This window comes from Halalkalibacter wakoensis JCM 9140, from assembly GCF_000513095.1.
GTDB lineage: Bacteria > Bacillota > Bacilli > Bacillales > Bacillaceae_D > Halalkalibacter > Halalkalibacter wakoensis.
Genome location: NZ_BAUT01000008.1, coordinates 1 through 100882, shown reverse-complemented (window position 1 = coordinate 100882; position 100882 = coordinate 1). Strand labels below are relative to the sequence as shown.

The 100882-nt window shown below is 37.7% G+C and carries 100 protein-coding genes, 1 tRNA gene and 8 pseudogenes; 47 read left to right on the top strand and 62 right to left on the bottom strand.

Annotated elements, in window-relative coordinates; translation table 11 throughout:
* Positions 1–240 precede the first annotated feature (240 nt).
* Together comGB and comGA are read right to left on the bottom strand one after the other, a co-directional pair.
* A complete protein-coding gene (comGB, locus tag JCM9140_RS05780; RefSeq protein WP_034743552.1) occupies positions 241–1293 on the bottom strand; it encodes a competence type IV pilus assembly protein ComGB in 1053 nt (350 codons plus the stop codon).
* Positions 1274–2326 (bottom strand): competence type IV pilus ATPase ComGA, encoded by a 1053-nt coding sequence (comGA, locus tag JCM9140_RS05775; RefSeq protein ID WP_034743550.1) that lies wholly within the window; start codon positions 2324–2326, stop codon positions 1274–1276. Before comGA ends, comGB begins: the two co-directional genes overlap by 20 nt.
* A 182-nt stretch (positions 2327–2508) precedes the next feature.
* Between comGA and JCM9140_RS05770 the strand changes: the two genes are divergently transcribed.
* Positions 2509–2580, top strand: a tRNA-Gln gene (locus JCM9140_RS05770).
* A 134-nt stretch (positions 2581–2714) separates the two neighbouring features.
* Positions 2715–3215 (top strand): large conductance mechanosensitive channel protein MscL, encoded by a 501-nt coding sequence (mscL, locus tag JCM9140_RS05765; protein ID WP_156314802.1) that lies wholly within the window; start codon positions 2715–2717, stop codon positions 3213–3215.
* On the opposite strand, the gene hlpB is transcribed toward mscL, so the two are convergent.
* Genes hlpB through JCM9140_RS05750 form a run of 3 tightly spaced genes read right to left on the bottom strand, consistent with a single transcriptional unit; the run spans position 3204 to position 4593 of the window.
* Positions 3204–3494: an HNH nuclease-like protein HlpB gene (gene hlpB, locus JCM9140_RS05760; RefSeq protein ID WP_034743547.1), complete on the bottom strand. Its 291-nt coding sequence runs from the start codon at positions 3492–3494 to the stop codon at positions 3204–3206. The genes mscL and hlpB overlap by 12 nt on opposite strands.
* A complete protein-coding gene (locus JCM9140_RS05755) occupies positions 3491–4402 on the bottom strand; it encodes an MBL fold metallo-hydrolase (RefSeq protein WP_034743544.1) in 912 nt (303 codons plus the stop codon). Before JCM9140_RS05755 ends, hlpB begins: the two co-directional genes overlap by 4 nt.
* Positions 4399–4593 carry a hypothetical protein gene (locus tag JCM9140_RS05750; RefSeq protein WP_034743541.1) on the bottom strand — a complete coding sequence of 65 codons (195 nt, stop codon included), beginning with the start codon at positions 4591–4593 and terminating at the stop codon, positions 4399–4401. Before JCM9140_RS05750 ends, JCM9140_RS05755 begins: the two co-directional genes overlap by 4 nt.
* A gap of 128 nt (positions 4594–4721) precedes the next feature.
* Between JCM9140_RS05750 and JCM9140_RS05745 the strand changes: the two genes are divergently transcribed.
* A complete protein-coding gene (locus JCM9140_RS05745; protein ID WP_034743538.1) occupies positions 4722–7061 on the top strand; it encodes an ATP-dependent helicase in 2340 nt (779 codons plus the stop codon).
* A gap of 66 nt (positions 7062–7127) precedes the next feature.
* Positions 7128–7775 (top strand): HD domain-containing protein, encoded by a 648-nt coding sequence (locus tag JCM9140_RS05740; protein WP_034743535.1) that lies wholly within the window; start codon positions 7128–7130, stop codon positions 7773–7775.
* A gap of 65 nt (positions 7776–7840) precedes the next feature.
* Here JCM9140_RS05740 and JCM9140_RS05735 read toward each other — a convergent pair whose 3' ends face one another.
* Positions 7841–8272: a hypothetical protein gene (locus JCM9140_RS05735; protein ID WP_034743532.1), complete on the bottom strand. Its 432-nt coding sequence runs from the start codon at positions 8270–8272 to the stop codon at positions 7841–7843.
* Positions 8273–8431: 159 nt separating this feature from the next.
* On the opposite strand from JCM9140_RS05735, the gene JCM9140_RS05730 reads away from it, so the two are divergent.
* Both JCM9140_RS05730 and JCM9140_RS05725 read left to right on the top strand, forming a co-directional pair.
* Positions 8432–8779 carry a hypothetical protein gene (locus JCM9140_RS05730; protein ID WP_156314797.1) on the top strand — a complete coding sequence of 116 codons (348 nt, stop codon included), beginning with the start codon at positions 8432–8434 and terminating at the stop codon, positions 8777–8779.
* 126 nt (positions 8780–8905) lie between these two features.
* On the top strand, positions 8906–9355 hold the full coding sequence (locus JCM9140_RS05725) for a hypothetical protein (protein WP_034743526.1): 450 nt from the start codon (positions 8906–8908) through the stop codon (positions 9353–9355).
* Positions 9356–9396: 41 nt separating this feature from the next.
* Here the strand turns inward: JCM9140_RS05725 and fabI are convergent, their stop codons facing one another.
* The 3 genes from fabI to JCM9140_RS05715 all read right to left on the bottom strand — a co-directional run bounded on the left by fabI (position 9397) and on the right by JCM9140_RS05715 (position 12767).
* Positions 9397–10179, bottom strand: coding sequence for an enoyl-ACP reductase FabI (gene fabI / locus JCM9140_RS05720; RefSeq protein ID WP_034743522.1), 783 nt, complete (start codon positions 10177–10179; stop codon positions 9397–9399).
* A 95-nt stretch (positions 10180–10274) separates the two neighbouring features.
* Positions 10275–10424 (bottom strand): hypothetical protein, encoded by a 150-nt coding sequence (locus tag JCM9140_RS23635; RefSeq protein ID WP_156314795.1) that lies wholly within the window; start codon positions 10422–10424, stop codon positions 10275–10277.
* A gap of 279 nt (positions 10425–10703) precedes the next feature.
* Entirely contained in the window at positions 10704–12767 is a 2064-nt protein-coding gene (locus JCM9140_RS05715; RefSeq protein ID WP_034743519.1) for a cation:proton antiporter, read from the bottom strand.
* Positions 12768–13176: 409 nt separating this feature from the next.
* On the opposite strand from JCM9140_RS05715, the gene prpE reads away from it, so the two are divergent.
* Positions 13177–13917 (top strand): bis(5'-nucleosyl)-tetraphosphatase PrpE, encoded by a 741-nt coding sequence (gene prpE / locus JCM9140_RS05710; RefSeq protein WP_034743516.1) that lies wholly within the window; start codon positions 13177–13179, stop codon positions 13915–13917.
* 17 nt (positions 13918–13934) lie between these two features.
* Positions 13935–14366: a hypothetical protein gene (locus JCM9140_RS05705; RefSeq protein WP_034743513.1), complete on the top strand. Its 432-nt coding sequence runs from the start codon at positions 13935–13937 to the stop codon at positions 14364–14366.
* A 13-nt stretch (positions 14367–14379) separates the two neighbouring features.
* On the opposite strand, the gene JCM9140_RS05700 is transcribed toward JCM9140_RS05705, so the two are convergent.
* The 4 genes from JCM9140_RS05700 to JCM9140_RS05685 all read right to left on the bottom strand — a co-directional run bounded on the left by JCM9140_RS05700 (position 14380) and on the right by JCM9140_RS05685 (position 17193).
* On the bottom strand, positions 14380–15291 hold the full coding sequence (locus tag JCM9140_RS05700) for an RluA family pseudouridine synthase (RefSeq protein WP_081727577.1): 912 nt from the start codon (positions 15289–15291) through the stop codon (positions 14380–14382).
* Entirely contained in the window at positions 15284–16078 is a 795-nt protein-coding gene (locus tag JCM9140_RS05695; protein WP_034743510.1) for an NAD kinase, read from the bottom strand. Before JCM9140_RS05695 ends, JCM9140_RS05700 begins: the two co-directional genes overlap by 8 nt.
* Before the next feature lie 68 nt (positions 16079–16146).
* Positions 16147–16779, bottom strand: coding sequence for a GTP diphosphokinase (gene yjbM / locus JCM9140_RS05690; RefSeq protein WP_034743507.1), 633 nt, complete (start codon positions 16777–16779; stop codon positions 16147–16149).
* 33 nt (positions 16780–16812) lie between these two features.
* On the bottom strand, positions 16813–17193 hold the full coding sequence (locus JCM9140_RS05685; protein ID WP_052002087.1) for a UPF0738 family protein: 381 nt from the start codon (positions 17191–17193) through the stop codon (positions 16813–16815).
* Between the two features lie 190 nt (positions 17194–17383).
* Between JCM9140_RS05685 and JCM9140_RS05680 the strand changes: the two genes are divergently transcribed.
* On the top strand, positions 17384–17980 hold the full coding sequence (locus tag JCM9140_RS05680; protein ID WP_034743504.1) for a CYTH domain-containing protein: 597 nt from the start codon (positions 17384–17386) through the stop codon (positions 17978–17980).
* A gap of 84 nt (positions 17981–18064) precedes the next feature.
* The gene (locus JCM9140_RS05675; protein WP_034743501.1) at positions 18065–18700 is read left to right on the top strand and encodes a lytic transglycosylase domain-containing protein; all 636 of its coding nucleotides are present in this window, start codon (positions 18065–18067) and stop codon (positions 18698–18700) included.
* 172 nt (positions 18701–18872) lie between these two features.
* Here the strand turns inward: JCM9140_RS05675 and arfA are convergent.
* From arfA to JCM9140_RS05660, 3 genes and pseudogenes are all read right to left on the bottom strand, one after another.
* Positions 18873–20400: pseudogene (gene arfA / locus JCM9140_RS05670) on the bottom strand (arabinosylfuranosidase ArfA).
* A 208-nt stretch (positions 20401–20608) separates the two neighbouring features.
* On the bottom strand, positions 20609–21919 hold the full coding sequence (locus JCM9140_RS05665; protein WP_034743499.1) for an extracellular solute-binding protein: 1311 nt from the start codon (positions 21917–21919) through the stop codon (positions 20609–20611).
* A 467-nt stretch (positions 21920–22386) separates the two neighbouring features.
* A complete protein-coding gene (locus JCM9140_RS05660) occupies positions 22387–23376 on the bottom strand; it encodes a LacI family DNA-binding transcriptional regulator (RefSeq protein WP_034743494.1) in 990 nt (329 codons plus the stop codon).
* A gap of 64 nt (positions 23377–23440) precedes the next feature.
* Here JCM9140_RS05660 and JCM9140_RS24390 point away from each other — a divergent pair.
* From JCM9140_RS24390 to JCM9140_RS23630, 4 genes and pseudogenes are all read left to right on the top strand, one after another.
* Positions 23441–23577, top strand: a pseudogene (locus tag JCM9140_RS24390) (lytic transglycosylase domain-containing protein); the annotation flags it as partial.
* A gap of 200 nt (positions 23578–23777) precedes the next feature.
* On the top strand, positions 23778–24161 hold the full coding sequence (locus JCM9140_RS05655) for a globin domain-containing protein (protein WP_034743491.1): 384 nt from the start codon (positions 23778–23780) through the stop codon (positions 24159–24161).
* A 15-nt stretch (positions 24162–24176) separates the two neighbouring features.
* Positions 24177–25097 carry a ClpXP adapter SpxH family protein gene (locus tag JCM9140_RS05650; protein ID WP_052002086.1) on the top strand — a complete coding sequence of 307 codons (921 nt, stop codon included), beginning with the start codon at positions 24177–24179 and terminating at the stop codon, positions 25095–25097.
* A gap of 93 nt (positions 25098–25190) precedes the next feature.
* Positions 25191–25367 carry a hypothetical protein gene (locus JCM9140_RS23630; RefSeq protein ID WP_166485451.1) on the top strand — a complete coding sequence of 59 codons (177 nt, stop codon included), beginning with the start codon at positions 25191–25193 and terminating at the stop codon, positions 25365–25367.
* 43 nt (positions 25368–25410) lie between these two features.
* On the opposite strand, the gene pepF is transcribed toward JCM9140_RS23630, so the two are convergent.
* The 4 genes from pepF to mecA all read right to left on the bottom strand — a co-directional run bounded on the left by pepF (position 25411) and on the right by mecA (position 31087).
* Positions 25411–27213, bottom strand: a complete 1803-nt coding sequence (gene pepF, locus JCM9140_RS05645) for an oligoendopeptidase F (protein ID WP_052002085.1) — start codon at positions 27211–27213, stop codon at positions 25411–25413.
* A gap of 27 nt (positions 27214–27240) precedes the next feature.
* Positions 27241–28473, bottom strand: a complete 1233-nt coding sequence (locus JCM9140_RS05640) for a competence protein CoiA (protein WP_052002084.1) — start codon at positions 28471–28473, stop codon at positions 27241–27243.
* 346 nt (positions 28474–28819) lie between these two features.
* On the bottom strand, positions 28820–30331 hold the full coding sequence (cls, locus tag JCM9140_RS05630; protein WP_034743483.1) for a cardiolipin synthase: 1512 nt from the start codon (positions 30329–30331) through the stop codon (positions 28820–28822).
* Between the two features lie 111 nt (positions 30332–30442).
* Entirely contained in the window at positions 30443–31087 is a 645-nt protein-coding gene (mecA, locus tag JCM9140_RS05625) for an adaptor protein MecA (RefSeq protein ID WP_034743479.1), read from the bottom strand.
* 471 nt (positions 31088–31558) lie between these two features.
* Here mecA and JCM9140_RS05620 point away from each other — a divergent pair, with 471 nt between their 5' ends.
* Positions 31559–32215, top strand: coding sequence for a TerC family protein (locus tag JCM9140_RS05620; RefSeq protein WP_034743477.1), 657 nt, complete (start codon positions 31559–31561; stop codon positions 32213–32215).
* Positions 32216–32266: 51 nt separating this feature from the next.
* On the opposite strand, the gene spxA is transcribed toward JCM9140_RS05620, so the two are convergent.
* Complete coding sequence (spxA, locus tag JCM9140_RS05615) at positions 32267–32662, bottom strand: transcriptional regulator SpxA (RefSeq protein WP_034743475.1); 396 nt, start codon at positions 32660–32662, stop codon at positions 32267–32269.
* A gap of 370 nt (positions 32663–33032) precedes the next feature.
* Here spxA and JCM9140_RS05610 point away from each other — a divergent pair, with 370 nt between their 5' ends.
* Together JCM9140_RS05610 and JCM9140_RS05605 are read left to right on the top strand one after the other, a co-directional pair.
* On the top strand, positions 33033–34244 hold the full coding sequence (locus JCM9140_RS05610; protein ID WP_034743472.1) for an efflux RND transporter periplasmic adaptor subunit: 1212 nt from the start codon (positions 33033–33035) through the stop codon (positions 34242–34244).
* A gap of 5 nt (positions 34245–34249) precedes the next feature.
* Positions 34250–37312, top strand: coding sequence for an efflux RND transporter permease subunit (locus JCM9140_RS05605; protein ID WP_034743469.1), 3063 nt, complete (start codon positions 34250–34252; stop codon positions 37310–37312).
* 104 nt (positions 37313–37416) lie between these two features.
* Here the strand turns inward: JCM9140_RS05605 and JCM9140_RS23625 are convergent, their stop codons facing one another.
* The 5 genes from JCM9140_RS23625 to trhA form a co-directional block, all read right to left on the bottom strand.
* Complete coding sequence (locus JCM9140_RS23625; RefSeq protein WP_166485450.1) at positions 37417–37560, bottom strand: hypothetical protein; 144 nt, start codon at positions 37558–37560, stop codon at positions 37417–37419.
* A gap of 35 nt (positions 37561–37595) precedes the next feature.
* Complete coding sequence (locus JCM9140_RS05600; protein ID WP_034743466.1) at positions 37596–38159, bottom strand: GNAT family N-acetyltransferase; 564 nt, start codon at positions 38157–38159, stop codon at positions 37596–37598.
* A gap of 235 nt (positions 38160–38394) precedes the next feature.
* Positions 38395–39588, bottom strand: a complete 1194-nt coding sequence (locus JCM9140_RS05595) for a putative glycoside hydrolase (RefSeq protein WP_439644271.1) — start codon at positions 39586–39588, stop codon at positions 38395–38397.
* Positions 39555–39887, bottom strand: coding sequence for a MerR family transcriptional regulator (locus JCM9140_RS05590; RefSeq protein ID WP_235715286.1), 333 nt, complete (start codon positions 39885–39887; stop codon positions 39555–39557). Before JCM9140_RS05590 ends, JCM9140_RS05595 begins: the two co-directional genes overlap by 34 nt.
* Before the next feature lie 90 nt (positions 39888–39977).
* Positions 39978–40625: a PAQR family membrane homeostasis protein TrhA gene (gene trhA / locus JCM9140_RS05585; RefSeq protein WP_034743461.1), complete on the bottom strand. Its 648-nt coding sequence runs from the start codon at positions 40623–40625 to the stop codon at positions 39978–39980.
* A gap of 166 nt (positions 40626–40791) precedes the next feature.
* Between trhA and JCM9140_RS05580 the strand changes: the two genes are divergently transcribed.
* Together JCM9140_RS05580 and JCM9140_RS05575 are read left to right on the top strand one after the other, a co-directional pair.
* Positions 40792–41328, top strand: a complete 537-nt coding sequence (locus JCM9140_RS05580; protein ID WP_034743459.1) for an HD domain-containing protein — start codon at positions 40792–40794, stop codon at positions 41326–41328.
* 290 nt (positions 41329–41618) lie between these two features.
* Entirely contained in the window at positions 41619–42602 is a 984-nt protein-coding gene (locus JCM9140_RS05575; protein WP_034743457.1) for a sodium:calcium antiporter, read from the top strand.
* Positions 42603–42717: 115 nt separating this feature from the next.
* On the opposite strand, the gene JCM9140_RS05570 is transcribed toward JCM9140_RS05575, so the two are convergent.
* Positions 42718–43272, bottom strand: coding sequence for a TlpA disulfide reductase family protein (locus tag JCM9140_RS05570; RefSeq protein ID WP_034743454.1), 555 nt, complete (start codon positions 43270–43272; stop codon positions 42718–42720).
* An 88-nt stretch (positions 43273–43360) separates the two neighbouring features.
* On the opposite strand from JCM9140_RS05570, the gene JCM9140_RS23620 reads away from it, so the two are divergent.
* A complete protein-coding gene (locus JCM9140_RS23620) occupies positions 43361–43537 on the top strand; it encodes a hypothetical protein (protein WP_166485449.1) in 177 nt (58 codons plus the stop codon).
* A gap of 212 nt (positions 43538–43749) precedes the next feature.
* Positions 43750–43899: a hypothetical protein gene (locus tag JCM9140_RS23615; protein WP_156314793.1), complete on the top strand. Its 150-nt coding sequence runs from the start codon at positions 43750–43752 to the stop codon at positions 43897–43899.
* 66 nt (positions 43900–43965) lie between these two features.
* On the opposite strand, the gene JCM9140_RS05565 is transcribed toward JCM9140_RS23615, so the two are convergent.
* The gene (locus JCM9140_RS05565) at positions 43966–44880 is read right to left on the bottom strand and encodes a diacylglycerol/lipid kinase family protein (RefSeq protein ID WP_052002083.1); all 915 of its coding nucleotides are present in this window, start codon (positions 44878–44880) and stop codon (positions 43966–43968) included.
* A 127-nt stretch (positions 44881–45007) separates the two neighbouring features.
* On the opposite strand from JCM9140_RS05565, the gene JCM9140_RS05560 reads away from it, so the two are divergent.
* Both JCM9140_RS05560 and JCM9140_RS05555 read left to right on the top strand, forming a co-directional pair.
* Complete coding sequence (locus JCM9140_RS05560) at positions 45008–46246, top strand: zinc-dependent alcohol dehydrogenase (protein WP_034743452.1); 1239 nt, start codon at positions 45008–45010, stop codon at positions 46244–46246.
* 2 nt (positions 46247–46248) lie between these two features.
* On the top strand, positions 46249–47340 hold the full coding sequence (locus tag JCM9140_RS05555) for a class II aldolase/adducin family protein (protein WP_034743450.1): 1092 nt from the start codon (positions 46249–46251) through the stop codon (positions 47338–47340).
* A 48-nt stretch (positions 47341–47388) separates the two neighbouring features.
* Here JCM9140_RS05555 and JCM9140_RS05550 read toward each other — a convergent pair whose 3' ends face one another.
* Positions 47389–48504, bottom strand: a complete 1116-nt coding sequence (locus tag JCM9140_RS05550; RefSeq protein WP_034743448.1) for an MGDG synthase family glycosyltransferase — start codon at positions 48502–48504, stop codon at positions 47389–47391.
* A gap of 186 nt (positions 48505–48690) precedes the next feature.
* On the opposite strand from JCM9140_RS05550, the pseudogene trpS reads away from it, so the two are divergent.
* Positions 48691–49682: pseudogene (gene trpS, locus JCM9140_RS05545) on the top strand (tryptophan--tRNA ligase).
* 307 nt (positions 49683–49989) lie between these two features.
* Here trpS and JCM9140_RS05540 read toward each other — a convergent pair.
* The 3 genes and pseudogenes from JCM9140_RS05540 to JCM9140_RS05530 all read right to left on the bottom strand — a co-directional run bounded on the left by JCM9140_RS05540 (position 49990) and on the right by JCM9140_RS05530 (position 51921).
* A pseudogene (locus tag JCM9140_RS05540) lies at positions 49990–50732 on the bottom strand (DUF3603 family protein).
* A gap of 93 nt (positions 50733–50825) precedes the next feature.
* Positions 50826–51050: a YuzI family membrane protein gene (locus tag JCM9140_RS05535; protein WP_034743446.1), complete on the bottom strand. Its 225-nt coding sequence runs from the start codon at positions 51048–51050 to the stop codon at positions 50826–50828.
* Positions 51051–51084: 34 nt separating this feature from the next.
* Positions 51085–51921: a DUF2268 domain-containing putative Zn-dependent protease gene (locus tag JCM9140_RS05530; protein WP_034743584.1), complete on the bottom strand. Its 837-nt coding sequence runs from the start codon at positions 51919–51921 to the stop codon at positions 51085–51087.
* A 227-nt stretch (positions 51922–52148) separates the two neighbouring features.
* On the opposite strand from JCM9140_RS05530, the gene JCM9140_RS23610 reads away from it, so the two are divergent.
* Both JCM9140_RS23610 and JCM9140_RS22355 read left to right on the top strand, forming a co-directional pair.
* Positions 52149–52286 carry a hypothetical protein gene (locus tag JCM9140_RS23610; RefSeq protein WP_156314791.1) on the top strand — a complete coding sequence of 46 codons (138 nt, stop codon included), beginning with the start codon at positions 52149–52151 and terminating at the stop codon, positions 52284–52286.
* Positions 52287–52305: 19 nt separating this feature from the next.
* The gene (locus JCM9140_RS22355) at positions 52306–52644 is read left to right on the top strand and encodes a hypothetical protein (protein ID WP_052002082.1); all 339 of its coding nucleotides are present in this window, start codon (positions 52306–52308) and stop codon (positions 52642–52644) included.
* Positions 52645–52670: 26 nt separating this feature from the next.
* Here the strand turns inward: JCM9140_RS22355 and JCM9140_RS05520 are convergent, their stop codons facing one another.
* Positions 52671–54821, bottom strand: a complete 2151-nt coding sequence (locus JCM9140_RS05520; protein ID WP_034743444.1) for a DNA topoisomerase III — start codon at positions 54819–54821, stop codon at positions 52671–52673.
* A 183-nt stretch (positions 54822–55004) separates the two neighbouring features.
* Here JCM9140_RS05520 and coaA point away from each other — a divergent pair, with 183 nt between their 5' ends.
* Complete coding sequence (gene coaA / locus JCM9140_RS05515; RefSeq protein WP_052002081.1) at positions 55005–55988, top strand: type I pantothenate kinase; 984 nt, start codon at positions 55005–55007, stop codon at positions 55986–55988.
* Here coaA and JCM9140_RS05510 read toward each other — a convergent pair.
* A complete protein-coding gene (locus JCM9140_RS05510) occupies positions 55981–57111 on the bottom strand; it encodes a D-alanyl-D-alanine carboxypeptidase family protein (RefSeq protein ID WP_052002080.1) in 1131 nt (376 codons plus the stop codon). The genes coaA and JCM9140_RS05510 overlap by 8 nt on opposite strands.
* A gap of 369 nt (positions 57112–57480) precedes the next feature.
* On the opposite strand from JCM9140_RS05510, the gene JCM9140_RS05505 reads away from it, so the two are divergent.
* Positions 57481–58068: a cell wall hydrolase gene (locus JCM9140_RS05505; RefSeq protein WP_034743573.1), complete on the top strand. Its 588-nt coding sequence runs from the start codon at positions 57481–57483 to the stop codon at positions 58066–58068.
* A gap of 23 nt (positions 58069–58091) precedes the next feature.
* On the opposite strand, the gene JCM9140_RS05500 is transcribed toward JCM9140_RS05505, so the two are convergent.
* A complete protein-coding gene (locus JCM9140_RS05500) occupies positions 58092–58610 on the bottom strand; it encodes a GNAT family N-acetyltransferase (RefSeq protein WP_034743441.1) in 519 nt (172 codons plus the stop codon).
* Between the two features lie 411 nt (positions 58611–59021).
* On the opposite strand from JCM9140_RS05500, the gene JCM9140_RS23605 reads away from it, so the two are divergent.
* From JCM9140_RS23605 to JCM9140_RS05485, 4 genes are all read left to right on the top strand, one after another.
* The gene (locus JCM9140_RS23605) at positions 59022–59177 is read left to right on the top strand and encodes a hypothetical protein (protein ID WP_156314789.1); all 156 of its coding nucleotides are present in this window, start codon (positions 59022–59024) and stop codon (positions 59175–59177) included.
* Between the two features lie 284 nt (positions 59178–59461).
* Positions 59462–60109, top strand: a complete 648-nt coding sequence (locus JCM9140_RS05495; protein ID WP_034743438.1) for a hypothetical protein — start codon at positions 59462–59464, stop codon at positions 60107–60109.
* A gap of 71 nt (positions 60110–60180) precedes the next feature.
* Positions 60181–62694: a CBS domain-containing protein gene (locus tag JCM9140_RS05490; RefSeq protein WP_052002079.1), complete on the top strand. Its 2514-nt coding sequence runs from the start codon at positions 60181–60183 to the stop codon at positions 62692–62694.
* Between the two features lie 364 nt (positions 62695–63058).
* Positions 63059–64078 carry an LCP family protein gene (locus JCM9140_RS05485; protein WP_052002078.1) on the top strand — a complete coding sequence of 340 codons (1020 nt, stop codon included), beginning with the start codon at positions 63059–63061 and terminating at the stop codon, positions 64076–64078.
* Positions 64079–64210: 132 nt separating this feature from the next.
* Here the strand turns inward: JCM9140_RS05485 and fabF are convergent, their stop codons facing one another.
* Positions 64211–65452 carry a beta-ketoacyl-ACP synthase II gene (gene fabF, locus JCM9140_RS05480; RefSeq protein WP_034743436.1) on the bottom strand — a complete coding sequence of 414 codons (1242 nt, stop codon included), beginning with the start codon at positions 65450–65452 and terminating at the stop codon, positions 64211–64213.
* A 26-nt stretch (positions 65453–65478) separates the two neighbouring features.
* Positions 65479–66417 carry a beta-ketoacyl-ACP synthase III gene (locus tag JCM9140_RS05475; RefSeq protein WP_034743434.1) on the bottom strand — a complete coding sequence of 313 codons (939 nt, stop codon included), beginning with the start codon at positions 66415–66417 and terminating at the stop codon, positions 65479–65481.
* 270 nt (positions 66418–66687) lie between these two features.
* On the opposite strand from JCM9140_RS05475, the gene JCM9140_RS05470 reads away from it, so the two are divergent.
* The gene (locus JCM9140_RS05470) at positions 66688–67050 is read left to right on the top strand and encodes a hypothetical protein (protein WP_034743431.1); all 363 of its coding nucleotides are present in this window, start codon (positions 66688–66690) and stop codon (positions 67048–67050) included.
* A 20-nt stretch (positions 67051–67070) separates the two neighbouring features.
* Here the strand turns inward: JCM9140_RS05470 and JCM9140_RS05465 are convergent, their stop codons facing one another.
* The 3 genes from JCM9140_RS05465 to JCM9140_RS05455 form a co-directional block, all read right to left on the bottom strand.
* Positions 67071–67403, bottom strand: a complete 333-nt coding sequence (locus JCM9140_RS05465) for a hypothetical protein (protein ID WP_034743428.1) — start codon at positions 67401–67403, stop codon at positions 67071–67073.
* 84 nt (positions 67404–67487) lie between these two features.
* Positions 67488–67670 carry a ComZ family protein gene (locus JCM9140_RS05460; protein WP_034743426.1) on the bottom strand — a complete coding sequence of 61 codons (183 nt, stop codon included), beginning with the start codon at positions 67668–67670 and terminating at the stop codon, positions 67488–67490.
* Between the two features lie 69 nt (positions 67671–67739).
* Positions 67740–68702, bottom strand: coding sequence for a BMP family ABC transporter substrate-binding protein (locus tag JCM9140_RS05455; RefSeq protein ID WP_052002077.1), 963 nt, complete (start codon positions 68700–68702; stop codon positions 67740–67742).
* A 286-nt stretch (positions 68703–68988) separates the two neighbouring features.
* Here JCM9140_RS05455 and JCM9140_RS05450 point away from each other — a divergent pair, with 286 nt between their 5' ends.
* The gene (locus JCM9140_RS05450; RefSeq protein ID WP_034743423.1) at positions 68989–70581 is read left to right on the top strand and encodes a peptide chain release factor 3; all 1593 of its coding nucleotides are present in this window, start codon (positions 68989–68991) and stop codon (positions 70579–70581) included.
* A gap of 249 nt (positions 70582–70830) precedes the next feature.
* On the opposite strand, the gene JCM9140_RS05445 is transcribed toward JCM9140_RS05450, so the two are convergent.
* From JCM9140_RS05445 to ctaG, 16 genes and pseudogenes are all read right to left on the bottom strand, one after another.
* On the bottom strand, positions 70831–71808 hold the full coding sequence (locus JCM9140_RS05445; protein WP_034743420.1) for an HD domain-containing protein: 978 nt from the start codon (positions 71806–71808) through the stop codon (positions 70831–70833).
* Positions 71809–72013: 205 nt separating this feature from the next.
* Positions 72014–72178 (bottom strand): hypothetical protein, encoded by a 165-nt coding sequence (locus JCM9140_RS23600; RefSeq protein WP_156314785.1) that lies wholly within the window; start codon positions 72176–72178, stop codon positions 72014–72016.
* An 11-nt stretch (positions 72179–72189) separates the two neighbouring features.
* A complete protein-coding gene (locus JCM9140_RS05440; protein ID WP_034743417.1) occupies positions 72190–73086 on the bottom strand; it encodes an NAD-dependent epimerase/dehydratase family protein in 897 nt (298 codons plus the stop codon).
* 64 nt (positions 73087–73150) lie between these two features.
* A complete protein-coding gene (locus JCM9140_RS05435; protein ID WP_034743415.1) occupies positions 73151–73894 on the bottom strand; it encodes a hypothetical protein in 744 nt (247 codons plus the stop codon).
* 362 nt (positions 73895–74256) lie between these two features.
* Entirely contained in the window at positions 74257–74448 is a 192-nt protein-coding gene (locus JCM9140_RS05430; protein ID WP_034743413.1) for a YjzC family protein, read from the bottom strand.
* 59 nt (positions 74449–74507) lie between these two features.
* Positions 74508–75458: an ornithine carbamoyltransferase gene (argF, locus tag JCM9140_RS05425; RefSeq protein WP_034743411.1), complete on the bottom strand. Its 951-nt coding sequence runs from the start codon at positions 75456–75458 to the stop codon at positions 74508–74510.
* Positions 75459–75474: 16 nt separating this feature from the next.
* Entirely contained in the window at positions 75475–78624 is a 3150-nt protein-coding gene (carB, locus tag JCM9140_RS05420) for a carbamoyl-phosphate synthase (glutamine-hydrolyzing) large subunit (RefSeq protein ID WP_034743409.1), read from the bottom strand.
* Positions 78617–79696: a carbamoyl phosphate synthase small subunit gene (locus tag JCM9140_RS05415; protein WP_034743407.1), complete on the bottom strand. Its 1080-nt coding sequence runs from the start codon at positions 79694–79696 to the stop codon at positions 78617–78619. The genes carB and JCM9140_RS05415 overlap by 8 nt, the downstream gene beginning before the upstream one ends.
* A gap of 108 nt (positions 79697–79804) precedes the next feature.
* Positions 79805–80970: pseudogene (gene argD / locus JCM9140_RS05410) on the bottom strand (acetylornithine transaminase).
* Positions 80971–80981: 11 nt separating this feature from the next.
* Positions 80982–81767 (bottom strand): acetylglutamate kinase, encoded by a 786-nt coding sequence (gene argB, locus JCM9140_RS05405; RefSeq protein ID WP_034743404.1) that lies wholly within the window; start codon positions 81765–81767, stop codon positions 80982–80984.
* Positions 81768–81797: 30 nt separating this feature from the next.
* On the bottom strand, positions 81798–83033 hold the full coding sequence (gene argJ, locus JCM9140_RS05400) for a bifunctional glutamate N-acetyltransferase/amino-acid acetyltransferase ArgJ (protein ID WP_034743401.1): 1236 nt from the start codon (positions 83031–83033) through the stop codon (positions 81798–81800).
* 17 nt (positions 83034–83050) lie between these two features.
* Complete coding sequence (argC, locus tag JCM9140_RS05395; protein ID WP_034743399.1) at positions 83051–84088, bottom strand: N-acetyl-gamma-glutamyl-phosphate reductase; 1038 nt, start codon at positions 84086–84088, stop codon at positions 83051–83053.
* Positions 84089–84386: 298 nt separating this feature from the next.
* A pseudogene (locus JCM9140_RS05390) lies at positions 84387–84698 on the bottom strand (redoxin domain-containing protein); the annotation flags it as partial.
* Between the two features lie 18 nt (positions 84699–84716).
* Positions 84717–84911: a hypothetical protein gene (locus tag JCM9140_RS05385; RefSeq protein WP_034743394.1), complete on the bottom strand. Its 195-nt coding sequence runs from the start codon at positions 84909–84911 to the stop codon at positions 84717–84719.
* A 61-nt stretch (positions 84912–84972) separates the two neighbouring features.
* Positions 84973–85563 (bottom strand): SCO family protein, encoded by a 591-nt coding sequence (locus tag JCM9140_RS05380; protein WP_034743393.1) that lies wholly within the window; start codon positions 85561–85563, stop codon positions 84973–84975.
* A gap of 46 nt (positions 85564–85609) precedes the next feature.
* Entirely contained in the window at positions 85610–86527 is a 918-nt protein-coding gene (gene ctaG / locus JCM9140_RS05375; protein WP_034743390.1) for a cytochrome c oxidase assembly factor CtaG, read from the bottom strand.
* A gap of 209 nt (positions 86528–86736) precedes the next feature.
* Between ctaG and JCM9140_RS05370 the strand changes: the two genes are divergently transcribed.
* The 11 genes and pseudogenes from JCM9140_RS05370 to JCM9140_RS23590 all read left to right on the top strand — a co-directional run bounded on the left by JCM9140_RS05370 (position 86737) and on the right by JCM9140_RS23590 (position 95424).
* Entirely contained in the window at positions 86737–87546 is an 810-nt protein-coding gene (locus tag JCM9140_RS05370; protein WP_034743387.1) for a Cof-type HAD-IIB family hydrolase, read from the top strand.
* 69 nt (positions 87547–87615) lie between these two features.
* Positions 87616–87774, top strand: coding sequence for a hypothetical protein (locus JCM9140_RS23595; protein ID WP_156314783.1), 159 nt, complete (start codon positions 87616–87618; stop codon positions 87772–87774).
* Positions 87774–87989, top strand: a complete 216-nt coding sequence (locus JCM9140_RS05365) for a DUF3813 family protein (protein ID WP_034743385.1) — start codon at positions 87774–87776, stop codon at positions 87987–87989. Before JCM9140_RS23595 ends, JCM9140_RS05365 begins: the two co-directional genes overlap by 1 nt.
* Positions 87990–88122: 133 nt before the next feature.
* Positions 88123–88578, top strand: coding sequence for a GNAT family N-acetyltransferase (locus tag JCM9140_RS05360; protein WP_034743382.1), 456 nt, complete (start codon positions 88123–88125; stop codon positions 88576–88578).
* A 468-nt stretch (positions 88579–89046) separates the two neighbouring features.
* Positions 89047–89649 carry a YkzI domain-containing protein gene (locus JCM9140_RS05355; RefSeq protein WP_235715285.1) on the top strand — a complete coding sequence of 201 codons (603 nt, stop codon included), beginning with the start codon at positions 89047–89049 and terminating at the stop codon, positions 89647–89649.
* Between the two features lie 203 nt (positions 89650–89852).
* Positions 89853–90558, top strand: a pseudogene (locus JCM9140_RS05350) (AzlC family ABC transporter permease).
* Positions 90555–90860: an AzlD domain-containing protein gene (locus tag JCM9140_RS05345; protein WP_034743379.1), complete on the top strand. Its 306-nt coding sequence runs from the start codon at positions 90555–90557 to the stop codon at positions 90858–90860. Before JCM9140_RS05350 ends, JCM9140_RS05345 begins: the two are co-directional and overlap by 4 nt.
* A 151-nt stretch (positions 90861–91011) precedes the next feature.
* Complete coding sequence (locus JCM9140_RS05340; RefSeq protein WP_034743377.1) at positions 91012–92274, top strand: hypothetical protein; 1263 nt, start codon at positions 91012–91014, stop codon at positions 92272–92274.
* 268 nt (positions 92275–92542) lie between these two features.
* Positions 92543–94626: pseudogene (locus JCM9140_RS25125) on the top strand (DEAD/DEAH box helicase); the annotation flags it as partial.
* Between the two features lie 117 nt (positions 94627–94743).
* Positions 94744–95259: a DEAD/DEAH box helicase gene (locus JCM9140_RS25380; protein ID WP_439644272.1), complete on the top strand. Its 516-nt coding sequence runs from the start codon at positions 94744–94746 to the stop codon at positions 95257–95259.
* A gap of 6 nt (positions 95260–95265) precedes the next feature.
* The gene (locus JCM9140_RS23590) at positions 95266–95424 is read left to right on the top strand and encodes a hypothetical protein (RefSeq protein WP_156314781.1); all 159 of its coding nucleotides are present in this window, start codon (positions 95266–95268) and stop codon (positions 95422–95424) included.
* A gap of 67 nt (positions 95425–95491) precedes the next feature.
* Here the strand turns inward: JCM9140_RS23590 and JCM9140_RS22345 are convergent, their stop codons facing one another.
* The 4 genes from JCM9140_RS22345 to JCM9140_RS05315 form a co-directional block, all read right to left on the bottom strand.
* The gene (locus JCM9140_RS22345) at positions 95492–95974 is read right to left on the bottom strand and encodes a BsuPI-related putative proteinase inhibitor (protein WP_052002076.1); all 483 of its coding nucleotides are present in this window, start codon (positions 95972–95974) and stop codon (positions 95492–95494) included.
* Between the two features lie 13 nt (positions 95975–95987).
* Complete coding sequence (locus tag JCM9140_RS05325; RefSeq protein WP_034743375.1) at positions 95988–96821, bottom strand: YitT family protein; 834 nt, start codon at positions 96819–96821, stop codon at positions 95988–95990.
* 3 nt (positions 96822–96824) lie between these two features.
* The gene (yjfP, locus tag JCM9140_RS05320) at positions 96825–97607 is read right to left on the bottom strand and encodes an esterase (protein WP_034743373.1); all 783 of its coding nucleotides are present in this window, start codon (positions 97605–97607) and stop codon (positions 96825–96827) included.
* A 122-nt stretch (positions 97608–97729) separates the two neighbouring features.
* Entirely contained in the window at positions 97730–98002 is a 273-nt protein-coding gene (locus JCM9140_RS05315; protein WP_034743371.1) for a YbyB family protein, read from the bottom strand.
* 241 nt (positions 98003–98243) lie between these two features.
* Between JCM9140_RS05315 and JCM9140_RS23010 the strand changes: the two genes are divergently transcribed.
* On the top strand, positions 98244–98375 hold the full coding sequence (locus JCM9140_RS23010) for a DUF3941 domain-containing protein (RefSeq protein WP_081727572.1): 132 nt from the start codon (positions 98244–98246) through the stop codon (positions 98373–98375).
* A gap of 46 nt (positions 98376–98421) precedes the next feature.
* On the opposite strand, the gene JCM9140_RS05310 is transcribed toward JCM9140_RS23010, so the two are convergent.
* The gene (locus tag JCM9140_RS05310) at positions 98422–98790 is read right to left on the bottom strand and encodes a rhodanese-like domain-containing protein (RefSeq protein WP_034743369.1); all 369 of its coding nucleotides are present in this window, start codon (positions 98788–98790) and stop codon (positions 98422–98424) included.
* A 45-nt stretch (positions 98791–98835) separates the two neighbouring features.
* On the bottom strand, positions 98836–99921 hold the full coding sequence (locus JCM9140_RS05305) for an AI-2E family transporter (RefSeq protein ID WP_034743368.1): 1086 nt from the start codon (positions 99919–99921) through the stop codon (positions 98836–98838).
* A gap of 207 nt (positions 99922–100128) precedes the next feature.
* Between JCM9140_RS05305 and JCM9140_RS05300 the strand changes: the two genes are divergently transcribed.
* The gene (locus tag JCM9140_RS05300) at positions 100129–100797 is read left to right on the top strand and encodes a GerMN domain-containing protein (RefSeq protein ID WP_034743366.1); all 669 of its coding nucleotides are present in this window, start codon (positions 100129–100131) and stop codon (positions 100795–100797) included.
* Positions 100798–100882 lie beyond the last annotated feature (85 nt).

Here is a 100882-nt window from a genome sequence, read left to right as displayed (position 1 = left end):
CTCGTTAACAGCAACTTTTATATAATATCATAATCGAAAGTTAAATGTCAACTTCTTTTTTCATTTTTTCATCGCGTCATCAGCGACGTTTAATAATATAACACGAACTAAAAACATAATGCAAGTTTTTTTCTAAAAATAAATGCATATTTTTTTATTTGTTAATCTACTAACTTCGAGAGAGGAAAAAACCCCCTCCCGACTAAAACATAGCCATTACATAACCCAAGCAAAAACTCCCTACACTCCTCCTAACATTTGAAACAATGGTAACATCGTAATAAGAAAAAGAAGAAATACAAAACCCCCTATGACAAAAAAGAGAATAGGTTGAATTAAATGAAGCAATCTTTGGATAGTTTCTTCAAGTTCAGAAAAAAGAATGTCACTGTATTGTTCTAAATCACTTCCTAAGTATCCTGTTTTTTGACCATTATCAATAACAAACGCTAACTCCTCTTTTAAATATTGTTTTGAACGAACAATTTCCTTGAAGCTATTTCCTTGATGAAGTTCGTGAGATATTTGAACACTCTCTTGTTGTAAAAAAGGGAGATAGTTTTGTAACTCAAATTGTTTTAATGCCTGTTGAAGTGACATACCCGCCGTCATCAACTTTCCTAGCTGTAAAGAAAAGAAGTAAGTAATGATTAATTTTACATAACGCTTTAGTATCGGGAGCGATAATAATCGAATGATTTTTTCGTAATGGGTAAGCTGATTGGATTGATAAATAATATAGAAGCAAGTAAGAGTAAGAACAAGAATCCCCCCTCCAAAAAGATAAGGTAGATGATTTAAGAAGGAAAGAAAGATGCTTGTTATAACAGATGGAGATTCGCTCATCGTCGAAAAGTAGGATTGAAAATGCGGAAGAACAAATTGATACATTAGCACAAATACAACTAAGCAAAAGAATAAGAGGGCTACTGGATACCGTATTAATTTGTTTAACTCACCAAAAATTTTTTCTCTATAACGTAACAAAGTTCCTGCATGAAGAAATCCTTCTGCTATATCTCCCTGATAATGATAAAAATAAAGCAGCGCTTTTATACTGGTAGGTATATCGATGGATTGAAAAGCCTCATAAACTGGGTGCCCTTCTTTTAAGAGGTTCAAAACATAGCTAAATTGGCTACTCGTTTGAACCGTTACATGTGGTTCCATAAAAATAATAGCCGCTTCAAGTGGATATCCTTGTTGAAGCAACCGACCTATTCGAAGAAAGGAGTTAGCAACATCACGATGGTGTTGCTTCGTTTTCCGATTCCTAAAAATAATAGGAAACATACCGTTCCACCTCATTTTCTTCTATATATCCTAAAGCCCAAGCTTTCTTAATTTCCTTCAAAAAAGGTTTTGAACCAGTATTTCTACCTGTTTTCAAAGACTGTTTCAATTCCAACCCCTTCAACACTTCAAATATAGCCGCCCTAGCCATTAGTCGATCTTTTACACAAGACGGATGACATTCTCCCATACATAGACGACATTTGGTTTGAACAATTCTTTGAGATAAAATTACTTTGCAGCATTGCATTAAGTCAAGTTCCGAGACACCAAGGTTCTTCATCCTTAATAAGACAGAGTGACAATCATCTGCGTGGACAGTCGCGATGACAAGATGACCTGTTAATGCAGCTCGAATCGCAAGTTTTGCTGTTGCCTCATCACGTATTTCACCGATTAACAAGACATCCGGATCATGACGCAAGGAAGCCGAAAGCGCCGAGTCAAACGTCACCCCTGTTTTAAGATTAACCTCAATTTGAATCGTATTTGAAATAAACCGTTCTACTGGATCTTCTATTGTAATAATTGTTTTACCACCTTGTTTCATCATATATTCAACAAGAGAATAAAGGGTAGTCGTTTTTCCTGAACCAGTTGGACCTGAAACAAGACAAAGACCATAGGACAATGAGCTCAATTCTTGTAAATCCCTTACTTGATTTCTCAACACACATAAAGAAGAAAAAGAGTGAAAGGTAACATTAGGAAGAATTCGGATGGCTAAACTTTCTTTATTTCGAGTAGGAAGAGTGGAAAATCTTAAGGAGTAAGTCACTTTTTTATTTTTGTATAACATAGAAGCACTTTGGGGCTTTCTACTTTCCCCAATATCCATTCCAGATCGATACTTAAAATGACTAATGATTCTTTCTGCTAATTTAATCGGGATCGACTTCCAGTTTTGAATTCGACCATTAAACCGAACCATAATAACACAATGTTTATCTTCAGGAACAATATGAATGTCAGTTACTTTTCGGTGGATTGCTTCATCTAACATGTACTTACTATACTGTTCAACTTCATACATATTTCTTCACCATCCTTTCTTTTCGTCTTTATTCAACAAACTTTTTCAAAATCCTCTTTTAGTGAATAATTTATCTTAGTCCTCACATAATAGAAGTAAGAGTTAATATTAAGCTCACAAAGCTTTAACAAAAAAACTTTTTGTATAATAATCTTTAAACCGATCCATACTATTATTATCGATGGGCTATAGCCAAGCGGTAAGGCAACGGACTTTGACTCCGTCATGCGTAGGTTCGAATCCTGCTAGCCCAGTCCAAAGAAGAATCAAGTCAAAGACTTGGTTCTTTTTTTGCTATCATAAATTTGCCCCTTCTTCGCATAAGGTGATTACATAGACAACCACTATAAATCATATTGCTTTACAAAAAGAAGGTGAGATATTGAGAATCTTAAATGAATTTAAGGAGTTTGCCGTTAGAGGAAATGTGATAGACATGAGCATCGGTGTCATCATCGGTACAACCTTTGCCAAGATTGTTGAGTCGTTAGTCGACGATGTCATTATGCCTCCTTTCAGTCTTATTTTTGGCCAAGTTGATTTTTCAAACATGTATATTAATTTATCAGGTCAACATTTTGATACATTTTCAGAAGCACAAGAGGCCGGAGTCCCTATGATCAATTATGGTGCTTTTTTAAATCATGCTGTGCATTTTTTACTGATCGCCTTCGTCCTATTTTTATTTGTTAGGCAAATTAATCAAATAAGACGGCCTCAAGAGGACCCTCTTTTGAATATGAAAACAAAGGTATGTCCACATTGTTGCCAGTCCATGGCGTTTAAAGCGACTAGGTGCCCAAGTTGTACGTCAGAGTTGGAGGATTTTCGTGGCCCTGTCAAACAGCATCCTACCTATGTACGCATTAAACGAAAATCATCTTCTTGATTTTGATTTTCGTGTTTTTATGAGTGCTTGAGGAGGCTGTTTTTGGATATACGTAAGAAACTTCTTCACTTGTTCGTCATCCTTCAGTCTCTCAAGCGTAAAAAGCCTAGTTGCAATTTCCTTATTCGTATAAACAGCATGAATCTGTTTATGGCATGGGATACACAATTCAGCTGTCGGAAGGAAGGTCCCCCCTTCCTCTTTAGGGGTTAAGTGATGGACAGTAAGCTCCACTCCTTCACGATCACAAAGTTGACAACGTCCGCTCCGTTTTTTCATCTTCTATCCTTTCTAGTCCTAATCAACATTTTATTGTCTTCCACACACAAATCCAGAACTTCCTTTTTTATTAATTCTGTCACATAAGCCATTAATGCTGTACGATTTAATACAAACATAGAAAGTTGATTCATCTTCATGCCTCTGTTTTCGAACACCTTTTGAATGAGATCATCTAAATATGCAGCTCCTCCCACCTCTTCCATACAAGTAATAATGTCAGTTAGAATTTTGTTATGATGATCTATATTAGCTTTTACGGTTTGTTGAAACATGCTCTCGAAATCGCCGTGACCGGGAACAGCACCATTTACTTGTAAAGCTAGAAGCTCTTTTAACGAATGTTTAGTCGATTCTGCATCAACTTGAAACGGTATATTATGCTTTTGCAATGTTTCTACACTAAAATAACTATCCGCTGCAAAAAGAACCTTCTCATATTCAAGGCCAAGCTGATTGTAACTATGTCCTGGAAAAGCATGCAAATAAACAAGAAACCCATCGATGTATGTTTCTCCAGCATCACAAAAAACATCAACGTTTATTGCTGGACCTTCTAAAAACTTATTACGCAAACTTGGAAGTGGTTCGTTTCCTTGAAACAAATAAATCGGTTCTAATCTCGGATTCCTTAAAATCGCCTCTTCAAATGTTGGTGCATATGTTTGTAAATGCGGAAGTTCGTTTTGAAAATAAATGGCTCCCCCAAAATGATCTGCATGAGCATGTGTGATGAAGAGAGAGGTAATCGGCTTTTCTTGTTCTCTTAACTGCCTCATAACTTTTTTTGCGGTACTATTATCAATTCCCGCATCAATGAGTAACCCCTTATCCTTTGATTCAATATAACCAATATTAACCGCACCTGAGAAATAACTACAAGTCTCAGTAATTTTTATCCATTTCAAGATGGTTTTCTCCCTTCCCTAACTTCTCGCTCACGTTTAACTTGAACAAAACTAATAAATAAAAAATTTAACCCTATTAAACCTGCTATAAAAGGTCCAAATAAAAAAAGTCCTTCTGTAAGCAGCCCTTGTAAAAATAAAGCTACAGCGGTAGCCGTTACAATACATCCTAAAATAAAAAATGAAAGCATATAGATCCTCCTTACTCTTTTTCGGTTTTTCAAACTTAATTTCCTTTTAAAAATATAAAAATGGCACACAGCTTTAAGAAAATTTGCTACGATAGGACAAGACTAAAATGCGAGAGGAGACCAACTTTATGCAAGTGGCTTATCATCAAGAAAAGCTTATTCACCTTCAAAACTGCGAACGTGAAAAATGGCAACAATTGTATATGGATAGTATTCGACAACAGGTCACTTGTATACATTGTCATACGCCATTAAAAATGAAACTAGGCATTGATGCTCCTCCATCGTTTACACACGTAAATGCAACGGATGAATGCATAAACATAGCAAACCAAATGGAAAAAAAGCTAATAACAGTAGAAATAGAACAAACTGAACAACCAACCTCCAATGGTTCGTCAACGGGGTTTCTGTTACCAACAAAAAGAACAATCTCTTCTAACCCACCTGACCAAGAATTAGACCTTTGGAAAAAACCGGAAGAAGTGAAAGCCATACCTAAGTTTGAATTAAAGCAACCAGCTGCTTTTAAAGACGAAAATCGATATCGATTAAGATTAGCGCAAAACAACATTTTCTTAGATGATAATCAGTGGAAGGCCGTGGAAACGACAGAAGGACCTCTTTTAATTCTAGCCGGAGCTGGGAGTGGGAAAACCCGAGTTCTAACGACCAGAACAGCTTATATGTTGACGGAATTAAAGTATTCAGCTAAACAAATGATTATGGTCACCTTTACAGCAAAAGCTGCAAAGGAAATGAAAGAACGAATGAGGCTTTATCCAGACCTTGATCATGCCACCGTTAATCAATTGGTGATTGGAACATTTCATAGTATTTTTTATAAAATGCTTATGCACCATAATCCGGAACAGTGGTCACCTAATCATTTATTAAATCAAGAATGGCAACGACAAGCGATGATAAAAGAAGCGGCAAGAGAAATTGATATTGATGAAAAAGACTTTGCTTTTGATCAAGCTTTGACGCAAATTAGTTGGTGGAAAAACCATCTCATCTCTCCTGAACAAGTAAAAGCAAAGGATATATGGGAAGAGCGTGTTGCTTATTTGTTTAAGCGTTACGAACAAATGCGACATGCGAAGAATTGGTTTGATTTCGATGATATGTTACTTGGACTTTATCAACTGTTAACTGAAAATGAGAGCTTGTTAAAACGGTACCAACAGCGCTTTGCTTACGTTTCCGTTGATGAGTTTCAAGATATTAATAAAGTTCAAGTTGAGTTAATTTCCATGCTCTCTGATCGAACGAAAAATTTATGCGTTGTAGGAGATGACGATCAATCGATTTACGCTTTTAGGGGAAGTGATCCTTCCTATATTCTGACTTTTAAGGATCAATATCCAAATACAAAAGTGGTTCTATTAGATGAAAATTACCGATCAAACCACGAAATTGTATCAGCTGCAAACAATATTATAGCAACGAACCGAACACGTTATTCAAAGCAATTGCTCGCTCAAGCCTCTTCAGAGCATGCTCCTTTGTTGTTTTATCCGTATGATGAAGAAGAAGAAGCAACCATGATTTTAACAGATATTAAGGAAAAGATAGAAATAGGAGCAAAACCAGCCGATTTTGCTGTTTTGTTTCGTACAAATAGTTCCGCACGAGCATTAATTGAACGTTTTATCTCATCTAGTATCCCTTTTCAATTAGAGGCGGACGGAGAATCCTTTTATAAGCGAAAAGCGGTTCGGAAGATCATTAGCTATCTTCGGCTCGCTCAAAATCAAGATGATTCATCGGCTTTATCAGACTTGGTTAGCGCCCTCTTCCTTAAGCAACAAGCGATTCGTGATATTAAAGCTGCAAGCATCGCTCACGACTGCACCTATATTGAAGCATTGCCGCATATAGAAGGGCTACAAGCTTTTCAACTAAAAAAACTAAAAGAACTGCCAAAGAAATTTGCGCTACTTAAAAAGAAAACACCTCTTCAAGCGCTCGAATTTATCGAGCAAGAAATGGGCTTTAATGAGTATGTTAAGAAGCAAGGCAATGAAGGGAATAAGATGGAACGAGGCTCAGATGATGTCCGCGATTTGAAAGTGATGGCTAAACATCATTCAACGATTGAACATTTCTTAGAATACATCGATCATATGACAGTTAAATACGAGGAGATTCGTGGACAAAGAAACCTAACTAACGCCACTCAATTAATGACCATCCATCGCTCGAAAGGGTTGGAATTTAAACATGTTTATATTCTGGGATGTGTTGAAGGTGGTCTGCCTCATGACTATTCACTTGATGCATGGCGTGAAGGAGATGATAAGCCTCTTGAGGAAGAGCGACGTCTCATGTATGTGGCAGTAACAAGAGCAGAAGAAAGCGTCAAAATATCCGTACCCATTATGAGAAGAGGTAAAAAAGCATTCCGCTCTCGCTTTGTGAGAGAAATTCAACGTATTGCTCCAAAACAACCATTAACATTATAAGAGGCATTGAAAAAGGATGATTTTCACCTTTTTCAATGCCCTCGATTATAAACGAGGAGACTTTTCATGAACCAACAAAAAATGATTGAAGAAACAAAAGAATGGGTAAAAAAACAACTTCTAAATGAAAAAACAGGTCACGATTGGTATCATATTAAACGAGTAACTGAACAAGCAGTTGAGATTGCTACTATCGAAGGAGCTAATCCTCTTATCGTTACGTTGGCAGCTTTAACTCATGATTTAATCGATGACAAAGTCGTTAGAAGCGAAGAAGAAGGCTTACGAAATGTACAAAGTTGGCTTCGCTCCATCGGAACAACTGAATCGGATCTTCGCCACATTATCCAAATTATTACGACGATGTCGTTTAAAGGCGGAACGAACAAGCCTGTCACTACATTAGAAGCACAAGTGGTACAAGACGCCGATCGCTTAGATGCGATTGGGGCTATCGGTGTTGCTCGAACGTTTATTTACGCAGGAAAAAAAGGAGACCCTATGTACGACCCTGCCCTTTCAATTCGTGAGACGTTATCACTCGATGAATACAGAAATGGTCAATCAAGTGCCGTCGGCCATTTCTACGAAAAATTATTAAAACTAAAAGATTTAATGAATACGAATGAAGGAAAAAAACGCGCCCATAAGCGTCATGAATTTTTGGAGAATTTCCTTGAGCAATTTCTTCACGAATGGGGATCCAATGAATGATGTTTAAAAAGAAAAAAGGTCGCTGTCCCTAGTTAAAAATCCAGGGACAGAACCTAATTGAAAACTCATTCATTAATCGTAACTGATGTAATCTCATTTACCAAAACTTCAATTGGCTGTAATTCATCTTGACGTTTGAATGTTATTTTGTCAGAATCTAGTTCAATCAAACTTCCTTCGTAATGCTCATCTTTCACATGTAAGATCAGTTTATTCACTTTGATTGTTTTGCTATATGTTAACTTATCAAAAATAGACATGCGTTCAAATTTATCTTCATTTAGAGTTGCGTTCTTTTCTTCTTTGCTTTCTAATACAATTTCTTCAAAATTCGGATCCAATTTATACTCTACGATCGGTTCCATCTCTGAAAGCACTTCTTCTAACTCCTCTTCCTTTTTTTCTGATTTTTGATAAGCAAAATCTTGTTCCTCTACTTCTATCTCCATCTCCTTGTTCTGGTAAATATACAACAAAGGCATTTTCCGCTTTCTCAAGATGCTCACCTCTTTTGTTTATACTTACTTTACTATACAGCTAATAAAGGAAAAGTATGATAGTTCTTATCGAAAAAATCATGATTAAAATGGGAAAAGCCACATATGTATAAAGAGGACAACGTAAAGTTAATGAAGAACTTAAAAAGAGGTGAAAAAATGGAACAAACCGAACTTATGTTAAAAGAGGCACTACAAAAATTAGAATCAGCCATTAATCACTACGAAGAAATTGTAAAATCCCTACAACAAGAAACGGACAAGGATGACAGCATTAAAAAACTAAACTCCTTAAAAATTCGAATAAGTGAAAAACAGGGAACTCTTAATCCTGATACTAAATTTGAAGATATTACAGAATCTGCTCTAGATCATTCTCCTACGATTCCTTCCGGCCATAACGTTTCACTTTACTATGATAAAAAACCGTACAAATCAGCTATCATTTATCAATCTTCACCTGTTTTATCAAGACCCTGGCTCTCTTTTCAATTATTAAATTCATAAGAAAAAACTGGTTTAACGATGTTAAACCAGTTTTTTTCTTATAGAACTTCCTGTAGACAATCACCTAAATCCATTCATTACATACTATAAAGAGAATTTAAACATACCTTTAAGGAGGAACCTTATATGTACGGACCACAACAACCGACTGTCCAATTTTTGCCCCCTACTGTTGTTACTCAATATGTGAATCAATGGGTGACCACATCCATTCCAAACTATGGTGAAGTGACTGCCTATATTACCGACTATAATCGAAGAACCGGAATGGTTTCTTTGTTCATTTATAGAGCTCCATCATTCCAACCGCAATTTCTCCAAGTACATCATAGTGACTTAGTTGGGATTGCTCCTTATTATGGACTATCCCCCCTCGACCTGGAAGACCACCAAGACCTAGACCACCATATTACCCAGGCTTCCCTGGTGGTGGCTACTATCCGGGATATCCTGGTGGCGGATTTTGGCCATGGCTTTTTGAACAAACAGGTTTTTTCGGTCCCCGTTAAAATGAAAAAGGCTTGTTTCCTATCGAAACAAAACCTATTCCAAGATCAGAGGTGCTACCAATCATGAGAGAAGTTCGTTTCTCTCATGATTGGTCAGTCACTTTAGCTTTATGACAATGATAAGATATTATAACCACTATCAACATGTAATAATTCGCCTGTCATTCCTCTTGATAAATCACTCATCAGGAACAAGGCTGTATCCCCAACTTCTTCTTGGGTTGTTGTGCGGCGAAGCGGGGCTCGTTCTTCAATTTCTTTTAAGACATCATTAAAACCGCCAATCCCTTTTGCTGCTAATGTCCGGATTGGACCAGCTGAAATGGCATTAACACGAATATTTTCTTTTCCTAAATCATTGGCTAAGTATTTGACACTAGCATCAAGGGACGCTTTTGCAACACCCATAACATTGTAATTTTTTACGACTCTCTCGCCACCTAGATAAGTTAACGTTACAATGCTTCCTCCTTCAGTCATCAAAGGACGAGCTTCTTTTACAACAGCTGTTAAAGAATACGCACTAATGTTTTGAGCTAAAAGAAATCCATCACGAGTGGTATTCAAATATTCGCCTTCTAGTTCATCTTTATTCGCAAAAGCGATACAGTGGGCAATCCCATGAATCGTTCCTACTTCCGTTTTAATTTGTTGAAAAGTCTTTTCAATTTCTTCATCACTTGTAATATCACAAGGTAAAATTAAATGGTCATTTCTTTCTAACGTTTCCATAAGTGAACGAACATTTTTTTCTAGTCGCTCCCCAGCATATGTAAAAATCAATCTTGCCCCTGCATTAGCTAAGGACTGTGCAATTCCCCATGCGATACTTCTTTTATTTGCAACACCCATTACAACATATGTACGATCCTCTAAATTTAATTGAATCATCTTTTCCCCTCCATTATGAGTAGTTATTAATACCAAGTACTAATTTATTATAGCATACGTGTTCATTAAATAGATAGGTTCAACAAATGATCTGTCTATCCCTTCTTTGTTTCAATATTCTTCTGTTCATAATGGCATGAATCACATGTATAGATTACGTTCTGATTAGACTGAGCTGTTAACACATTCGTGATAGGTTTCATTTCTTCACAATTTGGACATACGACCATTACATCTGATAACAATACAAACACCTCATTTTTAAAGGCTCCTTTGTAGAGTTGTTTTGGGAGGTAGGTGGAGCAAACTAAATCAACTCACTTACAACTACAAGGAGGAAGCGAGCAACTTCCGCTCCGCTTTACTTTCAGGAAAGGAAAAATTCCTAAGCAACAATTTTTAACAAAAACAGCCTTTTTTATAGAGTCTTGCCAAGTTTTAAAATACCCATTCCCATTACAAAAAAGAGTTGAACCCAAAAGGTATTTATACCTCGGTTCAACTCAGTTGCATTTTCTAAGACTTTATTGTTCGTACGAACTCTCTGATAAGAATGTTTTAGGTAAAGCCGTCCCTCTTGTACCCCTTAGATCGACAGTTTCAGGTTCTTGAGGATACACGATGATAAAGCTTTCCGGACCTGAATGTGCTAACACACGAGGTAACCGTTCAAGTTGTGGATGCCAAGCAACTGTTCCTCTTCTTGCACTAAAAACAACAACGATGTCATCTGCGCGCAAAAGAGGTTGATACGTATTATGCCACTCGTTCCATGACTCTAGACTTGTAATAGAAACCTTAACATCTGGCTTCACTTGATGAAAACTTTCTTCGTAACTTTTCATATTGTCCTTCACAATAAAACAAGCAATTGTCGCTCCTAATTGATTAGCCATTTTCTTCGTTACAGAAACAGCTTGATAAAAGCCGGCTTTATGATCAAACCCAGAAGGAATGATAATCACAATTCGCTTCGTTGTATTTAAAGGATGACCTAGCTTTGATACAAGAACCATTTGAGTGGTGCGTTCTAAAAGCTGATCCAGTACGCCTCCAAATATCTTTTGCGGAGTAGATAGCTTTCCATTCCATCCAATAACAGCTGTCGTAATTCTTGATTCCTCCATTGCCCGAATCATCCCGGAAGTAATATTTGTATCAACTCTCGTTAACATTTGAATTGGAACTTCCGCACCAGCTGCATATGTGACTGCATGCCCCAATACCTTCTCCGCTTCCACAATTCTAGACGCAGAGTCCTCTTTCCCTCCTTGTGCAACAGAGAGCGTATAAAGTGGCTCATGTGATTGCCCCCTAATAATAAAGGACAAGTCCATCAGGGATTCCATCGTATGGGGATTGGCAATTGGCACGATGACCCTTTCAGGAGCAGAAGAAGGTTCATACGGCTGTTGCTCTTCTTTCATTGCGATAATTCTGGAAAACTTTTCAACTGTATACGGACCGATCATACAGCTAATCAGAATCATCACAATAACAGCATTGACTGTTGCTTGGTCAAACAACCCTAAGTCAAAACCTACTAAAGTGGCCGCTAATGTAGCAGCTGCTTGAGGAATCGTTAGACCAAAAATGAGTTTAATCTCTTCGGTTGAGTAGCTGTAAATTTTTCCAGCAAACCAAGCTGCCATAAATTTACCAATGATAACTAGACTGACAACAAGAAGCGCCTTTGTCCAGGCAGTTGGATCTGAAAGCAATATTCGTAAATCCATTAACATTCCAACTGACAATAAAAAGAATGGAATAAAAATGGCATTACCAGTAAATTTAATTCGATTCATTAAAGGACTTTGTTCAAAAATAAATCGATTCAATGCAAGTCCTGCTAAAAATGCACCGATAATTGGTTCTAAACCCGCAACTGTCGCAAAGTATGCTGTTACAAATAAAACAGCCATTACAAAAATAAACTCTAATGTCCCCTCACTACTAAGTGTACGAAAGAAGAACCTTGCTACAATTGGCACAACGATAAAAACAGCAGCTACATAAATAACTAAGGAAACAATTAAAATAAACCAAAAGTCTAACGTTAATTCTCCTTGAGTTGACCCAGCAACTACAGCTAGTATTAGCAAGGCAAGAGTGTCTGTCATAATCGTACCACCAACAGCTGTTGTAACAGCTTTATTTTTGGCAATACCTAAACGACTCGCAATCGGATACGCTAAAAGTGTATGCGATCCTAACAATGACCCTAATAAAATGGAGCCTGCTAAACTATATCCGAGCATATACGCACCGATGGTTCCGAGTATAAACGGAATGGAAAATGACATCGTACCAAACGTCAAACTACGATTTCGATACTTTTTAAATCCTTCTAAGTCAATCTCCAAACCAGCTATAAAAATGATATATAAAAGTCCAACTGTCCCAAGTAAAACGATGGTTGGGTCTCGATCAAGAAGACCTAACCCATTTGGACCTATAATAACACCTGCAAAAATAAAACCGATGATTCCAGGAACTCTTAATCTAGCCATAATCAATGGGGCCACTAGAAAAACGACCATTGCAATAGCAAAAATAAGAACAGGGTTGGTTACAGGTTGTGGCAACATTGATTTTTCACACTCCTTTTTAATAAAGCTGTTTTCGTAAAGATTGTGCTATGAAAAAAAGATTTTCATAGTAAATGGCGAGATCTCATAACGCTTACGAGAAGGCCCAACATCTCCCGCAAAAACAAGTAACTAAGTCAAGAACAACCATGTGACGAAGACATTTCATATAAAAACAACAAAATTTGCGAAAACAGCCTTTTAATGAAAACTTACCGTAAGTTCTATCCATATTAAAGAACGCACACTCACCGTGTCAACGTATAATCACTCTGTAACCCCTTCCATTTAAAATTTTATGTTTTTCGACTCATTCATATGAATTTTATTACTTGTTCATTGCATTCGAACGATTGGTTAAGCTATGATTTGAACGAACCTTTTCAATAACTGAAACAGGAGGAAAAAGATGGAAATTGATATTATTGGAGACATACACGGTTGTCATGACGAGTTACTTTCCCTTATGACTAAACTAGGTTACAAACAAACATCGGGCTCCTATAAACATTCAGAAGGTCGAAAGTTAGCATTTGTAGGTGATTTAACAGACCGTGGTCCACATTCGGTAGAGGTAATAAGGACTGTAGCGAATCTTGTACAAGAAAAAGATGCTTATTATTGTCCCGGAAACCATTGTGACAAATTGTATCGATATTTTTTAGGAAGAAAGGTCCAAACCACTCATGGATTAGAAACAACAGTAGAAGAATTACAGCAACTACCAACACGAGATTATAAAAAAGTCCGACATCAGTTTATGACGCTCGTCGAGCAATCGCCTCTTTACCAAGTGTTAGATGAAGGAAAACTCGTTATTGCGCACGCAGGCATTCGAAGCGATTTGATTGGTCAAACGAATAAACGTGTGAAGACGTTTGTTCTTTATGGCGATATTACCGGCGAAAAGAACGCAGACGGGACACCCGTGCGTCGCGATTGGGCACAAGCGCATCATGGCGAGGAATGGATCGTGTATGGACATACACCAGTTCGTTCACCTCGTTTTGTGAACCGTTCTGTCAATATCGATACAGGTTGTGTATTTGGTGGAGCCCTTTCGGCACTTAGATATCCAGAAATGAAAATCGAACAAGTCCCATCCAAACAACCTTTAAATGAAGAAAAATTTCGTAGCTTTTCCGAATAGAAGAGAGGGAATCTTAAATGAAGTATTACATGATGTTGTTTTGTCTACTTACCATTGTAACAGCTTGCGGTGGTCCTAGCGTTGCGATTGAAGTCGATCCCGAACAAACCCGCATTATTCACGAAGAACAAATAGACATGATTTCTGTTTTTGTAAGGCTAGAGAACAACGGACAAATTCCAGCTAATGACCTTACGGCGCGCTTTCTTATTCACGAACCAACAATTGAATCTGCTGTAGGCGGTAGTGAAATTGTCTTCACTGACCATGAACATACTCCTGAAATATTTCAAGTGAATGCTAATTCAAGCTTCTTTTTTGCTGAAGTATTCTCTCTTGAAACAGACGTAACAAACGAACTATTAAGTGGATCTTTTACAGTTCAAATTATGGATCGACAAGGGGAAATCATTGCTGATTATCTCATTGAACAGGTGACAAATGAATAGAACGAGGGCAACCCTACTTTAGGTCGCCCTCGTTTTTTATTGCAGCCATGTCATTAGGTAAATTACTCGTCAAGCAAATGAGCTTTTCTTTAAAAGGGTGTTGAAATTCTAATTTATAACAGTGTAATGCTTGTCGTTTTATATGTTGTTGGTCACCACCGTAAAGGTCATCACCTAGTAAAGGATGGCCCAGGTAGGAAAAATGCACTCGAATTTGATGCGTTCGCCCAGTTTCAAGCTTTATATCGACAACACTAGAATGTTCTAGTTCGTTCGTAACGATATAATGTGTAATAGCTCTCTTCCCTGTCTGACATACTTTCCTTGAAATAATACTCTCAGGATCTCGAGCTATTGGAGCATCAATCGTCCCTTTATCTGTATGTAACTTACCAGACACAATCGCACGATAATAACGTTGCACGTGCTTTGCTTGTTGCAATTTGGAAAGACGATCATGAGCTAAACGGTGTTTGGCGATAATTAACAAGCCTGATGTATCTTTATCCAACCGATTAACTGCATGAAACGTCGTTTTTATTTGCTGTGATTCATAATAATCTAAGACGAAATTCGCTAGTGTGTTAGTTGGATGTTCCCTTGAAGGAATGGTTGCTATTCCAGCTTCTTTGTTAATGACAAGTACATGATCATCCTCATACACAATTTCAAACGGCCCCTTTTCTGGTCGTAGTGAGGGGCTCGTTTCCTCAGGAGGAAGATACACATGAACAAGATCATTCGTTTCGATGACTTTCCGTACTGTTACTTCTTCCCCATTTAACGTAATGCATCCACCATTAAATTTAATATCAGCAAGTCCTCTTTTCGATATATGACAAAAATCACGCAAGAACGTTCTTAGAAGAGCTTCGTTCCAATTTTCAGGGACCTTCCATGACAAAACAGCTACATAATTATTCACGGATGAAAGACTCCCTCACCCTTTTCCAAAATGGGAATGGACGAAACCTAGCAAAGCGCACCTTTTCATCTGCTACCCGACACTGCAAGGATTTAATACGACGATGCTCAAGTGTATAGTGATCAACTGTCACTTGAATATCAACATCATTTAATGGCTTTAATAAGCATGTATGATGTTGAGGTAAGACAAGTGGAGAGCCAACCGTACGATAAACACGATTGTTGATTGATGCCATCTCCGCAATCTGAATCGAGGCTAGCGATGGATGGAGGATGGCTCCTCCCAACGCTTTATTATAAGCCGTGCTTCCAGAAGGTGTCGAAATACATAATCCGTCGCCTCGAAAGACTTCAAAAGGCTCACCTTTTATATCAACCGTACTAACAAGTGACCCCCCGATGCTTTTAATCGTACATTCATTCAAAGCCAGATGCCTCTCTGAATGAGTTGCTCCTTCCTGACGAATGACAACTTCTAAAAGGGGGTACTCAACAATTTGATAAGGGGTTTTAGCAATATGCAATACTAACTTTTCAACTTCATCCGGAACCCAATCCGCATAAAAACCAAGATGACCCGTATGAATACCTACAAATGCTGTATCTTCAAGCCTCTCACAATAGTCATGAAAAGCTTGCAATAATGTCCCATCTCCACCAACGGTAATAATCATTTCTGGTTCATCCTCATTGTATTTCAAACCAAAATCAATCAAATACCGTTTAATCCTTTGTTGTAGTGTATTCGATACGTCATCACCACGAGATGTAACCATAAACTTCATCATGTCTCCACCCTTCTAAAGCTGCGGCCATTAAAAAAGGTCGAAATCGATCTTTTTCAATGCCCTCTTTAAAGCTTTCTCCCCTGTTCTTGTTTCGTTGAAATGATTTCTTGCGCCTCTCTCACTTCATCCCGAATAATGGACATTTCTTCATCAAGTTTAAAAGCTGCTTCCGCCGCTCGTTGCAATCGCATTTTTATATGTTGTGGGATTTCTCCACTATATTTATAGTTTAAAGAGTGTTCAATTGTCCCCCAGAAATTCATGGCAAGCGTCCTTACTTGTAGCTCAACCAAAATCTTTTTTTCCCCTTCAATCGTTTGAACAGGATAGTTCAAAACCAAATGATAAGATCGGTACCCACTTGGTTTTTTCTCAATAATATAATCTCTCTCTTCTATTATTTCAAAGTCTTTACGAGATCTTATTAAGTTCACAACCGTCTCAATATCCTCTACAAACTGGGTAACGATCCGAAGACCCGCTAAATCTTGCATTCCTTCTTCCAATTGATCGAGCGGCACATTTTTGCGTTTTGCCTTATCCAATATACTTGAAACAGGCTTCACTCTACCTGTTACAAATTCAATAGGCGTATGTTTAGATGATTGTTCGTATTGATGACGTATCCCTCTTAATTTAATTTTCAACTCCTCAACAGCCTGTTTATAAGGCGTTAAGAACATATCCCAGTTGCTCATTTCTCATCACCGTCCGTAAAAGCAAAAAGTGGTTTATGAGTGAAAAACCTCTTCAACTGCTCTTTCCATTTCTTCTCCGTAATTGCTATTTCCTTCAATATTTTCTGTTAAAAATGCAAGTTCCGTTACAATCGACTCTAATTGAATATGTATGTTTTCGTGTAATTGTAACGATAACGTTTCTTCCTTTGATACAATCTCATTTAATGTAACCCACGTAGGTTGTGAAAAACAAACATAATACAACGTAGAGTCATCCTCTATTATGTAGACAAATGCTAAGTCATCTGAATCGACTAGCATACGTCCCCCGTCTTTTAATGTTTTTGCAAATGATTCTTCCACGGTTTCTTCTAGAATCGCGACAAATCGTCCTTCTTCTGACATAATGTTTTTTACATTTAGCTTTTTCATTCTGTACCTCCACCTATTCAAAACACGTTCTTACCATGTTTTATTCTACCATAATTCAAAAAAAATTACGTCTTTGCACAGTCGCAACCCTGCGTTATTGTGTATGAAAAAAGGAATTGTATTTAACTACATACAATTAAAGAACATGACCTGTTATAATAATCGTACACTATTACAAAGGCGGATGATTATGTCACAGGAAATTGAAATTGAAGTAAAATCAAAACTGACAGAAGACGGATTCTATTTGTTACTCAAAACCTTTTCGTTAGACCATTCAGATTCACTTACACAACATAACCATTATTTTGAAACACCTGCTTTTGATTTAAAACATGCACATTCTGGTTTGCGAATTCGAGAAATCGACGATGATTTCACATTGACACTGAAACAACCTCATGAAATTGGAAAGCTTGAAACCCATCAATCTTTAACAAAGGATGAGTGGGATTCAGCCAAACAAACAGGTACTTTGCCAGATGGAAATGTAAAAAAACAATTAAGGTCGCTACATATACCCATTAATGAATTATCCTATGTGGGGACATTGACAACGGAAAGAATTGAGATCGCACATAATAGCGGAGTATTATGTTTTGATAAAAGTATGTATTTTGATCAAGTTGATTATGAAATTGAATTTGAAGGCACATCGGAAGAACATGCTCATTCAACCTTAGCGAGCATCCTTTCAAAAGCTAGCATTCCCTATACAGAAACCGAAAATAAAGTACGCCGGTTTTTCACGCGTAAAATCGCATTAGAGCAGCCAAAACGCCCATAAACATCCAATTGTTCTTATTCGTCCTTTTTGCTATTATTAGCTTATAATCGAGAATGCTTTCGTATCAATAAATGAGGTGTCATGATGGACTTAACTTTTCTACAACCTATTAATCAGCTCCAACCAACACAAAAGTGGCAAAAACCACAAAACCAATCCAATATGTTTCAATCCATGTTCTCTCAATTTCTTGAAGAACAAATGACTAGACTTCAAGTCGAATCCGTTCAACCTAGATCGAATTCTTCTTTATTTCTGCATCAACTTAATCATTTATCCCCTTTACAAACGAGTGAGCTTACTAACGTAGTGGATACGGCTACAAAAAAAACATCGAAAATGAATGATTCTAAATTTCAATCAATTATTCATAATGTCGCTCAAAAATACAATCTAGACCCTAATTTGATTTACTCTGTGATTAAACATGAATCCAATTTTAACCCCAATGCTATAAGTCATGCAGGGGCGAGAGGCCTTATGCAATTGATGCCTGCAACAGCTAAAATGTTAGGTGTGTCAAACAGCTTTGACCCCGCACAAAACATTGAGGGGGGAGCTAAATATTTACGACAAATGCTCGATCGCTATAATGGCGATACAAGGCTTGCGTTAGCTGCCTATAATGCTGGACCTGGGAATGTAGATCGCTTCGGAGGAATTCCTCCTTTTAAGGAGACACAAGCTTATGTACAAAAAGTATTAAGCAATTATATTTAAAAAATAAAGTGGGTATAGAGATACTGAAGTCTATACCCACTTTATTGTTATTTTACCTTTATTCCCCCTCCTAGAATTTTTTAAAAAAACTAAAAACCCAAGTCCCAAAACATAGATAATGTCTAAGGACGAGGGTTAACTCGTGTTACCACCTTAATTTACTGTTGAAAAATTACTCATTTCCCTTTGTTAATCGAATCATATTCCACGATAGCTTTGGCAATATTCCTACAACCTTACCGTTTTCCATATAGGATTCACCTTTATTATGTGGCTTCACTTGTTCGTTACCTAATGTATTTGTTGCTTTTGGATTATCATGTTGTAATACGACATGCTCTGCAACTTCATAGCCTTGAAATGAACGAGCGTCGATATCGACTTGTAACGTACTTTCCATATGACGGTTTGTCGCGAAAATCACAACTTCTTCTTTTTCTTCATTATATACGACCGACGAATCTAAATAAGGAACATCCGTAAAGTCAGTGCTGTCATATTTAGGTGAATTGATTACTGGATTTAGTGCCACACCTCTACCATAAACGGAAGTATAATAATACGGATAGAAGATAGTTTGTTTCCATACACGCCCACCATTCTCTGTCATAATTGGAGCAATAACATTTACTAATTGTGCCATTGCAGCAATTTTAATACGGTCTGAGTGACGAATAATCGTGTTCAACATGCTTCCCACTAGAAGAGCATCCTCAAATGTATATACGTCTTCTAATTGAGGTGGAGCTATTGACCAAGGTTCTATCTTCTTATCTTGATCATTGGAATGAAACCAAACATTCCATTCATCAAAGCTTAAATTAATTGTTTTCTTGCTACGTTTTTTGGCTTTAATATAATCACAAGTTGAAATAACGGTATGAATAAAGTTCTCCATATCCATTGAATTTGCTAAGAAGTTCGCTGTGTCGTTTTTAGGATTGCCATAGTATTGATGTAAAGATACATAATCTACATAATCATATGTATGATCTAAAGTTGTTGCCTCCCACTCTGAAGGTAGGCATATGAGCACTAGAACTTCCACAACTAACCAATTCAATTGTTGGGTCAACTTGACGCATTGCCTTTGCAGTTTCTGCAGCTAGACGACCATATTCATAGGCAGTCTTTTGACCCATCTGCCAAGAACCATCCATTTCATTTCCTAGACACCATGTTTTAATGTTGTGCGGTTCCTTATACCCATGTTGTTTTCTTAAGTCACTCCAAGCAGTACCACCGGGATGATTTGTATATTCTATTAAATTCCTAGCAGCATCAACGCCTCTTGTTCCTAAGTTAACAGCCATCATTACTTCGGCATTTGCTTTCTTTGCCCAATCGACAAATTCATTTGTGCCTACTTGGTTGGTTTCAATCACTCGCCATGCCAGCTCAAGTCTTCGGGGACGTTCCTCTTTTGGACCAATACCATCTTCCCAATTATAAGCAGACACCATGTTTCCACCAGGATATCGAACAATCGGTACTTGTAACTCTTTTACTAAATCTAGAACGTCTTGCCTAAATCCCTGTTCATCTGCACTTGGGTGATCTGGTTCGTAAATTCCACCATAAACAGCACGTCCTAATTGTTCAATAAATGAACCATATATTCTTTTGTCTATGTGTGAAATAACAAAATCTTTATCAACCACCATTTTAGCTTTCAAGAATTCTTCTCCCAATCTACTCATCCTTCCTCAACTTCAATCACTTACTATAATTCTTTGTTACTGGTAACCTTCTATTACAATCATACTCGTTATAGCGTAAGGAAAGCAGTTACAACCACAATTGGTTTGAGACATTTCTGAACCTTTTCTACTGATAAATAGAAAAGGACAGTCTTATCTTTCCATAAGGTATGCCCTTTTCCTATTAACTTGTGAAATGTGTCAGATGTTATTCTACCACGTCTTCAGCTAGTGCTTCTTCATGCGCTTTAACAAATTCCTCAGCTGTCGACTCTTTTCCAAATAACGATTGTATCATGTCAAGGTGTACTTGGGCTGGCCCTGGATTCATTAAATTATCAGCAAAAAGGGTAATGCTACTTGCATCATTTAAATCATTTAATACTTTTAAGTACATGTCAGGAAGATCATAGTCATCAGCATTCAATTTATAAGAAGGAATAATACCCGCCTCATCAAGAGAACGCTCCCCAAATTTCTCTGTAAAATACTTTACGAATTGTTTCGCTTCTTCTTTCACATCAGAATTTTCAGCGACGAATAAACCACCATTACCACCAACAAAGCCATTGATATCTCCTTTTCCACCTTCTACAGCAGGGAATTTAAAGTAGTCCACAGAATCCTTGAATTCTTGTGAAAGGTCATCACTATTTGTAAAGGTAGGTAACATCCAAGTTGCTGATAGAAACATTGCCGCTTGACCATTTGTAAATAAACTTTCTGCTTCACTGCTTGTTAGTCCATTAAACCCTTGAAGAAATGCTCCCAAATCAACTAAATTTTGAATCTCTTCAGCAGCTTCCACTAAATTGGGGTCTTCAAATGTATTTGTTCCATTTACTGCATTTACAATTGTTTCTGCACCAGCAATACGGTCAGCAAGGTACATATACCACATCGAACCTGTCCAAGCGTCTCTATTTCCTAATGCTATTGGAGTAATATCATTATTATTTAATGTTGTAATAACATTTAGAAATTCATCATAAGTAGTTGGTACTTCTAATCCATTTTCCTCAAATATTTTTTTATTATAGAAAATCATCGCAATATTAAGGTCTGTAGGTAAACCATAAGTTTTTCCATCGACTTCAAACCCCTCTATCGTTCCATCTACAAACTTATCTCTGAAATCACTGTCAAGTACATCGTCTAAAGGTGCGAACATATTACTATTGACGTATGGCTGGAGCCATCCACCTGGCCATGACATTCCTACATCAGGTAATTCCTCGGAAGCTGCTAATACCTTCAGCTTATCTTTATACTGCTCATTACTTAAAATTTCTTGCTCAACCTTAATTCCTGGATTTTCACTTTCAAAGTCTTCAATGATCTCATTGAGAATTTGATTTTGTGCAGCAGATGTACCCGTCGGCCATAAATGCATAAATTCGATTGTTTTGGTATCACTAGAACTTCCGTTTGTCCCATTACTCTCAGTACCTGTTTGCCCACATCCTGTTACAATAAGGATTAGTGCAAGCAATAGTGCAACCGCATTCAATTTTCTCATCTTTCTTCCTCCTCGTATATGTATTGACTTTGCTTACAATACTGATTCCGTGTACGTTAACGGAAATATGTTTAAAAATTCCCCTCTATAAACTTAGGGGTGTTTAAAATTAACAATAACTTCGTGTACGTTAACGTAAATTTCAAAAAATCAGACTCGAGTTTTATTCTAACTTGCCCATAGCTACTATTCATTTTTCAACTTAAATTATATTGCAAATCACTCTCCTTTTTCAGCGCTAATATGAAGCGGTTTCATAACTTTAAAGATTTATATTGTAACTCGCTCCCTTGTGCGTCTACTATAACACTATTATAAATATTAAGTCAATATTATTAATAAGGAAATTGTTACGTTTTACGGTTATAAAGGCACTTATAAAATTAAAAAAGGTCTCAAAATAGAATAACGATTGAAACCTTTTCCTGAATTTATACGTAGATAAGTCCGCCATAATTAATTCAATCCTAAATCGATTCTCCTGGGATAATTCGGTAATTCAATAGTGGAACCGAGGGGAAAATACCGTTTTCCAACTTATTAACAAGTGACTGAACAGCACTTATACCAATTTCCTCAATTGGGTACTCTACAGTAGTCAATTGGGGTTCGACATATTTTAGCACGTCTATATTATCAAACCCCATTATCCCCACTTCAGCTGGTATGTTGACTTGATGCTCCTTTAAAAATTTCATTACTTCAAGAGCATGAAAATCACAGGTACATAAGATAGCTGTTTTTTCATTTCGCAAAAATTTAAATTCAGCTACTTTTTCTAGATAATCCTTTTCTTCTATAATAAGATGGTTATCTAACAAATTATATTCTGACAAACCATCAATGAATCCTTTTAAACGTTCGTGTTGAGTATATATATTAACTTTTCCTAATAGGGATAGTGGTGGACAAATAAATACAAACCTCTTATACCCTTTTTTTATAGTATGCTTCACTGCATCTAGCATTGCTTCTCGTTCCTTAACACCGATATGATGCCACTGATCCGAAACATGATTGAAAATAGTTACAATCGGAACATCAAATGACTGTAAGAACTTATTAAATCCATTTCCTTGATTGACTGAGAACAAGATGATACCATCTACTTTTCTGTCTATGAGATAATTAATACTTTCTATTTCTTTTTCTTTATCTTTATCTGTTAGCGCCAGATGGAGAGAGTATCCAGATTTTCTTAATTCAGACTCAATCGCATTCATTAGTAAAGCGAAAGATCGGTTTTGTAAATCAAACAACACGACACCAATCGTCTTTGTTTTTCCTTTCACCAAGCTTTGTGCTCGATAGTCAGGGCGATAGTTTTTCTCTTTTGCTACTTGTAAAATTTTTTCTTTTGTTTTAGGGTTGATACCTGGACGGTTGTTAAGCGCCCTATCCACCGTTCCAATAGATACTCCACAGATTCTCGCTATTTCCTTTATCGAAACTGTCATAGCTCCTCCTAAGATTCAATAGATATATATTCTATTATAATACATTAAGGTGCTATTTGCTTAACTTGATTACTATAATGGCAATACAAGGCTTGCCTTAGCCGCTTATAATGCCGGACCTGGGAATGTAGATCGCTTCCTCCTTTTAAGGAGACACAAGCTTATGTACCTCGAGTGTTCAATACATACATGTCGATGTAAGATAGGTTTGTTTCTCTTCCATTCCACATATAATAAAACTGATTGTACATACCAATGTAAATCAGTTTTTTTTATTTCCTCGTCTCCTTTTCACCTAAGCCAATCAGGAAATTTGCCGAAGAATACTCATATTGCTACAATATGAGATAGAGAAAATGAATATAAAAAATGTAACAGTGATTTACAGAGGAGTTAAATCGATGACAGATACCAACCAAACGCCTTTTGATGCATTAGGTGGCGAAGAAATATTATCACAATTAGTTGATCGTTTTTATGAGAAAGTTTCCAGGCATCCTGACCTTTCTCCTTTGTTTCCAGATGACTTAACGGAAACAGCCCGAAAGCAAAAACAATTTTTAACACAGTTTTTAGGAGGGCCTTCTTTATATACTGAAGAACATGGACACCCAATGTTACGGGCAAGGCATATGCCATTTGTGATTACTCCGGTCCAAGCAGAAGCATGGCTTGAATGCATGGAGCGCGCCATGGATGATATTGGGATAACAGGATTAATTCGTGAGTTTATGTTAGAACGTTTAACGATGACCGCTCATCATATGGTGAATCAACCATTGTAGAAAGGAGAATGACCATTGAACGAAAAAGAAACTTCTTCAACGTGTGACGATCAACTTGGCGTTTGTGGTCTGGATCCTAAGCATTCATTTTCTGACAAACGCCATAAACCGATTGAATTATATACCTTTATTGACCCCCTTTGTGCGGATTGTTGGGCATTTGAGCCGATGTTAAAAAGACTCCAAGTTGAATATGGAGGGTATTTTCGGATTCGGACAATTGTTGCTGGTCGACTTCAAGCATGGAATGTATGTAAAAACACAACCAAAGGACTTGTATCAAAAAAACAAGAATTAGCTTCCATCTGGGAAAAGATTGCTTCTCAAACCGGTATGTCCTGTGATGGAGATGTATGGCTAGAAAATGATTGGAGCTCACCTTACCTTGCTTCACTCGCAATTAAAGCTGCCGAACTTCAAGGGCCTCAGATTGGCGTGCGTTTTTTGCGAAAAGTTCGAGAAGCTCTTTTTCTTAACAAGCAAAACATCACTGAGGAAGATGTTTTGTTACAGTGTGCTGAAAAAGCAGGTCTAGACTTAGCTGAATTTAAAAAAGACTTATCTTCCAAAACAGCGATTAAAGCCCTTCAACATGACATTAAAACGACGAATGAAATGGAAGTAGACATCGTCCCAACTTTTGTATTTTTCAATGCAAATATTGAAGATGACGGCATTAAGGTAAGTGGAAATTATCCTTATGACGTATACGTTCAAATCTTAGAAGAAATGCTTGGATTTAAGCCTGAACCTTCAACTAGTATAACGATTGAAGATTTTCTAAGAAGGTATGAGTTTGTTGCCACTATTGAAGTTTCAGTTGTTTTTAATGTAAGTGAAGCGGAAGCAGAAAAACAGTTAAAAACGCTTGTCCTCCAACAAAAGGTGGAATCGGTTCCTGTAAAATACGGAATGTTTTGGAGATATGTTGGTTAGTCGGTAGAAAATGAAATCCTCAGTTTGTCCTTCTAATGAAGTAGCTGTCATCATAGACTAATGATAGTAAGATTCGAACAAGGAGGGTCTTCATTGAATCGCTTTAGACTAGTGTCAGGGATTATTTTAATACTCATTAGCTATTATTTTTTTATTTTATCGTTAATGAATGTTTTTCCTAAATGGATCGCAGCACCGCTTTTGTTTGTATCCTTAGTTTTTACACTAGCCCCTATTTCAAAGAAAAAACGATTCAAAGGATTTCATTAACAAAGACCAGGGAGATTGATCTCACCCCTGGTCTTTGTTTGTATTATTGTTCTAATAATTGTTCCATTTCAATCAATGTTTTCTCGAATACAGTAAGTGCCTGTTTGATTGGCTCTGAAGATGTCATATCGACCCCTGCGTGCTTAAGAACTTCAATTGGATAATCGGAACTTCCTGCTTTTAAAAATTGTAAATAACGCGTTACCGCCGATTCACCTTCATCAAGAATTTGTTTGGACAACGCTGCTGCAGCACTATATCCTGTTGCGTATTGATACACATAGAAATTGTAGTAAAAATGTGGAATACGAGCCCACTCTAATCCAATTTCTTCATCAATCACAATATCTTCTCCAAAGTATTTTACATTGAGGTCATAATAGGTCTTCGTTAACACATCTGGAGTTAACGCCTCTCCATTTGCTGACTTTTCGTGAATCAACTGCTCAAATTCAGCAAACATGGTTTGGCGGAAAACCGTCCCTCTAAATCCTTCTAGAAAATGATTTAGTAAATAAAGCTTTTCTTTAGGATCATCTGTATATTTCACCATATAATCATTTAACAAGGCTTCATTTAAAGTAGAAGCAACTTCAGCAACAAAGATTGTATAATCCCCGTACACATACGGCTGGTTTTCACGAGTATAATAGCTGTGTAAGCTATGACCAAACTCGTGAGCAAGCGTAAATAAATTATTCACATTGTCTTGCCAATTCATTAAAATATATGGCATTGTACCATACGCTCCTGAAGAGTATGCACCACTTCTTTTCCCGACATTTTCTTCCACATCAACCCATCGCTTCTCAAATCCTTGCTTTAATGTTGAAACATACTCTTCCCCAAGTGGCGCTACCCCTTTGATCACAAAGTCTTTTGCCTTTTCATAAGGAATTTCCATCTTTACATCTTGAACAAGAGGCGTATACAAGTCGTACATGTGCAATTCGTCTACACCCAATACTTTTTTTCGTAAGCGAACATAACGATGCAGCAAATCTAAGCGTTCATTGACTGTCTCTACAAGTTGATCATAGACAATTTCAGGGATATGATTCGCGCTTAATGCTGCTTCACGTGCTGACTTGTAGTTTCTTACTTTTGCGTAGAACAAATCTCTTTTCACTTGCCCACTAAGCGTAGATGCCAATGTATTTTTATATTTGTCATACGTATTGTACACAGCTTTGAACGCTTCTTCTCTTACTCGACGATCACTGCTCTCTAAAAAGCGAAGAAAGCGACCATGTGTGACCTCAACTTCTTCTCCATTCTCATCTTTAATGGAAGGGAACTTCAAATCAGCATTATTTAACATGGCAAATGTATTGCTAGGGCTACTTGTCACTTCAGCTGCTTGAGCTAAGATGGCTTCCTCTTTTTCCGATAATACATGTGACCTTTGCTCATTTAGTTCCGCAAACATTTGTGTATATTTCTTTAATCCATCATGTTCACTAACAAATCTCTCAATTTTTGACTCGTCAATGGATAACAATTCCGGAACAATAAAAGAAGCCACTTGACCTACTTGTGCAGCTAGGCTAGCAGCTCGATCATGTAAGCCTTGGTAATAAGAATTCGACGTATCTTGGTCATTTCGCATATGTGCGTAAGCATAGACACGGCCTAACTTCTCAGAAATTTGATTTTGCTTTTCAAGTGTTACAAATAAGGTGACAGCTGAATCAGCCAGTGTCCCTTTACAAGCTTCTAAATAAGGAAGCATGATTTGAATTTCCTTAAATTCTTTTTCCCACTCTTCATCAGTACGAAAAATAGCTTCTAAGTCCCATGTTTTGTTTACAGGAATCTCTTCACGTTTTTTTAATTGTTTTGACAAGTAACGCACCTCCAACTTTCCTACCTATTATATATTCGACTCCTCTACACTTATTCCTTTAATGTTCCCTCTATTCCTCTTATTCATCATTGTCATAAGTTCTTGATAATAAAGGGTTTGATCATACATAATTGCATCGTCCATAGAAGTAGGAATAACCATATTTCGCATTCTTTTATACTGACCCTTCTCTTCAGTTAAATAGCCGATTTGAACGAGAAACTGAAAATAACCGATAATTGCCTCTGACCAACTACGTCCATCTTTCATAAAACGAATGCCAAAAACAAGACTACTCACAGAGGATTGTACACAAGAGATGGCTATTTGAATGGAGAAGAATTGATGTGGGGATTGATGCTCGATGCATTCTAATAATAAAAATGTCTGCCAATAACATGGAGATGTTGTGAATAACTCATAATGCGGGGAAGGCCAACCAGCTTCAATTGGAAAATAACTTGGGGGAATACAGTGTTTGTATAGGATTGTTTGGAGGAATTTTTCCGCTTTTCCTTTGAATGGGAATGACTGATAACGCCAATGTTTTTTTACGATTAACCATTGAGATAAAAGCTGGATCGTTTTGTTTTTCGGAAATAGAATGTCTTCGATACACAGTTGAGAGAGTGATGTTTCTTGAAGAGAAGCTAAAAGTCTTGTAGGGCTGTACGGAGTTAATTGTTGGAGTGTTACAAAGCTAGCTTGCTCTGGGCAATAAAACTGCAGAAAACGTTGACCATCGATCAGACGGCTGGCTGACCATTCAAATGATTTGATTGAAAAGGAGTTCGTTCCACATCGTTTTAAACGATTTCCTCCTAATAACCAGATTGGAGTTATTCCTAACTGCTCGTATCCAGCAGATCTGTTTTCAAGAAGCTCTTGATCAATTGGAGAACATTGATATTCAATAGCATAGAGGGTATGGTTCACGCGGAGAAGTAAATCAGGACGTTGCTTAATCAGAGGAAGATAGACTTCCATTGCAACTTTTATGTTTTGCTTTTTAGCCCATTCATAAATCTGTCGCTTTCCATTCAAGTGATAAACGGTCTCTCTTTCTAGTGAGAACGAACAAATTTGATTGGCATAATGGGCAAAGTGCCAAATTTTTGTTGTACCTAGTTTTAATTGAACTTGTGATTGACACGCGGGGCAATAAAAGTCACGTTTCTTCCGTAGATCTTTCAGTTCCTGTATGTGCCATTCATCAGCCATTGAAATAACTGTACCATCTGCTAATTTTGCATTAAACATTTAGCCACCTCCTTATTTTCACTAACCATTCGTCTTTATCATTTAAAAATCCTTCTAAATCTTTATATAAGTTCAAAAAAACTAGAACTTTGAGCCTTGCAGAATACAGAAATCCCTTACATAAGTCAATAGGTAACCAGCGGCAGTCGCATGACACTACGCTTTCCGCGGTGCCCGGTGAGTCCTCCATCCCGTAAGCAAGGCTGAAGCTCCTTTTCAATTCCAATAAAACGAGCACTTTTTCAGTTGCCTCGTAGCCGAGGGAGGCTCGGAACCTCCTTGCAGGCGCGAGTGGCTGTAGCGCAATGAACGAACACGCTACAGTCAATGGCTTTACTTTTTAGATCTATAATAATGGTGATAGTAATCTTGAAGTGGATTCGATAATTCGATGAATAACTGACCTGTTCTTAAACGTATGATAGTTTAATTGTTTGGAATGTTCCAAGTCGTACACAAAATCACTTACAAGTGTTGTAACACTATTTGTTTTATACAGATAGGCATTCACTTCAAAATTCAAATGAAAGCTACGCATATCCATATTGGATGTACCAATGGAAGCTAATTCATGATCAACAATAATCAACTTGCTGTGCATAAAACCACGATTGTATTCATAAACCTTCACACCAGCTTCTAGCATCTCTGGAAAATAGGAACGAGATGCATGGAAAACGATCCGCTTGTCCGGACGACTTGGAACAAGGAGACGTACATCAATTCCACTTAATGCTGCAATTTTTAATGCACTTACAATATCGTCATCCGGGATAAAGTAAGGACTAGCAATCCAAATTGATTTTTTTGCTGAAGTGATCATAGAAAAGAACAGTTTTTTATTAACTTCCCAGCGTTGGTCTGGCCCACTCGCAATCATTTGAACGCCACCGTCTCCTTCGATTGTCGACAGAGCTGGAGATAAGTAAGTTGGGCTCAAAATCGTCTCTCCGGTTTGATAATGCCAATCTTGTAAGAAAATAAGTTGAAGGGTTCGAACAGCCTCTCCTCTTACAAATAAATGAGTATCTCTCCAGTTTCCAAAATAGGAGTGCTTCCCTAAATATTCATCCCCAATATTTAAGCCGCCTACAAACCCGATCACCCCATCAATGACAATAATTTTCCTATGATTTCGGTAGTTAATTTTATGATTTAAGAATGGCAATTTCACTGGTGAAAAAGCGGCTACTTCCACACCTGCCTCTTTCAAATCCCGAATGTAACGCTTGGACAAACGCCAACTTCCTACAGCATCATACAGAAAACGGACCTTTACACCAGCGGCTGCTTTATCAAGTAAAATTCCTTTAATTTCCTGTCCCAGTTCATCATCTCGTACGATATAGTATTCAAGATGAATATGATGTTCCGCTTGTTTCAGTGCCTCTAAAATATGGGCAAATGTTTCCTTTCCGTCTGTTAATACCTTCGTTTCACTTGAAAACGAAACGGGCGTTTTTCCTAAACGATGGGCTAAACGGAAGAGAAGCTGTTGATGATCTCCCATTTTCTGTAGCTGATCTTCATTTTGCTGCCTCTGACCAGCTATCTTTTCAAACATCTGTTCATCTTGTAAAGCTTTAATTGAAAAAGATCGACTTTTTCTTTGATTTTGTCCAAACAACAAATAGAAAAAGAACCCGAATAAAGGAAATGCCGCAAGCACTAACAACCATGTTAACGTTTTGGTTGGATGTCGATTTTCAAAAAAAATCACGACAGCAATAAATACTACAGATAGGGAAAAGGCAATACTTAACGCACCTACTACCCAACCTTCCCAATACATTCTTGTCATATAAAGGACAGCCACTAGTGACATACCAAAAATAAAAAGATTAATTTGATTTCTCATTTAACACTCCAGGAAAAAAGTTTACAATCAAATAAAATAGAGGGACCCTCAGGATCCCTCTTTTAGAACATCTATCCATGAGGATATCTGTTTCATCCAAATTAAACCGTACTACTTAGAGAACGATGTTCGAATAACAGGAAGGGCATTTTCTTGAACAATTTCTTTGCCATATTCCTTCATTCGATAAGTAGAAATATCTGACTCATAGCCATATTCAAGCATTTGGCTTAACATATCGTCTTGTTCATCTTCGTTGTAGCGATCATCATTAAACAACACATGAAGATAATACGTACCTTCAAAGTGATATAGCTCATTAAAAAGATCATCAATAAAGAAGTTGTGACTTAATGAAATGACATCTTCAAAGTCTTTAAATCCAATAACAATTTCTAAATGATCGTTTACCGGATCTAATTCTTCATCACTTCCGGACATTAAATCAATTAGATTTGATTCTTCACCATCTTTATCCGTAACCGGAATTTCAAGCTTCACACTTCCGTCAGAGACTTGCCCTCTTGTTACGACAATTTCCAATCCTTTATCTAACGCATGTACCTGAATCCATAATGGTCCATCTAATTCAAATGCATCGTCTCTATCGTTGGCTTCATTCATCATTTCGAAGAAGAGCTCTTCTCCACGCTCACGATTGTACCAAATTTCATCTCGGTCAAAGCCTCTATCCTCAATATCTGTATACGTAATAAAGAATTTTACGGTCGTATCATTAACGCGTTCAATATCCATTTTCGCTCTCCCTCCTAATCGAGTAATAATAAACTTCATTTCTTGATGAGGAAAACGTCTTTAAACCCCCTTCAACGTTCTTAGTCATGTAGCAAAGACTGGCGTAAACTTACTCACTTATTCGTGATAGGTCTAATTGATTCCTTCCTACTTACTATGAATATGTTACGGGTAACCTATCGCTCATCTCTAAATAGGCTTACTACTATTTTATGATAAATCAATTAAAAATGGAAATTAAATAAACTGCCAATCCCCATATTTTAAAAAGATCTCCTCTTACTTTCATTATAACAGTTTCTCATAGAGATATGACTTTGAAATTTTCATCATATTTTCTTTGGATAAACCATATATGTTTTTAGTAGACGATTAGACAAGCTCCATACATAGATGAACTTGTTTCAATGTATGAACTATTTCTAATCAATATGAAAATAATGTGCTTAACGCCAAAGGATGATGCAGACTATGGATACAGATTTTCTTATATCTCTTTTAACAATTATCGGCATTGACATTATCTTAGGTGGAGATAACGCGATTGTCGTTGCTCTTGCATGCCGTAACCTCCCAAAAGAAATTCGAAACCGGGCCATTGTTCTTGGTATCTGTTTAGCGTTAGTGACGCGGATGTCTCTAACTGTTGTAGCCGTACAACTATTGGAAGTTCCCTTTTTACTAGCCGTAAGTGGCGCACTTTTGATTTACATTGCTTATAGTCTTCTAACAGACCAAGGCGATGACCGTGAAATTGAAGGTGGAACCAATCTTTGGAGTGCGATAAAAGCCATTATTATTGCCGATTTAGTTATGGGTTTTGATAATGTTATTGCTGTAGCTGGTGCTGCTCATGGAGATCATACCTTAGTTCTAATTGGTTTAATTGTTTCCGTTCCAATCATTATTTGGGGTAGTAAATTAATCTTGAAGGCATTTGATCGTTTTCCAATCATTATTTATTTAGGAGCCGGTATTCTTGCTTTCACCGCAAGTCGAATGATCACTCATGAAGATATGTTTGCCCCACTTTTCCATCATAATCCTATTTTAACGTTATCCTTTCAGATTTTTGTTATCGTTGCGGTACTGTTAGTTGGATGGTTTCAAAATAAAACCAAAAAATAAGAATGGATAGTAAAAAACCCTTCTACTAAAAAAAGAGTAGAAGGGTTTTAATTAATTAACCAGGCGTTGTGCCTCTTGTAAATGAAACGTACGCACTTTTCTTGGTAAAAAGCGGCGAATTTCAGCATCGTTATAACCTACTTGTAGACGTTTTTCGTCAAAAATAATAGGACGACGAAGCAATCCTGGGTTCTCACTAATAATTTCGAACAACGTTTGTAATGGCAATGATTCTAACTCTACATTTAATTCTTGAAAAACTTTAGAACGTGTAGAGATAATTTCATCTGTTCCATCCTCGGTCATTCGTACAACTTCTTTAACCTCTTCAACCGATAATGGTGAAGCAAAAATATTTCGTTCCTCAAATGGGATATTATGTTCTTCTAGCCACGCTTTCGCTTTTCGGCATGATGTACAACTAGGTGATGTTAATAATGTAACCATAAATGGACCTCCCCTTTCAAGTTTGAGATCTATGACGAACTTAGATGTAGTAAATGTCAATTTAATTTTCACAATAATTATTATACAAAGGCGTTAAACGTTTGTATATATAAATTATAGGTTTTTTATAACAACATAGTATAGTTTGATATGAACTTAGTGTTATATACCCTTTCCATGACATTCTAAACCCTATTATACTAAAAAATCGTTTCTAAACAAATATGTTTATTTAGTTGTTTTTGTACATTTGATTTTTGTACTCATACTTGTCACATGATTGTCACACCTTAACAGTAACAAACATTAACATACCTGCTTCTCATTATCTTTTTTAGTTAAATTATACAGTTTGTAGGGGCTGATCATTTTGAAACCACTTATTTTTGCTTTTGTTCTCATGCTCTTATTACAAGGGTGTGCAACAGATGATATTACTAGCGAGGATGTTGAAAGTCAGCGCCTTCTAGTAGAAACAGAACAGATATCTACCGGTTCCATTCAGCAGACCCTTGAGCTATCAGGACAGCTACTCCCGAGAGATCAAGTACCTCTTTTTACAGGCGGACCTCTTGAGGTTATGGACATACATGTAGAAATAGGTCAAGCCGTTGAACGAGGTGATCTTCTTCTTACTCTGAATGATGAAGAGGCACGAAGACAAGTCTCTCAAGCAAGGCAAGCCTTGGAACAGTTAGAACAAAGTTTAGTCCAAGTTAATAACCTTAATCGTTCTATTGAGCAGAATGTTTCAAATATGTCTGAACTAGAAAAAGAGTTACAACAATCCATTAATCGTTCACGTACTTTACTTGAACAAATCCAAACCGACAATTTTGAAAATTCACTTGCTGAAATCATCCAAGCAAGCTTAGATGTATCCATTCGACAAACCGAATTGATTCAATTTGCAAGTGTACAAGGAACAACAGGTCCTGTTAATACCCTTGAACTAGAAATGCAAATCGCACAAGCTGAAGAGGCGGTTCGACAATCTGAGCGAGCTCTACAGGCAACAAGACTTACTTCCCCTATTTCAGGTGTTGTTTCTCAGTTAGACGTTTCAGTCGGCCAAGTTGCTGCTCCGAGTATCCCTCTTGTCACGGTTGCTAATTTAGTTACTATGAACGCTACATTCTCAGCTAGTAGCTTTGAAGTAAACCAGCTTGAGCCAGGTCTTAAAACAGAGCTATCGATAATGGGTGTCGAGGAAACCATTACTAGTGAGGTATCAACTATTTCACCTGTAGTAAATCCTCAAACGAACTCTTTCACCGTACAGATTCCGATAGACAATGATTCCATGAACCTTAAAGGTGGAATGAGAGCAACAGCCTTGATTGACTTACAAACAATTGAGGACGCTCTTTTAATTCCAGCGAATGCCGTTTTATATCAAGATGGTGTACCTTACACGTTTGTCGTACAAAATGAAGAAGTCAAACGCCAAGAGATAGACTTAGGTTCAAGAAGTGGAGACTTTTTTGAAGTCCTTTCAGGAGTATCGAAAAATGACATCGTGGTAACTACTGGTAAAGAGCGTTTAACAGATGGTGCCGAAATAACAATTCGAAGTGAGTGAGTACAATGAATGTAGCAAAATTATCCGTATTGCGTCCGGTAGCCATGTCGATGTTAATTGTATTGCTTATTATGCTAGGAATGGTATCGCTCAGAAACCTTCCTGTTGATCTCTTTCCCGAATTGGATTATCCAGTTGTAGCGGTTACAGCATCATACGAAGGAGCTGGTCCAGAAGAAGTAGAACAGTTAATTACGCGACCACTTGAAGAAATGATGGCAAGTGTTCAAAACGTAGAATCTGTTTCTTCAACGTCTCGGACAGGCGGAGCACTTGTTCTCGTGGCGTTCGACTGGGGAACAGATCTAGATTTTGCTACATTAACAATGCGTGAACGAATTGACCAAATTCGAGACCGTCTCCCTCCTGGTGTCACGACTCCTCAAGTAATGAGATTTGATCCTAGTATGTTACCAATTGTTCAACTAGCTATTACTGATCAACATGGCGACCTAGCAGAAACAAAGAATTTAATTGAAAATGAAATACAACCAAGGTTGGATTCGATCGATGGTGTTGCAGCCGTTCAAATTGAAGGTGGGACCACTCAAGAGATTCGGCTCGAAGTTGATCCAGATCAACTAGCGAGTTATGGGCTAAGCTTGAATGATTTACAACAAATTATAAGTAGTGAAAATCTTAACATTCCGGGAGGAGAAGTTACAGATGCAAATCAAAGCCTCCCTGTACGAATTACAGGAGAATTTCAATCTATTTATGATCTACAAGTGCTTCCGATTCCTACTGTTGAAGGTGTCATTCCGTTAAGCAATCTAGCTTCCATCCAAGAAACAACGGCACCAACGCTACAAGAAAGTTATTTAAACGGAGAACCAGCAATTGGGGTCTCAATCCTCAAAGGATCTGGGACGAATACAGTGTCAGTAGCTAGAAACATAAATCTTGAGATTAAGGAAATGCTTGAGTTATTACCTGAAGGAACAAACATACGAATAATTTTTGATCAAAGTCAATTCATCGAACAATCCATCCAAGCAGTTGGGTGGAACATTGTGATCGGGGGGTTGTTAGCAGCATTTGTGCTTTATGTATTTTTACGAAATATTCGTAGTACTTTCATAATTGCTTTTTCTATTCCTATTTCTATTATGACCACTTTTCTTTTTTTATTTTTTTACGGCGAAACCTTAAATATATTGACACTAGGTGGTCTAGCGCTAGGTGTAGGAATGATGGTTGATAATTCGATTGTCATTTTAGAAAACATTTACCGGAAACGTTCAGAAGGGGAAGGAAAAAAAGAAGCAGCCATAAATGGCACAAATGAAATAGGGGGAGCCATTATAGCATCAACATTGACCACGGTTGTTGTATTTTTGCCTATCGTTTTTGTTGAAGGCCTTGCTGCCCAACTATTTAAGCCTCTTGCTGTAACTGTTGCTTTCTCTTTACTAGCATCTTTAATTACAGCCTTAATCATTGTTCCTTTGCTTTCTTCTACTTTTATGGCAGTCAATCACCATACTTCTGCTTTTGAGCGAGGGTTCGAACGGACAAAAGCAGCGTATAGGCGATTTTTGGAGCGTTCTTTGCACAAACCAAAGACAGTTTTATTTTCAACAATGGGATTGCTTGGGTTATCATTAGCTTGTATTCCTTTATTAGGAACGGAATTTTTACCTGCCCAAGATCAAAGTTTTGTTAGCATTGATGCTCGATTACCAGCTGGTAATGACCTTCAAGCAACACTTAGTCTTACGGAAGAAATTGATGAGCATCTAACAAACATTCCTGAAATCGAATTAGCCTATGTCACAGTTGGAGGTACTGATAACTTTACAATTGGGGCAGGCTCTCAAGTAAATCGTGCGTCATATAGCCTATTACTTAAACAAATATCTGAGCGTAGTCGCTCTGACTTAGTTGTGGCAGAAGATGTCCGAGAACGGCTAAAGCAAATTCCAAATGTTGATATACGTGTCACAGCTAGCGATACAGGCTTTTCAGACAATCCGATAGCTCTTACCGTAAAGGGTCCCGACTTGCAAACACTAAAACGAATTTCTGATGAAATGATCAAAACGATTTCAAATGTGGAAGGAGTACGAGAACCGACAGCTAACTACAATGAAGGAAGTCCCGAAGTAACAATTTCAATTGATCGGAATGCTGCTGCATCTTACGGTGTAGGAAGTGCTCAAATCGCAAACACAATTGGAAATGCAACAAAAGGAGTTGTCGCAACAAAGATAGCACGTGATGGTGAAGAGTTAGACGTTCGCCTTCAAGTTGAAGAGAAATATACAGCATCTGTAGACCACTTGGCACAACTCCTTATTGATACACCAACAGGAGAACGAATTCCTTTGTCAGCTGTCGCAACTGTTGAACGCGGTCAAGGACCAAGTTCCATTCGAAGAGTTGACCGCCTTCGTGAAATAACCGTTCGCGCAGATATACTCGGCCGAGATTTAGGAAGCGTTGTTACAGATATTGAATTCGCCTTAAAAGAAGAAATCAGACCTCTTTTACCTAGCGGATATAGAATTACATTCGGAGGGCAAAATGAACAAATGAACGATGCTTTTTTTAAGCTTAGCGGGGCGATTGCGCTAGCCGTTTTACTTGTTTACATGGTAATGGCTGGACGTTTTGAATCGTTCTTCTACCCTCTTATCATTATGTTTTCTGTTCCTGTAACAGCGATTGGGGTCATAGGGGGACTCCTTATCACTAGCCAACCTTTAGGCGTTGGTTCATTAATTGGTATTTTAATCTTAACAGGAATTGTCGTTAATAATGCGATAGTCCTTGTTGATTACATGAACACATTGCAATCAGAAGGATATTCCACCTATCAATCGATCCTTCAAGCTGCTCCTACAAGATTAAGACCGATTTTAATGACAGCTCTTACAACGATCTTAGGTTTAGTACCTCTCACGTTAGGTTTTGGTGAAGGAACAGAGGTGCAGCAGCCGATGGCAATCGTCATTGTGTTTGGACTTGCTGTTTCAACGTTTATTACGCTCATTTTAATACCTGTCATCTATTTATTAGCAGACAAACTTAAAAAACGACATTCCGATCAAGAGTTAGAACTTTAACAGGAATACGATATTTTCAAGCAACAAAGCGGATGAATATGAGATCTAAAAAAAGATGGGCTCCTTTTTAGCATCATGCTAAAAAAGGAGCCCTGTTTTTCGTTTTAAGCAGTTGTGCGCTTCGATGGCATTGGAATTGGACTACGTTTAGACCTAGCTTGCCATCCCTTCACATTTTTCTTAAGAAAATCTTTAAGCATTTCCCTTTTCTTTTTGCTATTCTGTCGCTTTACATCTCTTCTTTTCATCGGTATTCCCCCTCATCAATGGATGAAGGAATTGGCTACACAGTCGCCTGGTCTTTCTCTTTTTCGTACGTTAAAACTTGATCAACATCTTCATAAGAAGCTCCGTAAAGTTCATGGTCTTTATACGTGTGGATGTTTTCATACGTATGCTTCATTTTGTCAAAAATGCTTTTTTCCGTTTCATCTGTTGGAGACCAATACAAAATCTCAAGTTCATTAATTTCGTTTGTCGCCAAAGAACGTCTTTTGTAACCAATTGACTGTGCGTGCTTAAATCCTTCTCGACTATAAAAACGTTGACGCTTCTCGGTATCCGTATCATCATAATCAACCGGCTCTACTTCAAGAATAATGGGCTTATCTTTTTGCTTTAACTCGTTTAATAATTTTTTCCCTAGTCCCTGACCTCTTGCATCTGTTGATACAAACAAATAATCAACAAAAACAAAGTCATCAGTTTCTACATACATCATAACATGATTTGGTCCTTCATTTTTATGGTAAATATCAGCTTTCTCTTTTAACAACAACTCGATGTGTTCTTTCGACTTCATTTCTTCGATCGGAAAGTATTGATTAAGCTTTTCATACCAATTCATTGTCGTACCTCCATCACCTTTATAGTATTAGTATATTCCTCTTTCAATAAAGGTTAAACTGCGTCATTTCATCATATAATAGGAAGTTTTTCCATGTACGACATTATTTACAGTTTATGCACCGATCTCATACAATTCCACTCATTTCCAAGAGAGTTTGGCCATACTTCACTGTTTTAAAGTGATTGATTGCTAAAAAAAGCTACTGCAAAACAGTAGCTTTTTTAATCCATTTTTATTCGAGTGGTTTATAGTTAACGCCTTTTGTATAGCGGTTTGTTGCATTCCAAAGCAAGAATTCATCAATTCCTTGTTCATTCAATGCACGAATTTGCTCTTCTACTTCTTTTTTTCCGTATCTTTTATAATTTCCTGCTCCTAACCAAGATGCTGTAAAATCTTGAATCCAAGGTCTTGATACTGGAGGGTTATCTAATGCACCAAGTACTTTATTTTCAACTTTCGCATATTCGGTCGTTAGTTCATACGGATACAAATCAGGTTTATCGATTCCAAAATACGGTGTCCAATGACTCGGATAAATCATGGAAGATATAACATCAACATTCTCTGAAATTTTCGAGAAGTTTTGACCAATTCCTGGTGCTTCCGAGATGGTCGCAGAGTATCCAAAAATATCAACGGACACATCAACATGATATGCCTCTAACTGTTCTCTTGCATAAGCTACAAAATCTGTTACAGCTTGGACTCTTTTTTGAACATTGTCATCTCCATCTAAATATTCGCCAACCTCATATTTAAGGATTTCATCACGACGTTCAAATCCTTCCGGAAACCGAACATAGTCAAATTGAATTTCTTTAAAGCCCATTTGTGCTGCCTTTTTAGCAATGTCTACATTGTAATCCCATACTTCTTTTAAAAATGGGTTAACAAACGCTTCTCCTCTCCCATTTTTCCAAACTTCTCCATCATCTAAAAAAGATAGGTCAGGACGTTTCTCAGCCAAGACTGTATCTTTAAAAACAACGATACGTGCAATTGGATAGATTTCGTATTCTTCTAGTGTTTCCATTAATTTCTCTGTATCACCAATAAAATTTTGGGAGATGTTATAAAATGGTGATTGCTCATCTGGACGATACGTTAAATAACCGTGATCATCTTTTATATCGATGACCATAGAGTTCAAATCGGTAGAATCTAGAAGTTCAAGGAGGGAGTTAAATCGTTGTCCACCTGCAGAGTTACCTGTAACATATACACCTCGTACGCCATCTTCCGGGTACGGAAAAGAATAACCTGAGTTAAATTCGAAACGGACCATGTTTTCAGGCAACTCTAAAAAGTTCTTCGTTATTCCTTTTTGCTGATGGTCTCTTGCTTTGTTTGACTCTACACTCTCTGCTTGTACAGAAAATGTTCCAATGATTAAGCCAAATAGACAAAGCATGAGCACAAACACCAAATGTTTCCCCATTGTGGCATCACAACCTTCTCTTTTGGTTTTGTGTTCACAATTATAGTGTATGTATTAATCTTCGTCTTTAGCATCCCAATCTTCAGGAAGTGTTCCTCTATTTCCTCTTTTATCTGTCGTCTTTTTAGATCGAGTTGTTCCTTATGCCATAGAAATTGCTCTCGATTAACTAAATACTCTTGTCCATCAAACACTGTCCTTACATGTCCTTTTCTCACTTGTTGAACAATGTACTCTTCTGGCAATTCCAAATAGGCTGCAAGCTCTGCAATCTTTATATACATACCATCGCCTCCATTTTCATTATAACGAGAGCCCTGAAAAAGGTCGATTTTTCCTTTTTCAGCGCTTTTATTATACCCGTATTCTCGTACCTACGTCATTGGCAATACATAAAAAAGAATTAAAAAGAAATGAAGAATGGTACCAACTAGGACGAATAAATGCCAGATTGCATGGTGGTATTTAAACCCACGCCACATATAAAAAACCGTTCCAACTGTATAACTGATCCCCCCTGAAAAAAGAAGAGCCACCCCTAATTGTGGGAGTGTTTCCATTATGGGCTTAATGGCGAACAACGCTAGCCAACCCATCCCAATATAAAATATCGTTGATAAAAACAGGAATCTCTTTACAAAGAAGAATTTTAAGATCACGCCTATTGTTGCAATGCCCCATACAATGCCAAACAGTGTCCATCCTAGAGTTCCTTGTACGACAATAAATAACAACGGGGTATAACTCCCAGCAATAAACAAATAAATAGAAGCATGATCAAAAATTTCAAACAAATCTTTTGCTTTTCCGGGTGGAAGTGCATGAACCATTGTCGAGGAGAAATAAAGTAACAGCATTGTAACTCCATATATCGTAAAGCTTATTACATGTAATGCAGATCCATGTAGGCTTGAAAGTAAAGGTAATATCACAAGAGCTACAATACTAAAAAGAGCACCAAAACCGTGAGTAATAGCATTAGCTATTTCTTCGCCTTTTGTAAATGAATGAGTGGTTGCCATTTTTCATACTCCTCTCATCAACCTATCGTGTATCATATACATAAATTAACCAATCGTTCCAAATAAAATGTGTTGCACCATTTAATATAAATCTATATAATAGATAAAATACACTTTTTCAAGGGAAGATTTATTTACAACAACTTAGAAGAGGGAGGAATGTTACGTGAGACATGTTACGTTAGTTCAATTGTTTGATCATCCAATTACACAAAAATATGTAAAAAGGTCCGGAATGGCCCATGCCGTTGCTTGTGCTTTTCATGCTTATCGCTTAGCTATAAAGCATAACGTTGATCCTGATCGAGCAACTAAGGCAGCATTCCTTCACGATATCGGGCATTATACGTGGTACAAAAATGGTCAATGGGATTATAATTTATACAAAGAAAATGATATACATGCTATTAAAGGGTCTGAAAGAGCACACAAGCTTCTTATTCGACTCGGGGAACATCCGCGAACAGCAAAAGAAATCGCCCTTGCCATTTTATTACACACAGATTCTTATTTACCAAACGGACATCTCGAATTAAATCCATTGCAACATGTCGTAGCTTTAGCCGATGAAGCAGATGAAAAGCCAGGTGGAGAACATCATTATCACAAAATCTCAGATCAAAAAGCGCGAAGGATGTTAAGCTTACTGGATAAGAAGATTGAATCGCATCTGAAAGAAAAATTCATTGAAAGAACCATGTAATTCATATCCTCTCTCTAAGAGCAGATTAAGAGAGAGGATTTTTTTGTGATTTTAGATTGACGTCAAATCCACATCATGCTACATTTAGTCCATCACAATTGCATACCCAAAAAGGGGAGTAGCGACCTATTGGTCAATGAGTCGTCATGACAGTGACTATGTTCACTCGGTTCATTGAGCTTTGTTATTGAACAAAGTACGCAAGACCTTTTTATGAGAGACTGTTTTTTCGGGCAGACTTTCATAAAAGGGTCTTTTTTGTGTGGATTTTGTATAGGGGGAATTATACTATGGTTTTTTTAGGATTTATTTTTGCAGCTATTTTAACGGTGTTAGCTGCCATTAAACTTTCCACGTATGCTGATACGATTGGAGAGAAAACTTCTCTTGGTGGGATGGTCGTGGGTACTATTTTTTTAGCAGGTGCAACTTCCTTACCTGAAGTTACAACTAGTGTCACAGCAATTGTATTAGATTCACCTGACATTGCTGTAGGGAATGTGTTCGGAAGCAACATGTTTAATTTATTAATCATCGCTAGCTTTGACCTTTATTTTAGAAGACAGCAAATCTTCAAAAATGCTAGTAAATCCCACATTTATACCGCTAGTGTTGGTATGCTACTTGCAATTGTATCTTTACTAGCATTAAGTATTAAGATTGAATACACATTTCTTGGAATTGGTTTAGACATCTGGATTTTGATGATCATTTACGCATTAGGAATTGCTCTTATTTCTCATTTATCTAAAAAATATCCAGAAGAGCCCGTTGAAGAACCGGAAGATTATAATTTATCTGCTATACCTCTAAAAAAAGCTATTATTGGTTTTGTGATTGCTGCTATTGTCATTTTGGGTGCAGGAACTCTTTTAACAGTGACAGGTGACCAAATTGCAGTCATAACAGGTCTTGGAGCAAGTTTTGTTGGAAGCTTTTTAATCGCTGCGACAACCTCTCTCCCCGAAGCGATCGCAGTTCTTGTTGCAATACAGTTACGAAATTACAACTTAGCAATAGGGTCAATATTAGGAAGTAATTTATTTAATATTTTAATTTTAGGAGCTTCAGATGTGTTTTATCGAAATGGGTCAATCATTGCCGACGTTTCGAACGTACACCAAATTACTGCTGCTGCCGTAGGAATTCTTTCTGTTGTTATTTTATATACACTTGTCAGGAAGCCGAGAGAATCCAGTTTCCGTTACGCTCTTCCTTCTGTTGTTTTGGTGATTCTTTATTTTCTATCTTCTTACTTAATATTCATTCAATAAAAAAGGGTGAGGAGGAGGTTCTAGTTCACCTCCATCTTTATAAACAAGAAAGTAACTTTTAAAAGCCTTGAGAGAATCATCTCAAGGCTTTTTATTAAAGGATGAAGCTAGGATTTTAACGAAACAACACCAAATCCTCCATAATTTCATTTGTTAATCCGCCGTTGATTCTTTGGACTATAATTCCTTGTTCATCGATTACAAGTGTTGTTGGAATACCAATGATTTGGTATTTCTTCATGATCTCTCCATCTTGATCAAGAAGAGGATCAAACGTGGCACGGAAATGTTGAAGAAAAGGTCTAATCTCTTCTTTGCTTTTTTCCTGACTAGTCATATTAATTGCGACAAATTTTCCGCCCCGCTCCTTTACCTTCTTCTCTAACTCCAAAATAATAGGCATTTCCTCTTGACAGGGATGGCACCATGTTGCAAAGAAATTCAAAACAACTGGCTGTCCAAGATACTCATCTAAGGACACCTCATCCCCGTTCAGTGTTGTCAATTCAATCGGTAAAGCTTCTTGTCCGACTTGAACTCCTTTTTGAACCGTTGCGGCGACTGATTCTTCGACTTGCTGATAGATACTATCTGATTGACTATACATAAAACCTACACCACATAAAAGAATAATCAAAACACTTCGGTAAAATGCTTGCTTCGATTTCATACATCACGCCTCTTTTCGTACGATTTCAAGATTGTTATAATGTATCGTATGTCCTAACAGAAGAAATCATGCGAAATGAGGGAAGGCTTTGTCCAAAATTCAATTAATGCAAGTATTTGCTGTAGTTGTTCTCGTTGTTTTTGTATACATCTCGTATCAAAATGAAACAACGACATCTTGGCTTTTTTACTTGATCGTAATTATCAATGTTGTTTTGTGGATTTTGCGTTTAATGGAAAGAAGAAAAAAGGATCAGGAAGGTTAATCTATTCTGCAGCACTGCATATTAATCTGAAGGCACTAAAAAAGGTATACCAACCTTTTTTAGTGCCCTCTTATTCCTAAAGAAGTGATTAACCACCGCTCCATTTCACCACGGTCTAAATAACCTTCAACTGATTGAATCTATGCGCATTTTTTTATACATTTATGCGCATAGTAAATGTACAGCTTCTTCTAATCAAGGAGGTACATGGCATGAATCATATGTTAGCGAAGATCAAAGAATTTAGCTTTCACTTTTTAGATCTCCTCTTTATTTTAGAATACGAACATATCGAAACGGACCATGCTAAAAAGAGTTCTCTTAAACGCGAACCCTTATCTGACTCTAATTCCATTCAATAGTCGTGAGTGGAGTTCAGTAGAAAGCCATTGAAACAAGTAGTTTCAATGGCTTTTTTAGTCTGTTAATTAATTCATAACATGAAACGCCTCTTTTTTGATTGATACAGTGGTTGGGGTTTGTCCCATCATTTCTCCATCGGCCGTTACAAAAAGCGGTTCATCACTCTCTACTTCAATTTTTTCAACTTGATGATATTCGACTCCTTTCATAGACACATGTTTCCCACTAAATACTCTTGCTAAAATAAAAAGAAGTCGCCACTTTGGAAGGCTATGAATAACGCAAATATCTAACTTTCCATCGTTGCTCTTGGCAATCGGACAAATCTTTATCCCCCCACCATAATAAGCATGATTGGCAATGGCAATTAACCATACCTTTTTAAAAAGTCGTTCTTCATCATTTAATTTAAGTTTAATTTCTGACGGTTTATACGTTAATAGTACTTTTAAAATCGTAAAGAAATAAGCGGTACCACCGAGCCACCTTTTCCACTTCATTTTATTTGCTTCATCTGCAACCTTACCATCAAACCCAATTCCTACAACCGTCATACAATGGCGATTGCCAACTTCTAATAAATCGATCTTTTTTTGTTCATTTAAGAGTAATTTTTCTATTTCTTTTCGGTAATCCTTTGATATTCCCCGCGCTCTTGCATAGTCGTTTCCAGAGCCGGTTGGGATAACGCTAAAAGGAACCGAAGATCCAATTAATTCATTCATTATCGAATGAATCGTTCCATCCCCACCAAGCGCAACAATCGCTTGAATGGCTTGTTTCGTACATAATAATTCCTTTAAAATTTCTAACGCTTCCTCTTTTGTATCCGTTGTAACAGCTTGATATTGTACGTTTTTCTCTTTTAATATCTTCTCTATTTCATTCCAAACTTCGACGGAGCGCCCTTTGCCTGACGTCCGATTTACGAAAAAATAGTACACACTCCCACGCTCCCCTTTTGGACGAACTGTTTCCAAAAATCTAATCCCTATACAAAGATAGTTATTCCAATTATATAGGAAAAATATGAATAAAATACGTTAATTTGCCCAAATTACTAGTAATTAAGTACGTACTTCCATATGTATTAGGGAGGTGATTAAAATGAATGCATTGCAATTTAATTTTACCATTCCAAAATATATCTTTACGAAAACGCTTGGCCGTTGGTTTCCTTCCTTACATTGGAACTCCAAATTGTCATGTTTAACATGGGGTGAAACCGAAGAACCTTCTTTACCCAACGAGGACTGGGCAAAAATAAAAGTAAAATATGGTGGGATATGCGGAAGTGACATGAATTTGCTTTTTCTTCACGATAGTCCGTCTACATCACCGTACGTCTCTTTTCCTTTTACGATTGGTCACGAAGCTGTCGGAGAGATAGCAGAATTAGGAGAAAGTGTTACTCAGTTTCAAAAAGGCCAAAGAGTGGTTATTAACCCGGTCCTTTCTTGTGAAACACGAGGTTTAGAACCTTGCCCTGCTTGCTCACGAGGAGATGAAAGCTTATGTGAGCAAAAAACAAAAGGATCCATTGAATCAGGATTGCTAATTGGGGCTTGTAAAGACACAGGCGGGAGCTGGAGCCCTTATTTTGTCGCCCACAAAAGTCAAATTCTCCCACTTCCAGATGAAGTTGATGACTTAAACGGAGTTCTTGTTGAACCATTTAGCTGCGCTCTTCATGCCGTTTTGCGAAATCCACCAAATGAAGGTGATCGAGTTTTAGTTATCGGAGCAGGTGTCATTGGCCTTTCGGTTGTTGCCGCAATTAAAGCACTTGGCTATTCCTGTCATGTCACCATACTAGTTAAACATGCATTTCAAGGTGAAATGGCTAAAACATTCGGGGCTGACGAGGTCATCTATTTGGACAGCTCCTATGTAGACAATACGGCTAAGGCTCTTCATGCTACGACCCTTAAGCCACTACTTGGCCCCGAGATCGTTCAAGGTGGCGCTCATATTGTTTATGAGTGTGTAGGAAAAAAACAAAGTGTTACGGACGCCTTACGATTTTCAGAAAGTGGCGGAAAAGTCGTTCTTTTAGGATTAGCAAGCATCATGAAGCAAGTTGATTGGACGACCGTTTGGTTAAATGAATTAACGATTAAAGGCTGCTTTGCTTATAGCACGAACGAATTTGAAGGAAAGAGAATGAATACTCTTCAAATTGCCATTGAATTAATGAAGAGAGGAAATGTTGATCTGTCACCATTAATTACACATCAATATCCTCTACATGACTATAAGACGGCTTTTGGGACGATCACAAAGCGAAAAAAAGAAAATGCCTTAAAAGTTGTCTTCAACCATGATCAAACTACAGTTGGAGGTTAGACATGACAAATTTTATGATAAGTTCAAACCCTGCCAGTCCGTTCTTACAAGAGTTATCAAAAGGGCTTGTAACAACCTTTTCAAAAAACGGTTTTACGTACACGGACAATCCCAATGATCCGCTTCAACTTGTCTTTCATTTTGTAACGGAAGATTCGATCAAACCATTTAGACGCAAGGCACAAGCAACGTTCGTTGTTGCAGTGTTAGAAAGTTCTGGACAACCTTATGATCTATTTACAGAGGTTTATCCATTCTTAATTCGTTCTTTAGCTAATCACTTTATGTATGTGAACCATCATGCGGGTAAAACAGACGTTCACTTTTTAACACCTGAACAAGGGTGTTACTCTATCTCTTATCGCGAAGGCGATGATGTACAAGCATTTTACAATGAAATCTTTGAAAGACTTCAACCACTAACTTGTTCACGCTTAGTCATTAACAATGAATTTTCTGAGGACCTTCCACAAAACCTTTGGGAGGGCGATCGAATCACAACAGAGCTTAGTCATTCAGGAAAGAAACTTGATGATTTAGATTTGCTTCCTGCACCGTTTCCAATCGATAAATATTTAAGTGAAAGAGACATGCGACATTTAAATAAGTTGTATGGTCTTGGTGGTTTAAGTTATGGAAATTTAAGTGCAAGAAGCGATGAGAACCATTTTTGGATGAGTGCAAGTGGTATTGACAAAGGGAATATGAAAGAGATTGGAAGAGATATTTTATACATTAAAGGTTACAATGATTCGAAAAACCATATTGAAGTAAGCATTCCTCCAAATGTAACACCAAAACGCGCTTCAGTTGATGCCATTGAGCATTGGATGATTTATAAAGAGCACCCTGATGTTGGTGCTATTGTTCATATCCATGCTTGGATGGACGGCATCCAAGCAACTGAAATTAACTATCCATGTGGTACGATTGAATTGGCTGAAACCGTTGCACAGCTCATTCGAGAATCGGAGAACCCTTCAGAGACGATTATTGGATTAAAGAACCACGGCTTAACGATTACAGGTCCATCTCTTGAGAATATTTTCAATCGCATTGAAGGAAAAATCCAACGCCAAGTACCCATGTCATAGACAAAGAAAAGAACTGACCCCCTCTCGAAAGATTGGTCAGTTCTTTTCTCATAATACTTGTTTTGTCTGTGTTAATCGTTTGATCGCGTAAGCAATTTGCTTTGCGGCATCGGGCTTCTTCAATTTCCTCGCATTTTGCACCAATTGATCGTAAACAGCATGATTAAAGAGGATGTTTTCAGTATGATGGGCGATCTCTTCAATTTGTTCAGCCTTAAAAGCAGACTGACAATCCAATAAAAATTGTGCATTATCCTCTTCATGCCCTGGAACAGGTTCATATATTAAAAGAGGGGTCTCACAAGCTAGAGCTTCTGAAACAGTAAGTCCTCCAGCTTTTGAGATAACCAAATCACTAGCTCTTAAATATTTTGTAAATTCATCTGTATAACCAATTACATGTACTCGATGTTTGCTAGTGAGCGTTTTTATTTTGCGCTCTAGCTCTTTGTTCATTCCTATCATACACAATATTTGAATCGGTTGTTTTACTTTTTCCAATGAAGCTAAAATGTCTTCATATTTCCCTAGTCCTAATCCGCCACCTGAAACGAGAACGGTTTTCTCATCTGACTGCAGCTCTAAATCATTTCGCAGCTTCCACCTCGGTACATTTACATCAGGTATTTCTTTGATTGGAATTCCCGTGCAAAACAATTGATTTAAGGAGAGGTTATGTTCGCTCGCAAAATGATCAATTTTTGGACATGCTGTAAAATATCCATCAATTTCGGGTCTTACGTAAGCCGGATGCAAGTATAGATCAGTTATAACGGTATATAAAGGCAACGATAAGTTTTTCTTTTTCTTTAATTTTGCTAAAAAAGCTGTCACAAAAGGATGGGTTGATATCATCACATTCGTTCGATTCTTATGAATAATCGAATGCAATTTCTCACAAAAAAATGTTCCGAGTTGATCCAATACTAAAAACCATGAGTATTCCTCACTATACCGGTAAAGCCTGCCCCAAAGCTTAGGTGTCTTCTCAATCATCCGTAAGTACAGCTCTAAAAACGCTTTATGCAACAATGGATGAATAGACTGAAATGTATCGACAATCGTCACGGTCTCGCCTTGTAATTCAAACTGATCCTTTAAGGCTTTTGAAGCTTCGTTATGACCATTTCCGATAGAGGCAGAAAAGATTGTGATGTGACTCATATACGAACCCTCTCTTCCTAGAACCAAATACAATGATGATAAAATTAGTGTTCGCTTTTTTATAAATAACATTCACGTCAATTCAGATTGAACCATCCTAGAAGAACGCATCGACCTATGTTTTTTCGGGACAATCTGATATGATTTACTTTATAAATATTTAGCAATATGGAAGGAATGACAAGAATGAAAACTGTTTTCTCTGGAATTCAACCGAGTGGTACACTAACACTTGGTAATTATTTAGGGGCGATGAAACATTTTGTTGATATGCAAAATGATTACAATTGTTATTTTTGTATTGTCGATCAACATGCTATAACTGTACCTCAAGATCGATTAAAGCTTCGCGAGAATATTCGTAGCTTAGCTGCTCTTTATTTAGCTGTAGGAATTGACCACGAAAAAGCAACTCTTTTCATTCAATCCGAAGTGCCTGCACATGCCCAACTTGGCTGGGTCATGCAATGTGTATCATACATAGGTGAACTTGAGAGAATGACACAATTTAAAGACAAATCAGATGGAAAAGAAGCTGTCTCATCTGCACTCCTGACATATCCTCCGCTTATGGCGGCTGATATTCTTCTGTATAAAACAGATATTGTTCCTGTCGGAGAAGACCAAAAGCAGCACCTTGAATTAACTCGCGACCTTGCTGAGCGATTCAACAAAAAATACAATGACATTTTTACGATTCCAGAAGTGCGCATTCCTAAGGTGGGTGCTCGGATCATGTCATTGAATGACCCTACAAAAAAATGAGCAAATCAAATCCAAATCCGAAAAGTTATATTTCCATGCTTGATGACGAGAATACAATTGTGAAAAAGATTAAGAGTGCTGTTACCGATACTGAAGGAACGATCCGCTTTGATCGGGACGAAAAACCTGCTGTCTCGAATCTACTCTCCATTTATTCACTTTGTTCCGGGGAGTCGGTTGAAACGATTGAAGAACGTTATGTTGGAAAAGGGTATGGAGAGTTCAAATCTGATCTAGCAGAAGTGGTTGTCCAAACTCTTCGTCCAATTCAAACAAAATATTATAACCTGATTGAATCCGAAGAGCTTGACGAGATTTTAGATCACGGAGCAAATAAAGCAAATCACGTTGCTTCTAAAATGCTTGAAAAAGCAGAACGCGCAATGGGATTAGGAAGAAAAAAGCGGAAGTAACAAAAAAAAGCAGGACGGTCCTATACCGTTCTGCTTTTTTTTCTTAATAACCACTGTTCTTTTTCATGATTTTCCCTACAAAAAATGAAAGGCCAAGTGTTCCTACAAGCAATACAACCGTAAGGATCTGCATGACTAAATATGCAAAATTATCCATTGTTTCCCCTCCTCTTACAGTTTGCTTTACGTTCTAATTATAGGAGAGTTCACATACATTGTAAATGCCTAAGAATAAGCTGGCTTCACTCATTCTTAGGCATTAGTATACTTGTAAGGCTTTTTTCTATGCTCGTTCACAAAGGGTTCATTATTTGACACTTGTCCCATGTTCAAGCTCCCAAAGCTTCTCAAAGAAAGCTTGTCCACGAACCATTGCCTCACATAATTGATGATGTTTCACGGTCCACCCTTGTCTAATTTCTGAGTATAATTGTTCCCAAGCCTCTTCTCGATTTAGCATTTGAATTCGTACATAATCACTTGGGCTCCATTCTGTATACCAATATCTTACTTCCGCATCTGTTCCTGTTGAATAGAGTTGATCAAGAGCCATATACAACAATTGCTTTAATTGACGCTCTTTTCTTGTCAAACCCCAAAGATCATCCGGACTTGGGGAGAGAATGTGATACTCTTTTTGAACATCTACTGCTAATTCAAATCTTCTTAATTCATGTTGCTTTAATTGATCATAGACCAGTTGTTCTTGTCTTGGGGTTAAGCGGCTTTTTCTAATTGGCGTTTTGTATCCCATTGTATCAATAGCAATAATTCGTTCGCCATCTGTAGCAATAAAACAATAATCCAATTGTATTCGCGACATATTCTTACGTAGGTAACTCTGTTGATGAACTTCAGATAATAAATCTTCAGGTAGATCAGATAGATCATTTTCAATATAGTCAAATAGGTTCGACGTGACATACACTAAAATGCTTGATCCAATACTTCAATTCTGTCATCACTACGCCATTCATGAAAATCACATACATTATAACCATTCTCTTCTCCTTCGAACCAATTGACCCATACGTCCCGGATATGGACCATAAAAAACCCCCCTTGCTGTATTTCGTTTTGTATCCACAGTATAGGCAGGGGAGAACCAGTTTATTCCACACTCTCTCAATTCATTCCAATTTGTCATCTTTTTTTTCTTCTATTTCTTTGTTTCATTGGAACAGTCATGGCCCCAATTATGATCATCACACCGATTATAAAGAAATAAAACTCAATCCTTTGTAACAAAAACATAAAATACATGGCAGAGTTATACCCAGTGGTTAATAAGTTTAAATAGGCTAACATACTTACTCCACCTATAACCGCAAGCGAAAATCCAATCAAAACAAAAAATAACCGAATCATGAGCTATCACACCATGTAAACACCATCATTCTTATCACCTCTTTGTACTAAATTTTGATCGTTCTAGAAATATCTCTGCAGGCTTTTCTAACATTCGCTTCGTATCATCCTGATCTCTCGTAGCCGTTTTAATTAATTGATACCCTACATAGTAGCCGAGCCATAAAGGAATTCCCGTTTCCTGGTTGCCGTAAAGGTAGTGCAGATAGTTTTTTCTTCCTTTTACAAATAAATTTGGTCGAATCCATCTTTCAAACCAATGATGCGTTGAAAGGTGATCATAACGCGTCGTCCAAGCTGCACAAGCCTTTTCACCTAATTCTTCTTTAACAGCCCACTCCGCAAGTCCCTCCATAATCATCGATTCTAAAAATGGAATGGAATCCTCCGATTGCTGCATCGCTTGCAGCCGGCAAATATGGTGATATTCATGAGTAATAAGGGCTAGTAGATCTTTTTTCGTTGTTTCGGAGTCAACAAATAAGAGAATTCCCTTATTCAGCGACAATCCCGTTTTTCCTCCAAGCTCATTTTTCAAAAAAAGATTTTGCTGATTCAAAGGCAAAATATATATTTTCACATCAGGTCCATTCCACTTTCGTTGTAACTTGTGAAATTGTTCTTGAATGATCGTCCAAGGTAACGTTTCTTGCCATTTTTCATATTCTAAATCAACTGATTGATCCGGTAGGAAAAGTCCCATTTGCAAAAGGTATTGATGAAGACCTAACACATCTTCCGTTTGAAAAACTCCACATAAAGGTTCAATGATTAGGTCACGTTGGCATTCAATCTTTTCTTCTATTGATTTAGCTTGATTCCACTTTTTTTTATAGTGAAAAAGCCACTTATCCGTTCGAACAACCCCCATTAGTGTGACTCCCTCCTTATTCCTACTATATGTAAGGTTTATCTTAAATGAACCAACTTCTGCCTTTTTGTTAACCAGAAAGAGAAAAAAATAAAAATATACAAAGCTCCTTCACTTTTGCCCCTTTCTTCATCAAAACGTATGAAAATCGGTTGCTCAAAAGATGAACATTCTGTTGCCTCTTAGAATAGGATAAAGAAATATGATAGAAGAAGAAGGTGGAAAATATGAGCGGAGATTTGAGGTCAAAAGTGTTGTTTGCAGTTGTTCTATTACTTTTTATCAGTTTTACAACCGGGATTTTCACTGGCAATGGCCAAGAAACGGAAGGTCCACAGAGTCCTTTATTACTATTTGACCAATAAATTATAGGGAGGGGTTTGGATGTTTCGTAATGATCCGCCTCATTTTCAGAACCCTTATCAATACCAACAGCAGCCACCAATACAGCAGCCACATCCACAACAACCACCACAGAGACAGAGGAGACAAATCGATCCTCATGCTAAGTTAACTCCCAACCAAATCGCTGTTATCACAGCCATTTTAACAAATGCGTTACGTGTTCAATCTATTTTGGTCGACAAAGATAAAACGATCCAAGTGCTGCTTGAAGGGTCTCTAAACATTCAACAAAAGTCAGAGTTAGATAAACTAGTTGATCAAGTCCGGGATGTTCCCGTTGGCGATTTTCTTTCATCGTTATTAAACAAAGATAGCTAGGTGATATACATATCACCTAGCTATCTTTATTCATTTTGAAACGATAATTTCTGTTCTTTTTTATTCCAAACGAGTACGGCTCGAAAGCTCGTATCTCCTTTCACAAAACCGTCTATTAGCTCTGTCTTTCCATCCTTTAATAAAGCTTTAACATCCTTTTGTCTTAACTTTTTACCTAATATAACCTTGGAAATTGTAAAGCGACAGTGATTCGTTTGATATTGTCTACAACCGTAAAATGTGCCTTTGTCAATGATTGTACTGCCACATTCAGGACACTTTCCAACTGATGAGACCTTCCTTTTGCTTTTGTTCGTCCTTCCTTGCATAGAAGATAAATCAAATTCAGAAAACTCCCATTTGGATGCTTGTGTGTTTGCCTCTTCGATTAAGTGATTAATTAAGTTTCTCGTTTGCTCCATAAAGGCACTAGGTGATGCAACACCTTTGCCAATTTCGCGCAATCGTTGTTCCCATTTCGCCGTCATTTCAGCAGACGTTAACAAACTTGACCCTAATGCTTCAATTAACAAACGTCCTTTTTCTGTTGGATACACGATGTTTTTCGTCACAATCATATATCCTCTATCTTTCAAAACAGATATGATTCCTGCTCTTGTCGCTTCTGTTCCAAGCCCCTGAGATTCCATCAAGACTTTTTCTAATTCTGCATTTGTTACTTGTTTGCCCGCCATTTTCATGACATTGATCAATTGCCCCTCAGTATAGCGTTTAGGTGGCTGAGTGATGGATTCCTTCGTTTCTACTTTAATGACAAGTCCACTTGATCCCTTTTCTATATTCGGTAATTCCTCTTCTGACTTTGATTGCTTAGATGATATGATCTTCTTCCAACCGAGTTGCTTCACTACTCTCCCTTTCGATTGAAATGTGGCACGCTGATCAACAAGGGTTTCCATTCTCGTCGTATCGGTAATGGCATCTTGTTCATGAGCCGCTAAAAGCGAGCGAGCAATTAGATCATATACATTCTTTTCGTCTGTTGTCAGTTTAGTGAAAGAAGGAACTTGTTCAGTTGGAATAATCGCGTAATGATCGCTAACCTTTTGATCATTGACAAAACGTGGATTTCCTATTAGAGAGGGAACAGGCAATGGAAAGTACTGGGCATACTCTCGTTTTTCTGCTAATGCCTTAAGAATCGTCGGAAACGTAGCTGCTTCGCCTTTTGTCACAAATGGAGAATCTGTTCTTGGGTATGAGATATACCCTTTCACATATAATTTTTGTGCTAAATCAAGGGTTTTTTTCGGTGAATACTTATATCGTTGATTGGCTGATGTTTGCAAGCTTGATAATGTGAACAGAAAAGGAGGTTTCAGACTCTTTTCCTCTTTTTTTACATCGAGCACAGACATCGTTTTCCCCTCACAAAATAACGCCACTTTCTGTGCTAATTCAGCTGTTTTTAACCTTGTTTCGCCATCATTATGCCAAATTCCTGAATAGGTTTGCTCCTTTACTTGAAACGTGGCTCGAACTTCCCAGAAAGGCTCTGGTACAAACGCTTCGATTTCTTTTTCTCTCTTTACAATTAAAGCTAATGTTGGGGTCTGAACCCTTCCTGTTGAAAACACATCAGAAATTCCTTTTTTTTGTAATAACAGGGTATAGGCACGTGATGCGTTCATTCCAACTAGCCAATCCGCACAAGATCTGCTTAACGCTTCAAAGTAGAGCGGACGTGTTTCTGTTTCATTTTTAAGTGAACGAAACCCCTCTTCGACTGCCTTTTTTGTAAGGGAAGATAGCCAAAGTCGTTTAAGTGGCTTGTGAATTCTGCATTGTTCAATAATGAGCCGTATGATTAGTTCTCCTTCACGCCCTGCGTCTCCAGCCATAATAATTTCATTTACATTCGAAAGGGAGATCAGGCTTTTAATAACTTGAAACTGCTTCCCTTTTCCTTTTGTCACTTGATGCTTAAACGCTTCAGGAATCATTGGTAGTGTGTCTAGCTTCCACTTTTTCCAACTGGCATCATATTTTTCTGGTGGCACTAATTCACATAAATGCCCAATCGCCCAAGTTACATAGGCACCATTTGGAAACTGAGCATTTTGTTTAATTTCAATATATCCGGCCTTTTTGACAGACGGATAAGGTGCAGCCAGTTTTACCCCCTGGTCTGGTTTTTCGGCAATAATGACTTTCATCCGAATTCGATCCTTTCACTGTTTCCTTTTGAACATTATAACGTATTCTAATAAAATTCTGTGTGAAAAAATTACCCTTTTGTTCCCATTTAATGTTACTATACAAAAAGGTACTCTACATCACATAATGTTCGAAACGTGCTATTAGTATTTTTGATTTCATACTTAAAAAAGGAGAACCATATGGCTACGTTAAATAAGTCTGTTCCTTTATCTGCTTACACGACATTTAGCCGTGCTGAGTGGTCCAAATTATCACATTCAACTATTGAGATTTTATCGGCTGACGAACGTGAGAAACTTGGTAGCATCAATGAAACAATTTCTGCTGATGAAGTTGCTGATATATATTTACCATTATCACAATTGCTTTATATGCATATGACCCAATCGGTCCAATTACATGAAAATGTAAGCACCTTTCTACAAAAGAAAACGAAAAAGGTGCCGTTTGTCATTGGGGTTGCAGGGAGTGTCTCTGTTGGAAAGAGTACAACTGCGCGACTCATTCAAGCGTTAGCGTCAAGATGGCCTAATCAACCAAAAGTTGACTTAGTTACAACAGATGGATTTCTCTATCCTAACTCCATTCTTGAAGAACGAGGATTAATGAAACGCAAAGGGTTCCCTGAAAGTTACGATATTGGGAAATTAATTCGTTTTTTATATGAACTAAAATCTGGTTGCGCTTACATAGAAGCGCCTATGTATTCTCATTTAACGTATGATATCCTAGAAGACACTGTCCAGAAAGTGATTGAACCAGATGTTGTCATCGTAGAAGGAATCAATGTATTGCAAGTAAATAAAAAGGACCGCCGAATTCCTCAAGTATTCGTCTCTGATTTCTTTGACTTTTCGATCTATGTTGATGCCGAGGAAGAGAATATCCGATCTTGGTATATTGAGAGGTTTAAACTTTTACGAAACACAGCTTTTCAACAGTCAGAATCATTTTTCCATCGTTACCGTCACCTTAACGATGCAGAGGCGTTTGCATTTGCAAATGACGTTTGGGCTACAATTAACGGGATTAACCTCGAAAAAAACATTCGACCTACTCGACATCGTGCTGACCTTATCTTAAAAAAAGGAATGGAACATCGTGTAGAAGAAGTCCATCTAAAAAAATGTAGAGATGAATTCATCTCTACATTTTTTAATTAAATGTGAAAAATGCCCTTATTTGAGAGAGGATTTGCATGATTTGAGAATCGGAATGATCATCGCTCGCTATTTCTTCTGTTTTGCTCACTTCTAAGTCCTCTAACTCAGCTTCATCTTGCGGAAACAGAAGCGTTGTAGCTAATATTCGGTTATTTTCTCCTCGAATCCATAAGCGCCCAAGCCGATTAACATGAAAAGTAATCTCTTCTTCTCGCTTAGAAAGATAAACGAGATCTTCATTTAACTGGTACTCTTCCCCTGTTTCTGTCTCAAATGGTTCATGATGCGAAACGGTGTTTGTTGTATATTGCTCAAATCCAAAGTCAAATAGAGCTGTCATATCTTGATATGCATGTTTAGCTGAGGGAGCGTTCAATGTCACAGCAATTAGCTCCATGTTATCTCTTTTGGCTGTTGTGACAAGTGTATATCCTGATTTACGAACAAATCCGTTTTTTACACCTGTTGCTCCCTCATAATCCCATAACAAGCGGTTATGATTATAGATAACTGTGTCCCAGCCTTCACCAATCCATTCCATTTCCTTTGTTCCAACGATCTCTCGAAATGTCTTATTCTTCATTGCATATTGCGTTATTTTTGCCATGTCATAGGCCGTTGTAACATGGTTTTCATCGTACAAACCATGAGGGTTTCTAAAATAAGTATCTTCGACTCCAATTGTTTCTGTTACAAATTGATTCATCTTTTCAGAAAAAAGCTCTTCATCGCCAGATAGATGTTCCGCAATCGCGGTGCCCGCATCATTTCCAGAATTAATTAACAATCCTTGAACGAGTTTTAACAAAGGAACCTGCTCACCTTCTACTAAATAAACTCGTGTTCCTATTACATTTACAGCTTCATCGCTGATTGTGACAATATCATCTAAATTCCCCTCTTCAATCGCAACCATCGCCGTTACTATTTTCGTAATGCTTGCCGGGTACATAATTTGATTTTTATTTTGGTTAAATAGAACTTTTCCTGTTCCTAAATCCATTAGAATGGCTGTTTCACTATGTAATGGCATTGAAAAATTATTGTCAGCAGCCTTTATTTTACTATCTATCGCTATAAAAAAAACAAGAACAAAACTAATTAAACAGATTATTCGTTTCACACTTACCCCTCTCTTACATAGAACAAGTCCACTGAAAAAGGTAAAAACCGAGCTTTTTCAGTGACTCTTATTTACTTATAACTTGAGTAAAATCATTATAACTCAAACATATTACACCGATATTACAGAACCTTTAAATCATACGTAACTCCTTGTTTTTTCTGGAACTTCTTATAAAACTAGTAATTGAATTATCAAAATTTCAGATTTATACAAAGTTCGTTACAGAACTGTAAAAAAGGACGATGCCCCTTACAGGTTCTAAGCCTGCTCATTTTCTTTATTCTTATTGGAAAAAGTTAGCTACTTCCTCGGATCGTTTTTTATGCTAGTTTAGTAGAGTACGATTTACCGAGGAGGTTTTACATGATGAAAAAAATACTTATGACGGTTTTTACGGCAGCAGCGATCTTTTTTGTGGGAGGAACAGATACGGAAGCATCTTCCACTACACACACTGTTGTTTCAGGAGATACGCTTTATAAATTAGGACAACAATACGGCGTTTCAGCCATTGATATTCAAAGAGCGAACAATAAATCTTCTTCTATGATTATGGTTGGTGAAAGATTAAGCATTCCTGCTACTATTTCTGCCGCTGAAAGAGATTTATTGGCTCGTTTAGTTCGAGCAGAAGCAGAAGGAGAACCTTATGCAGGAAAAGTGGCCGTCGCAACCGTTGTGTTAAACCGAGTTGCACACCGTGACTTCCCAAATACGGTACGTGGTGTTATTAATGAAGTTTCACATGGTCACTATGCATTCTCACCTGTACAAAATGGTCGAATTAACCGTGCAGCAGACAGCGAATCGATTCGCGCCGTAAATGAAGCACTAGCATTCCGTGGACAAGGGTCTGGTTCATTGTTTTTCTATAACCCAACTATTGCTACAAATCACTGGATTGCTACTCGAACAGAAACCGTTCGTATTGGAAACCATGTTTTTGCAAAGTAAGTACAAGAGGAGTTCTACCAAAATTAAACTTTTTGGTAGAACTCCTCATTTTCTAATTCCCTCATCATATACTCTTCATCAATGTATTCCCCGTTCACTTTAAGTGCGCGCTTTTCAAACCCATACACATAAAAACCTAATGATTCGTAAAGTTGTTTTGCTTTTTCATTCGGCATTGCCACAACTAGCTGTAATTGCTCGATCCCAAGTCGTTTTGCCTCTTGCATAACTTGTATTAAAATCTTTTTGCCATATCCTTTGCCTCGTGCTTCACTAGATATATAAAAACTTCCAAGCGAGGCTTTATGCCTCATCTTTTGTAAAGACGGACGTGTCAGACTGACCATTCCGACTAAATGTTCCTCTTGAAATAACCCATAATAGATTGATTCATTTGTTAATTTATTCTCGAAATATGTAGTTGGCTTATCCAGTTCCTCTTCAAAGCTTGCCGCAAAAGCTTTTGGCTCTTCCTTTAATCCTTCTAATCTAAGTTCCTTAAACGCTTCGGAATCTTTCTTTTGTAACATCCGGATAATCATAATGAATCCTCCCTTCTCTCATCTTCTGTTCTTTCTAAAAAGCTAATTTCTCGTTCTTTATTGTTTTTTGGTTAAGTGGAACGATCATGTTCGTTCCATTGCGCTACAGCCACTCGCACCCGCAAGGAGGTGTCGGGCCCTCCTCGGTTGCACCTGTAGGATCTCGACCCTACCTCTATTTGAGACCACTGGAAAAGTGCCTAACTGTCGCAGGGGAATAACACTCCGCTTTCCGCGGGTGCCCGGTGAGCCTCCTCGGCTGTCGCCTGCGGGGTCTCACACGTGGGTCACAGCTCCCGCAGGAGTCTCCGTGTTTTTCCCCTGCTAGGGTTACTTTTACTCATCTTTTACTCTTACTCTTCTACTATTTCACATTAATTTTCTCTTTAATGGATGGAGTTTGAGCGAATTATGGTTCAACATCAAAGATCACTAATTGGAAACATGCCACGAGTAAACGGCAGTACAATTGATTATGTTCAAACAGTAATACAGCCAGGTAATGATAAGTCTCGTGCTTTTTCCTATGAAACGACAAAGTACACTATCGATCTGATCTCTAATTAATCTGCAATGTCATTAGACCTTTGGTTTCTCTTGGAATTTCTATGGTTTCTCTCAAAAAGCGGACGGGATGGGGGGCAAAGCTCATTTTAAGTCCGAAGTAAACGATCACTTTTTGAGTTGCCTCCCTCTATTTCCCGCAAGATTCAAATAGCCTTCCATCCCATTTCACTTGGCGAAAATTGTAATTCACAGCCACCTTTCCGAAAAGAGAATTTTATAAAAAACAGGTACTTTCCCTATTTATCAAGAATACATGTAATAGAAAACAGTAAAGGTGGAAATGTATGAGTCGTCTGTCTCGAACATCACGTACAAGATCGGAACGCATTCAAGCGTCTTATGTTAATCGTCATACAGACGTTGGTAGCGTTGAACCGATTGAGCCTGTAAAACAAACGGATCGAACCAACAATCAAACAAGCCATCCAACAGAAAATCAGTTACTCTCGTATGAACGATATTATCAGTTGAACAAACAAATCAGAAAAACATTTAAAGAATTTTATAAACAAGAAAAAATGTTGTATCATGCTGCCACTGAACTAGACGAACACGAATATGATACTCTTACCCACATTCAACACCTCGTTCAACAATACAACAAAACAATAACAAAAGTAAAAAAGTTTGATGAACTAGCTGGGACGACCTATGCGTTGAGCGTTTATGAAACGTTCCAAGCACAAATACCTCCGTTCAATGATATCGGATTAACTATGTCGGAAGACCACTCTCTATTGTTTGAAAAAGAGTCCTATCTCATTCAACTTGAAGAAGATTCAAACATTGCCTTCAAAAGAGTCCAAGATTTTAAAAACTTTGTATTAGAGTATCGTACTTTTGCACGAGGAAAAAAAGAAAACTACTTGCAATCAAAATATGACCAAACTCCTTTTGAAATAACAGGATTAATCATTGAAGAAGAAGGATAACCCCTTCTTCTTTTCCGTATCATACACGAGTGAAATTTGCTACAATGAACCTGAAGAAAGGGAGGGTAAACATGAATGTTATTGTGTCCCATGTCAATATTGACTTTGACGGGTTAGCTTCTTTGCTAGCCGCAAAAAAACTTCACCCAGATGCCCAAGTTGCTCTTAGCGACAAACAAAATCCAACGGTTAAATCATATCTTGCCATTTATCGAGATGAATTAAAGTTCTCGTCTTATAAAGACATACAATGGTCAGAAGTGACAACATTAATTTTAGTTGATGTTGCTTCAATGAAAAGAACTGGAATTCCAGTACAGGAAATTAGACCTGATATACGGACGATTGTGTACGATCATCACTCGCCAAAAGAAGAAGATATCTCTAGCGGAGAACGCTACATAGAACAAGTAGGAGCAACCATTACCATGTTAATGGAAAGACTTCATGCAAGGAACATTCAGCTAACCCCTTTTGAAGCAACATTATTTGGGTTAGGATTATATACGGACACAGGGAACTTTACATATCAACAAACGACTGAACGAGATTTGTATGTAGGGTTCTTGTTAAAGCAACAAAAGATGGATATTCAATTAGTGGATCGTTTTTCAGGACAAACTTTATCCATGGAAGAAAGGGACCTTTTTCAATCATTATTAACGAACGGAACACAGCAATACATCGATGGCATTACTCTCTTTATCACAACGTATGAACAACCCTTTTATCAAAGTGGACTCGCGACATTAACAAGAAGGTTAATGGAATCGACCGACTCTGATGCTGCCATTTCAATCGTAAAAATGAAAGAACATGTATATGTGGTTGCACGATCTAGTACGGACCGAGTTGATTTACGAAAACTAATGGACCGTTTAGGCGGAGGAGGACACGCTCAAGCCGCATCAGCAACAGTAAAAAAAGAACAGTTGCAACCTGTTATTCAACACGTGACAGAATCTCTATCGCTCATGATTCAACCAGCTATTACAGCGGCAGATATAATGGCATGCCCTGTTAAATATGTCGCACCAGACCTATCGATAGATGAAGTATTGGATCAAATGTATCAATATGGACATACAGGATTCCCTGTTGTAAATAAAGAAGGAGTACTTGTTGGTATTATTTCTAGAAGAGATGTTGATAAAGCGACACACCATGGACTTGGACACGCTCCTGTTAAAGCTTATATGTCCACACAGCTAGTTACGCTTGGATCAAATGCTTCACTTGAGGAAATTCAAGCAACGATGATGAAACATAATATTGGCCGAATCCCCATTTTATCAGACAATGAAATGATTGGCATACTATCTAGAACCGATATCATTGAACAGCTTCACCGTGAAACAAATCAAGACAACGAACAACCCATCGTACTCTTGATGAAGCAGCAATTATCTAAAAAAATGTATGAGCTCCTCCTAGAAATTGGTTCTATAGCCGATCAACAAAGTGTAAAAATTTATTTAATTGGTGGAATTGTTCGTGATTTCATTTTACAACGTCCAAACGAAGATATTGATCTTGTTGTAGAAGGAGATGGCATTGCGTTTGCCAATCAACTAAAAAAACAATTAGGTGGAAACGTAAAATCTCATGAGAAATTCGGCACTGCCACATGGACAACAGAAGAGAATCACAAATTAGACATTGTCACTTGTCGCACGGAGTACTATGATGCGCCAGCGGCTCTTCCAAATGTTCGCGCCTCAAATATACGTGAAGACTTAAGAAGACGAGATTTTACGATTAATGCTATGGCATTACAAATCAATAAGCGTCAATTTGGAAAACTACTCGACTTCTTTCAAGGACAGGAAGATATCCAGCTTAGAAAAATTCGCATCTTACATACACTCAGTTTCATTGAAGATCCAACCCGAATTATTCGTGCTGTTCGGTTTGCCCTTCGCTTTCAATATGAATTAGCTGAGCATACATTTGAATTAGCTTTAAATGCAGTACCTATGTTGAAGCAAGTAAGTGCAAAACGTCTATTACGTGAATTCGAACTCCTCCAAAAGGAAAATGTAACCTTAGATGCCGTTACTTGCTTACAATCTCTCGGAATATGGTCAACCTTATTCCACAGAGAACCAAATGAACACACCATGAAGAAGTTAAGTACGATTATAAAAGAAATGCCCCATCCTTTTATCACGTTCCTGACAATCGCTTATGGACAAAAAGATTGGCATGTAGTCATCAAGCCATATGCGCTTATATCAGAACATAACCAAATGATTGAACAATTAATAAAAATGGAACAGATCGACATAAAAAATGAATCCTTAAGTTCCATTCATGATCAGCTACACTTGTTCCAAGATGATGTTCTCTATCTTTTCGCCCAATTAACAAATGACCAAAAACTCCTTACTTATTTACAAAAAAGAAAACAATTGAACTTACTTCTTTCAGGTAAAGATTTAATTGATAAAGGATTAAATCCAGGACCTGATTTTTCAGATCTTCTTCACCAGTTAGCTTGCTTGCAGCTTGACGAAATCATTCAAACCAAAGATGATGCAGTCACTTGGCTCGAAAACAAAGTAGCAGAACTTCCCCTTGATTAGGGAGAAGTTCTCTTTGCACAAGTTTGTCGTAATGATCATTTCAATAACAAACAAAAGGAGAAAAAAAGGTGTATTTCCAACTATTCACCACTCCTTTTTCCTACTCCAAGGGGCATTGAAAAAGTCATTTATTTACTTTTTCAGTGGCTTGTTTTCCTACCCACGCCTTAGACTTTCACAAGCTAAAACAGCTTCTCTATAATTCCAGTTTTCCCCATTATTCATTTAATTCTTTTACTTTCCATTCATGAAAACACGTGAACCAACGAATAATAACCATATGTTTTCACTCTGACACTGATCTTATTAGAACATACAATTTCAACCTATAACTTCGATTATCGGAATGTGAGGAGGGCTTTCATTGTCCACCCGAAAAAATCTGAAAGCGATCAAAAGAAAAAGACGAGCTCGAAACATACTCCTAATGGTAATTGTAACGTTTACGTTGTTCCTTGGAACAATAAGCACATACATTTTTTTTCAATACGAGGCCGGAAAGACCGAGACAAACAATCAAATGACTAAGGTTTTCACACAGTCAAGCAAAACGGAATCTGAAGCAAAAGAAGAATCTTTTATTCAAGCGAAAGAACCTGAAAACAACGAGCCTATTAATGTACTTCTTGTTGGTGTCGATACGACAAGTGGTAACATTGCTAGAACTGATACCATTATGCTTGCCCAATTTAACCCAACAAACGGTGATGCGAAGCTTGCATCAATTATGCGCGACAGCTATGTAAAAATACCTGGTCGATCAAATAATAAAATAAATGCTTCTTTTGCTTTTGGGGGTGTAGAACTTCTTCAGGATACACTCGAAACCAATTTCGGAATTGATATTCATTATTATGCTTTAGCAAACTTCGATGGCTTTGTCACATTAGTTGATACAATTGCACCGAACGGATTAGAAGTAATGGTTGAAAAGAAAATGGATGATCCGATGAATCATATCCATTTTGAACCAGGTCTGCAAAAATTGAATGGAGATGCTACGTTAAAATACGTTCGGTTTCGAAAAGATGCTGAAAACGACTTTGGACGTGTCAAAAGACAACAAGAAGTAATAAAAACATTAAAAGAGGAACTGTTCACGATTTCAGGTATTTCAAAAATCCCAAAATTAATTGGAACCCTCGAGCCCCAAATCGAGACGAATATTCGAACATCTAAATTGCTTAGTCTTGGACGAGATGTTGTTCTTCATCCAATTCAACAGATCGAAACAATGCGTATTCCTACCGAGGATAGCTTTAAAAATACGTACTATCCACATGCTGGAGCAGTATTGGAAATTGATATCGAAAAAAACCGTCAAGCGTTATCCGATTTTTTTACGATAAATCATGATAACAAACAAGAAAAAAAGGCTGACTAACCATTTCCCATGGTTAATCAAGCCTTTTTTCTTGCTGTATTTTTCTGTGATTTCCCCTTCTTCCAGTGGAATTCGAGTGCCTAACACCCATTCACTAAAAAGAAAATCTCTATTCTTCAAAAAATGATGCTTTTATTTAATAAACTCTTTAAAAACAAGAGTAGCGTTATGGCCACCAAAACCAAGAGAATTACTCATGACGGCCCTTACGTGTTGTTTACGAGCCTCATTTGGAACATAATCCAAATCACAATCCGGATCTGGCGTTTCATAATTAATTGTCGGTGGAATCATCCCTTCTTGGATAGCTTTCACAGACAAAATCGCTTCAACCGCTCCAGCTGCACCTAATAAATGACCGGTCATCGATTTTGTAGAACTTACAGCCAATTTATAGGCATGGTCACCAAAGACAGCCTTAGCAGCCATTGTCTCAAATTTATCATTATATGGTGTGCTTGTTCCATGAGCATTTAAGTAATCAATATCTTCCGGCTGTAAACCAGCATCTTGGATAGCTTGCTTCATAGCCCTTGCTCCACCTTCACCTTCTGGTGCTGGCGCAGTTACATGATGAGCATCACCTGTTGCTCCATATCCAACGAGTTCAGCATAAATTGTTGCACCGCGCTTTTGGGCTGATTCTAAGCTCTCTAGAATCAAGATACCAGCACCTTCCCCCATCACAAACCCATCCCGATTTGCATCAAAAGGTCTAGAAGCCGTAGATGGATCTTCACTTGTTGAAACAGCTTTCGCTGAACAGAAACCAGCAACAGCCATATTTGTAATTGGTGCTTCCGATCCACCTGTGATCATCACATCAGCGTCACCACGTTGAATGACTTTAAAGGCATCTCCAATAGAGTTCGTTCCAGATGCACATGCTGTGACTGAGCATGAATTAATCCCTTTCGCTCCAGTTGTAATCGACACTTGGCCAGAAGCCATGTCTGGGATCATCATTGGAACGAAAAATGGACTTACACGACGATGTCCCTTTTCTAGAAATTGACGAAAATTTTGTTCGTATGTTTCCATTCCACCAATTCCAGAACCAATCCAAACACCGACACGGTCCGCAATCTCTTCTGTAATTTCAAGTTTTGCATCTTCTAGTGCCATTAAAGCTGAAGCAACTGCAAATTGAGTAAACCTGTCCATTTTACGTGCTTCTTTTTTATCGATAAAGGCCGCTGGATCAAAATCATTAATTTCAGCTGCCACTTTCATTGGAAACTCTTCAGCCGGAACTCTTGTTAAAGGTCCAACACCTGATTTTCCTGCAATTGCATTTTCCCATGTATTCTGAGCATTTAAACCAAGAGGTGTAATTGCCCCTATTCCTGTAACTACAACACGTCTTTTTTCCACAGCTTTTCTCTCCTTTGCGTTAATGGTTACCTGCCCCATCTAATTGCAACAGAGCCCCAAACAAGACCAGCTCCAAAGCCTACTAAAACTAGAAGGTCTCCATCTTTAATTTTCCCACTTCTTAACTCATCTACCATTGCCATTGGAATGGAGGCAGAAGATGTATTTCCATATTTATGAACCGTTTTGGACATCTTTTCCAAAGGAAGTTCTAGTCGTTCTCTAGCCGCTTCCATAATTCGAATATTGGCTTGATGCGGTACAAGGAAATCACAGTCTTCTTTTGTTAACCCAGCTTTTTCAAGCACACGAAGTGAAGAATCTCCCATTTGACGGACAGCAAATTTAAACACTTCACGCCCGTTCATTTCAAGATAAGGACCTTTTTGATTGATGTGCATAGCTCCTGCTCCATCTGAGCCTAATTCAAATGCTAATATTCCTTTGTCCTCAGATACTGGACCAAGAACAGCAGCACCTGCCCCATCACCGAACAAAACAGCTGTGTTTCGATCAGAGAAATCCGTTATTTTGGATAATTTTTCTACACCTACAACTAAAATATGTTTATACGCACCATTTTCAATAAATTGTTGTCCTGTTGCTAATCCATATATAAAACCAGCACACGCAGCACTTATATCCATAGCAGCTGCGTTCTTTGCTCCTAATCGGTGTTGAATAAGATTAGACACAGTAGGAAATGGCATATCAGGAGTAACCGTTGCAACCAAAATTAAATCGATATCTTCCGCCTCTAGCCCAGCATGATCCAATGCATCTTTTGACGCTTGATAAGCCATATGTGAACTATCAACATCTTTGGGAGCAAACCGTCTTTCTTCAATTCCTGTTCTCGTTCGAATCCATTCATCATTTGTATCTATTTTCTTTTCAAAATCAGCATTCGTCACAAGCTCTTCGCCGATATAGCTTCCCATCCCCCAGATTCCTGCTTTTGTCATCTCTCTCATTCCCCTTTCGCGATTCACACGACATTTTGGGTAATTATTAGTACCTGATCCTAATTTTACAGCAAGAAGATCTTTATGTCTACAATCCAATCATATAAAAGGTTTTTTTCCTGTGATTAATTAGATCACTCTTACTTAAAGTCTCTCTTTTAGCTTTGCACTCCTTTGATATTGCTGATTTTTAGGTGATTGCCTTTACACAGTGTCAGGTAGATAACCATACACTATTGTTAGAGTACGGTAGAAGGAGGAAGGGTAGACATGAGTGAGGAACAAAATCAGGGACCTCAACAACAAGACTTTTTTTCTGATTTAATGTTTGGAAGACCGCCTATGCCACCAAATGAGTCGAAACAACACGCTTCATCAGAACAGCCGCAACACGACGACGCTAGTGAAGTTTCTCAAGAAAATCAGAACGAAGAACAAAAAAAACCAAGTACAGAGTCAGGATCCAATGAACAGGGAGACCAGTTAATGCAAATAATCGCACTTGTTCAGTCTTTAAGTCCTTATCTAGCAAAGCTAGCTCCCCTGGCTAGTAAAGTTTCAACTTTCTTTAATCAAGAAGAGGACGAAAAAGACTCTTCATCTAAAACAACAACGAAGAACGCTAAGAAATAATAGCGTTCTTCCACATTCTTTTACTGAGGTTGTCCATCTTCTTTTTGCAATTCATTCATTAAATCGTTAAAAAAACCATCAAGTTGCTCTTTTAATTTTAATTCTTCATCGCTTTTAGCTTCCATTTCTTTTACTTCAGCGTATGTTTCAAGAAACCCTTCTAATTCACCAGTTCGAATTTGAGCAATGCTGTACGTTGCAAATAAACGGATATGAGGTGCTCCGCTTCTTCTCATTAATTCAACAAATGGTTGTAACTTTTTCAGAGCTTCATGGTCTTTCTTTTCTTTTACTAGCTGAAAGCCTTCTTTCATTTCTTTGGCAAATGCTTTTAGCTTCTCCGTTTTTTCCATATGCTTCTCCTCCTCCTTCTAATAGGCAAAACAAAAGCTCGTTCTGAGTTTGACTCAGGTCGAGCTGGCTTTTATTTTCTTCTATTATTTTGTTTCTTCTTTTCCAAGTTCGTAAGCTTCGGACATTACATTCACTAACAATTCTAGCATGGGTTGTAAATCTTCCATATTTAATTCAATGCCTTTTTCATCTAAAAACTTCTTGCCCTCGGGAAGGTGCTTCATTGCGATTTGCATAAATTTCATGTTCATTTCAGGATTATTCATCATCATCCACCTCTATTGTCATTGTTACCATCCTAACAATACTATGATGACGTTAGGAACGCAAGCAAGTTACAATGGCTCAGAAGGCAATTCCCCTGTTTCAATATAGTGTTGTATGGCTTTCTCTACTTTACCTTTGATGGCTTCAGGAACCCTCGAGCTAAACTGGCCTAGCGAGATGACCCCGTCTTCAAAATCATAGTGGATGTTTCCTGACTGTAGTTCTGTCTTATAATATTGTTCGGCAACTAATTCATAAAGAGAATCAACATGCTGAACAGTGCTCGTCAAAACCGTTGACTCACCTAAATCTGTTTGGTCTCCAACAAATCCAATAGCATATAACCCTTCTTTTCGGATTTCTTCAACTACGTCAACATGGAAGCCATCACCGGCTGGATAAAAAACATCCACTCCTGTTTCTTTTAATTCGTAAAAGAAAGACAGAGCTTTTTCTGTATTGGACCAATCATGAACAAAATTCATATGAATGTTGGCACTCGGTAAACTTAACATGGCTCCATCCTTAAATCCCTTAATTTCTGGTTGCCAATCAAAAGATCCAATGACCCCTACATCACCACTTTCTGACATAGCGGCTGCAACCATTCCTGCAAAAAATCCCATTGCATAGCTATCAAAGTGAAGACTCGTCACATTGTCTCCTGAAACCTCTCCATTAAAACTAACAAAATGAACATCCGGGTATTCTTTTCCAAGCTCTGTAAATAAATCAGCGTAATAACGGCCATGACCAAAGATTAGATTTACATCTTCACGAATGAAATCTTCTACTGCCTTCTTCACCTTTCCTTCGGTATTCATATTTTCTAAAAACATCACATCAAAGTTTAAATTAGAATGTATATTTAGTAGCCCTTGATATCCTTTGCTGTTCCACCCTTGGTCATCAATTGTTTCTTCTAACAATAATCCTACTCTATTTTCTTGGGAAGTCTGAGTTTGAATCGTTGAACACCCTAATAGTAAAATGAATGGTAACAACAGTACTAGTAATCGTTGATTTATCATGTTGACACTCTCCCTAATGTTTACACATATATATTAAACTATTCTTCTTTTATTTTCTTAGTATTTTTTCAGAATAACTACTTTTGTCCTATCTATTCGTTATGGTTATGTTCGATCCCTCTCAATCTTGCAATTTGATATGAACTTGTAATGAGAATGTAATCTTTCTTTCATCCAAAACTATAGAAGCAGATTTTAAACAATGTATTTGTGAGCAGGTGAAACATTAACGTAACACTGTTATAATGAACCGTGACAATTTAAACGTAGAAGTGAGGATATATATATGAATTATCAAGAAGCGGTACAATCACGCCGAACATTTGCGATTATCTCCCACCCTGATGCTGGGAAGACCACTTTAACAGAGAAACTTCTTTTATTTGGTGGGGCCATTCGTGAAGCTGGTACGGTAAAAGGAAAGAAAAACACGAAGCATGCGATGAGTGACTGGATGGAAATCGAAAAACAACGTGGAATTTCAGTGACGAGTTCCGTCATGGAATTTATGTTTGATGGATATCATGTGAATATCCTTGACACACCTGGTCATGAAGACTTTAGTGAAGATACGTACAGAACATTAACTGCTGCTGATTCAGCAACCATGTTAATTGATGCAGCCAAAGGGGTTGAAGCCCAGACGAAAAAGTTATTTAAAGTTTGTAAAATGCGTGGTATTCCAATTTTCACGTTTATGAATAAACTCGATCGACAAGGTCGGGATCCTTTTGAATTAATGGAAGAGCTTGAGAATTTACTAGGTATTCGATCATATCCAATGGGATGGCCAATAGGAATGGGCCAATCATTCTCTGGCGTTTATGATCGTCATAACAAAAAGCTTGAATTATATAACCCTGATAATCCAAAGGAAATTGACGTAATTCAATTAGAAGGACCAAACGATCCAAAATTAGATGAAGCCATTAATGATGATGGATTAGTTGCTCAGTTTCGAGAAGAATTGGAGCTTCTTGATGTAGCTGGCGACGAATTTGACCAAGAGTTGATCGCAAAAGGGGAATTAACACCGATCTTTTTTGGTAGCGCAATATCGAGCTTTGGTGTACAAACTTTCTTAGAACACTTCTTAACATTATCACCAGCTCCAACGCCTCGTGAAAGTTCAAAAGGATTAATTGAACCTTTAAAAAATGAATCTTTCTCTGGATTTATATTTAAAATACAAGCGAATATGAATCCAGCACATCGTGACCGAATAGCTTTTCTACGTATCACTTCAGGAAAGTTTGAACGTGGAATGTCCGTTAAACATGTCCGCGTCGGCAAAAATTTAAAATTAACACAACCAACTCAATTTTTAGCTCAAAGTAGGAGCATTGTGGATGAAGCTTACGCCGGCGACATCATTGGTTTATTTGATCCAGGTACGTTCCGAATCGGCGATACTCTTGTTGAAGGAGACCAATTTGAATTTGATGAAATGCCACATTTCTCACCTGAATTTTTTAGTGCTATTACCGTAAAAGAAGCATTAAAGCATAAGTCATATGAAAAAGGCTTACAGCAACTTTCTGAAGAAGGTGCGATTCAGTTATTTAAAACGTACAATCGATTTGCTGAGCAGCAAATCGTTGGAGTGGTAGGGGTTCTTCAATTTGAAGTACTAGAATATCGTCTGAAGCATGAGTACCATGTTGACATTCAATTAGAGCGTTTGCCTTTTTCCTTTGCAAGGTGGGCTGCAGGTCCAACAGAAGCAATGGAAGCATTCAAGAAAACGCAGCGCAATTTAGTAACGGACCGAGATGGCCGAATTGTCGTGTTGTTTGAAAATGAATTCCAAATGAGAACAGCTATAGATAAATATCCTGAAATGAGCTTTTATGAGAATTCATTTATTCGATCAACATAAGCGAATGGTTCAACAGAGAACTGAAATCAAATGGGTCCATAATGCAATTGAAATAACAAAAAGCACCGCATATGCGGTGCTTTTTGTTAACCTTAAACTAAAAAAATGGCTCAATTTATTCTTTTGAAAGGTTTCTTATTTGTCAGAATCCGTTCTACTAGTGTTCTCGAAATAGTATGACGACAATTCTTGGGACCTTGAGTTCGAACCATTTGGTAAATGACTTTACAAACTATTTTTAAAAGCACGTTAGTTAGAAATAATTTTCACATACATCCCTCTTGTAGCCTTCTCATAGGCTACTTCACCAAGAATCCTTACTTTTTCTGATAAGCGCGACGCTGAGATTAGGTCACCATCTTTTAGAATGGATGGGTCAATCATACGAAGTTTATTTTTTCGATGTAACTCATAATTTTCTCTATCTTCTATTACTTCCACATCCGAATTAAGTTTCCTTAATAAACTTAGTAATTCCTTATCATTTGATGCTTTAATTTTATTTAATAATTCGCCATCTCTTTTAAGAAAATCATTAACGTTTAATATATTTTTTTCTAGTGATCGTTTCAACGTCTTAGCTAACATATCATACGCATATACATTTAACGGGTCCATAAAGAAATCAATAACTTCTTTGTAATACGTTTCCACAAACCATTCAGCTACCTCAATGTTCTGAAGATACATTTTCCCTTCAATCACAAGTATATCTTTCAGAAAATCCTGTACCTCATCTAACGAGATGATTCCATATGTATACATGTCACGAAGGGTATAATCTACCCTGTCCGCACATAATTCTGGTGCTGGCTGTTCGAGCAATGTCCACTTACTGTCATCAAGCACTAAATCCTCATAATTGTAGTTAAATGTAGCTAAAATTGTTGGGATTTCCGAGTTTTTCACGACCGAACTATATATTTTTTCATGATAGTCTTCTTCTTTGTTATCAAAAACGAAATCGATGACATGAGAAAAAGCTGTATGAGATACATCATGTAATAATCCGGCAATCTGTTCTTCTAATGAGCCACCAAGTTTTCTAATGAGCAACATAACACCAACTGAGTGATCAAAACGTGTTTCACTCCATTTTTCATTAACCAAGAAACTTGCTCCCCCTTGATGGATTCCCTTTAACCTTTGAACAGGCTCACTTAAAATTAACTCTTCTAAAACAGGATCTAATATAAACTCACCGTATAATTTGTCATTTATAATCATTAATTTGTTCTCCTTGATTTGCATTTCGTCTTTCTATTACTGGTATCTTTTGGTATCGTATATGAAACAATATTATCACAAATAAAATTCGTCCTTTTTACATAACATTAACAAAAAATTAACCGTCAAATTAGCATATAATTTGACGGTCAAATATGAGACATGTTTCTTATTTACTTTAAGTAACGGAACCTTTTTGAATGAGTTATCCTTTTTTTCGATATACATATTCGGCTACTATTCCTAATGCCAGCGCAATGATAACACTAATTCCCTCTTCCAATTTGAACAATTCATGAAACAGAAGGTAAGCGATGATCGTCACAATAGCAAAAACAAATACACCTAGAATGATTCGCTTTCTTTGCACTTATTCACATCCTAACTTAACCGTTGTTGCTTCTGCCATTGTTTCACATGTTCCAGTTGTTTGGCAAGCCCTTCCTGTAAGGATGTTTTTGGAGTAAACCCTAACTTATCAAAAGATTTACTTGAGCTTAATGTCGTTTTAAATCCATTTGGCTTGATCTTACCTTCATAACCTAGAAGCTTGAGACCCTCATACCATGCACCTTCCTGTCCTGAAGATAAATGAAAGGTTTCATTTGTGCATTTGCATGTAGCCGCTAAACGAAAAGCTTCTATACAATCGTTCACATACAGAACATCTAATGTAGACCGGTCCATATCTGGGTTTGTATTTCCGACTATTAGCTGCTGATACGTCATATCATCTCTTTGCCAAGGTCCATATATAGTTGGTAATCTTACAATCTGAAATGCAGTCGCTTTCTCAGCACATTCCTTCTCAATCAACCGTTCACTGGCTAACTTTGTGATTCCATAAGCAGATGTTGGGTTTGTTGGCGTTCGTTCTGTTATTTCCCCAGGTCTTTCTCCATATACTTCAACCGTTGAAGCATAAATTAACCTTGCTTTTTTCGGCATTGCTTTGACAATTTCCTTCGTAACACTAACATTATTTTGAATAACTTTAGCTAGCTTAGGCCACTTGCTATCCGACGTAGTAGCTGCTGCCAAATGGTAAATCACATCTACATCCTTAAACTCCTTGCTTAAATCTAAATCCTTTAATTCACCGTCAATTAGAGTAACTAAGTCGTTCCTTCCAATTCTCATCCATTTTTCTTCTTGAATCTCTTTGTTAACATCATTCATTTTATCAATAATTACAACTTCTTCTCCTTCTGACAGCAAACGCTCAACCAAATGGTATCCAATAAACCCCAATCCACCTGTGACAAGTGTTTTTCCCATATGCTTCACCCCTATATTATCAACTTATGTAAAGACATCTCTCTTATGATTATTTAGAGAGAGCCTATAATTTCACTTCGTGTTTTTTGAAAAAGGGAAAGGCCGACTGTGCTGCTTTGTAAAAGGATTTATCATTTCCATGAATTCGTAAGTTAACATAGATTTGTTTAGTTGCTAACGTCTGCTGAAATGGCCGACTTTGTGTTTGTAAAGGGAAATATTTCTCTTGCATATGGCTGTGAATAGAAAGGGGTGGAACAACCCCACCTACAAATTTGGGTGAAAGTCCTTCTATCGTTTGTGAGTTCACTTCTTCTAATGGAATATCATAAGCACTGGCTATTTCTTTTTTTAACCGTTTAAAATAAAGTTTGTTTTCTTGTTCTTGCTGAAAAAATGATTTCAATGAAAAACATGGATTCACAAAATAACATGTACGAATTTTAGCTGAGTACGCTTGTAAAAAACGTAATGCGATCAAGGCGCCACTTCCTTCTGCAAAAAGATGGACCTTTTGATTTAAAATTTCTTTTTTTAAAACAAGTGAATACAGCTTTTCAAACAATTCGAACGCTTTTGGACTTCCCCAATGACAATCAAATAGAGAAGAAGCAATAACCGTATATCCTCTGCTTAAAAGATCATGAAGAAATTGGTTTTTTTCAGGGTGATGCTCCCAGTCACTCGTACTTTTCTCAACGAGTGTTCCATTGTTTCCAATAAGGAAAACAGCGAACCCATTCGGACGTTCAGGAAGATAGATGACGTTCCACTGTTCTTCTATACGAAAAAAACGTGCTCGTATCATGTTTTACGTCTCTCCCATCATTTCAAATGTAGTATCTTTATACGTTATGCAAAAGAATGGAAAACGGAAGCAAAACTTAAATTATTTATGTTCGTTACCAAGTTTAAAAAACCCTCTCTTTCTTCTAAAATGAACTGTTTACCTATGACTTCAGCTGTGAAAAAATGTTATTCTCTTAGTGAAATGGAGCGGAAGTCACTTGACTCCTGCGGGAAATAGAGGCTCGCCACCTCCCCGCGGAAAGCAGTGGCTGGAGCGCAATGGAACGAACCTGCGAGAACCGTTTGCCTAAATAGCAGCCAATTAAAAAACCCTCTCTTTCTTCTAAAAACTTCAAGAAGAAAGAGAGGGTTTGACCTTTTTTAGAGACCTGCTCTAGGTTTTGGCTTTGGCATCCATTTTCGATTATGGTTCTGTGTATCAGGAAACGTATCTCCTGCTTGCATTTTTAATGATTTCGGATTCTGAACCATATCTCCAGTTTCACCAATCTCTACATAAATCCCATTGTTCGGAGCCTTTTGTCCAGGTTCAAACATATGACTTTGACCCATGATAGCATCCCTCCTTCACGATTAGAATGCCCATTTGCATTGTAATCATGAACAGAGGATTACGGGTTCGTTAATAAGGATACTAAGATTGCTTTTTGAGCATGCAGGCGGTTTTCTGCTTGATCATAGACGGCAGAATGTGGGCCATCAATCACATCTGCTGATACTTCTTCCCCGCGATGAGCAGGTAAGCAATGCAAGAAAATATAATCAGCTTTTGCTAAACTAGCTAATTCTGAATTGACCTGAAATTGACTAAATTGCTTCAAACGCTCATCTTGCTCTTGTTCATAACCCATACTAGCCCATACATCTGTATAAATGACATCAGCATTTTGTAAAGCTTCTTTTGGATCATTGGTTTGAATTAATGTAGCCCCTGTATCCTCAGCAGCTGTCTTTGCTTTTTCAAAAATCTCTTGATTGACTTCATATCCTACAGGTGTTGCTACACTTACATCCATTCCTACTTTCGCTCCTGCAGCTAAAAGAGAATGCGCAACATTGTTGCCATCGCCAACATAAGCAAGCTTCAAACCCTTTAATGAACCTTTGTGCTCGTGAATGGTCAGCAAATCAGCCATGGCTTGGCACGGGTGGTAACCATCTGTTAGAGCATTAATTACTGGAACCGACGCATGTTCTGCTAACTCTTCAACGAGTTCATGTGAATTCGTACGAATCATAATCGCATTCACATAACGCGAAAGTACGTTAGCTGTATCTTTAACGGGTTCTCCTCTACCAATTTGCATATCACGTGGACTTAAAAATAAGGCGTGGCCTCCTAGCTGAGTCATACCTACTTCAAAAGAGACACGAGTACGAGTAGAGGCATTCTCAAAGATCATTCCAAGTGACTGTCCTTTTAAAACATCTGCATACTCCGCTTGGTTATTCTTTATTGTTAAAGCACTTTTTATAAGAGTATCAATTTCATTTGGTGTGTAATCAAGCAAAGTGAGAAAATCACGTCCGTAAAATGTTTTTGAATCGGTTGCTGCGTTCATTTATTGTCACGTCCTTTTACTTTATAAGTTGCTTTTGTTTATGCCACCAATCTTGGATCGCATAGTACTGTACTTCCTTCACCTTTAGCCCTTTTAACATCACCTCTAAAGTTGTAAGCTCAGAAATGACCGAACAACGTTGTCTTAGAGCCTCTTGGCGATATTGTGTTCCATCTTTTGTTCCGAGCTTAGGTAAGCTAATTAGTGCAACGGCTTGATCGGTTTGAACCCAGTTTTCGAAATCGTTCGATACAATCGTAAAACCTTCTTCTTCTAAACGATCAGCATATGGAGCAAAATCTTTCATAAACTCTTGTGCCACATCAATAAAAATCGTCCCTTTTTCAGTAAAGAACTTCGGTTTTGCCTGCTGTGACCAAACAAACGCTTTTAAGAAAGCTTCATCTAGGTTTTCTCCCATACTCATTAATTCACCTGTTGATTTCATTTCTGCTTCTAATATTGGATCAAGACCAGCTAATTTTTGATACGAGAAAACAGGTGCTTTAACCGTGTAAAAGCTAGGTTCTGGCAAAGTCTGTTTCTCTAACCCTAAATCTTTCAATGTTGCACCTAATAAAAGCTGAACCGTATAATCAATAAGCGATTCATTTGAAATTTTGCTTAAAATAGGAACCGTTCTAGAAGCCCGCGGATTGATCTCAATCACGTATAGTTGATCTTTAAATAAGACAAATTGAATATTAAAGATACCTTTAAAATCCATTCCTTTTGCAATACGATCCGTATACTCTGTTACGAGATCCTTAATCTCTTGAGCAATCGAGTACGGCGGGGTCACGGCAACACTATCACCAGAGTGTACACCTGCACGCTCCACATGCTCAAACATCCCAGCGATGCAAATGTTTTCTCCATCTGTTAATGCATCGACTTCGAGCTCAACACCAGGATAATACGCATCAATCAATAATGGAAATTGTGCCTCGTACTCTTGATCCTCTAAATAAGAAACAAATTCAGTTTCTGATTCAAATAGCATCATCCCTTGACCACCGATAACGTATGATGGTCTGATTAAAACAGGATAGCCAATTTCAGCAGCTTTTTCCAATGCGCTCTTCTCATCGTTTGCTGTAACACCTGGAATATGAGGGACATTTACTTTCTGCATGAATGAATAAAAGCGACCTCGGTCTTCAAGCTGATCGATGGTGTCCATATTTGTTCCAAATAATTTGACCCCTGCTTTTTCAAGTCCTTCTACAAGTGAAATAGCTGTTTGCCCGCCAAGTTGAACGATCACTCCTTCCACTTGCTCTAGGTCAATTACATTTAATACATCTTCCACCGTTAATGGCTCAAAATATAGGCGATCGGCCGTTGCATAATCTGTACTGACTGTTTCAGGGTTGTTATTCATCATTATGGCTTCATATCCTAAACGATGAAGACTTTGAATTCCTTGAACAGAACAATAATCAAATTCAATCCCTTGCCCAATTCGTATTGGTCCAGATCCAATTAGTAGGATCTTCTTTTTCCCCGATTGTGGAATGCGATCGTGTTCACCTGAATAACTTGAATAATAATAAGCTGTGGATGCTGTAAATTCACCAGCACATGTATCAACCATTTTATAAGTAGGAGTAATTTCAAGCTCTTTCCGTTTCTGTCGAACATCCTCTTCAGATACATTCCACACTTTAGCTAACCATTCATCAGCAAACCCATATTTCTTTAAATTCGATAATTGCTCTTTCGTAATAGAAGGAAAAGTGAGTTCCTTACTTTGTTTTTCTAACGCAATAAGTCGTTCAAACGCCTTTAAGAAAAAGGCATTGATTTCAGTCGCTTCATGTAAGACTTCACATGAATATCCTCTTCTAATAAGCTCTAAAAGGACAAAGAATCGACGATCGTCTGCATGCTTGACTAAATTCATTAATTCATCATTAGACTTTTGAGTAACAGAAGGAAAATCTAAGCCATTTGTTTTTAACTCTAGCGAACGAACAGCTTTTTGAATACCAGCTTCTAAATTTCGTTCAATCGCCATAACTTCCCCTGTTGCTTTCATTTGTGTTCCAAGTTTTCGTTCAGCATGCACAAATTTATCAAAAGGCCAGCGTGGAAATTTCACAACAACATAATCAAGCGCTGGCTCGAAACTTGCATAAGTATGCCCTGTAACAGGGTTAATCAGTTCATGTAAATGATAGCCAATGCTTACTTTTGCCGCCATTTGAGCAATTGGATAACCCGTTGCTTTGGAAGCAAGCGCAGATGAACGACTGACACGAGGATTCACTTCAATTAAGTAATATTGCTTGCTATAAGGATCTAAAGCAAACTGGATGTTACACCCTCCGACAATTCCTAGTGCTCGGATAATTTTCACCGAACACGTACGAAGCATTTGATACTCAACGTCTGTTAATGTTTGAGAAGGAGCAACGACAATAGAATCACCCGTATGGATGCCAACTGGATCTATGTTTTCCATATTGCAAATTGTGATGCACGTATCATTGCTATCACGCATAACTTCATATTCAACCTCTTTAAAGCCTGCAATACTTTTTTCAATTAGACATTGGCTGATAGGGCTTAAAGATAAACCAGCTTTTATAATATGCTTTAACTCTTCTTCATCGTTTGCTATACCCCCACCTGCTCCTCCAAGTGTATAAGCTGGACGAACAATAATCGGGTACCCTACTTGATTAGCAAATTGAATGGCTGCTGTACTCGTTGTAACGATCTCGCTTTCAGGTACTGGCTCATTTAATTCCTGCATCAAAGCCCGAAACGCTTCACGATCTTCCCCTTTTTTAATCGATTCAATCGGCGTTCCTAGTAAATCAACTTGGTATTTTGCTAGAATTCCTTTATCATGAAGATCCATTGCTAAGTTTAAACCGGTTTGGCCTCCTAGTGTTGCAAGAATTCCATCAGGTTTTTCTTTCTTAATAATGGACTCTACACTTTCAATGGTTAACGGTTCAAAATAAACACGATCCGCACATGATTCATCCGTCATAACTGTGGCAGGATTGTTATTGACTAGAACGACTTCGATTCCCTCTTCTTTTAAGGCAAGACATGCTTGTGTGCCGGCATAATCAAACTCTGCGGCCTGCCCGATCACAATTGGGCCTGAGCCAATAACGAGCACTTTCTTTAGCTGTTGTTGTTTAGGCATATGCTTTCTCTCTCCCCTTATTCTGTAGCATTTCTATGAATGTGTAGAAGAGTTGCTCACTATCAGATGGTCCTGGATGTGCTTCAGGATGAAACTGTACGGTAAAAACTGGATATTCATTATGAATAAGACCTTCAATTGATCGATCATTGATATTCATAAATTTCGCTTCAAAACCTGTTCCTTCAAGTGATTCCTCGTTCACGACATAGCTGTGATTTTGTGATGTCATATAAACTCGATTCGTTTTTAGATCCATTACTGGTTGATTGGCTCCACGGTGACCAAAAGTTAATTTTTCCGTGTTTGCACCGAACGCTAGTGCAAGAAGCTGATGCCCTAAGCAAATACCCATCGTTGGATACTTCATTGCCACCTCTTTAATGGTCGGAAGAAGGTATTCAAGCTGCTTCGGGTTTCCAGGTCCATTCGTATACATGACCCCATCTGGATTAAGACCTTGAATCACTTCTAAAGTTGTATGATAAGGAACTAGTGTTACTTTACACCCTTGTGAGATTAAAGAATCAAGGATTGATTTTTTGTATCCAAAATCAACCATCACGATATGGTGATCTCCGTCGCCATATGTTTCCACCTTTTTCGTTGAGACCTCTGATACAACATCTTGCTGACCAAGTGGAATGGACTCTTCAAAAGAGACATTTGTTGGGTCCGTAGTCATAATCGCTCGCATATCGCCCTGTTCTCGTATCCTCTTCACAATTGCTCTCGTATCAACACCTGACATTAGCGGAATTGAATGCTTTTGGCAATACACTTCAAGGGAAGAACATGATTCATAATGAAAACCTTCATTTGATAGCTCACTGACAAGTAATGCATTGACTTGAGGAGTGACGCTCTCAAAATCAGCCTCATTCACACCATAATTTCCTATTAGTGGATACGTAAACACGACCATTTGCCCTTTAAACGATGGATCGCTCAATACCTCTTGATAGCCTGACATTCCTGTAAAAAATACAATCTCTCCATGTACCTTCTCTTCTTTTCCATGAAGAGTTCCTTCAAATATCTCACCGTTTTCTAATACGACGTATCCTTTCATCTAATTCCCTCCACCCATTGACGAATACTTATACTACAAACTAAATTTTTATACATGCTATTTGGTTTAAAATCACTACAGCTTCTATAGTGATTTTTGTTAGTTCTTTTATATATTTACACTGTTTTGCTGTTCAATAGTAGCGAAGACATCTGCTAGTATGTCTCCCGCCAGCTCTAATTCATCTTTCGTTACAACCAAAGGTGGTAAAATTCGAAGTACCTTAGGTCCAGCTGGTAAAACAAGCAATCCTTTTTCTAGACAAGCTTTGATGACAGGGGCCACTTCGGTATGACAAGCGATTCCAACCATAAGTCCTTTCCCACGAATCTCATCCACGACCTGGAAATGCCCGACTTTTTGCTGCAATTGTTGTTGGAACCAATTTCCTTTTTCCTCAACAGATTGTAGCAAGTCTTTTTGGAACACTTCCGTCAACACAGCTTTCGCCGCAGCCATTGCTAGTGGATTCCCCCCAAAGGTTGACCCATGACTTCCAGGTTGAAAGGCTTCTTTTAATGATGCCTTCCCCAGTAACGCTCCAACCGGAAATCCGTTCCCTAATCCTTTTGCTACTGTCACAATATCTGGTGAAAGGTTGAATTGTTCGTATGCAAAAGCTGTTCCAGTACGACCAATACCTGTTTGAACTTCATCAACGATCAGTAGACAGTTGTGCTTTTCACATATGCTCGTTAATGCTTCGGCATACTCGTTGCTCATTAGGCGAATTCCACCTTCACCTTGAATCACTTCAACCATAATCGCTGCTGTTTTTTCCGTTACAGCTTCTTCTAGAGCTTTTGGATCGTTCATTTCAATATACGTAAACTCTGTCAAAAGCGGACCAAATCCTTGATGAATTTTATCCTGACCTGTTGCTGACATACTGCCTAATGTACGACCATGAAATGAATTGGTTAAACTAACAATATGATGTTTTCCAGTTGACTTTCTTGCTAGCTTAATAGCTGCTTCATTCGCCTCAGCACCACTGTTGCAGAAAAAGACATAATCCAAGACACTATGATCAACGAGCAGTTGAGCTACTTGCTCTTGCCCTTCAATTTGAAACAAATTCGATACATGCCAGAGCTTTTTCATTTGTTCTTCAACCGCTTCTACCACTTTTGGATGGCAATGTCCTAAATTGCAAACAGCAATACCAGAAATAAAATCTAAATATTCCTTCCCATTCACATCAATTAATTTTGAACCTACCCCTTTTTCGGTGTAATGTCCCATCTCGCGTATGTTGGAAAAAGTGCACTCATCATTGGCCTCCTTACGAAACAAATAGCTTCATTTTTGACTTGATAATCGTTGTTCCTTGTACGGATCCATCTTCCCCAACATTCGTAGACTTCCCGTTCATAATCATGACCGATTGAATGTTTCCTGTTAAGGTTGACAAAGCAGCCCTTACTTTCGGGAGCATTCCACCATAAATGGTTCCATCTTTTATATAGGACTCAATCTCATCAGCTGTTACTTGTTCAAGACATTTTCCGTCTTTTAAAATTCCATCAACATCTGTAACAAACACTAATTGTTCTGCTCCAAGCTCTTTTGCAATCGCTGCAGCAGCACTATCAGCATTAACATTATAATGAGTTCCTTCTTCGTTCATCCCTATTGGCGCAATAACCGGAATCATCTTTAGTTCCATAAGAGACGTTAGCAAGCTAGTATTAACTTTTGTCGGCTCACCCACATACCCTAACATTCCTTCATTTACTGGTTTTACTTCAAGTAAGGATCCATCACAACCTGATAGCCCTACTGCCTGCCCGCCAGCTTGATGTAAGCTCGTTACCACTTGTTTATTTACTTTTCCACATAAGACCATTTCGGCGGTGTCTAACACATCTTCCGTCGTCTTACGGAGACCATCAACAAATTCAGACTTGATATCAAGTTTTTGCAATAAGTGATTAATGGCCGGTCCTCCACCATGAACCACAATCGGATGTTTCCCATTTTTCTGCATGGCGACAACACTTTTGAAAAACTCATCTGACAATTCTGCAATGGTACTTCCTCCACATTTGATAACGACAACATCTTTCACTACTTTTCCCTCCCGAGTATACGTTCCTTTTTATGTTCTATATCCTGCATTGATCCGCACATAATCATAAGACAAATCGCAACCCCATGCTTTTCCTACTCCATCCCCAACATGCAAATCGACTTTAATTTGAATCGTATCATTCTGTTCCATATAAGCTTTCGCTTCTTCTTCAGAAAACGATATCGGTTGACTGTTGATTAGAGTTTGACAAGGGCCAATCGCGATGTCGATTGTATCTGGATCAATGTCACATCCACTATAACCGACGGCACATATGATTCTTCCCCAGTTTGCATCAGTTCCGTAAATAGCTGATTTGACAAGGTCAGAACCAACAATTTTCTTCGCCACTTTTCCAGCCTCATCATCTGATTTGGCTCCAGTTACTTGAACTTCAATCAGCTTTGTCGCTCCTTCACCGTCACGAGCAATTTGCTTTGCTAGAGATTCGCAAACTTCCTTTAGTGCTGCGTAAAACTTTTCCCAATCTGGATGAGTCTGTGTTAAAGAATCATTTTCTGCTAATCCAGATGCCATGACAACAACCATGTCATTCGTTGATGTGTCACCATCGACTGTTATGCGATTAAAGGTTTTGTTTGTAATTGAAGATAGTGCTTCTTGTAATACTTCAGACTCTATATTGGCATCCGTCGTCACAAATGAGAGCATCGTGGCCATATTCGGATTAATCATTCCTGAACCTTTGGCAACTCCTCCAATAGAGATGGTTTTACCATCAATAACCGTTTGGTAACAAACCTTTTTATTTATCGTATCCGTTGTTAAAATCGCCTGATTAAACGATTCAGCCGCATCTAAGGTTGATTGTGGTTTGAGCTCTTTAATTCCTGGCAAAATTTTATCCATTGGTAAATACTCGCCAATGACACCTGTTGACGTGACAGCAACATAATGAGGAGGGAGTGTGAAATGTTCTGCACTCTCATTTCTCATTTTATAGGCATCCTCTAATCCTTTTTCTCCTGTACAAGCGTTCGCATTGCCACTATTTACAACGAGTGCTTGAATCTTTCCTTCTTGGGCAATGGACTCCTTTGTCACTTTTAATGGAGCAGCTTGGATTCGATTGCATGTATAAACGGCTGCTGCACTCGCCGGAACGTCACAGTATATCGCACCTAAATCTAATCTTTTCCGCTTCACTCCTGTATGTAACCCAATGGCTGAGAAGCCTTTTGGTGTTACAATACTTCCATTTTCTAATTCCGTTATGACCGGCGCATTGGCTATGCCTTTCATATGATGACCACCTTCCATTATGGATACATCGGAACAAGAGTTAACCCCGTACTCTCTTCGAATCCATTCATGATATTATAATTTTGAATCGCTTGACCTGAAGCCCCTTTTACGACATTATCAATGACCGATACAACTGTAATACGCCCTGTGCGTTCATCAAACGTAACGCCTATATCGCAATAATTGCTTCCATACACTTCTTTTGTCGCAGGGTAAGCTCCCTCTGGTCTAATTCGTACAAAACGCTCATTTTCATAAGATTGCTCGTAAATGTCTCGCAATGCTTTTTCTGTTAGTTCCTGATTGGCCTTTGCATAGATTGTAGCCATAATTCCTCGGACCATCGGCACTAAATGAGGTTGAAACGTAATATTTGGAATCTCTTTATCCCATTTTTGTAAATTTTGTTCTATTTCAGGAATGTGTTTATGTTGATTAATTTGATATATTTTAAAGTTTTCATTCATCTCACTAAAATGCGTAATAGCAGATGGCGATCGTCCTGCACCCGATGTACCCGATTTTGCATCAACAATAATCGAATCCGTTTCAATCAGTTTGTTTTTCACGAGTGGGGCAAGCCCTAATAACGTAGCCGTCGGATAACAGCCTGGATTTGAAATAATGTTAGCTGTTTCAATTTCTTTGCGATTCCACTCTGGCAAACCGTATACAGCCTCTTTAATTAAATCAAGCGGCGCAGCTTCTCGTTTGTACCATTTTTCATATACGGCTGGGTCTTCTAATCGCAGATCACCTGATAAATCAATCACTTGGCACCCTGCTTCTGCAATTTTCCTTGACCATTCTGCTGACACTCCAGGCGGTGTAGCAAGAAATACAGTATCTACTTCTTGTTTAAGTGAAGTATGATCGATTGATTGTAAGGTTTGATGGTAAATAGTTGAAACATGTGGATACGAATCTTGTATATTCATACCTTCTTTTGATGATGTATACAAAACAACCTCTTCTACATGAGGATGTTGGTGTAATAGTCTTAATAATTCTGCGCCACCGTAACCAGTAGCCCCGATAATACCAACTCTCATCTTTCCCTCTCCTAACATATCTATATCTTCTCTTTATGATCTTGGTACTCATTATATCTATGTATAAAAATTAATTCAACTGTATTTTTATTTTATTTTCGCCTATTTTAAAAAGTCTTAAAATATCAAAAGCTTCCCCTAAACTGTGCATAAATTTTCCACCTCCTACGGAATAACCCTATTACAGAATATGAAACCATTATACTTACCTATTTTTTAATCCGTGTCTGTCTAATCAGAAGAAAATGAGAAGAAGAAAAGAAAAAGACACCCACACTTACGTGGATGCCTTCTAATGTTATTCGATGCTTTCAAATTGATCATAAATCAAGTTTCTCGTTGCCTCAATTTGATCGCCCCATAAATCATTTATTTGATGGTATACGTAATTTCCTTCATGATCGAGAATGCTAATGCCTCTATAAGATAGCTGGTCATTTTTCATTTGAACATGTTCTAGAACTTCAAATGATGGATCTGATAAAAACGAATACGTAAAATTTCCCGCTTCTTTTAATCGCTTAGAGTTTTCAGGACTATCTGTACTAATAGCATAAATGTCTGCATCTAAGTCATCAAACAAATGCAGGTTTTCTTGCAACTGAACTAGTTGCTGTTGACAAAGTCCTCAGCCAACTTCCGTGAAATGAAATAATATTGTCGCACGTTCTTTATTCGTAAGTGTTACTTCTTCTCCTTCTTCATTCATAACAGTCAAATCACTGTCTGGTTGTCCAGATTCTGAACCACACCCAACTAGAACGAAAAAAATCGATGCAAACACAAACAATAAGATCATTCTTTTTGATACAATCTCCTTCAAATTTCACACCTCCGTTTCTAAACCTACCTTTATGTGAATCAACTGTCAACAAAAGTAGCTTCTATTGAACGGTTTTCAGTAAATCTTCAACAATCGTATCTTGATTTGTTTGTAAACCACTATATTTCCGAATTACTTGTCCACTAGGGTCAACTAAGAAGAAGCTCGTACTATGAATAATATCCTCTCCATCTGTATCTTGCACAACAGCCATAAAGCTCTCACGTGAAAAATCTGCTATTTCGTCTTGTGTGTAACCAGTTAAAAATTGCCAAGATTCTAGATTTGCTCCTACATTCGTCCCGTAAGATAACAAATGCTCAGGCGTATCTCGTTCTGGATCTACCGTGAAAGAGATGTAGGACATGTCAATTCCTTCTTCTTCCATTGTCGCTTGCAGGCGTTGCATGTTCGGGGTCATGGTTGGGCAAACCGTCGGACAATACGTAAAAATCATATTTGCAAGCCAATATTGTCCTTCCAATTGTTCAGATCCATAAGGCTCGCCTTCTTGATTCGTAAATTCAAACGGTATCACCTCTGCTCCTGCTTCAGAAAAGTCATACTCCGATGAACTCCCACTTCCTACTTGATAAATCCAGCCGCATCCACTTAATACAAACGCTAGTAGGATAACACTTAACTTTTTCATGATTTTATTACCTCTTTCTTGTCTATTACTAAGAGATAGACTAAAATTACCCTTTTGCAGCTGGAATATCACTAATGGTTAACGTCCCATCTTGCTGCTTTTCCTTTTTCAACCACTGTTTAAAGACATATCCGATCGTAAAACCGTACGTAATTTCTTGCATGACTTTCATTAACACGCCAGCAAGTTGCTGGTCCATCCTTGCTTCTAAAAATGTAAAGGAATTTGGTCCAGACAATAAGCCCATTGGTACTTCTGTTCCCGCCGGTAGACAGTATGCCATAACTTGAGCCCAAATGGCAGGGTCCGTATATGTTTGATATAGCGTTGTTGGTGCAAATATAATTAATGCACATGCAGGTGTAATTAAAATACCATTCGCAAAAATATAACCAACTCTTCTTAAATCAGACAAAGGGAACGCACTTGGTAATGGTGCGATCATATGCCACCACATAAGCATTGCTGCAAATAAAAGCAAATACTCATACAGACTGTGTAAGACAACGGACTGCATCAAAGTATCAAACATGAATGGGACATGATAAAATGAAAACAAGCCATTAAACAAAAACAAGGCCATAATTGGACTCCAAATCACACGAAAAATCCGTTCCGTTACAGGGTTACGGAAACGATCGACAAGTGCTTGGAAAAACCATGCTGGAATTCCTAGTAAGAATAAAGGTGTAGCAATAAAATAAGCGAACACCATTTGGGTCATATGGAAACTAATCATGATATGGCCAGCAATATATAAAGGACTTCCCCACCCAATATATAAAGCAAGTAACGCTAAAACAAAATATATTTGTTGTCTTGTTTTTACAGGAGTTGATCCTTTAAATCGATGACGCCATTTTGTAATTAACAGAAAATATAAAATACCAATGACTATTAAGCCAACAAGTAACTCGGGTGTCCATAATGCTCGGAAACCAAAGTTTTCAAATAGTACATTCACTCACGATCCCTCCTTTTGGAGAATTGCTATATAAAGCATGTCTATCATAACATATTTAATCGTTTTTAATTTTGAACGAATACAGAATATTTGTTTGAGACATTAGACAAAAGAGTTACATTTTTCCTTACAGGGGTTTATGACATAAAACCATACTTCTTTACAAATAGCTTCACAAATTGAAATTTAATAATAGAGAGGAAGATTTGATGTCAGATCAGCACTTAATTGCCTTAGATTTAGATGGCACTTTATTAACAGATGAAAAAACAATCTCTCTGCGTTCAAAGCAAACCATTGCAAAAGCCAGGGAAGAAGGACACATTGTTACCATTTCAACAGGTAGGCCTTTTCGAGCTAGCAGCCAATATTACCATGAATTAAACCTTGATACAGCGATTGTCAATTTTAATGGTGCCTTTGTTCACCATCCACACGACAAAAGTTTTGGTACATATCACTCCCCACTCGATTTAAAAACAGCAAAGACAGTCATCGAAACGTGTGAGGCTTTTCAGGTTAGCAATATTATGGTAGAGGTAATTGACGATTTTTATTTACGAACATTTGATGAAGTCCTTTTAGAAACATTCCTAGCAGGTCAAACACCTCTAGACCACGGAAACTTATTACATATTTTAAAAGATGATCCAACTTGTGTGCTCATTCACCCTCAAGATCATCATGTTGATGAATTGCGAAACCTATTAGTAGATGCCCATGCTGAAGTGATTGACCAACGAGTTTGGGGTGCACCTTGGAATGTTATAGAAGTTGTAAAAGCAGGGATGAACAAAGCGGTAGGTCTTAAAAAAGTTGCTGACTTTTATCAGATCCCGCCTGAGCGTATTATTGCATTTGGCGATGAAGATAATGACTTTGAAATGATTGAATATGCAGGTCAAGGGGTTGCAATGGGAAATGCGATCGATCCTTTAAAATCACTTGCTAACACTGTCACACTAACAAATGAAGAAGATGGGATTGCCGTTTATTTAGAAGAAGTATTGAATCTATAAAGGTTAGGGATGAACTTTTTACGTCTGGGTACGCTAAAACGTATGAATCTAAATGTAAGGAGTTCGACTATGGACCAAAATTCGAATCATAATAAGACTTATCAAACTAGTTCAGATTCTGTTCAACCTGAAAACGCAGAACACCTTGATGTCATCACGTTAGGAGACATGTCTTTAGAAAAGGCGGAGCGTCTTCACGGAAAAAAACCAAGGTCAGGTACAAACTAATGGAACATCATGATTTTTTTCAAGATGCTAGAGAAACCGTTGCCCGCCTTGAATTGTTAGCATTGGCAGCTGAAACCGAAACACAGCACCAAGCTGTTTTAAAGCAATATGATCGTGCAAAAGAAACATTAAATGATGCCTTTCATTTTTCAGCACCCGCTGAACAAGACCAAATTATTCAAATGCAAGAACATTTGCAAAGACTGATGCATTAGAAACGTACGGGAATGTCCTAGAGGCATTCCCTTCTTTCATTCTCACCCGAGAAATTAGCTACTACGAACCTCATTTTTATGTTACGCTTGCATTATAATCTAAAAGGCTATTATTCTAGGAGGAACTTAGAACATGGTAAAGGTTTATGAGGTGAGTAAAGAAGCAGATGTCTCATTTAAACGCCAGATTGCCGATTTATTCATGGGTCAATTAGAACCAATTGCTCCTTCCAACAGTTATGATCAGTTAGTTAAAACGATTAATCTTGCCCTTCAAAAAGATTCCCACGCTCATATTTTTGTTGCTGAAAAAGATGACACACTTGTTGGCGCAGCATTTCTAAATGTTGCACTTAGTATTGACAAAGGTGGCCATTACATATGGTTAAATGATCTTTACGTGCATAAAGAACATAGAAATCAGGGGATTGCTAAGAAGATTTTGCTAAAAGTCATTTACTGGGCTGAACAGAAAGAAATCAAAGGAATTGAACTGGAAACAGGTATTAATAACGATGCTACAAAGTCTTTATACAACTCATTAGGATTCCATGACATCATCTCCAAACGATACGGCTCAATGTTTTAAAAAAAACACCAGAAAGGTGTTTTTTTGCTGTTTACGCTCTTTTATTTATGGCTATTTATTGTTAGTGAGCACCAAATGAAATAGAGCGGAAGCCACTAAAAAGTGCCTAACTGCCGCAGGAGTCTCCGTGTCATTCCCCTGCTAGGGTTACTTTTACTTATCTTTAACTTGTTACTCTTTTTCATTTAAAAGCTTTATTATTCTCTTGAGGTTCACCGCAAAATTTGTGGTAGTCGCTTGAATTTGCATACCTCTTTTATGAAGCCTTTTATAAAACCGTCTTCCCTCTCTAAACTACTACAGTCTGTCCATCGTTTAGCTTTTGGCGATTTTCGTATTCATATCAAGATTCCTTACGCCCATTTCTCTTGAAACTGGGCGTTTTACTTCTTTTTTCTGACTATTCAACATAAGATATAGCAACCATAACCTTATCAATGCGAAGCTGTCAAAGGAGTGTGTGTTCATATGATGAGAGATTCGTTTGTTGAAGTGGAGTTTTCTGACATCTATATCGAGCTATCAAAACCCGCATTACACCAGTTTATTAAAAGAATGATGAGCCAGCATTACTCTCTCTTTTGGCGCTATGATTCAAAAACTATTTACCTCATGATTGAACTAGAGGATTCAGTTCATGAGCTCCCTTTTATCCGTAATACGGAATTTCTCACTCTTTCAGCTGACAGTCTTCATGTATATGATGATGTGTTAGCGAGTTCGCTTGAGAAACTACTTCAACATGAAAAAGGAAATGGCATTGTGAAACGTTCCACGGAAGGTCCTCTCTATATTACGTCATATCAGTCTGGTGATATTGAGTCGATGATTGAAATTGATGGGAGTGAAAAGGTCATGATGAACCGGAATGGGTCGATGATTCAGTACAAAGATGATGGAAAATCTCTAGAGCCAAGAACGATATATAATATGATGAATTTAGAAATTGATTATGTGTTAATGGAGTTGCATGAAGCTTTACTGGATTCAGATGAATATTTAATCACTATGCACAAAAAGAAGCTGAAGAAACTGATCACACGGCGAGAACAAGTCGAACAGCTACTCTAATAATCAAGGATGCTAAAATAACTCTTTTCACTGTTTCCTGCAGTGAAAAATGCAAGCACTAAAGAGTGCTTGCATTTTTTCGGGCCCCTCACTCCGTCTTTTTTTAAACTCCCTCAACTAATTTTCCACTTGTTGACAAACAAACGATGCCTTACAATCAAAATGGTATTCATTTTGTAGTATAGACAGAAAGGGAGAACAGAATGTCAACAACCGCTATATCAAACCAAAAATCCCCTTTTGCTCGTGGATTAATAGCCGGCTCTTCTATCGCCATCGGGTATTTACCTGCTGCGTTAACATTTGGTCTGCTTGCCAGAAGCACAGGCTTAACTTTTTTAGAGACAATGGCTATGAGCTTATTTGTTTATGCTGGCGCGGCTCAATATATGGCTTTAACCTTAATTGCGATGGGGACGGGAGCATTTGAAATCATCTTCACTACATTTATAGTTAATATTCGTCATCTACTCATGAGTGCCTCTGTCCGAGAGAGGATCGAGATGATCATCCAATTATTAAAGCCATTTACTCTTTTGGAATTACAGATGAAGTTTTTGCTGTTACGACCACTCAAGAAGGACAAGTCAAAACGGGCTTTATTTTTGGCGTTGGAGCATTGCATACATAAGCTGGGTGATCAATTCAGGCATTGGTTATTATGTTGGGTCTATTTTGCCTTCAACGCTTCAACAAAGTATGGGGATTGCGTTATATGCGATGTTTATTGCCCTACTCATGCCATCTTTAAAAAAACATCGAAAAGTCGTTTTCTTAGCCGTAAGTGCAGCCATTTTAAACAGCCTATTTTCACTATTCCTACCTAGTGGCTGGTCGATTATACTAGCAACACTCTTTGCTTCAGCTGGTATTGAGTGGGTGTTTCAAAAAGGACGTGAAATAGAATGAGCTTATCTTTAATCCTAATTATTGCCGGAATGGCTATTGTTACATACATCCCACGTATGTTGCCACTAGTTTTTCTAAACATTGACCAAGTTCCAAATTGGGTTCAAGCGATATTACGGAATGTACCGTATGCTGCTTTAGGGGCACTTATCTTTCCAGGAATTCTTTATGTACATGAAAACATTTGGTATGGAATTATTGGAGGAGCAACGGCTCTATTAGTTGCTTATATTGGGGCCAATCTCATTATTGTTGTCATGAGTAGCATTGCTGTTTTAATGATTTTTTCAGTGTTTTTTTAATAGTGGTTTTAAGGTGTTCTACGTTTTTATGTAGGCACCTTTTTTCTTTGATTTGCAATAAGTTTTCCAATAAATCGGCTATTCCCTTTCTTTCTTCACTCGAAAAAGATACAATGAAAGAATGGAATTTTCTAAAAAAGAGGTAAAGCTTATGAAGAATAGCTCACTTTTTCAGGATGAACCAGATTTGTATCTTGAAATTGAACAAGATATCACCCATTCTTACCAATTACTTACGGCATCAAGATACGTAACCAACCGTAACCTTGAGCAAGTTGTTAGTGATGCAAAAATTAGAATTTCAAAAGTTCAAAATGGGAACCAGGTAATGTCCCTTCTATTGTATATGTTTGGTATTTATTCTCTTTCAAAACGCAAAAACCATTATGAAGAATACCAACGTAGATTTACGTACTTCTTTCAGTCCATGAGTACTGAAATTAAACAGCACTTATCTGAACTTCAGTCAAAAGATTATCAACGGTTTTTACGTCATCTTCTATCAACCGTCTTAAACGAGCAAGAAGATCAAAAAGCACCATGGTCAGAGTTGCTTCTTGATCTTATGTACGAGATTGAAACCGAGCATATTGAAATGATTTACAAACGATTAACAAGTGATATAAATGTTGACCAGTGTTCCAAAGATGTCGCTTTACTTTATAGCTATGTTGCCTTATTGGCAGGAAAAGAAATGACTGCTTTAACCGTTTTACAAAAACAAAGTGTTCAATGGAAGGAATCAGAACTTTCCTCCCACTTTCGCCTTTTAAGCAAGCGAGAAAGATGGCGGACGATGAAGCAATGGTTTCATGCTTTATTTCCAAATAAGAAGAATGGACATTTCGGTTCTTTACAGAGATTTTTCGATGAAATGACTTCGGCTATTCCCGTTAGTTCAAAAGAACAACAATTGCTATGGGAAAGGTGGCTTTTATCACCAAATTTCCATCGCTTTCAAATGTATAGTAAACACCTATCAAAAGAAGAGCAATTGCAACTGCTTGAAAAAATATTGCCAGAACTAGAAGTACGTCTGCACCAACTAGAAGCGGCTAAAACATATGAAAAGCTTTTACTCACATACAAGAAATATGAGTTAGCCGTGAAATACTTATTAAATTATGAACAAGATCCGCTTAAGTTACGTGAAGAAAAATCTGATTTGCTTAAAGCGATTAAGTCTCATGATGTAACAATGGCGAGACCTGTTTACCATCAATATGTTGTGAGACTCGTTGAAAAGAAGTCCCGCATTTATTATGAGAAAGCTGCTCTATACTTAAAAGAACTACAAGAGTTATATAGAACGGAAGAAGACAAAAAGCAATTCTTTATTTATGTAGACAAACTAAAGAAAATGTACCGAACGTACCGAGCGTTCGGCGAGGAGTTGAAGCGAATTGGCTACTAATATCATCGTACACGGTGGATGGTTAAATGAAACGTTTTTCATTTGGGGGGAGCGTCCTCCCTCCTCTCGCTTTGACCAAATCGTCAATTTTCAATATCCTTTTTTGTACTCACCCTTTGAATTAAAGCTACGTTTGTTTCAATTTGATCAAATCTCTTATTTCGGAACATTCGTTGAAACCGATAAGGCGATCATTGACGTTCCCATAAAATCTAGAGTATACCAATCACTAGCTGGAGAAATAACTGTATACCAAGCGCAAGAATCAATGACACAATACTCGTTTCCTCTAGAAGGTCTTGTTCTTTCAATTGAAGAGCTTGTTTCTTATTTTCCGTTACTTCAATCATGGAAAAAGGAAAGCCAACTAGAACTTGCACCTGATTTAGTAAAATGGATGGATCTCTTTGAAACAATCCAACAATTCATTATTGAAGGTTGCTTCTCACCCACCGCTTCTGGGCAGTGGCATATTGAAAACTTCCCGTATGATTCTTGGTTAGAGTATATTCCACTCTCTGGGAGGATGGTACGTGAAAATACAAGCTACATTCAGCATCAATCAAAAACAATTACCGCTGCTAGTGACCTAGAAAATTTAGTCATTCAATTATGCGACACGATGGTTCGTTCTATATTACAGAAACCTTCTGTTCATAAGGCATATGTCGACTGGCAATTATCGATCAACGAAACATTTCAGCCACTTATTGAAAAACTGAACGAATCTGGAAAAGTTGATTCAGCTCTTACAACAAAACGATTTCAACAAAAGATTGGATTATTGCAGTCAAAGCCTTTTTTATCAGGGTTAGCACTTCAGGAGCCAGAAACAAAAGATGGTCTTTGGAAAGTGTCACTCTGCATGGTGGATCGGAAGCAACCTTCTCTTATGGTTAACATGGATCAATTAGAAAAAGGAGAACATCCTTGGCGTGAAAATCCTATTGCTCAATTAAAAATAGATTTAAAGAAAGCTCAAGATGAATTAGATGTGTTACGACCTTTACGTATATCTGCTCCTACTCTTTCGTTACAGTCAGATGAAGCGTATGACTTATTTACAAATTCGGATGATGAATTAGAACAAGCAGGCTTTCATTTAATTGTTCCTAAATGGATGACTGAGAAAAAGAAGCCACGCGTAAAGCTTAATATGAACGAATTAAACACAAAGAGCGCTTCAAGCGAACCTCTTCTTGATTGGCAAAGTGTTGCGTCATTTACTTATGATCTTGCTTTAGGTGATCAAAAAATAAGCAAAAAAGAATTTGAGGAATTCGTTGATGGAAAAAGACCATTCTTATATGCAAATGGAGAATGGATGTCATGGGACCGCTCTTTAGCAGATAAGCTACTCGATTATTTAGAACGTATCGAACAAGGAACTTCCTTTTTAGAAGCTTGGCGCCTTGACCAGTTAGACGATGAAGATGACTTTGAAACAGATATTGATATTGATGTTACGTGGGGAGAAGAGTTAACGAAGTCAATTCAAGAACTATACACATCCTCTCCCACGTTAATAGATATTCCCGATACGTTAAATGGGGAGCTTCGTCCCTATCAACAAGAGGGTGTTTCCTGGCTTGCACATTTACGAAGAACAGGGTTTGGTGGCTGTCTTGCGGATGATATGGGTCTTGGAAAATCGATACAGACGATTGCTATATGCTCTATGTCCACAATCGCCAACAAGAAGCTGGTGAAAGTAAAAAACCGTTCTTACTCGTCTGTCCGACATCTCTTTTATACAATTGGGTACAAGAGTGTGAACAGTTTGCCCCTTCATTAAGAGTGTTTGTCCATCATGGTCCGACTCGGTTAGATGAATCACAGTTACAAACATCTGATTGGGATCTCATTATTACGTCGTACCAATTGGTTGTCCGAGACACTAATCTGTTTCAGAACATAACGTGGAATGGACTTGTACTTGATGAGGCACAGCATATTAAGAATGTTGAAACAAAGCAAAGAAGAGTGATTAAGAAACTGAAAGCTACTCACCGAATTGCACTGACCGGAACACCGATCGAAAACCGGTTAAGAGAGCTTTGGTCCTTACTCGATGTATTAAACCCTACTTATTTAGGGACTTATACAGATTTTCAGAACAATTTTATCAAACCGATTGAACGTGATCTTGATAAAAAGCAATTGGAAAAACTGCAGAAATTAATTCACCCGCTTATTCTTAGGCGAAAAAAATCAGATCAAACCTTACAACTTGGTCTACCAAAAAAGCAGGAAATTGTTCATCCTGTTCATTTGTCTGTTGAACAAGCTGCCCTTTATCAAGCGGTTGTTGATGATATCGTGAATAAGTTAGCAGAAGTGACGGCATTTGAGAGACGCGCGCTCATTTTAAGAAGTCTGACGAAGTTGAAGCAAATCTGTAACCATCCAGCTCATTTCTTAAAGGAACGTTCCATTTCACATCATGATTCTGGAAAATGGGATGTTTTCATGAGATTGATTGATGAATTAATTGAAAAAGAAGAGAAAGTTCTAATCTTCTCCCAATATAAAGAAATGGGATCTTTAATCGTACATGCCCTCCAAGAGAAATTTGAACAAACGGTTCCTTTTCTTCATGGAAGTTTAACTCGAGCGAAGCGACAAGAAGCGATACAATCGTTTCAAGAGGACCCAAATATTCACTTTTTTGTTCTTTCGTTGAAAGCTGGTGGGGTCGGGTTAAATTTAACTTCGGCAACGAACGTCATTCACTATGACCGATGGTGGAATCCAGCTGTTGAAAATCAAGCGACAGACCGCGCTTATCGGATAGGGCAAACAAAAGATGTAAGCGTCCATAAGCTTGTGACAACAGGTACACTCGAAGAACGAATCGATCGAATGCTGCAAAAAAAACAAGAGCTAGCTGACCAAATATTAGCAGCAGGTGAACAGCGGGTAACCGAATTATCAAATGAGGAAATTATTGAACTGATTCAACTCACAACCTCAGCGAAGGAGTAACTTGTTTTGAAATCTCAAAAGAAAACCGATTTTACATTTTGGTATGGAAAAGAAGTGGATGTCGAGCATAATCCAATACCTTCAATTGAGAAAACAGACAACCAACCATATGAAACATTAAAAACAGCGATTCAAGAGGAAGCGAAAAGGAAATGGCAGGAATAAGGCCTCTTCGCTTTATGAAGATAAAAAAGACGAAGATCAAATGGATCTTCGTCTTTTCTTTATGAGATTACTTTACTTCAAACTCAACTTGTTGGACAAATGTGCCATCCTCAGTCCATTCTTCCCCATCAATAGCTGCCAATACAAGTTGAACTTCTACTGTGTAAACACCTTTTGGAATGTCTTCAAGAGCAATTTCTTCCTCAAACGTCATCGTTTCACCTGGTTCAAACGACTCATGTACAAGTGCCATTGTAAACATTCTTCCATCTGAATAACGATACACTTCATTTCCATCCTGATCTATAAACACAATCTCATATTTCTGTCCAGAAGAGAAATCAATCGTTGCTTGTGTCTCTTGATTGTTTTTCACGATCATCGACACAAGCAAATGAGTATCGTGCTGATCAACTTCTGCTGAAAAATCCCATTTAGAATTAGACATATCTTCATCTCCTTCCCCTGTTACAGGTGCATTGACTCCTTGGCCACATGCACTAAGCAAAAGAAGAGCAGTAATTAAAACTAACCATCCCCACTTTTTCATCGTGTTCACCTCTTTATTCTTTTCGGAAAAATCCGAATATCCCAGCTGTCTCAACAATATTTGTAAATGCAGATGGGTCGACCTCTTGAATAACTTTCTTTAATTGATATAGTTCATATCGTGTAATCACGATCATTAATATTTCTTTATCATCAGCTGTGTAGCCACCCTTTGCTGGAATTCTCGTAATTCCTCTTGTTACTTGTTCATGTATGGCTTTTCGTAGACTTTCTGCCTGCTTCGTAACAATCATCGCCGTTAACTTTACATGACGAGTGTAGATGGCATCAATGACTCTAGATGATACATATAGTGCAACAAGCGTATAAAGAGCTTGTTCAGGATCAAACAACAATCCAGCTGTTATAACTATAATACTATTTAAGACAAGAAAGTAAACGCCGACTGGACGATCACTTACTCTTGATAATATTAACGCAATAATATCAAGTCCGCCAGAGGAAGCTCCATATTTCAAAGTTATACCAGCTCCAAATGCCAAAATGACACCACCAAATACAGCATTTAGCAAAATATCTGGAGAAAAAGCCCAAACTGGCAAGACTTCTAGGAAAAAAGTTGTTAATACTACATTCACAAAACTATAAATGGTAAAACCCTTGCCAATCTTCAACCAGCCTAAAATTGCCACAGGTATGTTTAATAGAAAGAGCATAATCCCTGTTGAAAGAGGGATTACCGTGGCTAATAATTGAGCGACCCCAGTAAAGCCGCTTGCAAATACATTGGCAGGTATGAGAAAGAAATTTAGCCCTACCGCTAGAAAAAAAGCACCGACAACAACTGCAACAATCGTTTTTACTTCTTGTAAGGTTCTAGCTTTCATTGATTAAGATGAAACCTTCGTTTTTAGGTGTTGCTCAAACCAATCAATTGACTTGAGTACGGCTGTCCGTGATACTTTATGCCCAACTTTTTCTTCTGCCATAAACTGCAGATTGTCTGGTGTTTGTTTATACGTTGTTGTCAGCTCGTTATAAAATTGTTCAGACAATGGATATGGAACTACTTCATCTGCTTTCCCGTGCCACATAAACAAAGGCCTTCCATCCAGTTTATCTAATTGCTTTGATAAATCAAATGGCTTTATCTTTTTTAACATGTCTTCCTGCAGGCTCTCTTCCACCAATAGCCCTCTTCTTTGCGCTGTTTCTAATAGTCCGTACGCAAATGTTTCATAGTAAGCTGTTCCCATAAATGACACGGCCGTCTTAATCCACGGATATTGTGTCAAAGCTCCAAACATGGTGATCGCACCCATCGACGTTCCGATAACACCTAATTTGTCCTCACATAGCAAACCTTTTTCCTTGAGTTCCGATCTCATTGCATCTAGCTCTTGTATAGACGTTAAAATAATCTCCCAGAAAGCTAGATCTCTGTTCTCTGAATGTTGTTCGATCTCTCTTTCCCCATGATACAGGGCATCAGGCAAGAAAACTCGAAACCCTTTTTGTGCTAATAAATAAGCAACGTGTAAATTGTTCTCTTTCGCGCTAGTAAATCCATGAAAGAAAAAGATTGTAGGTGTTGATTGTTCATTTCGCAATGTATCCTTTACAACATGTAACGAAGGAACTTGTGCGATCGTTTCATTTTTTATCGTAATCATCATAACTCCATCCTTTTATTTAACAATTTACCTTAATATAGTATGTCCATTTTTTCCAATTCACTTTACCAAAAACTTACACAGGAAACAAGTTTTATTCACCTATAGCAAAAGAGCCACCGTTACCGATGGCTCTTTTGTTGCTGATCATTATAATGTTGAATACTCGTTAAAGCTCCTTCTCCAACCATTTTATTATCTTCATAATCATGTGGATGTGAATGTCCTATCTTTAAGTGCTGCTCATTGGATTCTTTTTTCGGATCCCTTATCCACTTTGTATACATTCTTCGGTACATTCGTTGCAATTTCGTTCTGACACGCTTATTCCCAGCTAAGACTGTCGTTGCGCATGCAGCGGTAGCTACGCTAGCAATGATCGATTTCTTTGCCATTGTTATCCCACCTTTTTTTATTGTTATGATTCTTTACCCGTACTATTTAGAACTAAACATCTCATTTTTAGGAGGCCAACGAAAGCCACTTGAAAGCTCCTCTAACAAGCCTTAATGACTCCACACGGCGTTTAGTGTTTCAAGAGCTAAAATTATCCCTTTCTTTCCTTGCTCTCTTTCATAACCTTCACTTAATCGGACATTCTATAAAATGAAACTTAACGAAAGAGGTGATGTTCTCATGTCACGTACTGGTGATAACAACAAAAAGAAAAAAGATAACAATGCATTAAACCGTCAAAAAAACGAGCAAGCTCATGTTAATGCTGAACACGGCAAACATAGTTATTCTAAAAAAACAGATCACTTATAGAAAAGAAGATCCCAAAAGGTTTTTATCACCTTTTGGGATCTTCCCGTCATGCTTTCAATTCCTTAACGTCCTTTACAATCCATTCTGGTCCTGAGCTTACTTCCCCGTCCCATGCGAGCATTCCACCATAGTAGTTTTGCACGTTTTGAAATCCTTGATTTTGCAAATAAAGAGCAACATTTTGACTTCGACTTCCACTTCGACATACAAACACATAAGCCTGTTCCTTATCTAACTGATCCATAACCATTGGAATGGTCTGCATAGGAATCAACGGAAGCCCAGGAATATGAGCTTCTTCATACTCTTCAATTTCCCTTACATCAATAATAACTGGATCTTTGACATTATTTTTGACAAGTTCCTTTAATTCTTCTACTTCCACTTGTTTAATCCCATCTTGTTCAAATGCCACGTCGTCACCTCATTTAGTTTATTCCACTTTCCATCATACATGAATTTAATCAATCGTTGTATGCCTTAACAACCATAAACGATAAATGTGTAAAACCAATACTTTGCAGACTGCATACGTTGGTACAGCGATAAGCAGCCCAAGTAATCCAGCAAATCTACTTGCAACTAAAAGCAAAAAGATAATGGTTAATGGATGAATTTGCAGTTTTCTACCCATAATTTGTGGAGAAATTAAATTGCTTTCAATTTGTTGGACAATCACAACAGCTATAATAACAATTAATGCCATTAAAGGCGAGTGCAAGAATCCAACAATAACAGCAGGAATCGTTCCAATCCATGGTCCGATAAAAGGAATCACGTTCGTAAACATTGCAACAAGTGCAAGGACTAATGGATAATCAAGTCCTATAATTAAGAAGGCAATATAGGCGAGTATCCCCACACAAATGCTGACGAGAATTTGACCTTGGATATAGGAGCTTAGGGCAACATCCATCGCTTTTAATACTTCTCTTCCTTCATTTTGTCTTTTTTCAGGTAACAACCTTAAAAGCTGATTTGGTGCCTTTTCACCTTCTTTTAACATATAAAATAACACAAATGGAATAATCACGATAATAATTAAGGCATTTGCCACAAACCCAATAAAGCTTGCTATGTTATGCCCTAAGTTTGAAACCAAGTTATTTAAGTAGTTTGCGAACTCAATCGATAGTTCCTCTATTGAAAACTGCTCTCCTTCTTGGAAACGCGATACATACTCATTTGCCTGTAGGTTAATAAAAATATCACGAATTTCATTAATAAAAATCGGCATGTTTCTTGTAAAACTGTGAAACTGCTTTTGTAACTCCGGACCGATAATAAAGAACAGAGCTGTTAAGACCCCAATAGCCGTAAGGTAAAGAATGAGGATTGACACAGACCTTGGTAGCCGTAATGATAATAAATTGACAAATGGACGGAGCAAATAATAAAGAACTCCTGCCAAAATAATAGGCGCAAATAACGTTTGCACCAACACAACAAGTGGTCGGAACACCCAATCAATTAATGAACCTAAGTAGATAATAATGAATAGCAATACAATTCCGTAACCAATTCGGAACGCTTTTGTTTGTGGCATCAGCAAAAATCCTCTCTTACAAATCTTCCCTTTATTGTACCATTTTCTTTCGTTTTCTTCTCCTCTTAACAATTAAAATATTTACACTACCCTAACATGATTGTACCTCGATGCATTCATGTCGAAATTAGTCATTGAATTTCAACATGAATCATGTAGAATTTAAGTGATAGCTTTTTAGGAACGAGAAATAAGGGGGAATGAACCATGAAAAAAAACGGAATGTACGTCATATTAGCCTTCTTCATCCTTTTTCTTGGCGCGTGTGGACAAGGCACAGCTAGTAATGGAGATCAGCAAGTAGCTGATGAAGTGGAAAATGATGAACATACAGAGTTAGATGAAGAACAAGAAGAAGTGCATGAAGATGTAGATAATGAGGGAGAAACAGGAGAAGCAGAGGAGAGCGAGTCTCAAGATGAAGTTCCTACTGATGAAACTGAAGTGAAGGAAGAAGTAACTGTGACTCCGATTGAACTTGTTTTTTCTGACGACCAAGTAATGGACATGTACCGAGTTGAACGTCAACTTGAGGTAAGTGATGAAGAGCTATTTAAAGCAACGATTGAAGCATGGGTTAGTGGCCCTACTGAAGAAGGTCTAGTCTCTCTTTTACCAGATGGGGTTCACGTACAATCTGTTGAAGAAAAAGAAGGCGTCGCTCATGTATCATTTTCGAATGAATTGCTAGAAGCGAATGTTGGATCTGGTACTGAATTTATGCTATTGCAACAAATCGCTATGGCAATGAAGCAATTCGGTTTCAACGAAACTCAAATTTTAGTGAACGGAGAAATTCATTCAGAACTTTTTGGACATGTTGATACAAGTGTTCCGGTAGTAGCTGAAAATCCTGAAGACTATGAGAAGCGTTAGTATTTCGCATGAACTAATTACACTAGGTGTGGCACAATGGAGAATTTGTGCCGCACCTTTTTTGTTTACCACATTTCCCCTTGCC

Coding starts and splice junctions, on each gene's coding strand:
- comGB (WP_034743552.1), bottom strand. CDS start 1,293: ATGTTTCCTATTATTTTTAGGAATCGGAAAACGAAGCAACACCATCGT.
- comGA (WP_034743550.1), bottom strand. CDS start 2,326: ATGTATGAAGTTGAACAGTATAGTAAGTACATGTTAGATGAAGCAATC.
- hlpB (WP_034743547.1), bottom strand. CDS start 3,494: ATGAAAAAACGGAGCGGACGTTGTCAACTTTGTGATCGTGAAGGAGTG.
- JCM9140_RS05750 (WP_034743541.1), bottom strand. CDS start 4,593: ATGCTTTCATTTTTTATTTTAGGATGTATTGTAACGGCTACCGCTGTA.
- JCM9140_RS05745 (WP_034743538.1), top strand. CDS start 4,722: ATGCAAGTGGCTTATCATCAAGAAAAGCTTATTCACCTTCAAAACTGC.
- JCM9140_RS05740 (WP_034743535.1), top strand. CDS start 7,128: ATGAACCAACAAAAAATGATTGAAGAAACAAAAGAATGGGTAAAAAAA.
- JCM9140_RS05730 (WP_156314797.1), top strand. CDS start 8,432: ATGGAACAAACCGAACTTATGTTAAAAGAGGCACTACAAAAATTAGAA.
- JCM9140_RS05725 (WP_034743526.1), top strand. CDS start 8,906: ATGTACGGACCACAACAACCGACTGTCCAATTTTTGCCCCCTACTGTT.
- fabI (WP_034743522.1), bottom strand. CDS start 10,179: ATGATTCAATTAAATTTAGAGGATCGTACATATGTTGTAATGGGTGTT.
- JCM9140_RS05715 (WP_034743519.1), bottom strand. CDS start 12,767: ATGTTGCCACAACCTGTAACCAACCCTGTTCTTATTTTTGCTATTGCA.
- prpE (WP_034743516.1), top strand. CDS start 13,177: ATGGAAATTGATATTATTGGAGACATACACGGTTGTCATGACGAGTTA.
- JCM9140_RS05705 (WP_034743513.1), top strand. CDS start 13,935: ATGAAGTATTACATGATGTTGTTTTGTCTACTTACCATTGTAACAGCT.
- JCM9140_RS05695 (WP_034743510.1), bottom strand. CDS start 16,078: ATGAAGTTTATGGTTACATCTCGTGGTGATGACGTATCGAATACACTA.
- yjbM (WP_034743507.1), bottom strand. CDS start 16,779: ATGAGCAACTGGGATATGTTCTTAACGCCTTATAAACAGGCTGTTGAG.
- JCM9140_RS05685 (WP_052002087.1), bottom strand. CDS start 17,193: ATGAAAAAGCTAAATGTAAAAAACATTATGTCAGAAGAAGGACGATTT.
- JCM9140_RS05680 (WP_034743504.1), top strand. CDS start 17,384: ATGTCACAGGAAATTGAAATTGAAGTAAAATCAAAACTGACAGAAGAC.
- JCM9140_RS05675 (WP_034743501.1), top strand. CDS start 18,065: ATGGACTTAACTTTTCTACAACCTATTAATCAGCTCCAACCAACACAA.
- JCM9140_RS05665 (WP_034743499.1), bottom strand. CDS start 21,919: ATGAGAAAATTGAATGCGGTTGCACTATTGCTTGCACTAATCCTTATT.
- JCM9140_RS05660 (WP_034743494.1), bottom strand. CDS start 23,376: ATGACAGTTTCGATAAAGGAAATAGCGAGAATCTGTGGAGTATCTATT.
- JCM9140_RS05655 (WP_034743491.1), top strand. CDS start 23,778: ATGACAGATACCAACCAAACGCCTTTTGATGCATTAGGTGGCGAAGAA.
- JCM9140_RS05640 (WP_052002084.1), bottom strand. CDS start 28,473: ATGTTTAATGCAAAATTAGCAGATGGTACAGTTATTTCAATGGCTGAT.
- cls (WP_034743483.1), bottom strand. CDS start 30,331: ATGAGAAATCAAATTAATCTTTTTATTTTTGGTATGTCACTAGTGGCT.
- mecA (WP_034743479.1), bottom strand. CDS start 31,087: ATGGATATTGAACGCGTTAATGATACGACCGTAAAATTCTTTATTACG.
- JCM9140_RS05620 (WP_034743477.1), top strand. CDS start 31,559: ATGGATACAGATTTTCTTATATCTCTTTTAACAATTATCGGCATTGAC.
- spxA (WP_034743475.1), bottom strand. CDS start 32,662: ATGGTTACATTATTAACATCACCTAGTTGTACATCATGCCGAAAAGCG.
- JCM9140_RS05605 (WP_034743469.1), top strand. CDS start 34,250: ATGAATGTAGCAAAATTATCCGTATTGCGTCCGGTAGCCATGTCGATG.
- JCM9140_RS23625 (WP_166485450.1), bottom strand. CDS start 37,560: ATGAAAAGAAGAGATGTAAAGCGACAGAATAGCAAAAAGAAAAGGGAA.
- JCM9140_RS05600 (WP_034743466.1), bottom strand. CDS start 38,159: ATGAATTGGTATGAAAAGCTTAATCAATACTTTCCGATCGAAGAAATG.
- JCM9140_RS05590 (WP_235715286.1), bottom strand. CDS start 39,887: ATGTATATAAAGATTGCAGAGCTTGCAGCCTATTTGGAATTGCCAGAA.
- trhA (WP_034743461.1), bottom strand. CDS start 40,625: ATGGCAACCACTCATTCATTTACAAAAGGCGAAGAAATAGCTAATGCT.
- JCM9140_RS05575 (WP_034743457.1), top strand. CDS start 41,619: ATGGTTTTTTTAGGATTTATTTTTGCAGCTATTTTAACGGTGTTAGCT.
- JCM9140_RS05570 (WP_034743454.1), bottom strand. CDS start 43,272: ATGAAATCGAAGCAAGCATTTTACCGAAGTGTTTTGATTATTCTTTTA.
- JCM9140_RS23615 (WP_156314793.1), top strand. CDS start 43,750: ATGAATCATATGTTAGCGAAGATCAAAGAATTTAGCTTTCACTTTTTA.
- JCM9140_RS05560 (WP_034743452.1), top strand. CDS start 45,008: ATGAATGCATTGCAATTTAATTTTACCATTCCAAAATATATCTTTACG.
- JCM9140_RS05555 (WP_034743450.1), top strand. CDS start 46,249: ATGACAAATTTTATGATAAGTTCAAACCCTGCCAGTCCGTTCTTACAA.
- JCM9140_RS05550 (WP_034743448.1), bottom strand. CDS start 48,504: ATGAGTCACATCACAATCTTTTCTGCCTCTATCGGAAATGGTCATAAC.
- JCM9140_RS05535 (WP_034743446.1), bottom strand. CDS start 51,050: ATGATTCGGTTATTTTTTGTTTTGATTGGATTTTCGCTTGCGGTTATA.
- JCM9140_RS05530 (WP_034743584.1), bottom strand. CDS start 51,921: ATGGGGGTTGTTCGAACGGATAAGTGGCTTTTTCACTATAAAAAAAAG.
- JCM9140_RS23610 (WP_156314791.1), top strand. CDS start 52,149: ATGAGCGGAGATTTGAGGTCAAAAGTGTTGTTTGCAGTTGTTCTATTA.
- JCM9140_RS22355 (WP_052002082.1), top strand. CDS start 52,306: ATGTTTCGTAATGATCCGCCTCATTTTCAGAACCCTTATCAATACCAA.
- JCM9140_RS05520 (WP_034743444.1), bottom strand. CDS start 54,821: ATGAAAGTCATTATTGCCGAAAAACCAGACCAGGGGGTAAAACTGGCT.
- coaA (WP_052002081.1), top strand. CDS start 55,005: ATGGCTACGTTAAATAAGTCTGTTCCTTTATCTGCTTACACGACATTT.
- JCM9140_RS05505 (WP_034743573.1), top strand. CDS start 57,481: ATGAAAAAAATACTTATGACGGTTTTTACGGCAGCAGCGATCTTTTTT.
- JCM9140_RS05500 (WP_034743441.1), bottom strand. CDS start 58,610: ATGATTATCCGGATGTTACAAAAGAAAGATTCCGAAGCGTTTAAGGAA.
- JCM9140_RS23605 (WP_156314789.1), top strand. CDS start 59,022: ATGGTTCAACATCAAAGATCACTAATTGGAAACATGCCACGAGTAAAC.
- JCM9140_RS05495 (WP_034743438.1), top strand. CDS start 59,462: ATGAGTCGTCTGTCTCGAACATCACGTACAAGATCGGAACGCATTCAA.
- JCM9140_RS05490 (WP_052002079.1), top strand. CDS start 60,181: ATGAATGTTATTGTGTCCCATGTCAATATTGACTTTGACGGGTTAGCT.
- JCM9140_RS05475 (WP_034743434.1), bottom strand. CDS start 66,417: ATGACAAAAGCAGGAATCTGGGGGATGGGAAGCTATATCGGCGAAGAG.
- JCM9140_RS05470 (WP_034743431.1), top strand. CDS start 66,688: ATGAGTGAGGAACAAAATCAGGGACCTCAACAACAAGACTTTTTTTCT.
- JCM9140_RS05465 (WP_034743428.1), bottom strand. CDS start 67,403: ATGGAAAAAACGGAGAAGCTAAAAGCATTTGCCAAAGAAATGAAAGAA.
- JCM9140_RS05460 (WP_034743426.1), bottom strand. CDS start 67,670: ATGAATAATCCTGAAATGAACATGAAATTTATGCAAATCGCAATGAAG.
- JCM9140_RS05455 (WP_052002077.1), bottom strand. CDS start 68,702: ATGATAAATCAACGATTACTAGTACTGTTGTTACCATTCATTTTACTA.
- JCM9140_RS05450 (WP_034743423.1), top strand. CDS start 68,989: ATGAATTATCAAGAAGCGGTACAATCACGCCGAACATTTGCGATTATC.
- JCM9140_RS05445 (WP_034743420.1), bottom strand. CDS start 71,808: ATGATTATAAATGACAAATTATACGGTGAGTTTATATTAGATCCTGTT.
- JCM9140_RS05440 (WP_034743417.1), bottom strand. CDS start 73,086: ATGGGAAAAACACTTGTCACAGGTGGATTGGGGTTTATTGGATACCAT.
- JCM9140_RS05435 (WP_034743415.1), bottom strand. CDS start 73,894: ATGATACGAGCACGTTTTTTTCGTATAGAAGAACAGTGGAACGTCATC.
- JCM9140_RS05430 (WP_034743413.1), bottom strand. CDS start 74,448: ATGGGTCAAAGTCATATGTTTGAACCTGGACAAAAGGCTCCGAACAAT.
- argF (WP_034743411.1), bottom strand. CDS start 75,458: ATGAACGCAGCAACCGATTCAAAAACATTTTACGGACGTGATTTTCTC.
- carB (WP_034743409.1), bottom strand. CDS start 78,624: ATGCCTAAACAACAACAGCTAAAGAAAGTGCTCGTTATTGGCTCAGGC.
- JCM9140_RS05415 (WP_034743407.1), bottom strand. CDS start 79,696: ATGAAAGGATACGTCGTATTAGAAAACGGTGAGATATTTGAAGGAACT.
- argJ (WP_034743401.1), bottom strand. CDS start 83,033: ATGAAAGGCATAGCCAATGCGCCGGTCATAACGGAATTAGAAAATGGA.
- argC (WP_034743399.1), bottom strand. CDS start 84,088: ATGAGAGTTGGTATTATCGGGGCTACTGGTTACGGTGGCGCAGAATTA.
- JCM9140_RS05380 (WP_034743393.1), bottom strand. CDS start 85,563: ATGAAAAAGTTAAGTGTTATCCTACTAGCGTTTGTATTAAGTGGATGC.
- JCM9140_RS05370 (WP_034743387.1), top strand. CDS start 86,737: ATGTCAGATCAGCACTTAATTGCCTTAGATTTAGATGGCACTTTATTA.
- JCM9140_RS23595 (WP_156314783.1), top strand. CDS start 87,616: ATGGACCAAAATTCGAATCATAATAAGACTTATCAAACTAGTTCAGAT.
- JCM9140_RS05365 (WP_034743385.1), top strand. CDS start 87,774: ATGGAACATCATGATTTTTTTCAAGATGCTAGAGAAACCGTTGCCCGC.
- JCM9140_RS05360 (WP_034743382.1), top strand. CDS start 88,123: ATGGTAAAGGTTTATGAGGTGAGTAAAGAAGCAGATGTCTCATTTAAA.
- JCM9140_RS05355 (WP_235715285.1), top strand. CDS start 89,047: ATGATGAGAGATTCGTTTGTTGAAGTGGAGTTTTCTGACATCTATATC.
- JCM9140_RS05345 (WP_034743379.1), top strand. CDS start 90,555: ATGAGCTTATCTTTAATCCTAATTATTGCCGGAATGGCTATTGTTACA.
- JCM9140_RS05340 (WP_034743377.1), top strand. CDS start 91,012: ATGAAGAATAGCTCACTTTTTCAGGATGAACCAGATTTGTATCTTGAA.
- JCM9140_RS25380 (WP_439644272.1), top strand. CDS start 94,744: ATGAGATTGATTGATGAATTAATTGAAAAAGAAGAGAAAGTTCTAATC.
- JCM9140_RS22345 (WP_052002076.1), bottom strand. CDS start 95,974: ATGAAAAAGTGGGGATGGTTAGTTTTAATTACTGCTCTTCTTTTGCTT.
- JCM9140_RS05325 (WP_034743375.1), bottom strand. CDS start 96,821: ATGAAAGCTAGAACCTTACAAGAAGTAAAAACGATTGTTGCAGTTGTT.
- yjfP (WP_034743373.1), bottom strand. CDS start 97,607: ATGATTACGATAAAAAATGAAACGATCGCACAAGTTCCTTCGTTACAT.
- JCM9140_RS05315 (WP_034743371.1), bottom strand. CDS start 98,002: ATGGCAAAGAAATCGATCATTGCTAGCGTAGCTACCGCTGCATGCGCA.
- JCM9140_RS23010 (WP_081727572.1), top strand. CDS start 98,244: ATGTCACGTACTGGTGATAACAACAAAAAGAAAAAAGATAACAATGCA.
- JCM9140_RS05305 (WP_034743368.1), bottom strand. CDS start 99,921: ATGCCACAAACAAAAGCGTTCCGAATTGGTTACGGAATTGTATTGCTA.
- JCM9140_RS05300 (WP_034743366.1), top strand. CDS start 100,129: ATGAAAAAAAACGGAATGTACGTCATATTAGCCTTCTTCATCCTTTTT.